At 40.7% G+C, this 114322-nt stretch carries 131 protein-coding genes and 1 pseudogene (2 of these 132 cut by a window edge); 23 read left to right on the top strand and 109 right to left on the bottom strand.

From position 1 onward, the window contains the following. The 18 genes from ccpN to rpsU all read right to left on the bottom strand — a co-directional run. Nucleotides 1-519, bottom strand: the 5' portion of a protein-coding gene (gene ccpN, locus FBF75_RS12520; RefSeq protein ID WP_024423017.1) for a transcriptional regulator CcpN. It extends 120 nt beyond the left edge of the window; only the first 519 of its 639 coding nucleotides appear in the window; its start codon is at nucleotides 517-519; its stop codon lies off the left edge, out of view. A 166-nt stretch (nucleotides 520-685) separates the two neighbouring features. Beyond that, nucleotides 686-2731, bottom strand: a complete 2046-nt coding sequence (glyS, locus tag FBF75_RS12515; RefSeq protein WP_136944805.1) for a glycine--tRNA ligase subunit beta — start codon at nucleotides 2729-2731, stop codon at nucleotides 686-688. Continuing rightward, nucleotides 2724-3611 (bottom strand): glycine--tRNA ligase subunit alpha, encoded by an 888-nt coding sequence (gene glyQ, locus FBF75_RS12510; protein WP_003217487.1) that lies wholly within the window; start codon nucleotides 3609-3611, stop codon nucleotides 2724-2726. The genes glyS and glyQ overlap by 8 nt, the downstream gene beginning before the upstream one ends. Nucleotides 3612-3940: 329 nt before the next feature. Then, nucleotides 3941-4711: a DNA repair protein RecO gene (recO, locus tag FBF75_RS12505; protein ID WP_008342406.1), complete on the bottom strand. Its 771-nt coding sequence runs from the start codon at nucleotides 4709-4711 to the stop codon at nucleotides 3941-3943. Between the two features lie 35 nt (nucleotides 4712-4746). Then, the gene (locus FBF75_RS12500) at nucleotides 4747-4890 is read right to left on the bottom strand and encodes a YqzL family protein (RefSeq protein ID WP_008342408.1); all 144 of its coding nucleotides are present in this window, start codon (nucleotides 4888-4890) and stop codon (nucleotides 4747-4749) included. Nucleotides 4891-5037: 147 nt separating this feature from the next. Continuing rightward, nucleotides 5038-5943, bottom strand: a complete 906-nt coding sequence (gene era, locus FBF75_RS12495) for a GTPase Era (RefSeq protein WP_007501305.1) — start codon at nucleotides 5941-5943, stop codon at nucleotides 5038-5040. Continuing rightward, a complete protein-coding gene (locus tag FBF75_RS12490; RefSeq protein WP_008342410.1) occupies nucleotides 5936-6334 on the bottom strand; it encodes a cytidine deaminase in 399 nt (132 codons plus the stop codon). Before FBF75_RS12490 ends, era begins: the two co-directional genes overlap by 8 nt. 112 nt (nucleotides 6335-6446) lie before the next feature. Next, a complete protein-coding gene (locus FBF75_RS12485; protein WP_008342413.1) occupies nucleotides 6447-6833 on the bottom strand; it encodes a diacylglycerol kinase family protein in 387 nt (128 codons plus the stop codon). Next, nucleotides 6811-7290: an rRNA maturation RNase YbeY gene (ybeY, locus tag FBF75_RS12480; protein ID WP_136944804.1), complete on the bottom strand. Its 480-nt coding sequence runs from the start codon at nucleotides 7288-7290 to the stop codon at nucleotides 6811-6813. The genes FBF75_RS12485 and ybeY overlap by 23 nt, the downstream gene beginning before the upstream one ends. Beyond that, on the bottom strand, nucleotides 7291-9405 hold the full coding sequence (locus tag FBF75_RS12475; RefSeq protein ID WP_370539207.1) for an HD family phosphohydrolase: 2115 nt from the start codon (nucleotides 9403-9405) through the stop codon (nucleotides 7291-7293). It abuts the gene before it with no gap. Nucleotides 9406-9519: 114 nt separating this feature from the next. After that, nucleotides 9520-10479 (bottom strand): PhoH family protein, encoded by a 960-nt coding sequence (locus FBF75_RS12470; protein ID WP_008342419.1) that lies wholly within the window; start codon nucleotides 10477-10479, stop codon nucleotides 9520-9522. Between the two features lie 3 nt (nucleotides 10480-10482). After that, nucleotides 10483-11673 (bottom strand): sporulation protein YqfD, encoded by a 1191-nt coding sequence (yqfD, locus tag FBF75_RS12465; protein WP_041090989.1) that lies wholly within the window; start codon nucleotides 11671-11673, stop codon nucleotides 10483-10485. An 18-nt stretch (nucleotides 11674-11691) separates the two neighbouring features. Next, nucleotides 11692-11973 (bottom strand): sporulation protein YqfC, encoded by a 282-nt coding sequence (gene yqfC, locus FBF75_RS12460; protein ID WP_012010618.1) that lies wholly within the window; start codon nucleotides 11971-11973, stop codon nucleotides 11692-11694. 206 nt (nucleotides 11974-12179) lie between these two features. Further along, nucleotides 12180-12659, bottom strand: coding sequence for a hypothetical protein (locus FBF75_RS12455; protein ID WP_017358016.1), 480 nt, complete (start codon nucleotides 12657-12659; stop codon nucleotides 12180-12182). 31 nt (nucleotides 12660-12690) lie between these two features. Then, the gene (gene floA / locus FBF75_RS12450) at nucleotides 12691-13683 is read right to left on the bottom strand and encodes a flotillin-like protein FloA (protein WP_007501317.1); all 993 of its coding nucleotides are present in this window, start codon (nucleotides 13681-13683) and stop codon (nucleotides 12691-12693) included. Nucleotides 13684-13710: 27 nt separating this feature from the next. Further along, complete coding sequence (locus FBF75_RS12445) at nucleotides 13711-15024, bottom strand: NfeD family protein (RefSeq protein ID WP_017367624.1); 1314 nt, start codon at nucleotides 15022-15024, stop codon at nucleotides 13711-13713. A gap of 141 nt (nucleotides 15025-15165) precedes the next feature. Continuing rightward, complete coding sequence (locus FBF75_RS12440) at nucleotides 15166-15615, bottom strand: GatB/YqeY domain-containing protein (RefSeq protein WP_007501319.1); 450 nt, start codon at nucleotides 15613-15615, stop codon at nucleotides 15166-15168. 14 nt (nucleotides 15616-15629) lie between these two features. Continuing rightward, nucleotides 15630-15803 carry a 30S ribosomal protein S21 gene (gene rpsU / locus FBF75_RS12435; protein ID WP_003152957.1) on the bottom strand — a complete coding sequence of 58 codons (174 nt, stop codon included), beginning with the start codon at nucleotides 15801-15803 and terminating at the stop codon, nucleotides 15630-15632. Nucleotides 15804-15985: 182 nt separating this feature from the next. On the opposite strand from rpsU, the gene FBF75_RS12430 reads away from it, so the two are divergent. Then, nucleotides 15986-16915, top strand: coding sequence for a Na/Pi symporter (locus FBF75_RS12430; protein ID WP_017367625.1), 930 nt, complete (start codon nucleotides 15986-15988; stop codon nucleotides 16913-16915). Between the two features lie 40 nt (nucleotides 16916-16955). Here FBF75_RS12430 and mtaB read toward each other — a convergent pair whose 3' ends face one another. The 12 genes from mtaB to gpr form a co-directional block, all read right to left on the bottom strand. Beyond that, a complete protein-coding gene (gene mtaB, locus FBF75_RS12425) occupies nucleotides 16956-18314 on the bottom strand; it encodes a tRNA (N(6)-L-threonylcarbamoyladenosine(37)-C(2))-methylthiotransferase MtaB (protein ID WP_017367626.1) in 1359 nt (452 codons plus the stop codon). After that, nucleotides 18314-19084 carry a 16S rRNA (uracil(1498)-N(3))-methyltransferase gene (locus FBF75_RS12420; RefSeq protein WP_046344016.1) on the bottom strand — a complete coding sequence of 257 codons (771 nt, stop codon included), beginning with the start codon at nucleotides 19082-19084 and terminating at the stop codon, nucleotides 18314-18316. The genes mtaB and FBF75_RS12420 overlap by 1 nt, the downstream gene beginning before the upstream one ends. Before the next feature lie 23 nt (nucleotides 19085-19107). Then, nucleotides 19108-20043 (bottom strand): 50S ribosomal protein L11 methyltransferase, encoded by a 936-nt coding sequence (gene prmA, locus FBF75_RS12415; RefSeq protein WP_017358022.1) that lies wholly within the window; start codon nucleotides 20041-20043, stop codon nucleotides 19108-19110. 22 nt (nucleotides 20044-20065) lie between these two features. Beyond that, nucleotides 20066-21199: a molecular chaperone DnaJ gene (dnaJ, locus tag FBF75_RS12410; RefSeq protein WP_008342467.1), complete on the bottom strand. Its 1134-nt coding sequence runs from the start codon at nucleotides 21197-21199 to the stop codon at nucleotides 20066-20068. Nucleotides 21200-21364: 165 nt separating this feature from the next. Beyond that, nucleotides 21365-23203 carry a molecular chaperone DnaK gene (dnaK, locus tag FBF75_RS12405; RefSeq protein WP_008342469.1) on the bottom strand — a complete coding sequence of 613 codons (1839 nt, stop codon included), beginning with the start codon at nucleotides 23201-23203 and terminating at the stop codon, nucleotides 21365-21367. 24 nt (nucleotides 23204-23227) lie between these two features. Further along, on the bottom strand, nucleotides 23228-23785 hold the full coding sequence (grpE, locus tag FBF75_RS12400; RefSeq protein ID WP_008342471.1) for a nucleotide exchange factor GrpE: 558 nt from the start codon (nucleotides 23783-23785) through the stop codon (nucleotides 23228-23230). 64 nt (nucleotides 23786-23849) lie between these two features. Then, on the bottom strand, nucleotides 23850-24881 hold the full coding sequence (hrcA, locus tag FBF75_RS12395; protein ID WP_008342473.1) for a heat-inducible transcriptional repressor HrcA: 1032 nt from the start codon (nucleotides 24879-24881) through the stop codon (nucleotides 23850-23852). An 81-nt stretch (nucleotides 24882-24962) separates the two neighbouring features. After that, nucleotides 24963-26102 (bottom strand): radical SAM family heme chaperone HemW, encoded by a 1140-nt coding sequence (gene hemW, locus FBF75_RS12390; RefSeq protein WP_048001525.1) that lies wholly within the window; start codon nucleotides 26100-26102, stop codon nucleotides 24963-24965. Between the two features lie 114 nt (nucleotides 26103-26216). Beyond that, the gene (lepA, locus tag FBF75_RS12385; RefSeq protein ID WP_008342476.1) at nucleotides 26217-28055 is read right to left on the bottom strand and encodes a translation elongation factor 4; all 1839 of its coding nucleotides are present in this window, start codon (nucleotides 28053-28055) and stop codon (nucleotides 26217-26219) included. 165 nt (nucleotides 28056-28220) lie between these two features. Further along, nucleotides 28221-28553 carry a YqxA family protein gene (locus tag FBF75_RS12380; RefSeq protein WP_017358024.1) on the bottom strand — a complete coding sequence of 111 codons (333 nt, stop codon included), beginning with the start codon at nucleotides 28551-28553 and terminating at the stop codon, nucleotides 28221-28223. 13 nt (nucleotides 28554-28566) lie between these two features. Next, nucleotides 28567-29775, bottom strand: a complete 1209-nt coding sequence (locus FBF75_RS12375; protein WP_136944803.1) for a stage II sporulation protein P — start codon at nucleotides 29773-29775, stop codon at nucleotides 28567-28569. A 66-nt stretch (nucleotides 29776-29841) separates the two neighbouring features. Beyond that, nucleotides 29842-30957 (bottom strand): GPR endopeptidase, encoded by a 1116-nt coding sequence (gpr, locus tag FBF75_RS12370; protein WP_008342483.1) that lies wholly within the window; start codon nucleotides 30955-30957, stop codon nucleotides 29842-29844. 198 nt (nucleotides 30958-31155) lie between these two features. Here gpr and rpsT point away from each other — a divergent pair, with 198 nt between their 5' ends. Further along, nucleotides 31156-31422 (top strand): 30S ribosomal protein S20, encoded by a 267-nt coding sequence (gene rpsT / locus FBF75_RS12365; protein ID WP_008342485.1) that lies wholly within the window; start codon nucleotides 31156-31158, stop codon nucleotides 31420-31422. Between the two features lie 133 nt (nucleotides 31423-31555). Here the strand turns inward: rpsT and holA are convergent, their stop codons facing one another. Beyond that, on the bottom strand, nucleotides 31556-32575 hold the full coding sequence (holA, locus tag FBF75_RS12360) for a DNA polymerase III subunit delta (RefSeq protein WP_046344022.1): 1020 nt from the start codon (nucleotides 32573-32575) through the stop codon (nucleotides 31556-31558). A 238-nt stretch (nucleotides 32576-32813) separates the two neighbouring features. On the opposite strand from holA, the gene FBF75_RS12355 reads away from it, so the two are divergent. Beyond that, nucleotides 32814-32948: a YqzM family protein gene (locus FBF75_RS12355; protein ID WP_008342491.1), complete on the top strand. Its 135-nt coding sequence runs from the start codon at nucleotides 32814-32816 to the stop codon at nucleotides 32946-32948. 39 nt (nucleotides 32949-32987) lie between these two features. Here FBF75_RS12355 and FBF75_RS12350 read toward each other — a convergent pair whose 3' ends face one another. The 3 genes from FBF75_RS12350 to FBF75_RS12340 all read right to left on the bottom strand — a co-directional run bounded on the left by FBF75_RS12350 (nucleotide 32988) and on the right by FBF75_RS12340 (nucleotide 36572). Then, the gene (locus tag FBF75_RS12350) at nucleotides 32988-35315 is read right to left on the bottom strand and encodes a DNA internalization-related competence protein ComEC/Rec2 (protein ID WP_136944877.1); all 2328 of its coding nucleotides are present in this window, start codon (nucleotides 35313-35315) and stop codon (nucleotides 32988-32990) included. Beyond that, nucleotides 35308-35877, bottom strand: coding sequence for a ComE operon protein 2 (locus FBF75_RS12345; protein ID WP_008342495.1), 570 nt, complete (start codon nucleotides 35875-35877; stop codon nucleotides 35308-35310). Before FBF75_RS12345 ends, FBF75_RS12350 begins: the two co-directional genes overlap by 8 nt. Nucleotides 35878-35942: 65 nt before the next feature. Further along, a complete protein-coding gene (locus tag FBF75_RS12340) occupies nucleotides 35943-36572 on the bottom strand; it encodes a helix-hairpin-helix domain-containing protein (RefSeq protein WP_008342497.1) in 630 nt (209 codons plus the stop codon). Nucleotides 36573-36662: 90 nt separating this feature from the next. Here FBF75_RS12340 and comER point away from each other — a divergent pair, with 90 nt between their 5' ends. Then, on the top strand, nucleotides 36663-37511 hold the full coding sequence (gene comER / locus FBF75_RS12335; protein WP_045034391.1) for a late competence protein ComER: 849 nt from the start codon (nucleotides 36663-36665) through the stop codon (nucleotides 37509-37511). A 48-nt stretch (nucleotides 37512-37559) separates the two neighbouring features. Here comER and FBF75_RS12330 read toward each other — a convergent pair whose 3' ends face one another. Genes FBF75_RS12330 through FBF75_RS12295 form a run of 8 tightly spaced genes read right to left on the bottom strand, consistent with a single transcriptional unit; the run spans nucleotide 37560 to nucleotide 42577 of the window. Continuing rightward, on the bottom strand, nucleotides 37560-38303 hold the full coding sequence (locus FBF75_RS12330) for a class I SAM-dependent DNA methyltransferase (protein WP_136944802.1): 744 nt from the start codon (nucleotides 38301-38303) through the stop codon (nucleotides 37560-37562). Beyond that, the gene (rsfS, locus tag FBF75_RS12325; RefSeq protein ID WP_008342502.1) at nucleotides 38300-38656 is read right to left on the bottom strand and encodes a ribosome silencing factor; all 357 of its coding nucleotides are present in this window, start codon (nucleotides 38654-38656) and stop codon (nucleotides 38300-38302) included. The genes FBF75_RS12330 and rsfS overlap by 4 nt, the downstream gene beginning before the upstream one ends. Before the next feature lie 12 nt (nucleotides 38657-38668). Continuing rightward, nucleotides 38669-39232 (bottom strand): bis(5'-nucleosyl)-tetraphosphatase (symmetrical) YqeK, encoded by a 564-nt coding sequence (yqeK, locus tag FBF75_RS12320; protein WP_035702721.1) that lies wholly within the window; start codon nucleotides 39230-39232, stop codon nucleotides 38669-38671. Then, nucleotides 39222-39791 carry a nicotinate-nucleotide adenylyltransferase gene (locus FBF75_RS12315; RefSeq protein ID WP_025207651.1) on the bottom strand — a complete coding sequence of 190 codons (570 nt, stop codon included), beginning with the start codon at nucleotides 39789-39791 and terminating at the stop codon, nucleotides 39222-39224. The genes yqeK and FBF75_RS12315 overlap by 11 nt, the downstream gene beginning before the upstream one ends. A 13-nt stretch (nucleotides 39792-39804) precedes the next feature. Further along, a complete protein-coding gene (yhbY, locus tag FBF75_RS12310) occupies nucleotides 39805-40095 on the bottom strand; it encodes a ribosome assembly RNA-binding protein YhbY (RefSeq protein ID WP_008342507.1) in 291 nt (96 codons plus the stop codon). Further along, entirely contained in the window at nucleotides 40089-40931 is an 843-nt protein-coding gene (gene aroE / locus FBF75_RS12305; RefSeq protein WP_025207652.1) for a shikimate dehydrogenase, read from the bottom strand. The genes yhbY and aroE overlap by 7 nt, the downstream gene beginning before the upstream one ends. A gap of 21 nt (nucleotides 40932-40952) precedes the next feature. Continuing rightward, nucleotides 40953-42053, bottom strand: a complete 1101-nt coding sequence (gene yqeH, locus FBF75_RS12300; RefSeq protein WP_007501357.1) for a ribosome biogenesis GTPase YqeH — start codon at nucleotides 42051-42053, stop codon at nucleotides 40953-40955. A 2-nt stretch (nucleotides 42054-42055) separates the two neighbouring features. Next, entirely contained in the window at nucleotides 42056-42577 is a 522-nt protein-coding gene (locus FBF75_RS12295; protein ID WP_008356191.1) for a YqeG family HAD IIIA-type phosphatase, read from the bottom strand. 362 nt (nucleotides 42578-42939) lie between these two features. Here FBF75_RS12295 and FBF75_RS12290 point away from each other — a divergent pair, with 362 nt between their 5' ends. Beyond that, nucleotides 42940-43080 carry a sporulation histidine kinase inhibitor Sda gene (locus FBF75_RS12290; RefSeq protein ID WP_003217327.1) on the top strand — a complete coding sequence of 47 codons (141 nt, stop codon included), beginning with the start codon at nucleotides 42940-42942 and terminating at the stop codon, nucleotides 43078-43080. A gap of 135 nt (nucleotides 43081-43215) precedes the next feature. Here FBF75_RS12290 and FBF75_RS19685 read toward each other — a convergent pair whose 3' ends face one another. From FBF75_RS19685 to FBF75_RS12275, 4 genes are all read right to left on the bottom strand, one after another. After that, the gene (locus FBF75_RS19685; protein WP_003217499.1) at nucleotides 43216-43365 is read right to left on the bottom strand and encodes a hypothetical protein; all 150 of its coding nucleotides are present in this window, start codon (nucleotides 43363-43365) and stop codon (nucleotides 43216-43218) included. A 78-nt stretch (nucleotides 43366-43443) separates the two neighbouring features. Then, nucleotides 43444-44172 carry an SGNH/GDSL hydrolase family protein gene (locus FBF75_RS12285; protein WP_169476094.1) on the bottom strand — a complete coding sequence of 243 codons (729 nt, stop codon included), beginning with the start codon at nucleotides 44170-44172 and terminating at the stop codon, nucleotides 43444-43446. A gap of 71 nt (nucleotides 44173-44243) precedes the next feature. Continuing rightward, entirely contained in the window at nucleotides 44244-44984 is a 741-nt protein-coding gene (locus FBF75_RS12280) for a polysaccharide deacetylase family protein (RefSeq protein ID WP_079919502.1), read from the bottom strand. 166 nt (nucleotides 44985-45150) lie between these two features. Continuing rightward, nucleotides 45151-46272: a response regulator aspartate phosphatase gene (locus tag FBF75_RS12275; protein WP_007501361.1), complete on the bottom strand. Its 1122-nt coding sequence runs from the start codon at nucleotides 46270-46272 to the stop codon at nucleotides 45151-45153. A gap of 231 nt (nucleotides 46273-46503) precedes the next feature. On the opposite strand from FBF75_RS12275, the gene sigK reads away from it, so the two are divergent. Continuing rightward, nucleotides 46504-47232, top strand: a complete 729-nt coding sequence (gene sigK, locus FBF75_RS12270; protein WP_034738387.1) for an RNA polymerase sporulation sigma factor SigK — start codon at nucleotides 46504-46506, stop codon at nucleotides 47230-47232. A gap of 126 nt (nucleotides 47233-47358) precedes the next feature. Here sigK and FBF75_RS12265 read toward each other — a convergent pair whose 3' ends face one another. The 3 genes from FBF75_RS12265 to FBF75_RS12255 all read right to left on the bottom strand — a co-directional run bounded on the left by FBF75_RS12265 (nucleotide 47359) and on the right by FBF75_RS12255 (nucleotide 49089). Next, entirely contained in the window at nucleotides 47359-47877 is a 519-nt protein-coding gene (locus FBF75_RS12265; protein ID WP_136944801.1) for an Imm6 family immunity protein, read from the bottom strand. Nucleotides 47878-48214: 337 nt separating this feature from the next. Next, nucleotides 48215-48631 (bottom strand): hypothetical protein, encoded by a 417-nt coding sequence (locus tag FBF75_RS12260; RefSeq protein ID WP_017367645.1) that lies wholly within the window; start codon nucleotides 48629-48631, stop codon nucleotides 48215-48217. 32 nt (nucleotides 48632-48663) lie between these two features. Next, nucleotides 48664-49089, bottom strand: a complete 426-nt coding sequence (locus FBF75_RS12255) for an NUDIX hydrolase (RefSeq protein WP_017367646.1) — start codon at nucleotides 49087-49089, stop codon at nucleotides 48664-48666. A 135-nt stretch (nucleotides 49090-49224) separates the two neighbouring features. Between FBF75_RS12255 and FBF75_RS19935 the strand changes: the two genes are divergently transcribed. Then, on the top strand, nucleotides 49225-49356 hold the full coding sequence (locus tag FBF75_RS19935; protein WP_017367647.1) for a hypothetical protein: 132 nt from the start codon (nucleotides 49225-49227) through the stop codon (nucleotides 49354-49356). Nucleotides 49357-49403: 47 nt separating this feature from the next. Here FBF75_RS19935 and FBF75_RS12250 read toward each other — a convergent pair whose 3' ends face one another. From FBF75_RS12250 to FBF75_RS12235, 4 genes and pseudogenes are all read right to left on the bottom strand, one after another. Then, a complete protein-coding gene (locus tag FBF75_RS12250; protein WP_017367648.1) occupies nucleotides 49404-49595 on the bottom strand; it encodes a hypothetical protein in 192 nt (63 codons plus the stop codon). Nucleotides 49596-49692: 97 nt separating this feature from the next. After that, the gene (locus FBF75_RS12245; RefSeq protein WP_136944800.1) at nucleotides 49693-51105 is read right to left on the bottom strand and encodes a polysaccharide deacetylase family protein; all 1413 of its coding nucleotides are present in this window, start codon (nucleotides 51103-51105) and stop codon (nucleotides 49693-49695) included. Between the two features lie 154 nt (nucleotides 51106-51259). Then, nucleotides 51260-51814: a hypothetical protein gene (locus tag FBF75_RS12240; RefSeq protein ID WP_017358048.1), complete on the bottom strand. Its 555-nt coding sequence runs from the start codon at nucleotides 51812-51814 to the stop codon at nucleotides 51260-51262. After that, nucleotides 51768-52285: pseudogene (locus FBF75_RS12235) on the bottom strand (N-acetyltransferase family protein). Before FBF75_RS12235 ends, FBF75_RS12240 begins: the two are co-directional and overlap by 47 nt. Nucleotides 52286-52657: 372 nt before the next feature. Here FBF75_RS12235 and FBF75_RS12230 point away from each other — a divergent pair. From FBF75_RS12230 to FBF75_RS12210, 5 genes are all read left to right on the top strand, one after another. Beyond that, nucleotides 52658-52984: an uberolysin/carnocyclin family circular bacteriocin gene (locus tag FBF75_RS12230; protein ID WP_017358050.1), complete on the top strand. Its 327-nt coding sequence runs from the start codon at nucleotides 52658-52660 to the stop codon at nucleotides 52982-52984. Nucleotides 52985-53283: 299 nt separating this feature from the next. Continuing rightward, nucleotides 53284-54822: a hypothetical protein gene (locus FBF75_RS12225; RefSeq protein ID WP_240692358.1), complete on the top strand. Its 1539-nt coding sequence runs from the start codon at nucleotides 53284-53286 to the stop codon at nucleotides 54820-54822. Between the two features lies 1 nt (nucleotide 54823). Next, the gene (locus FBF75_RS12220; RefSeq protein WP_136944798.1) at nucleotides 54824-55324 is read left to right on the top strand and encodes a stage II sporulation protein M; all 501 of its coding nucleotides are present in this window, start codon (nucleotides 54824-54826) and stop codon (nucleotides 55322-55324) included. Nucleotides 55325-55345: 21 nt separating this feature from the next. Beyond that, a complete protein-coding gene (locus FBF75_RS12215; protein ID WP_136944797.1) occupies nucleotides 55346-55891 on the top strand; it encodes a hypothetical protein in 546 nt (181 codons plus the stop codon). After that, nucleotides 55884-56552 carry an ABC transporter ATP-binding protein gene (locus FBF75_RS12210; protein WP_136944796.1) on the top strand — a complete coding sequence of 223 codons (669 nt, stop codon included), beginning with the start codon at nucleotides 55884-55886 and terminating at the stop codon, nucleotides 56550-56552. Before FBF75_RS12215 ends, FBF75_RS12210 begins: the two co-directional genes overlap by 8 nt. A 52-nt stretch (nucleotides 56553-56604) precedes the next feature. On the opposite strand, the gene FBF75_RS12205 is transcribed toward FBF75_RS12210, so the two are convergent. After that, nucleotides 56605-56898, bottom strand: a complete 294-nt coding sequence (locus FBF75_RS12205; RefSeq protein WP_017358055.1) for a CotD family spore coat protein — start codon at nucleotides 56896-56898, stop codon at nucleotides 56605-56607. Nucleotides 56899-57081: 183 nt separating this feature from the next. Between FBF75_RS12205 and FBF75_RS12200 the strand changes: the two genes are divergently transcribed. Both FBF75_RS12200 and FBF75_RS12195 read left to right on the top strand, forming a co-directional pair. Then, complete coding sequence (locus FBF75_RS12200) at nucleotides 57082-57399, top strand: hypothetical protein (protein WP_039964179.1); 318 nt, start codon at nucleotides 57082-57084, stop codon at nucleotides 57397-57399. Nucleotides 57400-57435: 36 nt separating this feature from the next. Beyond that, nucleotides 57436-57648 carry a hypothetical protein gene (locus tag FBF75_RS12195; RefSeq protein WP_008342562.1) on the top strand — a complete coding sequence of 71 codons (213 nt, stop codon included), beginning with the start codon at nucleotides 57436-57438 and terminating at the stop codon, nucleotides 57646-57648. A 36-nt stretch (nucleotides 57649-57684) separates the two neighbouring features. Here FBF75_RS12195 and FBF75_RS12190 read toward each other — a convergent pair whose 3' ends face one another. The 4 genes from FBF75_RS12190 to FBF75_RS12175 form a co-directional block, all read right to left on the bottom strand. Further along, nucleotides 57685-59025: a sugar porter family MFS transporter gene (locus FBF75_RS12190; RefSeq protein WP_136944795.1), complete on the bottom strand. Its 1341-nt coding sequence runs from the start codon at nucleotides 59023-59025 to the stop codon at nucleotides 57685-57687. Nucleotides 59026-59109: 84 nt separating this feature from the next. Then, nucleotides 59110-60531, bottom strand: a complete 1422-nt coding sequence (gene araA, locus FBF75_RS12185) for an L-arabinose isomerase (protein ID WP_136944794.1) — start codon at nucleotides 60529-60531, stop codon at nucleotides 59110-59112. A gap of 17 nt (nucleotides 60532-60548) precedes the next feature. After that, the gene (locus tag FBF75_RS12180) at nucleotides 60549-61253 is read right to left on the bottom strand and encodes an L-ribulose-5-phosphate 4-epimerase (RefSeq protein ID WP_046527161.1); all 705 of its coding nucleotides are present in this window, start codon (nucleotides 61251-61253) and stop codon (nucleotides 60549-60551) included. Beyond that, nucleotides 61247-62872 (bottom strand): xylulokinase, encoded by a 1626-nt coding sequence (locus tag FBF75_RS12175; protein WP_136944793.1) that lies wholly within the window; start codon nucleotides 62870-62872, stop codon nucleotides 61247-61249. Before FBF75_RS12175 ends, FBF75_RS12180 begins: the two co-directional genes overlap by 7 nt. Nucleotides 62873-63144: 272 nt before the next feature. Between FBF75_RS12175 and FBF75_RS12170 the strand changes: the two genes are divergently transcribed. Then, nucleotides 63145-64257, top strand: a complete 1113-nt coding sequence (locus tag FBF75_RS12170) for a GntR family transcriptional regulator (protein ID WP_136944792.1) — start codon at nucleotides 63145-63147, stop codon at nucleotides 64255-64257. Nucleotides 64258-64262: 5 nt separating this feature from the next. Here FBF75_RS12170 and FBF75_RS12165 read toward each other — a convergent pair whose 3' ends face one another. The 19 genes from FBF75_RS12165 to FBF75_RS12075 all read right to left on the bottom strand — a co-directional run bounded on the left by FBF75_RS12165 (nucleotide 64263) and on the right by FBF75_RS12075 (nucleotide 76253). Next, entirely contained in the window at nucleotides 64263-65279 is a 1017-nt protein-coding gene (locus tag FBF75_RS12165; protein ID WP_169476102.1) for a serine hydrolase domain-containing protein, read from the bottom strand. Nucleotides 65280-65289: 10 nt separating this feature from the next. Then, nucleotides 65290-65745, bottom strand: a complete 456-nt coding sequence (locus FBF75_RS12160; protein WP_240692356.1) for a MarR family winged helix-turn-helix transcriptional regulator — start codon at nucleotides 65743-65745, stop codon at nucleotides 65290-65292. A gap of 94 nt (nucleotides 65746-65839) precedes the next feature. Further along, a complete protein-coding gene (locus FBF75_RS12155; RefSeq protein ID WP_136944790.1) occupies nucleotides 65840-66565 on the bottom strand; it encodes a DsbA family oxidoreductase in 726 nt (241 codons plus the stop codon). Between the two features lie 148 nt (nucleotides 66566-66713). After that, entirely contained in the window at nucleotides 66714-67271 is a 558-nt protein-coding gene (gene hxlB, locus FBF75_RS12150) for a 6-phospho-3-hexuloisomerase (protein WP_136944789.1), read from the bottom strand. Further along, on the bottom strand, nucleotides 67268-67900 hold the full coding sequence (gene hxlA, locus FBF75_RS12145; RefSeq protein ID WP_024718772.1) for a 3-hexulose-6-phosphate synthase: 633 nt from the start codon (nucleotides 67898-67900) through the stop codon (nucleotides 67268-67270). The genes hxlB and hxlA overlap by 4 nt, the downstream gene beginning before the upstream one ends. Nucleotides 67901-68238: 338 nt before the next feature. Beyond that, complete coding sequence (gene hxlR / locus FBF75_RS12140; RefSeq protein WP_012010675.1) at nucleotides 68239-68595, bottom strand: transcriptional activator HxlR; 357 nt, start codon at nucleotides 68593-68595, stop codon at nucleotides 68239-68241. A 71-nt stretch (nucleotides 68596-68666) separates the two neighbouring features. Continuing rightward, nucleotides 68667-69536 carry an alpha/beta hydrolase gene (locus FBF75_RS12135; RefSeq protein WP_136944788.1) on the bottom strand — a complete coding sequence of 290 codons (870 nt, stop codon included), beginning with the start codon at nucleotides 69534-69536 and terminating at the stop codon, nucleotides 68667-68669. 53 nt (nucleotides 69537-69589) lie between these two features. Then, complete coding sequence (locus tag FBF75_RS12130) at nucleotides 69590-69967, bottom strand: hypothetical protein (protein WP_008342582.1); 378 nt, start codon at nucleotides 69965-69967, stop codon at nucleotides 69590-69592. A gap of 18 nt (nucleotides 69968-69985) precedes the next feature. Then, nucleotides 69986-70333, bottom strand: a complete 348-nt coding sequence (locus tag FBF75_RS12125) for a YxiJ family protein (protein WP_136944787.1) — start codon at nucleotides 70331-70333, stop codon at nucleotides 69986-69988. Nucleotides 70334-70391: 58 nt separating this feature from the next. After that, nucleotides 70392-70790 (bottom strand): YxiG family protein, encoded by a 399-nt coding sequence (locus FBF75_RS12120; RefSeq protein WP_060781220.1) that lies wholly within the window; start codon nucleotides 70788-70790, stop codon nucleotides 70392-70394. Nucleotides 70791-70837: 47 nt separating this feature from the next. After that, on the bottom strand, nucleotides 70838-71314 hold the full coding sequence (locus tag FBF75_RS12115; protein WP_108611453.1) for a hypothetical protein: 477 nt from the start codon (nucleotides 71312-71314) through the stop codon (nucleotides 70838-70840). Nucleotides 71315-71353: 39 nt separating this feature from the next. After that, complete coding sequence (locus tag FBF75_RS12110; protein ID WP_136944786.1) at nucleotides 71354-72037, bottom strand: DUF7003 family protein; 684 nt, start codon at nucleotides 72035-72037, stop codon at nucleotides 71354-71356. A gap of 23 nt (nucleotides 72038-72060) precedes the next feature. Continuing rightward, nucleotides 72061-72669: a hypothetical protein gene (locus FBF75_RS12105; protein ID WP_136944785.1), complete on the bottom strand. Its 609-nt coding sequence runs from the start codon at nucleotides 72667-72669 to the stop codon at nucleotides 72061-72063. Nucleotides 72670-72725: 56 nt separating this feature from the next. After that, entirely contained in the window at nucleotides 72726-73355 is a 630-nt protein-coding gene (locus FBF75_RS12100; RefSeq protein ID WP_056705355.1) for a hypothetical protein, read from the bottom strand. 93 nt (nucleotides 73356-73448) lie between these two features. Beyond that, the gene (locus FBF75_RS12095) at nucleotides 73449-73757 is read right to left on the bottom strand and encodes a DUF2750 domain-containing protein (RefSeq protein WP_240692355.1); all 309 of its coding nucleotides are present in this window, start codon (nucleotides 73755-73757) and stop codon (nucleotides 73449-73451) included. A gap of 71 nt (nucleotides 73758-73828) precedes the next feature. Continuing rightward, nucleotides 73829-74071, bottom strand: coding sequence for a DNA-binding protein (locus FBF75_RS12090; RefSeq protein ID WP_046526837.1), 243 nt, complete (start codon nucleotides 74069-74071; stop codon nucleotides 73829-73831). 47 nt (nucleotides 74072-74118) lie between these two features. Beyond that, a complete protein-coding gene (locus tag FBF75_RS12085; protein WP_136944784.1) occupies nucleotides 74119-74877 on the bottom strand; it encodes an Imm26 family immunity protein in 759 nt (252 codons plus the stop codon). A 54-nt stretch (nucleotides 74878-74931) separates the two neighbouring features. Continuing rightward, nucleotides 74932-75588: a hypothetical protein gene (locus tag FBF75_RS12080; protein WP_136944783.1), complete on the bottom strand. Its 657-nt coding sequence runs from the start codon at nucleotides 75586-75588 to the stop codon at nucleotides 74932-74934. Between the two features lie 56 nt (nucleotides 75589-75644). Beyond that, nucleotides 75645-76253 carry a TetR/AcrR family transcriptional regulator gene (locus FBF75_RS12075; RefSeq protein WP_056705362.1) on the bottom strand — a complete coding sequence of 203 codons (609 nt, stop codon included), beginning with the start codon at nucleotides 76251-76253 and terminating at the stop codon, nucleotides 75645-75647. Nucleotides 76254-76382: 129 nt separating this feature from the next. On the opposite strand from FBF75_RS12075, the gene cyoE reads away from it, so the two are divergent. Beyond that, nucleotides 76383-77288, top strand: a complete 906-nt coding sequence (gene cyoE, locus FBF75_RS12070) for a heme o synthase (protein ID WP_136944782.1) — start codon at nucleotides 76383-76385, stop codon at nucleotides 77286-77288. A 43-nt stretch (nucleotides 77289-77331) separates the two neighbouring features. Here cyoE and blaBPU read toward each other — a convergent pair whose 3' ends face one another. Both blaBPU and FBF75_RS12060 read right to left on the bottom strand, forming a co-directional pair. Beyond that, nucleotides 77332-78120 (bottom strand): BPU family class D beta-lactamase, encoded by a 789-nt coding sequence (gene blaBPU / locus FBF75_RS12065; RefSeq protein ID WP_136944781.1) that lies wholly within the window; start codon nucleotides 78118-78120, stop codon nucleotides 77332-77334. A 115-nt stretch (nucleotides 78121-78235) separates the two neighbouring features. Further along, the gene (locus FBF75_RS12060; protein ID WP_136944780.1) at nucleotides 78236-79405 is read right to left on the bottom strand and encodes an acyl-CoA dehydrogenase family protein; all 1170 of its coding nucleotides are present in this window, start codon (nucleotides 79403-79405) and stop codon (nucleotides 78236-78238) included. Nucleotides 79406-79549: 144 nt separating this feature from the next. Between FBF75_RS12060 and FBF75_RS12055 the strand changes: the two genes are divergently transcribed. The 4 genes from FBF75_RS12055 to FBF75_RS12040 are packed head-to-tail and all read left to right on the top strand — an operon-like array spanning nucleotide 79550 to nucleotide 82592. Then, the gene (locus tag FBF75_RS12055) at nucleotides 79550-80314 is read left to right on the top strand and encodes an amino acid ABC transporter ATP-binding protein (protein WP_024718348.1); all 765 of its coding nucleotides are present in this window, start codon (nucleotides 79550-79552) and stop codon (nucleotides 80312-80314) included. Further along, entirely contained in the window at nucleotides 80311-81171 is an 861-nt protein-coding gene (locus FBF75_RS12050; protein WP_125589849.1) for an amino acid ABC transporter substrate-binding protein, read from the top strand. Before FBF75_RS12055 ends, FBF75_RS12050 begins: the two co-directional genes overlap by 4 nt. Then, complete coding sequence (locus FBF75_RS12045) at nucleotides 81168-81866, top strand: amino acid ABC transporter permease (protein ID WP_008342617.1); 699 nt, start codon at nucleotides 81168-81170, stop codon at nucleotides 81864-81866. The genes FBF75_RS12050 and FBF75_RS12045 overlap by 4 nt, the downstream gene beginning before the upstream one ends. 12 nt (nucleotides 81867-81878) lie before the next feature. Next, nucleotides 81879-82592 carry an amino acid ABC transporter permease gene (locus FBF75_RS12040; RefSeq protein WP_056705375.1) on the top strand — a complete coding sequence of 238 codons (714 nt, stop codon included), beginning with the start codon at nucleotides 81879-81881 and terminating at the stop codon, nucleotides 82590-82592. Nucleotides 82593-82627: 35 nt separating this feature from the next. Here the strand turns inward: FBF75_RS12040 and FBF75_RS12035 are convergent, their stop codons facing one another. The 6 genes from FBF75_RS12035 to FBF75_RS12010 all read right to left on the bottom strand — a co-directional run bounded on the left by FBF75_RS12035 (nucleotide 82628) and on the right by FBF75_RS12010 (nucleotide 89872). Next, a complete protein-coding gene (locus tag FBF75_RS12035; RefSeq protein WP_007501404.1) occupies nucleotides 82628-83458 on the bottom strand; it encodes a manganese catalase in 831 nt (276 codons plus the stop codon). Nucleotides 83459-83587: 129 nt separating this feature from the next. After that, nucleotides 83588-84628 carry a 2,3-butanediol dehydrogenase gene (locus FBF75_RS12030; protein ID WP_125589851.1) on the bottom strand — a complete coding sequence of 347 codons (1041 nt, stop codon included), beginning with the start codon at nucleotides 84626-84628 and terminating at the stop codon, nucleotides 83588-83590. 70 nt (nucleotides 84629-84698) lie between these two features. After that, the gene (locus tag FBF75_RS12025; protein WP_056705379.1) at nucleotides 84699-85919 is read right to left on the bottom strand and encodes an MFS transporter; all 1221 of its coding nucleotides are present in this window, start codon (nucleotides 85917-85919) and stop codon (nucleotides 84699-84701) included. A gap of 371 nt (nucleotides 85920-86290) precedes the next feature. Next, entirely contained in the window at nucleotides 86291-87040 is a 750-nt protein-coding gene (locus FBF75_RS12020; protein WP_007501410.1) for a glucose 1-dehydrogenase, read from the bottom strand. Nucleotides 87041-87275: 235 nt separating this feature from the next. After that, nucleotides 87276-88433 (bottom strand): iron-containing alcohol dehydrogenase, encoded by a 1158-nt coding sequence (locus FBF75_RS12015; RefSeq protein WP_136944779.1) that lies wholly within the window; start codon nucleotides 88431-88433, stop codon nucleotides 87276-87278. After that, the gene (locus tag FBF75_RS12010; protein WP_167403831.1) at nucleotides 88430-89872 is read right to left on the bottom strand and encodes an alanine/glycine:cation symporter family protein; all 1443 of its coding nucleotides are present in this window, start codon (nucleotides 89870-89872) and stop codon (nucleotides 88430-88432) included. The genes FBF75_RS12015 and FBF75_RS12010 overlap by 4 nt, the downstream gene beginning before the upstream one ends. A gap of 130 nt (nucleotides 89873-90002) precedes the next feature. Here FBF75_RS12010 and FBF75_RS12005 point away from each other — a divergent pair, with 130 nt between their 5' ends. Then, nucleotides 90003-90896 carry a LysR family transcriptional regulator gene (locus FBF75_RS12005; protein ID WP_136944777.1) on the top strand — a complete coding sequence of 298 codons (894 nt, stop codon included), beginning with the start codon at nucleotides 90003-90005 and terminating at the stop codon, nucleotides 90894-90896. A gap of 97 nt (nucleotides 90897-90993) precedes the next feature. Here FBF75_RS12005 and fdhA read toward each other — a convergent pair whose 3' ends face one another. After that, complete coding sequence (gene fdhA, locus FBF75_RS12000; RefSeq protein ID WP_017367682.1) at nucleotides 90994-92208, bottom strand: formaldehyde dehydrogenase, glutathione-independent; 1215 nt, start codon at nucleotides 92206-92208, stop codon at nucleotides 90994-90996. A gap of 425 nt (nucleotides 92209-92633) precedes the next feature. After that, entirely contained in the window at nucleotides 92634-93236 is a 603-nt protein-coding gene (locus tag FBF75_RS11995; protein WP_081114971.1) for a class I SAM-dependent methyltransferase, read from the bottom strand. A 267-nt stretch (nucleotides 93237-93503) separates the two neighbouring features. On the opposite strand from FBF75_RS11995, the gene FBF75_RS20050 reads away from it, so the two are divergent. After that, nucleotides 93504-93629 carry a YjcZ family sporulation protein gene (locus tag FBF75_RS20050; RefSeq protein WP_008342643.1) on the top strand — a complete coding sequence of 42 codons (126 nt, stop codon included), beginning with the start codon at nucleotides 93504-93506 and terminating at the stop codon, nucleotides 93627-93629. 43 nt (nucleotides 93630-93672) lie between these two features. Here the strand turns inward: FBF75_RS20050 and FBF75_RS19680 are convergent, their stop codons facing one another. From FBF75_RS19680 to FBF75_RS11960, 7 genes are all read right to left on the bottom strand, one after another. Then, a complete protein-coding gene (locus FBF75_RS19680) occupies nucleotides 93673-93834 on the bottom strand; it encodes a hypothetical protein (protein WP_154666048.1) in 162 nt (53 codons plus the stop codon). Between the two features lie 159 nt (nucleotides 93835-93993). Continuing rightward, nucleotides 93994-94128, bottom strand: a complete 135-nt coding sequence (locus FBF75_RS11985; RefSeq protein ID WP_008342648.1) for a YrzI family small protein — start codon at nucleotides 94126-94128, stop codon at nucleotides 93994-93996. A gap of 444 nt (nucleotides 94129-94572) precedes the next feature. Next, entirely contained in the window at nucleotides 94573-94803 is a 231-nt protein-coding gene (locus tag FBF75_RS11980; RefSeq protein ID WP_017358091.1) for a YrhC family protein, read from the bottom strand. Between the two features lie 72 nt (nucleotides 94804-94875). After that, complete coding sequence (locus FBF75_RS11975; protein WP_008342652.1) at nucleotides 94876-96024, bottom strand: bifunctional cystathionine gamma-lyase/homocysteine desulfhydrase; 1149 nt, start codon at nucleotides 96022-96024, stop codon at nucleotides 94876-94878. Nucleotide 96025: 1 nt separating this feature from the next. Continuing rightward, a complete protein-coding gene (locus tag FBF75_RS11970) occupies nucleotides 96026-96949 on the bottom strand; it encodes a PLP-dependent cysteine synthase family protein (protein WP_019743015.1) in 924 nt (307 codons plus the stop codon). 46 nt (nucleotides 96950-96995) lie between these two features. After that, complete coding sequence (gene mtnN, locus FBF75_RS11965) at nucleotides 96996-97691, bottom strand: 5'-methylthioadenosine/S-adenosylhomocysteine nucleosidase (RefSeq protein ID WP_019743016.1); 696 nt, start codon at nucleotides 97689-97691, stop codon at nucleotides 96996-96998. A 15-nt stretch (nucleotides 97692-97706) separates the two neighbouring features. After that, the gene (locus tag FBF75_RS11960) at nucleotides 97707-98348 is read right to left on the bottom strand and encodes a class I SAM-dependent DNA methyltransferase (RefSeq protein WP_136944776.1); all 642 of its coding nucleotides are present in this window, start codon (nucleotides 98346-98348) and stop codon (nucleotides 97707-97709) included. A 187-nt stretch (nucleotides 98349-98535) separates the two neighbouring features. Here FBF75_RS11960 and FBF75_RS11955 point away from each other — a divergent pair, with 187 nt between their 5' ends. Beyond that, nucleotides 98536-98742, top strand: coding sequence for a YrzA family protein (locus tag FBF75_RS11955; protein WP_024718362.1), 207 nt, complete (start codon nucleotides 98536-98538; stop codon nucleotides 98740-98742). A gap of 142 nt (nucleotides 98743-98884) precedes the next feature. Here FBF75_RS11955 and FBF75_RS11950 read toward each other — a convergent pair whose 3' ends face one another. From FBF75_RS11950 to alaS, 15 genes are all read right to left on the bottom strand, one after another. Next, nucleotides 98885-99547 (bottom strand): YrrS family protein, encoded by a 663-nt coding sequence (locus tag FBF75_RS11950; RefSeq protein ID WP_007501430.1) that lies wholly within the window; start codon nucleotides 99545-99547, stop codon nucleotides 98885-98887. Between the two features lie 67 nt (nucleotides 99548-99614). Further along, nucleotides 99615-101357 carry a peptidoglycan D,D-transpeptidase FtsI family protein gene (locus FBF75_RS11945; RefSeq protein ID WP_136944775.1) on the bottom strand — a complete coding sequence of 581 codons (1743 nt, stop codon included), beginning with the start codon at nucleotides 101355-101357 and terminating at the stop codon, nucleotides 99615-99617. A gap of 50 nt (nucleotides 101358-101407) precedes the next feature. Continuing rightward, nucleotides 101408-101881, bottom strand: coding sequence for a transcription elongation factor GreA (greA, locus tag FBF75_RS11940; protein WP_007501433.1), 474 nt, complete (start codon nucleotides 101879-101881; stop codon nucleotides 101408-101410). A 648-nt stretch (nucleotides 101882-102529) separates the two neighbouring features. After that, nucleotides 102530-103162, bottom strand: coding sequence for a uridine kinase (gene udk, locus FBF75_RS11935; RefSeq protein ID WP_007501435.1), 633 nt, complete (start codon nucleotides 103160-103162; stop codon nucleotides 102530-102532). A gap of 7 nt (nucleotides 103163-103169) precedes the next feature. Beyond that, on the bottom strand, nucleotides 103170-104438 hold the full coding sequence (locus tag FBF75_RS11930; RefSeq protein ID WP_046344095.1) for a peptidase U32 family protein: 1269 nt from the start codon (nucleotides 104436-104438) through the stop codon (nucleotides 103170-103172). Nucleotides 104439-104458: 20 nt separating this feature from the next. Beyond that, the gene (locus tag FBF75_RS11925) at nucleotides 104459-105388 is read right to left on the bottom strand and encodes a peptidase U32 family protein (protein WP_008342670.1); all 930 of its coding nucleotides are present in this window, start codon (nucleotides 105386-105388) and stop codon (nucleotides 104459-104461) included. Next, entirely contained in the window at nucleotides 105385-106050 is a 666-nt protein-coding gene (locus FBF75_RS11920; RefSeq protein ID WP_008342672.1) for an O-methyltransferase, read from the bottom strand. The genes FBF75_RS11925 and FBF75_RS11920 overlap by 4 nt, the downstream gene beginning before the upstream one ends. A 212-nt stretch (nucleotides 106051-106262) precedes the next feature. Then, nucleotides 106263-107345 (bottom strand): endolytic transglycosylase MltG, encoded by a 1083-nt coding sequence (gene mltG, locus FBF75_RS11915; RefSeq protein WP_050827498.1) that lies wholly within the window; start codon nucleotides 107343-107345, stop codon nucleotides 106263-106265. Between the two features lie 73 nt (nucleotides 107346-107418). Beyond that, nucleotides 107419-108507, bottom strand: a complete 1089-nt coding sequence (locus tag FBF75_RS11910) for an acetyl-CoA C-acyltransferase (protein ID WP_099496639.1) — start codon at nucleotides 108505-108507, stop codon at nucleotides 107419-107421. After that, on the bottom strand, nucleotides 108495-109952 hold the full coding sequence (locus FBF75_RS11905; protein WP_046344994.1) for an acyl-CoA synthetase: 1458 nt from the start codon (nucleotides 109950-109952) through the stop codon (nucleotides 108495-108497). The genes FBF75_RS11910 and FBF75_RS11905 overlap by 13 nt, the downstream gene beginning before the upstream one ends. Continuing rightward, nucleotides 109952-110518, bottom strand: a complete 567-nt coding sequence (locus FBF75_RS11900; protein ID WP_007501449.1) for a biotin transporter BioY — start codon at nucleotides 110516-110518, stop codon at nucleotides 109952-109954. Before FBF75_RS11900 ends, FBF75_RS11905 begins: the two co-directional genes overlap by 1 nt. A 156-nt stretch (nucleotides 110519-110674) precedes the next feature. Beyond that, the gene (locus FBF75_RS11895; RefSeq protein WP_017358102.1) at nucleotides 110675-110959 is read right to left on the bottom strand and encodes a DUF1292 domain-containing protein; all 285 of its coding nucleotides are present in this window, start codon (nucleotides 110957-110959) and stop codon (nucleotides 110675-110677) included. Nucleotides 110960-110974: 15 nt separating this feature from the next. Next, nucleotides 110975-111391, bottom strand: a complete 417-nt coding sequence (ruvX, locus tag FBF75_RS11890) for a Holliday junction resolvase RuvX (protein WP_003216519.1) — start codon at nucleotides 111389-111391, stop codon at nucleotides 110975-110977. A 3-nt stretch (nucleotides 111392-111394) separates the two neighbouring features. Continuing rightward, nucleotides 111395-111661, bottom strand: a complete 267-nt coding sequence (locus tag FBF75_RS11885; RefSeq protein WP_024718370.1) for an IreB family regulatory phosphoprotein — start codon at nucleotides 111659-111661, stop codon at nucleotides 111395-111397. 89 nt (nucleotides 111662-111750) lie between these two features. Beyond that, nucleotides 111751-114322, bottom strand: the 3' portion of a protein-coding gene (alaS, locus tag FBF75_RS11880; protein WP_079920073.1) for an alanine--tRNA ligase. Its footprint extends 65 nt past the window's final position; only the last 2572 of its 2637 coding nucleotides appear in the window; the start codon falls outside the window, past its right edge; the stop codon is at nucleotides 111751-111753.

The raw sequence follows: 114322 nt of genomic DNA, 5'->3' as shown, positions 1-114322 counted from the left end.
CTTTTCAATCAAGTGCTTGGCCACATCCATAATAAAATCTTCTTTGCGGCAAACGGTAATGTTCGGCATTCTTGTCATAATAATATGGACAGGTATAGATGGAAGCTCTTGTTTCCCAATACTTGCTCGAAGGAGGTCTTTTCTTGATAACACGCCTGTTAAAATAGAGTGATCGTCCACAACGAATAATGTGCCCACATCCTCTAAAAACATCGTACAAATCGCATCATAAACCGAAACATTCTCGTGTATCACGACCGGAATGGACTGAAAATCTTTCACTTGAAGTTTTTTCAGCTTATCTGCCAGAAGCTGCGTGCCTGTTTTGCCTGTAAAAAAGTAGCCGACCCTTGGTCTTGCTTCTAAAAAGCCAGACATCGTTAAAATGGCTAAATCCGGTCTGAGGGTAGCCCTTGTTAAGTTCAGCCGATCGGCGATATGCTCTCCAGTGATCGGACCATTCTCTTTGACAATCTGTAAAATCTGCTCTTGCCGTTTATTTAACTCGATTGTACTCACCACCTTTAAATAGAGAGAGCGAATCCTTACTTTATGTATATCAATTTCATAACTCATCATATTATAGCGCATCTTCGTCCGAATGAAACAAAAATCCACTCAAAAACCGTGAATTAAATGAGTAAAAAACGATTGCCCTTCGAAAAAGGCAACCGTTCTTAGGTATTTATTTTACAATTAAATTGTTCATATTCGCAAATGATTGAATGACTTTTGCAAGTTTGACCATTTGTGCCAAACGATTTTGTTTCAGTTTTTCATCATCCGCATGAACCATGGTATGGTCGAAATAATGAACAATTGGTGCTTTTAATGTATCTAGCGCTTCAAGTGCTGATTGGTACTGACCTTTTGCCATATACTCGTTGACGGCTTTTTCCGCTTGCTGATACGCTTCAAATAGCTTTTGTTCGTGTTCATTTTCAAACAGTTCAGGCTGAATCTGTGCGTCTTCCCCTTTTTTACTGATTGAAATGACGCGGCCTAGTGCCTCAGCCGTTTCTTTGAAACTCTCCTGTTTCACGCTCTCTTCAAGAACAGCCGCTTTTTTCACAACCGCATATGGTTCAATATTTTCAACATCAAGGACTGCTTCCACCACGTCATGACGGATATGTTCTGCTTGAAGGACATACTTCAAACGGTGTGTTAAAAATTCAATGAGAGCCGCTTCATGTTTTGTCTCTACTTGAGCTAGTGCTAAAAGCTCTTTAAATGAAAGATTCCATTGGCGGTCGAGCAGGATTTGAACGATACCGCTCGCTTGTCTTCTTAATCCATAAGGATCTTGAGAGCCCGTTGGAATCACATCAATTGAGAAGAATGAACAAATAGAATCTAGCTTATCCGCCACTGCAACAATCGCCCCAATAAGTGTTGACGGCGCATCGTCACCGGCAAAACGCGGCATATAGTGCTCGTTGATACTCTTTGCCACTTCTTCATGCTCGCCAAGTGCTCTAGCATATTTTTCACCCATGATTCCTTGCAGTTCTGGGAATTCATAGACCATCTGAGTCACAAGGTCAAATTTAGAAATACTGGCTGCTCTTGCAGCGCGTTTAGACGTTTCTTCATCAGCACCCACATGACTAGCAAGGCGGACGGCAATGTCTGTTACTCTTTTCAGCTTGTCGCCAATCGTGCCAAGTTTCTCATGGAATACGACTTTATCAAGCTTTTGAATGTTGTCTTCAATGACGAGTTTTTCGTCTTCTTTATAGAAAAATGCCGCATCTGATAAACGTGCACGAAGGACCTTTTCGTTCCCTCTTGCCACATTTTCAAGTGCCTCACAGTTCCCGTTTCTGACCGTAATAAAGTGCGGCAGTAATTCCCCTTTTTCATTTTTCACTGGGAAATAACGCTGATGCTCTTTCATTGTCGTGACAAGCACTTCTTCTGGCAGCGCAAGAAATTCTTCTTCAAAAGAACCAAATAGAACGGTTGGATATTCAACAAGATCGTTCACTTCTTCTAGAAGCTCAGGATCAACTGGAATGACCCAGCCTTTTTCGGAAGAAAGGGCATGTAATTGCTCAGTAATTAATTGTTTTCTTTTATCTGAATCTACAATGACAAATTGATCTCTTAATGTTTGCTCATAAGAAGCTGGTGTGTCAATGCTGGCTGTCGTCCCTAGGAAACGATGTCCTCTAGTCTCCCGTCCACTTTTCACTCCTGCAATTTCGACAGGAATGATCTCTTGACCAAATAAACAAACAATCCATTTAATTGGACGGATATAGCGTAAATCCTCGCTTCCCCATCTCATGTTCTTTGGAAAACTCAATGAAGCGGCAATGTCCCCCAATGCTGGAAGAAGGTCTTTGACTTGCTTACCTTCTTGAAACTTTTGGACATGGACATAATCTACACCTTTGATGTCTTTGAAATACAGATCATCAGTTGATGCGCCTTGTCCGCGGGCAAAACCTTCGGCAGCTTTTGTCCAATTGCCTTCAGCATCTTGAGCAATCTTTTTAGCCGGTCCTTTTGCTTCTTCTTTGATGTCTTCTTGTTTTTCTGCAACACCTTTGACGAGTACAGCTAGACGTCTTGGTGAATTAAATAAAGCAACGTCTTCGAATGAAATATTTTGCGCTACGAACCAAGCTTTTACTTTGTCACCTAGCTGCTTTGTGCTTTCTGGCATGAAACGAGCCGGCATCTCTTCTAAGCCGATTTCAAGTAATACATCTTGTTTATTCATGAGAAGCCGCCTCCTCTTTTAGCATAGGGAATCCTAGTTTTTCTCGTTCTTCGTAATATGTTTTGGCTACTTTTCTCGCTAACTGACGTACTCTTCCGATATAGCCTGTTCGCTCAGTCACAGAAATCGCGCCTTTGGCATCAAGCAGGTTAAATGTGTGAGAACATTTGAGTACATAATCATATGCCGGGTGAACAAGCCCTTTGTCCATTTGGCTATGTGCTTCTTTTTCATATGTTGTAAATAAATCGAACAGCATATCCGTATTAGATGTTTCAAACGTATACACAGAATGCTCGTATTCAGCCATTAAGAATAAATCTCTTACAGTAAAGCCATCTGTCCATTCAAGATCAAATACATTTTCTTTGTCCTGAATGTAAGAAGCAAGACGCTCAATTCCGTATGTGATTTCAACAGAAACTGGCTTACATTCTAAACCGCCGACTTGCTGGAAATACGTAAATTGCGTAATTTCCATTCCATCAAGCCAAACTTCCCAGCCAAGTCCTGCGCAGCCAAGAGATGGGTTTTCCCAGTTGTCTTCAACAAAACGAATATCATGTTTCAGCGGGTCAATGCCAAGCGCCTTCAATGATTCTAGATACAGTTCTTGAATATTGTCAGGTGATGGCTTAATGATCACTTGAAATTGATGATGTTGATACAATCTGTTTGGGTTTTCTCCATATCTGCCGTCAGCCGGGCGTCTTGACGGTTCTACATAGGCTACCTTCCATGGCTCTGGTCCAATGCTTCTGAGGAACGTGTATGGACTCATCGTTCCAGCACCTTTTTCTGTGTCATATGCCTGCATTAATACGCAGCCTTCATTTGACCAATGCTTTTGCAGTGTCAAAATCATGTCTTGAATATTCAATGATCGCACCTCCATCTTTTTTACACCATCCGCTATGTATGGCGGTGGGGCCTAGAACCTTTTTGCAAAACACAAAAACTCCCGTCTCTATGCTCACAAGGTTCCTTGCAAACATAGGGACGAGAGTTTTTCCCGCGGTTCCACCCTATTTGCTGGTGTCGTAGCACCCAGCCGCTTTGTTTTACGTTGCTCAAGAATGCCTTTCGTTACGTGTCCATCCTTAGCTCACACCGCCCTAAGGTCGCTTTTATGGCTGATACGTAAGTACTTCTTTCTGTCAATGCAACATATTTGATCTTAGATGATCTTACAAAAAGTCACGAGAGATGTCAACTTTTGTTTTCACCGTCCATTAGCTTTTTCATGGATTCCATTTGATTCATGAATTTTTTTGATTTTAAATAAAGACCTGAATACTCTTCATAATAATGATCGAGCACTTGACGAATTTCTTGTTTCGTTTGTGGTTTCACGTCAACCTGACCAAGCCTTGATAAATCAAAATAATGAAACAAACGGAGCAGTCTTGCTGCTGCTGGGGATAAGGGCAGTTTATATGGATCTTTAGAAAAGCATTGCTTACAGATGAATCCGTTATCTCTAATTGAGAAATGGAACTGCCCTTCTTTTTGACCGCAGTGTACACATTGGTCCAGTTCAGGCTTCAACCCCATCACTGACAGCATTTTAACCTCTACGATAAATAAAATAATATCAGCATCTGTGCCTTCATTGAGATGGCGTAAAGATTGAAGAAGAAGTTCAAACAAGTAAGGGTTTGGCTTCTTTTCTTCTGTTCCTTTATCAAGTAATTCTGTCATATATGCGGCATATGCGGTCAGAAATAAATCTTCCCGAATGGTTCGCATGCTTTCCATCATTTCACCTTGCTGGAGCGTTCCAAGTCCTGTTGATGATTGGATCAGGAAGGTTCCGTATAAAAACGGCTGGCTTATGGCTGACAGGCGGCTGTTCGATTTCTTAGCGCCTCTTGCCATCACACCAATTTTCCCATGTTCTCTAGTGAGCAGCGTGACAATTTTGTTTGTTTCGCCATAATCTGTTGTTCTAAGGACGATTCCTTCACTTTTAATGAGCATTTGTCTACACTCCGAGCATTGGAGGGGGTCAAGAATTATAAGATTGGAAAATCAAGTCGTGCTATTTCTTCTTCAAGTACATCGGGTCTTTCCAGGTTCTCCTTTTCTAACTCTTTGAAAAGCAGATACGTGTCAACGCTTCCTGTTTGTGAAAATACGTTCCATGTAAAATTCAACATAAAAACCCCACCTTTCTTTATTAGAAGCAGCAACGCTACATCCAACATATTAATTTTATCTTGACCAGGCTACCTCCATTTCATGATAAACAATTTTTACTAATCGAACCGCACCATTGTCAGATCTACTAACAACTGTATCGGTTTTTAATATTCGTCTTCTCTAAATCCGAAATCACGAAGATGTGTGGATTTATTACGCCAGTCCTTCTGCACTTTTACCCAAAGCTCTAAATACACCTTTGAGCCTAAAAGTGCTTCAATGTCTCTGCGCGCTTTTTGTCCCACTTCTTTTAATAAGCTGCCGCGCTTACCAATCACAATCCCTTTTTGTGAATCACGTTCTACGACGATGGTCGCTGCAACATGAATCTTGCCGTTTTCATCTGGCTTGATCGATTCAATTGCAACCGCAATACTGTGAGGGATCTCTTCTCTCGTTAAATGCAGCACTTTTTCACGAATTAATTCAGAAATAATAAATCGCTCTGGGTGATCTGTTACTTGATCTGCCGGATAAAATTGAGGGCCTTCTGGAAGATAACCTTCAATTTGCTGAAGAAGCGTATCAATGTTGTTGCCTTCAAGTGCTGAAATTGGCACAATTTCCTTAAATGGGTAACGTGTACGGTATTCATCAATTAAAAGGAACAGTTCATCCGGATGAATTTGGTCAATTTTATTGACGACAAGGAACACCGGTGTCGATGTTTGCTTTAGTCGTTCAATGATGAATTCATCACCTTTTCCATAGCCTTCCTGTGCGTTGATCATAAACAAGATCAGGTCGACTTCCTTGAGTGTATTTTGAGCCACCCTCATCATAAAATCGCCAAGTTTGTGCTTCGGTTTATGAATTCCTGGTGTATCGATAAAAATCGTTTGTGACGTGTTCGTTGTCAGAACACCTTGCACTTTGTTTCGAGTCGTTTGAGGCTTATCACTCATAATCGCAATCTTTTGTCCAATTACACGATTAAGAAAGGTCGATTTCCCTACATTTGGTCTTCCAATAATTGATACAAATCCTGATTTGAAGCTTTCGTTAGTCATTTAAATCCTCCGGTGAAAATGCGCCTGGCAATAGTTCGTTTACTGTCGTTTCGTATATATGACCTTTTAAGTTCGTTAGAATCACTGGCATATCAGGTGCACATAGCTCTGAAATGACCTGTCTGCATGCGCCGCATGGTGAAACAGGCCGATCTGTATCAGCCACTACTGCAAGCATTTGAAAAGATGTGATGCCCTCTGAGTACGCTTTAAAGAGTGCTGTTCTTTCCGCACAATTACACATACCATATGCTGCATTTTCAATATTGCAGCCGCCATACACTTTTCCGTCATGCGATAATAATGCTGCACCGACTTTGAATTTAGAATAGGGTACATATGCAAAATCTCTTGCTTTGACTGCTTCTGAAATCAACTCTTGTTTGTTCATTCTAGTTCCCACTTTCAGAAGAAATGGTACCACTGTCACATTTATATTTTACATAATTCACGTGACATTTTCACGCCCATTTCTAAAAATGTTAATAAATAGTAATATTGTTCTATTGCATGATCTTCGGTAAGAAGATGATCAACCCAATCATAACCGAAATGGCGGCGTAAACGCAAACAGCGCCTGCTGCCGCGTCCTTCGCTCTCTCAGCAAGAGGATGCTTCTCTTCTGTGAAAAGATCTACTGTATGTTCAATCGCTGTATTCACAAGTTCTAACGCAAACATCCCGCCACATAAAAGCAGAATGATCATCCATTCAACCGGATGAATGTGAAACCAAAAGCCGCAAATCACCACGATGATGGCTGCGACTGTGTGAAACCGAAAATTCCGTTCATTCAAGAAAGTTCGCCATATTCCTCTAAATGCATAATAAAAACTCCGAAAAAAACGGACAAGCGGCGTTCGCTTCTTACGATGATCTCGAAAGGCCATAATCATCCAAGATTTTTGTCTGTTTGGCGAACATTTCTTTTTCATCTTCTTCTGTCATATGATCATAGCCAAGCAAATGAAGAAAACCATGAATCGTTAAAAATCCTAGCTCTCTCATGAAGGAATGTCCATATTCCTCTGCTTGCTCTTTCGTACGATCAACACTAATGATAATGTCACCAAGTACAGGCGGAATGTCATCAGCTCCAATGATTTCAATTTCCCCTTCGCCTTCTTCCTCAAGGGCAAATGAAATTACATCTGTTGGTGCATCTTTTCCTCGGTATTCTTTATTAATTTGATGAATTTCTTCATTTGAAACGATCGATACTGATACTTCCGCTTGATCTTTTACCTCAAGGGCATCCGCAGCAAATTGAAGAAGCTTTTCAACTTCTTCAAGCTGCTTTTTCGATACTTGTCCTGTTTCATCTATTAAATCGATTAACAATGTCATTTACTTCACCTTCTGCTTCGGGGCATCTGGATATTCAATCCGAGAATGGAAAATCCCCTTTAATGTTGTACAAATTGTTTGGCTAATAATATTTAATTCTTTAAATGTCAGATCACATTCACTAAATTGCCCATCCTGCATCTTATCTGAAATAATACCTTTGACAAGCTTTTCAATCCGCTCAGGGTTTGGATTATGCATCGAACGAACCGCCGCTTCCACGCTGTCAGCTACAGAAATAATGGCCGCTTCTTTCGATTGCGGTTTTGGACCAGGATAACGAAATTCTTCTTCTGTCACCTGATCATCCCGTTCTTTTGCCTTATAGTAAAAGAACTTCAGCAGGGACTTTCCGTGATGCTGTTCTGCAATGTCCACAAGTTCCTCTGGAAACTTCTTTTCTCTCAGCATTTCAGCACCATCTGTCGTATGGGCAATAATAATATTCTTGCTCAGCTGAGGAGAAAGCTTGTCGTGCGGATTATCAATGTTCATTTGGTTTTCAATAAAGTATTGTGGTCTTTTCGTTTTTCCAATGTCATGATAATAAGCTCCAACCCTTGCTAACAATCCATTTGCACCGACTGCTTCACATGCAGCATCCGCTAAATTCGCCACCATGACACTATGATGATATGTACCTGGCGTCTCTGTTAAGATCTTTTTCAGCAGCGGATGATTCGGGTTCGATAATTCAATAAGCTTCATGGTCGAAAGAATACCAAACATGCTCTCAAAGACTGGCATTAACCCAATAACCAAAATAGCCGATGCAAACCCTGACACAATCGCCATGATGAGGTTCACACCTATTTCAAGCCCTGATGGAGAAGAATTTTGAATCAGCGTAATTGACAGCACAACAAGTACATTCACCAAAGCTACCCAAAGCCCCGCCTGCAAAATTTTTGATCTCGCATTATGTTTTCTCAAAAATAAAATCCCTGCCATCCCGCTTATTAGATAATAAGCACAGATGACATAGTTAAAGACGCCTGTTACTCCTTGATTAAACATCATACTGCCGCAAAGGGCAAATACAAGGCCGGAGAAGATCGCCAGCCGCTCATTGATCAGCAGCTTAATCAGCATCGTGCCAAGTGCCACAGGCACGACGTAGCCGATAGTTGTATATTTGGTTTCCTGGAAGAGACTGAATACTTCCATGATGATTAAAATAATGGTGAAAATAAGCGAGTACAGCAGTAACGATTTATTCTTATGGACGAGCGACTTTTTCCTCGATTCCAGTGAGTGGACAATCGCCGCTAAGAAGAGACCAATTAAGATGATAAGACCGCTTACAGGCTTAAACAAATTGGAGCTGTTTAAAAGGCCGGTCAGTTCTAATTTGCGATACACTTCGCGGTCAATGAGCTCTCCTTCTTCCACTAAAATTTGCCCTTGCTTAATTTGAACCGGCTGGATATTATCAGCTGCTTCTTGTCTTTTCTTCTCTGTTGCGACCGGGTCAAATACATAGTTTGGAATAATCGCAAATTCACCAATTTCTTTCGCTGCATTTAAATATTTTGACGGAATCGAATTGTTTTCAAGCTCTGCTTTCACTTGTTTCTTTTCATCTTGCAGCTTAGAAGCTGTGATTTCTTTACTCATGAGAGAATTGACCACTGTGATGATGGAATCTTTTGTAAAAGAAAGATTTTCGTCACTTGCTTGGAGCAGCGCTTTAATCGATTGATCCGAAACAGCTTCCTGCATATCGGTTGTGAGTTTCTCTTTTACACGCTTCACCATCTCTTGATCTGTTGGCGGGTTCTCTTTGTCATCAGCTGCTGCTTTCTTCTCTTCTTTAATGGCTTCAAAGAGGGATGAAATGAGGTCAACACGATTATCAGAATACGCTTTTTTGAGTGTATATTGGTCTTCCACTTGATCCGTTGCTTCTTGTTTCTTTTCTTCTGTTGCTTCTTGGTCATCAACGGTAGACGGAGAATAGATGGTCTGTTCGCTCACTGAAAACAAATCTAGGTCGAGCGATTCAGGCTTTACATGGAAGAAGAGCACCACAAACAGGATGGCCGCTAAACCAGCGTATAGCAGTACGTTTAAATAGCGTGAGCGCTCCATTTTCTGAGGTTCTTTTTTAGACAGCAGCCTTTTGCGCTTACTGCCTTTCTGATTCTTTCTCAAGGAAAGTACCTCCTTTTTTACTTTAAACCACGATCGAAACAAAATGACCCGATTAAGGCGATCGGGTCACTCAGTTCATTTTTGCTTTTCGTATGCTCCAATGATCTTCGCCACAAGCGGGTGTCTGACCACATCTGTCTGATCTAATTCAATGAATGAGATACCCTTGATCTCAGCAAGCATGTCCTTTGCAGCTGCAAGGCCTGACTGCATACCTTTAGGCAAATCAATTTGTGTAATATCTCCTGTAATGACCATTTTAGAACCAAAGCCTAGTCTCGTCAAAAACATTTTCATTTGAGCTGGCGTTGTATTCTGCGCTTCATCTAAAATCACAAATGCATCATCAAGCGTCCGCCCTCTCATATAGGCAAGAGGGGCAATTTCAATCACTCCGCGCTCAATTAAACGTTCCGTATGATCACTACCAAGCACATCGTGCAGAGCATCATATAGCGGTCTTAAATAAGGATCGACTTTTTCTTTTAAATCTCCTGGCAAAAAGCCAAGACTTTCTCCTGCTTCAACAGCTGGCCTTGTCAGGATAATCCGTTTGACATGTCCATTTTTCAGGGCATGTACGGCGTTGACCACTGCTAAATACGTTTTACCTGTACCAGCAGGTCCAATCCCAAAGACCAGATCATCTTTTTTCATTGCCGCAGCATATTCACGCTGGCCGATCGTTTTGACTCTGATCGACTTGCCTTTGGCATTTTTCGTAATTTCATCTTCATACATATTTTCAAAATAATTGAGCTTGTCTTTTTGCGCCATTTTAATGGCATAGACGACATCCCGCTCAGAAATCTCAATTCCTTTACGAATGAGATGTAAGAGAGATGTAATCAAACGGCTCACAGTATCTCTTGATGCTTCCTGACCAGAAACATACACTTTCTCTCCACGTGTGATAATGGAGACATTCAGCTCGTTTTCCATCAGTTTCAGATAAGCATCTTGATTGCCAAATAAAGCAATGGCTTCATTTGGGCTATCCAATTTTTGTTGAATCTCAAGTAAATGTTCTGTCATTCTCTAGTCTCCCTGAACAATAGGTGTTGGTTGAACAATATCTTCTATTACTTGGTAAAGGATGATTAACTTAACTTTACCATTCCCTGTTGTCTCGTGCAAAACTTTTTCACTTTTCACCTCACCTGTTTGACCTAGCTTTTCTTCTAATTCTTTTTTACCCATTTTAATCCCTGCTTGAACCGCTTCTTTATTTGTGTATTCTCGATTTATTTTTTCACTTTCTCGTGTGATTTCCTTTTCATAGGAGAACGGCAATTGCATATTCAAAAAATGAAGCGGGTGAACTTCTGTTTCTGTTTTCGGCTGCTGAAAATCATCTTTTTTAAAGGAAAATCCCCAAAATGGGATGGAGCCTCCAAATAAGGAGAGCTTGTGCTTTGTCTTCATTTTACCCGTAAAGACATCAAAAGATGTTCGGAGAGGGACAGAAACTTCAGATCGGTACCATGTTTCACCATAGATTTTCGCTTTAGCTCCGACCGTTTTTTTCTGATCTTCACTCCCAATTAAACCTGAGACGAGCATCTGCCCTTTTTTCACATGCTCATCGACCTGGGCAAGCGGTTCTCCCTTTTCTACATACATTCTCGTGATAACCGCCTTTTTCTTGGCAACGATGTGCTGAGGACTTGTATATTTCTCCTTTTCAGGTTCATTTTTTTCGACCACTTTCATTTGAAACGTCGTTCCGTTCAGTTCAACTCCGACCCATGTAATGCTCTGAATATTGGTCGTCAATGACTTTTGTATTTTTTCAGGTGTCCCCATGAGAAACTGAAAACGCCCTTTTTGTACCCCTATTTCGTCCAGATGCTTTCTCATTTGGTGTTCTGTTTCTGGATTCGCACCTTTAATCTCAATTTTCCACACCATATTTGAAAGAGCCAATATCGTCACTAGGAAAAAAGCCATCCCGAGGGTGAAGCCAATATTTCTTCTCGACCATAGAAGAAGAAACGGGAACCCTTTCTTTTGATGAAACGAACATTTCACCTCATGATGTCTGCGCACTTTTCTAAAGGCATGTACATCTGAGAGGCGAATAAATAAGCGCACGCTGTCTTGACGGCGGCTCACTTGAAAAATTGTGATCCCCTGTCTCGTGCACTCATTGATTAGCCGCTCAATACCGCTTCCTCTTATCTCCACTTCCACTCTGCCAATAAAATAGGCAAACCATTTGTTTTTCACGTTTCTCCCCTCCGTCAGTTAAGAATCAATATAACGGACCTCATCGATTTTCCCCTCTAATAAGATCTCTTCTGGCAAAATCGTTTTAATCACAAAGTCTTTCCCTGAAATAATGCACTGTCCTTGCTTAAGCATCAGCCTTACCTCTTGATCACTGAAAAGTAAAAGCCCTTTATGGTTCTCTATGTAAATGTGGAGTCTGCCAACCATCGTAATACGGGGAAGATCCATCATCACGTCCGGAGGGATTTCAAGTGTTCTTGTCAGCCATGCTTTAAGTCGATTTTTCCTTTTTCCCATTCAATAAGAACCCCTTCCCACCTCATGTGTATGAGATCAAACTGAAAGATGGTGAGACTGATGAGAAAGCCTCTATATCATCCTATTCCTCAGCGGTTCATATCATGCTAATGAATCCCGTAAAACAGCCGTTTCATCATTTTGACTAAGAAAAATCTCCATTACGCAACAAAAAAGCCCCCTTAAGAATAAGGGGACTTTCTTCTTTATCTTTTATATGGTCGTTTCATCGTTCGATGCGGCTTTTTCGCACGAGGCTCTCCAAATACTTCACCAAGGATCATCCCTTGAACGACCGTATCTTGGTTGAGCTTCTCAATGATTTTCGGCTTCATTTCAGCAGATGCTGCCTTTGGCCTAGTAAGCTGTCTTTCAAGCGATTGAAACTCTTTATTCAGCTCGCTTTTTCTTTCTTCCATTTCGGCAAGTGTAGCGGTATAACGATCCTGTAAGGACTGTGAACCTTGTTTCTTCATCCCGCCATGATCATGTACATCGCCAAAATCGTCCAACTGGTCTGTTTTGACCGGGGCTGGTCGTGTTTGTTCTGCCTTCTTTTGAGGAGCTGGCTTTTGCTGCCGGTTATTTTGTTCCTTCTCCTCTTGTTTGCCGATTTTCCCAAAGACCGCAGAGATAATACCGATGATAATCGCTATTAGTAACGGATTTTCAAATAGAATGTCCAATGGGCTCCCTCCTTAAAGCGTGAGAGGATGCTTATTTGTTTTCATTATCAGATGGACCTTTTGTCATTTTGCCAAATGAATCTCTCATATCCGTATCAGCATCGATATTCTTAATGTTCATGTAGTCCATAACTCCAATATTACCTTCACGTAGTGCTTCGGCCATTGCAAGTGGTACTTCAGCCTCTGCTTCTACTACTTTCGCGCGCATTTCTTCAACTCTCGCACGCATTTCTTGTTCTTGTGCAACAGCCATAGCGCGGCGTTCTTCTGCTTTCGCCTGTGCAATGTTTTTGTCGGCTTCTGCTTGGTCTGTCTGCAGGATCGCCCCGATATTCTTACCGATATCAACATCTGCGATATCAATCGAGAGAATTTCAAATGCTGTACCTGAATCTAATCCTTTACCAAGAACCGTTTGAGAAATCATATCAGGATTTTCAAGAACCTTTTTATGATTATCTGATGAACCGATTGTAGAAACAATCCCTTCACCTACACGAGCAATGATCGTTTCTTCCCCTGCACCACCGACAAGCCTGTCAATGTTTGCACGAACTGTAATACGTGCTTTTGCTTTTACTTCAATCCCGTCCATCGCAACACCTGAGATAAATGGTGTTTCAATGACTTTAGGGTTTACACTCATTTGGACAGCTTCAAGTACGTCACGGCCTGCTAGGTCGATTGCCGCACAGCGAGCAAAGTTCAATTCGATATTCGCACGCTGAGCTGCGATCAGTGCGTTGACAACTCGGTCTACGTTACCACCTGCAAGATAGTGGCTTTCTAATTGGTTAATCGTCGCATCAAGACCTGCTTTATGCGCTTTGATGAGCGGGTTGACCACTCGGTTTGGAATCACTCGGCGAAGCCTCATTCCTACAAGTGTAAAAATGCTCACTCTTACGCCAGCCGCTAGGGCAGAAATCCACAGCATCACCGGTACAAAGGTGAAGAAGATCGATAGAACGATCAAACCTGCTGCGATAATCACAAATAATAGTAAAGTAGATGGATCCATTTTATTCCTCCTATAAAATCAGTATATCTATACTTTCCTCACGACAATGCGTGAGCCTTCCGCTTTCACAATTTTTACTTGTTCATCCTTATCGATAAAAGCACCTTCTGACACAACATCAATGCGCTCGTCTCCGAATACAATCGTACCAGATGGACGAAGTGCTGTTGCTGTCACTGCGATTTGTCCTACAAGATCATCTCTTGTTTCATTTGAGACATAACCACTTTCTTTATTGGTTGAATCGGTTAAAATGAACTTTTTAAAAAATTTCATACGTTTCCCCAACACCTTTGTCAATAAAATAACTGCTATGATTGAAACAGCAGTGGCAATCAAGATGGAAATCGCCATTTCTGTAAAGCTTCCAGCTGCTAAAAATAAGCTGACAACAACACAGATTAGTCCAATGACACCCACGATTCCCCCTGGCAAAAATAATTCCAGAATGATCAACACAATCCCTGCCAAAAACAGGAACAATGTCTCATATCCTGCAAAACCTGCCACGAGATGACCATAAAAGAATAGAAGAAGCGCTGTGACTCCCATGGTGCCTGGGACCCCAAACCCGGGAGAATATAATTCAACAATTAACCCTAAGCTCGCGATGGATAAAAGGATAGGAATGACGATCGGATGCGTGAGAAAACGCGCAACCTTTTCAGCAAAGCTCACTTCATCGTATTGAACAGAAGCGTCTGCTAAGTTCAGCTTCTGAAGCAAGTCATCCATATTTTTCGCTTCTCCTTCTGCATAACCGAACTGAAGTGCCCGATCTGTATTAAAGGTCAGCAATTCTCCTTTTGGTGCACCAGCTTCTTTTGCGTCTATATCTACATCTGCCATCGCAAGAGCATATTTTGGATTACGCCCCTGCTTTTCAGCAGCGTCACTCATTTCAGCAAGCCATAGAGATTCAGATTTTTGATCGGCAGCGTTGCCTTCACCATCAATGATCGCAGCAGCCCCCATCTTTCCGTTTGGGGTCATATAAATTTGATCGGCATTTAAGGCAATGAATGCCCCGGCTGAAAGCGCTCTATGATTCACAAACGCTGTCACTGGGATATCGGATGCACGAATGGTATCGGCGATTTCAAGCGCCGCATCGACTGCACCACCTGGTGTATTGATGTCGAGAATGATGTGCTTCGCCCGTTCCGACTTTGCCTGCTCAAATGATCGTTCAATGAATTTAGAAAGTCCTTTTTCTACTGTATCTTCAATTGGGATAACATGAACTTTCTGATCTGCTGATTTCGCGGTCAATTGAACCCCTAATAACAAGCATATTATAAAACAACTGAAGAGAGCAATAGAAATTTTCATTTTTTTCATCTATTTGGTGATCCCCCCTCTCTTTCTTTCATTTTACCGTTCCTTTACATACGTTACAAATGTATCATAGGTTTCATTTTTATATGACAGGTTTATGAAGACATAAAAAAAGTACCCTTCTAACATGAGAAGGATACTTTTTTATTGAGACAGTTGCTCGCTGACAAGTCTGTTAATCACAGCACCATCAGCTTTACCTTTTACTTTTGGCATAATAGCGCTCATCACTTTACCCATATCAGCTTTCGATGAAGCACCGGTTTCGGCGATTGTTTCTTTCACAACCGCCTGCAGTTCTTCTTCAGAAAGCTGTTCAGGTAAATAAACGTCTAAAATGTCAATCTCTTTTTGAACTTTATCTACTAAATCTAAGCGATTAGCTTTCGAAAATTCATGGAGGGAGTCTTTACGTTGCTTAATCTCGCGGGAAAGGACGGTTAGTTCCTCATCTCCGGTCAAACTGTCTTTCTTAAGCTTTATTGCTTCATTTTGCAGTGAAGCCTTTACCATACGAATGACAATAAGCTTGTCTTTCTCTCGGTTTTTCATAAAAAGCTTCATATCAGAATTTAATTGCTCAAGAAGACTCATAAAATCCACCCTCTTTAGAATTTACGTTTTCTAGCAGCTTCAGACTTTTTCTTACGCTTTACGCTAGGCTTTTCATAAAATTCACGCTTTCTTGCTTCTTGCAATGTTCCAGTTTTGGATACACTGCGTTTAAAGCGACGAAGAGCATCTTCAAGCGATTCGTTTTTTCTAACGACCGTTTTTGACATTCTCTTTCCCTCCCTCCGAATACACCAATCGACTGCATTAAAAAAAGATATACATGCAAAACATGTACCTAGACATTATAATATAAGCCTAGGTTGAGGTCAACTAAGTGATTTGGAAATATATTTTCGTCATGAGCAGGTAGACAAGTCCATATATTCATTGGTAAGAGGAGGACTTTTCTATGATGGCGATCATTTATTTTTGTGCACTTATTTTCATTTTTTTATGGGCAATGGGTTTGCTTAGGAAAGGATTAATGGCGCTCACGTCGTCTCGTATTGAGAAATCACTTCTTCTCTTTACAGATCATCCAGTCAAAGCATTCTTGGTCAGTATTGTGTTTACAGGGGTTCTTCAAAGCAGTTCGGCGTTTATGGTCATCGTTATCGGCTTTGTGAGTACAGGCATTCTCACGTTTAAAAAATCCATACCCATGATTCTTGGAACGAATATCGGCTCAACATTTACGACAGAATTTATTGCCATTAAGATGGACGTGTTTATGTGGGTTCTGATTGCAGCTGGTCTTTTATGTATCATTTTGGGCAGGAAGTCTTTTCGATATGCAGGAAAAAGTTTATTTGGGCTTGGCATGATCTTTTTTTGTATTCAAAGTTTTTCAAAAATTGCAGGGATGATGACCAGTCAGCCAGAGACACTGCGTTTCCTTGAAATGATGCAGCACTCCGATTGGACAGCTCTTCTCTCTGGTACAGTGCTCACGGCGATTGTTCATTCAAGTTCTGTATGTATCGGTATTTTGATGGGATTTATGAATGAAGGGACTGTCGCTCTAAAAGAAGGCATCAGCTTTGTTTTAGGATCCAATATCGGAACATGTATTACTGCCGTGATGGCTGCTATCTCTGGCGGTTATGCAGCCCGCCAAACCGCGTATGCGCACGTCGTGTTTAATGTTCTAGGTGTTCTTTTATGTCTTCCTTTTCTCGCCTTTATCACAGAGTTTGTTGCGTTTTTAGCAAGCTCTCCTGCCCAGCAGATTGCGCACTTTAGTCTGCTGTTTAATGTTGCAAGTTCTCTCCTCTTTTTCCCGTTCATCCGCCCTTTTCACGCCTTGATTTTGTTCCTTCTTCCGAATCGGTCAACATAAAAGAAACCGGCTTGCCTAATGGCTGCCGGTTTTTCATTCATTATGAGGTCATTCTCACTTGATCCGTCTGCACGTCATCACTTATACGGACGAATTGTCCTTCGTTATAAGGATAACCTGCTTTCGTAATCTTCACTTTCACCAAACGGCCGATCATGTCTTCTGTTCCTTCAAATACGACCTTCATGTAGTTATCAGTATATCCTACATACAGATTGTGCGTTCCGTCTTGTTCTTTGAAGGATTCTTCTGGAATAATCTCTAAGACATCGCCTTCATATGCCGATGCATATTCTTTCGCAAGCTGATCAGAAAGAGCAATGAGGCGGTGAACGCGTTCGTTTTTCACATTCTCATCTACTTGATCTTCCATCCTTGCAGCAGGCGTACCTGTCCGTTTGCTGTAAGGGAACACATGGAGCTCAGAGAATTGATGGTCTTTGACAAAATTGTATGTTTCCATAAATTCTTCTTCTGTTTCTCCTGGGAATCCAACGATCACATCTGAAGTGACAGCAAGACCTGGCAATGCTTTTTTGAGCTTCGTTAAACGCTCTGCAAAGAATTCCATTGTGTATTTACGGCGCATTCTTTTCAGTACAGTATTAGAACCAGATTGAAGCGGAATGTGCAAGTGTCTCACAATTTTATCTGACTGATCGAGCACTTCAATCACTTCGTCTGTAATTTGACTTGCTTCAATGGATGAAATGCGGATTCGTTTTAATCCCGCCACACGTTCATCTAATTCTTTCAGAAGCTTAGCAAAGTTATAATCCTTTAAATCTTCACCGTATCCACCTGTATGAATACCTGTTAATACAATTTCTTTGTAGCCAGCATCGACAAGCTGCTGCGCTTGATTGATGACTTCTTCTGGATCGCGAGAACGCAGTAATCCGCGAGCCCAAGGGATAATGCAGAATGTACAGAAATTGTTACAGCCTTCTTGGATTTTTAACGAAGCACGTGTTCTGTCAGTAAACGCAGGAACATCTAGTTCTTCAAAGACCCGTGCTTTCATGATATTGCCAACTCCATTGATCGGCTGTCTTTCTCTTCTGTATTCTTCAATATAACCAAGCAGTTTATGTCTGTCTTGTGTGCCAACCACAATATCAACACCAGGAATCGCCATGATTTCTGCCGGAGACGTTTGTGCGTAACAGCCTGTTACACAAATGACACCATCCGGATTATGACGAATGGCTCTTCTAATGACTTGGCGGCTTTTTTTATCGCCTGTATTGGTGACGGTACATGTATTAATGACATATACGTCTGCTTTTGATTCATAATCTTTTCTTTCATAGCCAGCTTCTTTAAACAGTTGCCAGATGGCTTCTGTTTCGTAGTGATTGACCTTACAGCCAAGTGTATGGAACGCTACTGTTCCCATCATGATTCACCTCTTAATAACTCTGTTTGATAAGATATAGCAGAAAGCGCGTAAAGAGGAGCTGTTTCTGTTCTTAAAATGCGTGGTCCAAGCCCGCAAATGACTGCACCATGCGCTTCAAGTTCTTCAATCTCCTTTTCTGCTAAACCGCCTTCTGGACCAAAAACCACTAATAAGGTTTGTCCGCCCTTCATCTGTTGGAGCACCGTTTGAAACCGGCTTTGCTCGCCTTCTTTCGATGATTCTTCGTATGCAACGACACATTTATCGAATTCACCGGCCAGTTGAATCAGCTCTTTAAATGTTGATACTGGATGAACGCGCGGAATGATATTCCGGTAAGACTGCTCGGCAGCTTCTTTCGCAATTTTTTCCCAGCGATCTCGTTTTTTTAATGACTTTTTTTGGTCAAGTTTTGTAATCGAACGAGTCGCTTGAAACGGAATAAAAGCACTTGCGCCAAGCTCGGTGCCTTTTTGGATAATCCATTCAAGCTTATCCCCTTTTGGCAGACCGCTTGCAATCGTCACCTTGATCGGAAGTTCTCGATTCTGATTCGTCCAGCCTTCCAAGTGACAAATCACTTCTTCCTTTGTTATTGTATCAATTTTACTGAGCGCTTCAAAGCCGTCTGTTGTTAAGCAAAGGATGTCTTCTCCTGCTTTCATCCGCATGACGTTTGCAAGGTGATGAACATCTTCACCCTTTATGACGATGTGTCCCTTTTCCGTCACTTCTTCTTTTGTGAGGTCGATAAAATATCGTTGCATACGTGTCCTGACACCTACTCGCTTTATTTTTTCGCTATAATGCTGACCCAATCTTCCATTGACAGCACTTCAACAATCTCAAAACCGGCTTCTTCTAAAGCCGTTTTGACTTGTAATTTCTTTTGTCCGATAATGCCTGATGTAATAAAGTAACCGTCTTTCTTCAATAGATCATACGCTTGATCTGTAAAGCGCATGATGACCTCTGCAAGGATGTTGGCCACAATCACATCGCGTTCACCTGAAATCCCATCAAGTAAATTATTTTGTTTTACCGTTACTTGCTCGCTCACACCATTTAATTCGATGTTCTGCTTTGCACTTTCCACTGCAACGGTGTCGAGATCAAATGCATGAATGTCTTTTGCACCGAGCATTGCAGCGGCAACACTTAAAATGCCAGATCCTGTTCCAACGTCAATCACCGTGTCGTTTTCCTTCACATAGCGCTCAAGCGCCTGAATGCAAAGAACCGTTGTTGGATGTGTGCCGGTTCCAAATGCCATTCCAGGGTCCATTTCGATGATCAATTCATCAGAATGAACGGGTGTGTACTCTTCCCATGTTGGGACGATGGTAAATTTCTCAGAGATTTTCACAGGATGATAGTATTTCTTCCATGCAGTCGCCCATTCTTCTTCGTTTACTTCACAAATTGACAGTGTATTTCGTCCAAGGTCAATATCGTATAGAAGAAGATTGTTGATGGCTTCTTTGATCTCATCTACCGTTTCCATCAAAAAGCTATTCATCGGAAGGTAGGCTTTGACGATAACCCCTTCCTCAGGATAATCATTCGGATCGAGCTGGTAGATCTCACCGTATACATTTTCACGTTCCTTGACTAAATCAAGCGGGTCCTCAATCACGACACCACTTGCACCTGCTTCATGCAAAATATTGGTGATCGGTTCCACCGCTTCATTTGTTGTATGGACGCTAATTTCTGACCACTTCAATACTACCAACTCCTTATCCGTCTTACTCGCCTTTAAATGCGCGTTTCACCTTATCGAAAAAGCTCATTTCTTGTTCGTCCGGTTTATTTCCGCTCACTTCAGCAAATTTTCTAATGATATCTTTTTGATTTTCAGTTAAATTCGTCGGTGTTACGACGCGTACAACGATATGCTGATCGCCTTGACCATAACCGCGTACATTTTTTACACCTTTTCCTTTGAGTCTAAACTTCGTACCCGTTTGTGTGCCCGCGGGAACTTTTAATTTGACTTTCCCATGTAATGTCGGCACTTCAATTTCATCACCTAGTGCAGCCTGCGCAAAGGTAAGCGGCATTTCGCAGTAGATGTCATCTCCATCTCGTTCGAAGAATTCATGCGCCCTCACATGGAAAACAACAAATAGATCGCCTGGAGGTCCTCCATTTACACCTGGTTCACCTTGACCAGATACTCTAAGCTGCTGACCATCGTCCACACCTGCTGGGATCGTCACATTGATTTTCTTACGCTTACGCACTTTACCAGATCCACCACATGTTGAACACTTATGTTCAATTTGTTTACCAGTTCCGCTACAGTAGTTACATACTCTGCGGTTGACTACTTTACCAAATGGCGTGGATTGCTCGACATTTAGTTGACCTGATCCGCCGCAATGTGAGCATGTCTTCGCCTGTGTTCCAGGTTTTGCACCTGATCCATGACACGTTTCACATGATTCCTCGCGGGGAATCTCGATCGTTGCTTCTTTCCCAAATGCCGCTTCTTCAAATGAAAGGGTCATTGTATATTGAAGGTCCGCTCCTTGACGCGGTGCATTTGGATCTCTTCTTCTGGCTCCGCCGCCAAAAATACTAGAGAAGATGTCATCAAAGCCGCCGAAGCCGCCAAAGTCTCCTCCACCGCCAAATCCGCCGCCACCAAATCCTTGGTTTGGATCGGTGTGACCGAACTGGTCATAATGTGAACGTTTTTGATCGTCAGAAAGGGTTTCATAGGCTTCTTTTACTTCTTTGAATTTATCATCTGAGCCAGCTTCTTTATTAATATCAGGGTGATACTTTTTTGAAAGCTTGCGGTATGCCTTTTTGATTTCGTCCTTTGAGGCGCTCTTACTCACGCCAAGCACTTCATAGTAATCACGCTTACTCATCTCTTCACACTCCCGATTTTCTCACATAAATACGATTGTATCATTTTAAATTGATCTTTTTCAATTCCTTTTCATCGTTGAAAAGAAAAAAGTCAAAGCCAAGAGATCCTGACTTTGACTTTCTGACGAGTACGTTTCAGCAGTCTTTTTCAAAAGTAAAGGTGATTATTTTTTCTCTTGATCGTCGTTTACTTCTTCGTATTCTGCATCCACTACATTGTCATCTGCTTTTTGAGCACCTTCAGCGCCTTCTTGCTGAGCTTGTGCTTGTTTTGCAGCTTCTTCATAGAGCTTTGTCGTTAATTCTTGAACGATTGTTTGTAGCTCATCTTTTTTCGCTTTAATGTCTTCAAGCTCGCCTTTTTCGATCGCAGCTTTTAGCGCATCTTTTGCATCATTCGCTTTTTTCACTTGCTCTTCATCGATTTTGCCTTCAAGATCTTTTAATGTTTTTTCTGTTGTAAACACTAATTGATCTGCTTCATTGCGCACTTCGATTTCTTCTTTTTTCTTTGCATCTGCTTCAGCATTTTCTTCTGCTTCTTTGACCATTTTTTCGATCTCATCATCAGAAAGACCTGAAGAAGATTTGATTGTGATGTTTTGTTCTTTTCCAGTACCCATATCTTTCGCACGTACGTTTACGATACCGTTTTTATCGATATCAAAAGATACTTCGATTTGTGGTACGCCGCGTGGTGCTGGCGGGATATCAGTCAATTGGAAACGACCTAATGTTTTGTTGTCTGCTGCCATTGGACGCTCACCTTGTAAGACGTGAATGTCTACAGCAGTTTGGTTGTCAGCAGCCGTTGAGAATACTTGAGATTTACTTGTTGGAATGGTTGTATTACGTTCAATCAGCTTTGTGAATACGCCGCCCATTGTTTCAATTCCTAAAGAAAGTGGTGTGACGTCAAGAAGAACAACGTCTTTGACATCTCCTGTGATAACTCCACCTTGAATTGCCGCACCAAGTGCAACCACTTCATCAGGGTTTACGCCTTTATGAGGCTCTTTACCTGTTTCTTTTTTGATTGCTTCTTGTACTGCAGGAATACGAGTTGATCCACCAACAAGGATGACTTTATCAATCTCACTAGCAGATAGACCTGCATCTTTCAGTGATTGACGTACAGGTGTCATTGTACGCTCTACAAGGTCTGCAGAAAGCTCTTCGAATTTAGCTCGCGTTAGCGTTAATTCTAGGTGAAGAGGACCTGCATCTCCAGCTGTGATAAATGGCAGTGAGATTTGTGTAGATGATACACCAGAAAGATCTTTTTTCGCTTTTTCAGCAGCATCTTTTAAACGCTGAAGCGCCATTTTATCTTTAGAAAGATCAATGCCGTTTTCTTTTTTGAACTCAGCCACTAGATGATCGATGATGACTTGGTCAAAATCGTCTCCACCTAGACGGTTGTCCCCAGCAGTTGAGCGTACTTCAAAGACGCCGTCTCCAAGCTCAAGGACTGATACGTCAAATGTACCGCCACCAAGGTCATATACAAGGATCGTTTGATCTTCATCTGTTTTATCTAAACCATAAGCAAGTGCAGCTGCTGTTGGTTCGTTGATGATACGTTCTACTTCAAGACCAGCAATTTTACCAGCATCTTTTGTTGCTTGGCGCTCTGCATCGTTGAAGTAAGCAGGAACTGTAATAACCGCTTTTGTTACTTCTTCGCCAAGATAAGCTTCAGCGTAAGATTTAAGATGTTGAAGGATGATTGCAGAGATTTCCTGCGGCGTGTAGTTCTTGCCCTCAACTTCTACTTTATAATCTGTACCCATATGTCTTTTAACAGACATGATGGTGTTTGGGTTTGTAATTGATTGACGTTTCGCTACTTCACCTACTTGGCGCTCTCCATTTTTAAAAGCGACAACAGATGGTGTTGTACGTGCTCCTTCAGCGTTTGCAATAACTTTTGGCTCGCCGCCTTCGAGTACTGCAACGCATGAGTTTGTTGTTCCTAAGTCAATACCAATGATTTTACTCATATTCGATGACCTCCCATTATGTAGTTATTGATTTACTTTTACCATTGATGGACGAATAACTCGGTCTTTGAGTTTATAGCCCTTTTGCAATTCTTCTACAACGATGTTTGAATCGTAGTTTTCATCTTCAACTTGCATGACGGCTTGATGAAGGTTTGGATCGAACTCTTTGCCGACAGCTTCAATTGGTTCAACGCCTTCATTTTTCAACGCTTCTACCAGCTGGCGGTAAACCATTTGCATACCTTCTAACAAACTTTTCGTCTGCTCATTGTCTGGATCGATTCCAAGCGCTCTTTCAAAGTTGTCGAGAGCTGGGAGAAGGTCGCTGACAACATGTTGAGAACGATATTTTTGCACGGTCTCCACTTCAGTTCGAGCACGGCGTTTATAGTTTTCAAAATCTGCTTGAACACGCAGAATTTTGTTTTCTTTTTCATCTAGAAGCTGCTGCAATTCATCAATCTTCTCTTGGAAGGCAGACTGTTCATCGTGCTTTACTTCCTCAGTTTCTGCTTGAACTGCTTCTTCTTGTGCTTCAACCTCTGCTGCTTGCTCAGGTGTCTGTTTTTCTTCTGACATTGTGTTCACCTCCCTCAAAAAGATTCAATTATACGAAGGGGCTGTGCCCCCACCTTTTATCACCCTACTCATCATACAAATTGGAAAGTGCGTTTGACAAGTCTTTTGATACATGATGCAAAAGACTAACGACTCGCCCGTAATCCATACGGGTTGGACCAATGACAGCGATGGAGCCGAGTGATTTTTGATCAATCGCATAAGTTGCTGTGATTAAACTGCAGTTCTCCATTGCTTCCAAATTGTTTTCTGAACCGATTTTAATGGTGATTCCTTGCTGATTTGGATGAAACAGCTGCATGACATCATTCTTTTGTTCAATCAGCATCATGAGTGAACGAATGCGGTCAATGTCATGAAACTCTGGCTGGTTCAACATATTAATCTTCCCGCCAAAGAAAAGTTTTGATTCATTTTGTGTTGAAGTGAATGTGTTACCAAGTGCATCTAAAATATGATCATAGTCTTTTAAATGCGTGCGAAGGAGCATCACTACTTCTTTATACATCCTGTCCTTCAGCTGATCCATCGGGACTCCGGCTAAGCGGCTGTTTAAAATATTCATTAGCTTCTCAATATCGGAGACATCAAGATGCTCAGAGAAGGTAATGGTTTTGTTTTCAACATGCCCGCTGTCTGTAATCATAATCGCTACTGCTTTATTAGGCTGGACAGGGACAAGCTGAATTTGCTTCAATCGATTTTCACTTAGCTTTGGACCAAGGACAATCGATGTGTAGTTTGTGAGATCTGATAAAATTTCCGCCGATTTTTGAACTGTTTTTTCCAGCTCAAAAATTTTCTCCTGAAATACTGACTGGATGAGCACAAGCTCTTTAGATGACAGTTTTCGCGGAGAGAGCAAATGATCTACATAATAACGATATCCTTTTTCGGAAGGAATTCTTCCTGATGAAGAATGGGTCTTTTCAATAAAACCGAGTTCCTCCAAATCAGCCATTTCGTTTCTAATCGTCGCAGAGCTGAATGTAATGTCTTCTTTTTTGGAAAGAGTCCTTGATCCAACTGGCTGCGCCGAACGAATAAAGTCATTAATAATGACTTGTAGAATCAAAAGCTGACGATTTGTTAACATCATCATCACCCCTGTTAGCACTCTCTTTCAACGAGTGCTAATTGTATAAACAAAATTACCAAACTCAAATTAAAATGTCAATTATAACTCACCGAGAAACGCTTGAAATACTTCATTCCCTAACAATTTTCCTTTTCTTGTCAAGCGAATGCCAATCTCATCCTGTTCAATGAGACCTTTTTCTGCTAATTCTTCAAGAATGGCGGGAAAGAGTGCTTCTGGTGATGCTCCAAATTTCGCTTGAAAATGAGCACTTTTCACGCCTTCAATTTTCCGCAAACCTAAGAACATTTCTTCTTCAATCTGTTCTGCTTTTGTCACCTGATGCGTTTCCTTATATGGAAACCCTGTTTGTTCAATGAGCTCTAAGTAATGCTTCACTGGTCCAGCGTTCACATTACGGACGCCATCTACATACCCGTGCGCTCCTGCGCCAAAACCAAAGTAATCTTCGTTGCTCCAATAGGTGAGGTTATGCTGGCTTTCAAAACCTGGTTTGGCGTAATTGCTAATCTCATATTGTTTGAGTCCATGCCGCTCCATTTCATCCATGACGAGCTCATACATTTCAGCCTCACGTTCTTGCGGTGGTAAATGCAGTTTCCCTTTTTGCATCAAATTGTAAAAGACCGTCTTTGGCTCGACAATCAGCGAATAAACCGAATAATGTTCTGCACCTAATGAAAAAGCGGTCTGTAGTGAATGCATGACATGATGCTTCTCTTGATGAGGCAAACCAAACATAAGATCAAGACTAATGTTGTCAAACCCAACTGCTCTTGCTCGCTCGAAAGATGTGAGAACATCTTTCTTTTGATGAACCCGTCCGATTTTTTTGAGCAGGTCATCTTCAAATGTTTGAACACCAAAGCTCAGCCGATTAACGCCTGCTGATTTTAAGACATTCAATTTCTCAAGCGATAGTTCGTCTGGGTTTGCTTCTACTGCAAACTCGATTAAGTTTTTGGTTGGTTTTAATACGCGGTGAATACTGTCCATAAGCTGATCTAACTGGCTGGTTGTGAGTGATGTCGGGGTTCCCCCGCCAATAAAGATCGTCTTTAGTTCTTGCTCCCCTTTTTGATCGATCGTGTGCTGCATTTCTTTTTCAAGAGCGGCTAAGTATTCATCGACCGGCTGGGTTTTAATGAAAAATTTATTAAAATCACAATAGTGACAAATGTGCTCACAAAATGGAATGTGAATGTATGCTGCTTTCATTTGTTGACACCTTCTTTACAGGTAAAGAGCCGCAGTTTATCGCTGCGGCCTCTTCGTTTGTTTTCGACTATAAACGTCAAGGCGAGCATTGTAAAGCAGGTTGCCTTGAGGATGTTATTTTTTCGGTGTGCTGTCGTCCATTTTCAGCACGGCCATAAATGCTTCTTGTGGGACTTCTACAGAACCCACTTGCTTCATGCGCTTTTTCCCTTCTTTTTGCTTCTCAAGAAGCTTTCTTTTCCGGGAAATATCTCCACCATAACACTTCGCTAGTACGTTCTTGCGCATTGCTTTAATGGTAGACCGAGCAACAATTTTTTGACCGATCGCTGCCTGAACTGGTACTTCAAAGTGCTGGCGCGGAATCAGTTCTTTCAGCTTTTCTACAATGATCTTTCCCCGTTCATATGCATAATCGCGGTGAACAATAAAGGAAAGTGCATCGATTTTTTCGCCATTAAGCATGATATCCATTTTCACTAGAGTGGATGGGCGATAGCCGATCAGCTCGTAATCAAAGGATGCATACCCTTTTGTATTGGACTTTAATTGATCAAAGAATTCGTATACGATCTCTGCCAGAGGAATTTCGTACACAATGCTCACGCGGTTTGCATCAAGATATTGCATATCAATGAAATTGCCGCGCTTTCCTTGGCAAAGCTCCATCACAGAACCAACATAATCATTTGGCACCATCATTGTTGCCTTCACGTATGGCTCTTCAATTCGCTCAATCTTTTGCGGATCAGGCAAATTGGATGGGTTATCTACAACGATTTTTTCTCCGTCTGTCATATACACATCGTAAATAACACTTGGCGCTGTCGTAATGAGGTCGATTTTAAATTCACGTTCAATCCGTTCTTGGATGATTTCCATATGAAGCATGCCAAGGAAGCCGCAGCGGAAACCGAAGCCAAGTGCTTGGGATGTCTCTGCCTCATATTGAAGTGAAGAATCATTTAATTCAAGCTTTTCTAACGCTTCACGCAAGTCGTTATATTTCGCTGTGTCAATTGGATAAAGGCCGCAGTACACCATTGGGTTCAGCTTTCTATATCCAGGTAGAGCTTCTTTCGCAGGGTTTACCGCACTTGTGATCGTATCCCCTACACGTGTATCGCCGACATTTTTAATAGCAGCTGTTAAATAACCAACATCTCCAACAGTGAGTTCGTCTGTCGGCATGGCTTTTGGTGTGAATACGCCGACTTCAAGTACTTCAAATTCTTTGCCTGTCGCCATCATCTTGATTTTTTGACCCGGTTTGACGGTTCCTTCGACAATTCGTATGTAAGCAATGACGCCACGATACGCATCGTAGAGAGAATCAAAAATGAGGGCTTGAAGTGGTGCTTCTGGATCTCCAGCTGGTGCCGGCACCTTTTCGACGATTTGTTCTAAAATATCCTCGATCCCGATGCCCGCCTTAGCAGAGGTGAGAACAGCTTCAGATGCATCCAACCCGATGACATCTTCAATTTCTTGTCTTACACGTTCAGGTTCTGCACTCGGCAGATCAATTTTGTTAATGATCGGCAGGATTTCTAAGTTGTTATCAAGAGCTAAATAAACGTTCGCTAGTGTCTGTGCTTCAATGCCTTGTGCTGCATCCACCACAAGAATTGCACCTTCACAGGCAGCTAGGCTTCGAGATACCTCATAGGTGAAGTCGACATGCCCTGGTGTATCAATCAGGTGCATAATATATTCTTCTCCATCCTTCGCCTGATATTTCAGCTGGACAGAGTTTAATTTGATCGTAATGCCGCGTTCACGCTCTAAGTCCATGGAATCAAGTAATTGTTCTTTCATTTCTCGTTGCGTAATCGCCGCTGTTTTTTCTAAAATTCGGTCAGCCAATGTGGATTTCCCATGGTCAATATGGGCGATAATGGAGAAATTTCGAATTCTTGATTGCCGTTCTAATCGTTTTTCTTTATCTGTCACAATCTATCACTCCTACTATAAAACGCGGGTTGCGCTAGGTTAGATTATATCAATAGGGCTGTAAAGATTCAATCGAAATCAAGAAAAGCCGCTCATCGGTTAGCGGCTTTTGCGAAAAGGTGTGATATCTTATGAAATAACATCCAACATGATGCTTACAACAGTTTATTTACCATTCACCCAATCGTAAAGTGTACGGGCTGCATGCGTCATACCATCTGATAATGCTTTTCCGGCCTTAGAGAAGGCATTAAAGCTCTCCATTTCTTCTAGCTGCTTTTGTTTTTCTGCTAAGTCTTTTTGTGTGACAGCTGTTCCGAGGATAGAAGCTTCTTTTTCTTGATCATCATTCGTTTGGACAGTGAAGGCCCCTTTTAATTGCGGATCATGATACCCTTTCATTTGCAGCATGCCATTATTGGCTTGCTGCATTCCTAAAAAGACACCGAATAGCAATACGAGCGATAAAATAATGGTTTTTCCGATAAATGAGCCCATGTCCTCCACCACCTTAAGACCGTTTTTTCTCATCCTTTGCTTTGCCGTCTACCTTTTCTGCGTCCCAGAAAATTTCACTGAACACATCAGCTGCTGCATTGGATGCGTTTTTCAGTTCTTCCATATTATTATCCACACCACCAAATTCTAATAGGAGGGCTTTGTCAGATAAATCTTGATTATAGATTCCATTATCACCAATTTCTCCTTTGGCAAACACACCGACACTAAGTCCTTTATATTTTTTCTCCATCAAATGGTGGAACTCTGTCGCCAGCTTTAAGTTTTTCTCATAGCTTTGATTCTTCTTCCCTACAACAAACGCGATTCTCGCATATTTCTTGCCTTTGATTTCTACTGTCGTATCTTTCTTTCTTCTTGAATCCCGGTGAATATCGATTAAGTAATCTAGGTCATCATTTTTAGCGAGAGCTTCTTTTACAACCAATCTGGATTCATTATATGATTGAGGATACTTCAACCCTTTTTTCAGCAGTCTTTTTTCAATTTCTGTTTTATCCACTGTGTTGCCGATTCCTTGCTGATCGAGCGCTTTACCAAACATCTCCCCGACAAGGGTGACGTTCACTTTTGAGTGGCGCGCATTGTTTGGGTTTGTTTCTCCTTTTAAAAATGGTAAATATGATTCCGTATTATGTGTGTGATAAATGTATACAGCTTTTCGTTTTCCTGTCGACTGGTTCGGCTCTTTTGCAGGCGTTTTCGGTTCATCTTCATCAAGCTTGTCCAGCTCAGCTAGATTTGCTTCTTTTTCATCTTTGATGACTTCACTTGGAGGCGGCGATTCCATTGGCATATTCGTATAGTCTGTACCTTCACCTGCTAGGATGATTTTTGTATCAAAATGTTCAAAGCCTGGCAGCTCTCTTCCTAGAAAACTGCGGGGGTCTTCTAAATTGATACTTGTGGCAAGTTTGAGTGACAGCCCGGAGAAATGAAATCCTTTTTGATTTTCAGGGACTGCTGAGGCAAAATATTGATTTTCCATCCCCATTAGAGTTGCAAAGAATGCCCCTGACAGCTCATCTGCCACACCATATAATGACGCTTGAGGCCTAAGCTCAGGTTTTAAAGACGTCAAAGCCCCTGACATGACAAACACAACCACCAGAGAGACAATAAACAAAAAAATACTCTTCACTACTTTTGTTCCATTAATCGCAACGACCAATTGTCGAGGACGGCGAGGTCTTTTTTTCATGATTTACTCCCTCCAGCACGCTTTCTAGTAATTACACTATGAGCGAGCTAGAGAAAGTAGAACTGATTAATGATTATAAGAACCCATGTTGTCTTGAGAGATTTTTTGATGAAGTGCTGTATTTAACCCATTGGCGAGTACGTTCGCCATGTCATCAATGAATGTATCCACTTCCTTCGGTGTGACCATTAGATTTTGTCCAAGTGGTGCAAGTACCTCATGGATCAACTGTCTTTTTTCTTCTTCAGGAAGCGTTCCGACGATTCCTAAAAAGGATTGACGCGTTTCATCATCTGGCAAATCTTCTTCATTCAGCACTTTTTTCTTCCCAAATGTCAGACCCGCTGGTACTAAAGATCGGGAAGGTCTATCATCTTTCAGTTCTCTACCAAAATGCTTTAACACGTAATCAATCGTGTCACTTGCGATCGTGACCGCATCGACCACTGTCGGTACACCAATGGCAATGACTGGAATCCCCAAGGTCTCTTTGCTTAATTCTTTTCGTTTATTTCCGACACCCGATCCTGGATGTATACCTGTATCAGAAATTTGAATCGTTGTATTCACCCGTTCTACTGCACGTGCAGCCAGTGCATCGATGGCGATCACAAAATCTGGTTTAGATCGTTCAATGACACCTTGTATAATGTCACTTGTTTCTATACCAGTCAGCCCCATGACACCAGGCGATAATGAAGACACTGGGCGATAGCCTTCCTGCACATTCTCAGGCTGTAATTCAAATAAGTGGCGTGTCACCAGCAAATTTTCAACTGTGAGCGGCCCTAAAGCATCCGGCGTGACATTCCAGTTTCCGAGTCCTACGACAAGACAGCTCGCATCAGCCTGAATGCCGTGATCTTTTAAAAATTGAGCAAAATGATGGGCAAAAACTTCAACCACTTTTTCTTGCATCTCAGAGTCTTTCTCCCGAATTCCTTGCGCCTCAAGCGTCAAGTATGTCCCTGCCTTTTTTCCGGTCAGCTCTTCTCCTTCTGTCGTAATCTCCACAGTGCGGATGCGGATGCCGTGCTCTTCCTTCTCCTTCTCAACAATTCCTTGAATACCGTCCTTTTTGACCACATTCGGATCGTTCTCTTGTTCTAGTATCTCTTTTGTTTCAACGGCCAAATCGGTCCGGATTTGATAAGCGCTTAAATCGAGTTTCTGTTTCTTCATGAAAAGGCTCCTTCCATCAAGTAATTAACAGTAGTCTTTCCATCTCTTTCAAGAAACATTCGAGCGCTTCATCAATGAAAAATACTTTACATTTATATTGCATTCTAAAGGTGTGTTTGATAGAATACAATTTGTTCTATTGTGAAGATTTAACCTTAAGACAATTGTGTTTAGGTTGTATCTTAGGAGGTGAAACACATGCCAAATATTAAATCAGCGATCAAACGTACAAAAACGAATAACGAACGCCGTGCACACAACGCAACAATCAAGTCTGCGATGCGTACTGCGATTAAACAAGTTGAAGTTTCTGTAGCTAACAACGATGCTGAGCAAGCAAAAGCTGCTCTTTCTTCTGCTGCAAAACGCATTGACAAAGCCGTTAAAACTGGTCTTGTACACAAAAACGCAGCTGCGCGTTACAAATCAAGACTTGCGAAACAAGTAAACGGACTTTCTGCATAATGATTGCAACGCCTCAGTGATGAGGCACCTGTTTAACTGTACGTCCGTCCTGAACGGCCGAGCCTAAGGACAGACTGGCAATTATACATCTAAACAAAAACGACCCTCTTTTGAGAAGGTCGTTTTTTTATGTTCAAGCCCCTAATAACCGAAGCAGGAACAATTCTAATAATAGCTGCTTGTCCTTTTTACCCGTTTTCATTTCATAATCAATCGTGGAGAGCTCTTTGACGATGTACTTTAGCTCTTCTTCTGAAAACAGTCTTGCTTGATCCATCGCGAGTTTGACCCGGAATGGGTGAACTTTCAGGTTTGACGCAATTTGTTTTTGCCCGTATCCCTGTTGAGCAAAGTACTTTGTCTGCAATATCAACCGAAATTGATTTGAAATGAGTGCCAATATTTTAATGGGTTCCTCATTTTGCTTTAGGAGATCATAAAACATTTGCATCGCTTCAGACCGGCGCCTGTTCACGATTTGGTTAATCAGTTCGAAAATATTCTGCTCCAAACTTCGTGCAACGAGCTGATTGACATCCGCCAGCTCAATTTCCTCTCGCTGCCCAATATATGTACTTAGCTTTCGAACCTCTTGAAAAAGTGAGGACAGGCTCCCGCCACATAACATGACAAGCTGTTCTGCCGCTTCAACCGAGATTGTTTTTCCTTCTGTTTTCACCAGCGTGATGGTGAAATCTGTTGTTTCTTTCGGATTTAACTCTTTCGCCTCAACTACAGCCGCTTTCTTTTTTAACAATTTGGTGATTTTCTTACGTTCGTCCAGTTTTTCATATGGGGCCAATAACACGAGAATCGTGTAGGGTGCTGGCTTTTCTAAATAAGCTTCTAACACAGAAAGCTGATGCTCGATCTTTTCTTTTTTCTTTTCTGCAGTGAGGAAATAAGGGTTCTTGATCACAACGAGACGCCGCTCTCCCATAAACGGAAATGTTTCTGCGTCCGTCACAGCCTGCTCAAGCGGCACCTCTTCCATATCGAAGACAGAGTAATTAAAATCCTTTGTTTCTTCGTCGACGACAGCTTGTCTCAATTTTGCAGCTGTCTCTTGAAGTAAATACGTTTCTTTTCCATATAAGCAATAAACGGGGTGAATATCCCCTTTTTTTAAATTGTTCCATACTTCAAAGACCATTCGCTTAAATCCCTCTCTTTCACTTCCTCCTCTATCCTAAAGTGTGTAGAGACATTAGTAAAGAGGAAGCTGAAAGTGCCGCCTCCTCATTTATAGTAAACGTCTCACGTAAGCTCCCGGGTCAGCTTACAGTCAGACGATATTCACAAAATGATCATGAAAATGGAAAACGGTTACTTTACCTTCTAGCAATTCCAAATGAGTTCAAGTATACTAAAAATAGCCAGGAGGGATGAAAATGAATGAATTTGAAAAGAATGTTCAAAGCAAGCGGAATGATGTGACCGACTCAGCTGTTGGTTTTATCGTCACATTCGGATTTTTCGCCTCAATGTTTATTTTGGCAACTGTGATACACCTCGTTGGATCTTAACTACATGAATGCAAGATGACTGCCGTTTTGGCAGTTTTTTTATTGATTTTGTAAGATATCATATGGAGGATGAGCGTAAAATGTTCCATCCTCTTCAAGAAATTCATAGGTCACACTTCCATCGATATCTGTACGATACACCCTTGTTTGATGATCATTTAATTTTTTCAAAACTTCTTGATGAGGATGCAGATACCGATTTCGTTCACCTGCTGAAATCAGTGCATATGACGGATTCAAATGCTGAAGCCATTCTTCACTTGTTGATCCTTTACTCCCGTGATGCCCAACCTTCAAGACATCCGCTCGTAGCTTGGGGTAAGCTTGAATGATGTCTCGTTCCCCTTCTTGTTCAAGATCCCCAGTCAGCATAAAACGCTTGCCGCCAAGCGTAAAGGTGAGGACCAGTGAATCATTATTTTTACTCGTCACCTGGTCACGAGCTGGATGCAGAACGTCAAATTTTTGTCCTCCAATTCTCAGCTGATCCCCTCTTTCCAACTCATCTACAGGAATCCGTTGATCAGCCGCTTCCTTTAAAAGCTGCGCATCCTCTGGATTTCGAGCAAAGCCTTTTGGGATTGCAAGGCGTTTGACTTTATTTCGCTTTATTAACCGCATCGCTTCTCCCATATGATCTTGATCTGCATGGGTAAGGATGAGGACATCAAGTTTTGCTATGCCTTTAGAATGCAGAAATGGAATAAGCGTTTGATCCCCAATTGTAGATACTTTACGTCTTTTTTTCCATGGCTCTTCTTCAAAAGAAAGTCTGCCTCCTGTATCGACTAATATATGCCCAGTTCGATAAGGTAGCTGAATAAACAAACTATCCCCTTGTCCTACATCTAACATTGTGACCTCTCCTTTTTGAAGAAAATTCGGCGTGAAATAGTGTACAGCCAGCACACAAACGAGAATCAAAATAGGCACAAGATAAGATTTGATAGAAGTTTTACATTCCATCACAATGAATAGAAAAACAATGGAGGAAACCTCTAGGAGCACATGCCACCATGTCGATTTCATAAAAATGAGAGTAAGACTATCGTAAGCAGCCATGTGTGCAGACAATTGATGACTAAACTGGATCATCCAATCAAGCAGCTGAAACAGTGTTTGTCCAAGCGGAAGATAAATGATAGATAAAAGAAAAAAGAATAAGGACAGAGGCATGACAACCATTGTATAAAAAGGAACAAACATCATATTTAAAGGAACACTCAGCAAGGAAAATTGTTGAAAATAATATAAAAGAACAGGAAGCGAAGCAAGCTGTGCAATCAAGGAAATAAGGAATAACTGCATCACCGAACTTTTTGCTTTTGATAAAATACTAGTGGATAGCAAAATAAATAAGGTCACCACAAATGACAGTTGAAAACCGACATCAAATATATAAAGTGGTTGAATGGCTAATAAAAGCAAGAACGCTGCACTTAACACGACCGCAGAAGGCTGTTTCATTTCTTTTGGCAGGCTTGTGATGACTAAATAAATTCCAGCCATGAGACAGGCTCTTAACACAGATGGTGCAGCACCTGTTAAACAAGCATAAACCGGCAAAAAGGATAATAAAAGAATACGCGCTGTCTCTCTTGTCACGCCAGCGCGGAGTAGACACCAAAATAGACAAGCGAGCAATGTTTGAACATGAAGTCCTGAAATGGCTAATAAATGAATGATGCCAAGCATTTGATAATCTCTTAATGTATCAGGGTCTATTAAATCACGATCGCCAAAAATAAGTGCCTGCACAATCCCAACAGAACTCTTCGGAACGTGATCTTCTAGAAATTTCAACCCCTTCTGCCTAATAGATGAAAGGTAATGTGAAGGGCTGTCATGTTTCGTGCAGCTTTTCATAGACTGCGTTAGGAAAATAGCATCAATGCCTTTTGTTTTTAGAAATTGATCATATTGAAAGCCATTCGGTATGGTTGCATGTTTGGGCAACCGCATCTCACCTGTCATATGACAGCTCATACCTGGCCCAACATCTTTTAGCGCTTCTTTTTCACGCTCCGTTTGAATCGTATAAAATGCCGCTAGTCGACGATTCTCTGATGAAACAGTCGCTGAAAAGCGATTGCCATCTATTTTCGGAATCGTTTCAATCACAACCGAATGAGAAAATGATTTTTCTTGTACGGGATGATCCGTTTCAAAAGACTGATGCACCATAAAAATGAGCATATAGATCGTTCCACACAAACTGACCATTAAAAAGAGCTGGGGTGTTTTTTTCAGCAGACTGAAAAGAAGACAGACAAGAAGAAAAAGGAGAAAATACAAATGAAGATGATATGCGGCCAGAGCAATTCCAACAGCTGCTGAAATCGCCCCGAACGGCAAATACTTAAACATAGGAAGTAAATAATTGATTCGCCTTTTCATGCATTTGACGAATTTCTGTTTCGCTACGTCCTGATTCACTTAGTTTGCCTATTAAATCCGCAACAAAGGCTAATTTTTCTTGGTTTTTTAAGTCAATAATCATCTCATCTAGTTCGACCTGTTCTGTTTGAACTCCGGCCTGTTCAAATAAATCAACAGCATATGGATGATTTTTATAATCCTTCGCATAATACACTGTTCGAATACCTGCTTGAATAATCGCTTTACAGCACTGCAAGCAAGGAAAATGCGTCACATATATTTCAGCATCAGCTGTTGGTGCACCAAATTTGGCACATTGTAAAATAGCGTTCATCTCCGCATGGATTGTACGAACGCAGTGATGATCTATCACATAGCATCCTACATCTGCACAATGCACGTCACCGGCAATGGATCCATTATATCCACCTGCGATGATGCGCTTGTCTCTTACGATCGTTGCCCCAACAGCTAGCCGCTCACAGGTGCTTCGCAAAGCAAGCAAATGGCTTTGAGCCATAAAATATTGATTCCATGAAATTCTCTCCACGAGCTGATCCCTCCAGAATGATGGTTGGTATTAAGTGTACATGCCTTTCTTCTATACCGTCAATTCTACTTAACCGTCAGTTGATTTTTCAGCCGTTCAATGGTCTTCTCTCCAAAACCCGAAATATTCCGCAAATCTTCAATTTGCTGAAATTCTCCATGTTCTTCTCTATACGCAATGATGGCTTCCGCTTTGGCTGGGCCTATTCCGTTAATGGTCTGCAATTCCGCTGCATCAGCTTGATTGACATTCACCCCTTGGCTCTGTTCATTTCCCGGCGGCGCATTAGCCGCTGCTGTTTGTCCCTGCTTGTCACCTTCCCCCTTCTTTCGTACATAAATCATCATACTGTCCTCTAATTTTGCTGCTTGATTGATGTCAACTGTATCTGCCTTGCTCGTAAAACCACCTGCTCTTTTAATGGCTTCTTCAACTCTGTCCTCAGCCATAAATGCATAAACGCCAGGCTTCCGTACAGCTCCTTTGACCTCTACTACGATGGATGTTGGCTCTTTTTCTGCACTCTCTTGTTTTTCTTCTAATGTGACCCGCGTTTCATGTTGTTCTTTCAATACACTTGGCTCAGCGCTGCCTTTCTCTTTTCCTACTAAAAAGCAGAAACAGATGATGAGGAGGATGATGATGCCCGCTATCAGATAAAATCTGTATTTTTTCAACGAAATGAGCTGCTTCACTTGTTCACGCTTCTTTCAATCATATTTTCACGCTGCTTCACATACTGTTTAGAAGATAACAGATCCTATGCGTCTAAGGAGGGAGAACGTTTGAATATAGGGTTAATCGGTACAGGAAACATGGGTACCATACTTACTGAGGCATTTATTGAATCAAAAGCAGTCAATCCCTCATCCATCACCATTACAAATCGGACCATCGAAAAAGCGTTCAATATAAAAAAGAATCACCCAGAGGTCGAAGTGACGAAACAGCTTTCAGGAGCTGTAACAGATAAAGATTTCATCTTTGTTTGTGTCAAACCACTTGATATTTATCCGCTTTTAAAAGAGCTGAGCCCACTTTTAAAAGAACAGCAAACCATTGTCATCATTACAAGTCCGGTTCATCCTGAACAGCTTCAAGACATTGTTCCTTGTCAAACAGCCAGACTGATCCCAAGCATCACCAACCGCGCATTATCAGGCGCATCACTTTTAACATTTGGTTCATCATGCAATGTCACGACAAAAGCAGCGCTCAGACAACTCGCTTCCCGCATTTCAACACCAATCGAAATTCATCATTCAATCACACGAGCAGCCTCAGATATTGTCAGCTGCGGTCCTGCCTTTATTAGCTTTCTTGTTCAGAAAATGATTGAAGCCGCTGTTGAAGAAACGGATATTTCAAAAGAAGAAGCCACCACCTTATCAGAAGATATGCTTGTAGGACTTGGCCGTTTGATTGAAAAAAGGGTGTATACCCTGCCGACACTGCAACAGAAGGTGTGTGTAAAAGGCGGCGTCACCGGCGAGGGCATTAAAGCACTTGAAGCAGGTGTTCAAGATATGTTCCATCAGCTTTTCCAGAACACTCATGACAAGTTCGATGAGGATGTAGAAGCGGTTGCGCATCAATACCCACCGAGTGTGTTTACTGATGATCTCAGAAATTAAACATGTTCGCAACAAGCGAAAAAAGGGTTTTAAAAAAACCATCGTCCATTAAACGATGGTTTTTGGTTTCTTCGCTGAAATAAAATACCTTTCGGCCAATTCCTGAGGTGCTTCATTTGTAAAATCAGCGGTCACTTCAATCTGTTCAAAGCCAGCGGACTCAAGGAACGCTGCATAAGTTTCAAAAGGAAATGTACGTTGTTCGTGCGTTTCATCATAACGCTCATACACGTCTCCGTCTTTTACAAAAAAGCTTAAATCATGAATAACCGAATATGGGTCATCCCCTTTATCACTCTGCCAAATGTAGCTGATTTCTTCATCTTGATCGACATAAGTAGAGCCAGGAAATACCTCTTCCATTTTATAAGGGGTATGAACATCAAACAATAAAACCCCACCTGTCTCTAAAAGCTGAAACATGTTTTTAAAGGTTTTTTTGACGTCATTTTCGTTTTTTAGATAATTCAAAGAATCACAGCAAATAACCGCTGCTTGAAAAGTTTGTTCAAACCCCTCAAGCTCTCTCATATCTTGATGTAAAAATTGAATAGACTGCTTATGAGCCTGTGCTTTTTGCTGCGCAAATGCCAGCATCTCTTCACTTAGGTCAATTCCTGTGACCATGTGGCCTTTTGCAGCTAACCGAAGAGAGATCTCTCCAGTTCCACAACCTACATCGATAATCGCACTATTTGGCTTGATATACCGCTGTATCCACTGAACCCATTCATCATAAGGGGCATGTGTCATGAGCTCATCATACACACCTGCAAACCCTTGATAAATCATGAGTTAATGCCAAGCGAAAGCGTTTCTCTCGGCGCATCTCCCCAAAGCTTCTCTAAGTTATAGTATCCTCTTTCCTCTTTGTGGAACACATGAGCAATGACATCTCCTAGATCAATCAAGACCCATCTTGCTTCGTCAAAGCCCTCCATCTTTTTAACTTCGATGCCGCCTTCTTCTGCAAGGTGTTTCACTTCTCTTGCAATGGCCTGTACTTGTTTGTCAGAATTCCCGTGACAAATGAGAAAATAATCTGCAACAAGTGAGATCCCTTGCATATTCAGGGCAATAATATCCTCTGCCCGTTTATCATCGCACGCTCCAGCTGCGATGTTTAAAATTGATGATGCATCCATCAAAATTCCTCCTTAGTTGTTCTTTTGCACAAGTGAGTTATAAGTAGCAAGTGTATCTGGGAAAACTGGCTGATTCTTTTTCATTAAAAAGCTGACGGTGTTTTTTAAAGATTGAATCAAGGCAAGATCCAAATCCTGCTCTGCTAACTCTCTTACTTCCTCTACACCAGGAAAATGGCGTCCTGGCTCTATATAGTCGGCGACATAAATAACTTTTTCAAGCAATGTCATGTTCGGTCTGCCGGATGTATGGAATTCAATGGCTGTTAAAATATCTCGGTCGTCAATTCCAACTTCTTTTTTGACCAAATAGGCACCAACTGGGGCATGCCAAAGCTCAGGTGAATATTTAAGCAATAGAGGGTTCATCTGTTCTTGCTGGATGATGCCCTTCATTTCTTCTTTCGGTCTAAATTTGGCATAATCGTGGAAAATAGCCGCAACCTCTGCTTTTTTCACATCTGCACCAAAACGTTCAGCTAATGAAATGGCCGTCTCCATGACCCCAATTGTATGTGTATATCTATGCTCTGTTAACTGCTGTTTGACACAGTTTAACGCTTCTTCACGATTCATATAAATGATGCTCCTTTATATAACACTCAACAGCTTTCGGAATCAAATAATCAACAGGTTTCCCCTGCTTCATTCGCTGCCTAATCAATGTCGATGATACATCAAAAGCCGGAACATCTGCAAACAAAAGAGGATACGCCGTACTTCCTTCATAACCTGGTCTTTTCATCCCAATAAAGGTGATCATCTGAAGCAAATCATCGATTCTGTGCCATTTCGGCAAATACTCGACCATGTCCGCTCCAATCATAAAAAAGAACTCATCTTCAGGATGGCGCTTCTTCAACAGCTCAACTGTATCTACTGTATAAGATGGGCCCTCCCGCTCCATTTCAATAAGCTCAACTCGAAAATGAGGATTTGACTGAATCGCTTTTTCCACCATTTTTACGCGGTGATGACTCTCTGCTCGTTTTCGGCCCGTTTTATGAGGGGGCTTGTGATTTGGGATAAACCAAATTTCATCAAGCCCTACTTGTAAACGCACCTCACTTGCCATCAGCAAATGCCCATTATGCGGGGGATCAAACGTACCGCCGAACAACCCTATTTTTTTCATATCATATCCACCTTTACGGCAGCTTAATTTGTTTATTTTCCTTTGATTCCTTATAAAGGACAATCACATTTCCGATCGTTTGAACGAGTTCAGCTTTTGCACCTTTTACAAGTGCTTTTGCAACCTCTGTTTTGTCCTCGTCGCAGTTTTGCAATACGCTGACTTTCAAAAGTTCTCTTGCTTCAAGCGCCTCGGAAATTTGCTTGACCATATTGTCATTTACCCCGCCTTTTCCAACTTGAAAAATAGGTGATAAATGATGTGCTTGCGCACGTAAAAAACGTTTTTGCTTACCTTTTAACATGGTGTTCCTCCTAATTTCTCTATGACAATTGACTTCATTTTTCGGGCGTCAGGTGTAATGCCCGTCCACAGTTCAAAGGCTCTTACCGCCTGACCAACAAACATGCCGACGCCATCGACCGTTTTCAAACCTAACCCGGCTGCTTCGCTTAGCAGCTTTGTTTCTATTGGATTATACACAATATCACAAACGACCGCTGTTTTTTTTGCGTTCGCTAAAGAAATTGGGGTTTCTTCAACATTCGGATACATACCAATTGAGGTCGTATGGATGATGACATCATATTCCCCAAGCCGCTCTTCTGCTGTATTTAATGCAATGGCACGAGATGTGATTTTCCCATCGGCACTTTCAATTAAAGCTTCAGCTTTTTCAATGGTGCGGTTGGCGATATCAAAGTGTTTCGGTGCATACTCAGCAATTGTCGTGTAAATCGCTCTTGCTGCTCCACCAGCACCAAGCAGGAGAAATGACAGCTCTGATAACGGCTGATCCAACGCTTCAAGCAATGAATGAAGAAAGCCTTCTCCATCTGTATTGTACCCAACGAGCTGATCTCCTTCGAGCCGCACCGTATTGACGGCACCAAGGCGTTCAGCTGTCACATCAATTTTGTCGAGGTACTTCATGATTTCTACCTTGTGCGGAACAGTGACGTTAATGCCGCTGATTCCTAACGCTTTCATGCCGCTAATCGCATCTTTCAGGTCATCATTTTCTACTTGAAAGCCATGATAATGTCCATCAATTCCAGCATCCTTTAATGCTGCATTATGAATATCCGGAGACATTGAGTGGCCAACAGGGTTACCGATTACTCCGTATAAAGGTTTCAAGGTCTCTCCCCCTCTGAACATTTAAATTAACGAACGTCTCATAAACACGTGCACGCCTTTTGGCGCATACACTTTGATTTGTTTTCCAGCATCATTCGCAGTCACCCAGCCCAATCCTGAAAAGACAATGTCCATTTTTGGCTGATCTATGGTGAAAGTGTGCGGAACGAGCGGCGGGAAATCTTCCATCCCCTCTTTTGATGGCGGTGAAAGCAGCTCACCTGCATGCTTTTCATATAAGTCATCTGCATTCTCCATCTTCGTTCTGTGAATGTTGAGTTCATTTGGCATGTAGCAGACAAAGGATGTTCTGCCGCCTTTTACATAATCAAATCGTGCCAGTCCGCCAAAGTAAAGCGTTTGAGCTTCATTTAACTGGAACGTTCTCGGTTTCAATTCTTTTTTCGGCGTTAAAATCTTTAAGTCATTTTTGCCGACATAGTGCGCCATTTGATGGCGGTTGATGATACCCGGTGTATCGAATAAAGCAGACCCGTCATCAAGCGGGATTTCAATCGCATCAAGTGTTGTCCCTGGGTATTGGGATGTGGTGATCACATTCTCTTCTCCAGACACCTCTTTGATAATGCGATTAATAAATGTTGATTTCCCAACATTTGTACAGCCGACAACATAGACATTTCTGCCCTCACGGTAATGATCAATGGCCTCCATGACCTCAGGCACACCTTGTCCTCTGCTCGCACTGATTAAAAACACATCGATCGGATTGAGCCCATTTTCTTTTGCTTCCCGCTTCATCCATTGAACAAGACGGTCTTTTTTCACGGATTTCGGTAAAATATCTACCTTGTTGCCGACAAGTAAAATGGGATTACCACCAACAATACGGCTCAGTCCATTAATCCAGCTTCCGTTAAAGTCAAAAATATCAACGACCTTGACGATCAGAGAATCAGTCTCGCCAATGCTGTGTAAAATATTTAAAAAGTCGTCTTCTGTTAAAGACACATCCTGAATTTCATTGTAGTTCTTTAACCTAAAACAGCGCTGACAGATCACATCTTCTTTCAATAGAGATGCTGCCGGCGCATATCCTAATTGATCTTTATCTTCCGTCTGAATGGCTACACCGCAGCCAATACAAACAACCTTTTCCATTATTACTCTTCCTCCCACTGAATGTGGCCCTTACGCTTTAAGGCTCCTAAAATTCTGCGTTCAATCTGCCTGTTAAACTTCGTGAAAAATCCGTCCGATGCCGCAACAGGTACAACCAAAATGGTATGGAAGCCATGCCTGTTTCCGCCAAGCACATCTGTCATAAGCTGATCGCCAATGACAACCACATCTTCTTTCTTCAATTGCATATCAGCGACGGCCTTATTAAAGGCTCTTCCCATCGGTTTTCTCGCTTTATAAATAAACGGGATATGAACCGGCTCAGAAAAAAGCTTGACCCTTTTTTCATTATTGTTCGATACAATCGTCACCTGTATCCCGTGATCTTTCATCTCTTGAAACCATTCAATTAAACGCGGGGTCGCACTTGGACGATCCCATTCTACTAGTGTGTTATCTAAATCCGTAATAATTCCTTTTACATTTCGTTCTTTTAGTTTTTGCGGCGAAATGTGGAAAATACTTTTCACAAATTCATCCGGTAAGAAATACTTCTTTAGCACAATTTGCACCCTTTCTTCCATTGGTTTTTCAGCGATTGTGTCGAATCAAATCACAATTTGTCTGTCTATCGAATACAATGAAAAAGTTTTCGACATATGATGAGGACCTTCAACAGGTGTGGATAATTTTACACACATTATCCACCTATATTTCATCACGCTTTCATTCAATTATAAACACTCTACCCACAAGTTATCCACTTAACCATGTGGATAACAGAACGATTGTTCTTGTTTCCCATTCATGGTAGATTAAAGGTACTTCAAAGACATTCGATCAACCTATGATGATATGTCTTTTCCTCAAGTTTTATGCCAACTTTTTCAGGGGAGGTGTTTTTCCCATCATATGGGTTTCTAGTATGAAAAAGCTGTCAGATGATTTACTTATAGAATCGTATTATAAAGCAAATGAAATGAACTTAAATCGCGACTTCATTGAATTAATTGAGACAGAAATGAAAAGACGTTCGCTCGGGCATATGCTCTCTGTTTCCTCTTAATTCCATATATCCAGGAACCATGCCTCCCGAGCACTCTCCTTTTTAAACTCAGGTGACTGATATTATATCACTTGCGCTATAGGCTTACTACTATTTTCCGTAAAAAACACCCCTTCTGATCAAAGAAGAGGTGTCTTATTTGCAAGGCTGTTCATTCCAAAACCATAACCCTCCACCTACGACCAAAATGACGACAAGGAACACAACAAGAAAAGCGTAACCGATTCCTGCTCCTTGAGCTGGATAAGGCGAACACGCAGGGTAAGGATAAGGACATCCCCACATATCAGTTACCTCCTTCTAGGAAGATATACTGTTAGAATATGCAAGATGGATCGTCTTGTTTAGGCAGATGGCCTGCATTTAAAAATGTTTAATGACATCACGCTCTTTGATTTCGTTATAAATGATTCTTGCCCCTTTTGGTGTCATATGATTGCCAGAAGGGTCAATGAGGCCAGACTGAATCAAGGCGTTGTCACTATCTTCACCCGCTTCTCGGATGAACGCTTTCCAATTGTCGACAAGCGGCACTTGCTGTTTTTCAGCTACTTGTCTTGTGATGTCATTGTATGAGTTTTGCCAAGCTCTCGCTCCGCCTCTCTCAGCAAAATAAGATGACTTATATCTAGAATAATAATACAAGCCCTTTTTGCCTCCTTCCACCACAGGCACGCACGTCATGAGGATCGGGGTAATTCCCTCTTTCCTACTTTCAGAAATGAAGTAGGATAAGTTTTCTTTAAATCGTTTTTTGGTCACACGGGGATGTTTCCCGTCTAGAATCGCCGCATCATTTGTACCGAACATGATGAGGACGTAAGTTGGTTTTTGTTTTAAAATATCCTGCTCAAAGCGCAGCTTCGCATCTTCTGTTGTCTGCCCGCCAATCCCGGCATTCTGTACCTTGATTTGGCCACGCTCGACGTTTTTCATGAGATTCACCCATTTTTCAGATGTGGGATAATCTCGAAAATCCCAGTTCGATCCTCTTGTGTTACTGTCACCAAATGCAATCACGCTTTCCTGCACTGGTTTTGAGCACCCAGCAGCAACACATAACAGGATGAAAAGGAAAACAAATTTCTTCACAACATTCACCTCCAAAAGCCCTCTTCATATAGTAAACGACAAGACTTTTGGTTTCAATGAATGACTGTTTCTTATTGTAATTGAACCGGCAGATAATCTCTGTTATGGTGCAGTAGTTCGCTTACTTTCACAAACTCATAGCCCCTTTTCTTTAGTTCAGGTACGACTTGCTTCAGCGCTTCTACTGTCTGCTTACGATTTCCTCCGCCATCATGTAAAAGAATGATATCACCGCCCTGAATATTCTCAATAATACGGCTGGCAATTTTGTGTGCACCTGGCCTAGACCAGTCCTTCGGATCTTGCGTAAAGGACCACATCACGACATCGTATCCTTGCTTTGAAAGAATGCGGAATGACTTCATCGTCAAGCGCCCGCCCGGGGGACGAAATAATAAGGGGCCGCCAGGCTGGAGAGAAGCGATATGAGCCGCTGATTCTTTTAATTCTTGCTTGATTTCTTTCGATGACAAAAGGTCAAAATACGTATGGTTCATCGTGTGATTGCCAAGCTCATTTCCTTCGCTCACAATCCGCTCTGCGAGCAGGGGATATGCATGAATACGGCTTCCGATGACAAAAAAGCTGGCATTCACTTCATGCTCTCTCAGTACGTCTAGTATTTGATTTGTGTATACCGGATGAGGCCCATCATCAAAGGTTAACGCAATCTTTTTCCGTTCCTCTCTCATGTCCCAAAAGGCTCGTCCCGTTTTTTCTAGGTCGATTCTTTTTAATGTACGCGCCTCTATGTTACCAGGAACAAAAGCGCATATTACCAATATACATAACAAGATATGCAACCCTTTCATCAGACCGCCTCCACAGAACATCATTACACATTAAATTGCCCGCTTTCTGATGAATTCATTCAAGTTTCGTGATCGTCTACGCTTCTTTTTCACATAAAAAAAGCCGGCCCATCAGGCCCGCTTTTTGTCTCACGTTTGGTTTCTCTCTTCAACTGTCGAACGTTGCTTAGAATTCATACAGACACTCTCCTTCTTGGATTTGATTTTGAGCCCATAGCAATTTTTGATAATACTGGTTGGACTTCTGGTATTGTTGAGAGGTTTCTAAGGCTGTCGCAATTTCTAGTGAGATATCCTCTATATAAGAGTATAGGCTAAGTTTTTCCAAATAATCAATGGTTTTTTGCAGTTGTTCTTCATTGATTTCCTGAACATATAAAGCATCCAGATACTCAAACATATGACAGAACAGCTGGTCTTCATGCTTCTTTGCGGCCAATTTCCCATCCTCTAATATGCGCCTTGCTTCAGTCTGCTCATTTTGTCTAAAAAGCAGCTTGGCCAGTGTATAAAGTGTATGAGGCAGCGTGGGAAGCAGCTCTTTTTTGGCGAGGTCAGCCGATTCGGTTAAATATCGTTCTGCTTCTTCTCGATAACCTAACTCCCCATAACATTTCCCTAAATTATAGAGTGCTGAGCTATAAATGCGCGGGTGATCAATTTCGGATGCGAGTTGTTTCGCCTTTTTCAAGTGAGGCAGTGCTCGATCTTTACGTTTTAAATCTTGATAATTTCCCGAGATGACAAAGAGGCACTGAATAATGCGAATGGAATATGCATCATGCTGATCGTATATTTCAAGCGCTTTTAAAATATGGTGCATGGAGACATGCGTTTGTTTCATTATATAGTAGGCTTCTGCTACTTTAAAATGAAACTCAGCCTGCTCAATATCATCAAATACCATAGACAGCTGTTTTTCTGCCATACGATAATATTTGACGGCCTCCAAATATTCTTTTTGACTAAACTCATGCATGCCACGAAAAAATGCATGGTAATAATGCAGCATATCAGATAACTCATGATTGGAATTTTCGATTTTATCGACAAGGTTAGATACTGAGAAAGGTTGATATTTTGAAGGGTGTATATAGTCGAGCATAATTTGGTGCCGAAAACACATGAGCTGATAATAAATCAGTAAATGCTGGTCCTCTTCCATACGTTCAATTTCCGCTTCTACTTCCGCTTTCAAGATTTCCGCATCTGGAACACTGAACTGCCGTATCATTCGATACCATTCATTAATTTTCATACCGACATGTGAAGAAAGAACCTTCCCCATGTTCCGAAAAAACCCCTTCCTTTTCGGTCTAATATTACATATTTTAGCACGCTTCTAGACCGCCAAGCACCGCAAAGAAACCGCAAACATATGAGAGGGGCAGCAAAAACATACGCATAGAAGCACGTTTCTTTCAAATAAGATGATTTTTTCATCGTACAGACACAGACAATCCTTCCTTCACATACATTTGAGGATATAGGCAACGGCCTAAACATGGTGGAGGTGAAAATCGTGGCAGGAGTATTTACAGCGATGGGATTGATGGTCAAAGAATTGGTGTTTTTAGTGTCCTATGTCAAAAACAATGCCTTTCCACAACCCCTTTCGGGAGATGATGAGAAAAAATACTTAGCCCTCATGGCTCAGGGCGATGAACACGCAAGAAACATGCTGATTGAACATAACCTTCGGCTCGTCGCCCATATTGTCAAGAAATTTGAAAATACCGGGGAAGACGCTGAAGACCTCATCTCCATCGGGACGATCGGACTCATTAAAGCCATCGAAAGCTATTCCTCTGGAAAAGGAACAAAGCTGGCAACGTATGCAGCGCGGTGTATCGAGAACGAAATCCTCATGCATTTACGCGCACTCAAAAAAACAAAAAAAGACGTCTCTCTGCATGACCCCATCGGTCAGGATAAAGAAGGCAACGAAATTTCATTAATTGACGTCTTAAAATCAGAAAATGAAGACGTGATTGATACCATTCAGCTCAACATGGAGCTTGAAAAAGTAAAGGAATATATTGACATTCTCGACGGCCGGGAAAAAGAAGTGATCGTTGGCCGGTTCGGTTTGGACTTAAAGAAAGAGAAAACGCAGCGGGAAATAGCCAAAGAGCTCGGGATATCGCGGAGCTATGTATCCCGGATTGAGAAGCGGGCGCTGATGAAGATGTTTCATGAGTTTTACCGGGCGGAGAAGGAGAAACGGAAGCGGGAGAAGGGGAAGTGATTTGAAAGGTGTAAAGAACCCCTTCATTTTTGGGTGATAAAAAAACAGACCATATGAGGTCTGTTTTTTATTTTTTTCTAATCTAATATCTCTCTGTATTACTTATTAAAAATAGCTGTATTCTATTTAATCACCTAATGGGAGATCCTCTTTGTTGATTAAATATAACTTGTTATTATCTTGATATTTGCTAGGATAATGATCAATTAGATACTTCGTTAGGGTTTTCAGTTCAGCTATATCAATCATTTTTGATTCTATAGCATTTTCCCAAAGTGTATTCAATGTTTCATCATCTATTATCTCTAGCACTTGCGGAACAAATTTTTTATTTTCTCGTTTATACGCTTGATAAGCTGTATAAGAAACCGCATCTAATACTGAATACCAGCCATATTGTTTTTGTTCATCTTTTTCTTTATTTGCGAACTCGGCTACATCTATATAATCTTCACTATCTATGTAGTTACATAAATCATCTGCACTTAACTCTTTACCAGAAAGCCATTTCCAGCAATCTTCTAAAGCTTTTTCTCCTATGTGGTAACCATCATCTTCTTTATCTATAAATGCATACATTCTTTCGGCTATTGCTAAGCCTAGTGCAACTTTAGCTTCTTCACTAAGGTCATTGATAAAATCCATTCTATAGCCTCTTTTCTATTTTTTTATTTTAACGACATTTTCTGTAACACCATTTTTAACATCAAAAGATAAAGTATCTCTTGGGTACGGGACACTTGGATCTCGTTCTGATGTTACTTTTATTTTCAATTCAGGATAGTGATCTGTCAGTTGCTTGAATATTCCTCTTTACTCACTTGGAACTTGATCAAAAAAACCTTTTGTACATTTCCTATCTAAACTCTAAAAAAACACGCCTTCATAATCAAAACCATGTTCATCATACCCTACATGTAAATGCATAGTTTCATCTAAGTTATGTAACTTCTCATATGTACTCACTTTCATCTTGCTCACTCTAACTTTTCGTATCATACTGATAATCAATATCCCTCAACTCAACCCATTGAACAAAGTCAGGAACTGTTTTTGTCGTCAAAAAATGGTGAACGATTTGATAAGCTTGATTTCGATTGACATAGCTACACGACGGCACATACAATGGGGCACCTGCGACCAAATGCTCGATCGTTTCAATTTTTTCTCCCTTTTTAAAAGGGACCGAAAAATTTGGATATCTCATGATCAAGAACCCATACGGTTCCGTATAAAAGAAAACTAGACTTTCACTTTCCCAATCTTCTTCTATCTCAATGGAAGATTCACCGTTTCCTTGTTTCCAATACTCTTCACCCTCCTGAAAGAAAATTCTTTTCATGAATTCTTCTCCCGGATTTTCTACTGAAGCTCCTGTGGGGCCGTAGTATAAAAACATCCATATCTCTCCTTCATACCCATATCAACTTGTTAACCAACTGTTCTATTTCCTTCAAATTGATAAAAAGCTTGTGGGTCTTCGTTTAATTTTAATAAGTTATATAACTTTGGGTTTAACTTTTGAAAGTTTTGCTTGCTGACCCATTTTACTTCTTCAATATCATGATCCGGATCGAGAATACCCATTTGCCCTCCGGTGATTTTAGCAAAGAAGGTGATCATCAATGCATGATGTTTTTTGTCTTGAAAGACTGCTTCTCGAACCGAATGAATTTCATTTACTTTGCAAACATACCCTGTCTCTTCATTCACCTCGCGTATCACGGCTTGATGCAGGTGTTCGCCTTTTTCTACAGCCCCACCCGGCAGTTCCCAATATCCCTTTACATTTTTAACTGCTAAAATATTTTCTTCCGTATCGTAAATAATAGCTGATACTACATCTACTCGTTTCAAATATATCTACCTCCATCGCTCTTTGTTTACATCAATTGTCGAATAAATAGCACGAACTGTTCATTTCAATACATTCATTATACGGTATCCTTGATACATGCAAAAAGAAGCATTCAGCAGATTGGATGCCCCAGCATGTGGATCATCATCACTTTACTGATTGTCCTCATTTGGTTTACTTGGAGTATCGTTTCGTTATTAAGACACATGAAAGAATCAAATGAGAAAAATATACAACTGTTAGAACATCAAAAACCGCAAAAATAAAAACCTCACTCTTTTAGAGAGAGGTTTCTTAGCGTACGCAAGTATTCTTACCGTTTCTCATGAAACAACATATTTCTGATTCGATGAATATAATGCAGCGCAATATGAACGAGACATAAAATAAGCCCGATCATCGCAAGTATATAGATGGGCAGCATCAAACCAGGTACATAGTTAACGATAAAACCCAAACTAAATGCTGTCAGCATATATAGGCTAATCAACCTCATGAATACCATCCGAAGCCCTCCCTTTCTACACTCACTTTAACATGATTTCCCTTTATTTTCATAATATGCTTTAAAAAATGCGAATCTACTAAGATTCGCATCATCATTACGTATTCAATTCACTTCTCTTCTCACGCGCTTCCTTCCACTGCTCAAGCTCAGACACCGTCAATAATTGATATCCTTGTTTGGTGAGTTCTTTGATAATCGTGACGGCTGCGTTGGCTGAGGTGTCATAGATGTCGTGCATTAAGACCGTTTCACCGCTAGATGCATGGGCTAGAATGTAGTCCGCGACGTATTGGCTGTTTCGATATTTCCAGTCTTCAGGATCCACATCCCAAAGGGTCACTTTCATGTGAAGAGCTTCGTTGATTTGCCTGTTTGTCCCGCCATATGGCGGTCTAAAATGAGTCGGTGTGAACCCGCTCGCTTTTTCAATGATTTGTTGCGTGTCTTCTACTTGTTTGACCGCTTGTTTTAAAGGAAGTCTTGTGAGCAAAGGGTGGTTATAGGAGTGGTTTCCAATTTCATTTCCACCCTTTCTGATTTCACTTAACATATCGGGATAATACTGAACCCTGCTGCCTAATACAAAAAATGTAGCATGTCCTTTGTTCTCTTTTAATGCTGTTAAAATTTTTGAGGTCGTTGATGGATTGGGCCCATCATCAAATGTGAGTGCAATGGCTTTTTGATTTGGATGAAATGTGGATGGTTTTGGCAATTTCACAATCTTTCTTGTTGGAATCGGTTCTTTTTTCTCGTTTTTGTTCAATTCTTTCTTAATATATTCAGGTTTTAATATTCCTGTCAGTAGTGTTTTCTTAATCGCTAACACTTGAGGGCCTTGATGATTTGGAGCGATTTGTCCTCTTGGAAAGTAGAATTCGATATAGCGATCCTTGATGGCAAAATACTGATAATTCTTCGCCACAGGAGACGTTCCCTGTTTGAGCAGCGGCTGATTTTCAGCTAGCGTTCGATCTTTTTTTAATTCCTCAAAAGTCATATTGGATAATTTTTGAAGATTGTCCTTCTTTGATAGAAAGATATCGTTGATTGATAAAAATGTCTGTTTCTTGAAATCAAAGTTCATCACCTTCGTTTGATTGACGCCTTGCTTTCCGCCCTTCACCTCATATGTATTGAATTTGATTGCGACGGTTTGCTTGGCATAATGAATGATCTCATAATCGATATTTAATTCGTATCGTGTTTCTTCATTGACATCACTCGCTTGACTAAACGATGTTTTAAACCTTTCTAACGCTGTCTCTGCAAATCTTTTGATCTCCTGATCTAGTTTTTCTTGATGAAACAGCGGATAGTTGACAGCATATCTCATGAATTTCCCGTCATTCACAAGTGTGACAATTTCAACTTGTTTGTAGCTCGCATCTTGTTCTACTTTTTTTCTCTCTGTCCCGCTTGCCTGCTGGTTATGATAAAACGCAGCGATACCGATGACGATTGCAAGTCCACATAGGACGAGGCTGATCTTCCCTTTCGTTGACACAATGATTCTCCTCTCGTGATGCCGTCCTGTCTGGATGACGTGTGTTTGTAGGATAGACTTTTCGCAGCCCCTTTTTAGTTTGCAAAAAACACACTTGTCACATTTTCGACATATTTTACAAGAGACATATAAAAAGGGCTTGATCGCTTAGCCCTTATTTTTGCATATACAGTTGGAATAACTTTGTTTCTTCATCAATAGAGCGAGCCTGGTCAAAAGCTGCTCTGACTGTCTTTGAGTTGTTCACCAGCTCATACAGCATGGTGAGAACAAAAATAAATGACGCATTTCCATCAATGTAGTCATCGGGCGCTGTATAGGATATCGCCCCTGTTTCTAAAAAAGCTTCTGCCACCTTTTTTTCGCCTAGTGTACAGCCTGTACATATGATGTGGACTCCATTTAACGAAGCATACCGCTTTATGTCATCCGCACCAAAAGCAGCACCTCTCGGCTCACCCTCTTCGTATACATCTTCTCCTAACTCCGGCATGAGAAACGCTCCTTCTTCTCCGTGAAAGGATAAAAGAATGAAATCCGTCTCGCCTCTATTCCTCCCGGATAAAACATTAATCAGGTCATTCGGTCTGCCTATCCAATGCATATCGACTTTTGCGCCAAAGTTTTCAAGTGCTGCACGAAGCGCAAAGGATTCCAGCTCACTATTTGGTCCGGCTGCCAATGTGATGCGCATAACTGGCTGGCTCATTTATATCCCCTCCAAATGATGATAAACATAGCACCATTTTTTCCTCATCTACATAAGCACCATTTATTTTTAGTGCTTTTTCCTCTACCGCATACGACTTAAATCCAACTGACTTGTAAAGATGTTTGGCTGGGTCGTTCGTTGTGACCACTGTTAAATATAGTTGTTCGATGTCTTTTTTTCGCGTGCAAAAGAAAGAACTTTTGTCAGGAGCGCCTTCCCCATTCCTTTTCCGCGTCCATTAGCCGTTACATACATCGCTGCCACATTGGCACGGTGCTTTAATTTCTGCAATGTTTCTTGTATGAGTGTGACCGAGCCGACCAGCTGACCTTGATGAAAGGCACCGAATGTCCACATAGATTGTGTAGAAGCAAAACGATCCTTATATTTATTCTTCGTATCTAGCTTCTCTTCCTCGTAACTCATAGCAAAACTCTCTGGATTTAATCGGAGTGCTTCTAATCTCAAGTTCGCATATTCTTGAGCATCTTCTGGTGTTAACAATCGAATATTCAGAAAATCGCCTCCATCAGAATGAATTGATACTTCCAATTTTATCTTGAAAGAAGCTTTTGATCAAAGAATATTGGTTCATTTACATATAGCACATTTCTTATAGACTTTTAGGCTCTCTTTCGTTTTTGTGAAAACAAGGTCATTTTGATCATGTTCACTCGATATTCCCTATCCAAAACGATTCTTTTCTCACTTATCTTTTCACTTATTTTATATTAACCTATAACTAATTCATGAAAAAAAAGAAAAAAAAGGATTGATATGAACAAAAACATATCATAAGATAGAATAGTAATAAAAAGACAAAAAAGGGAGGAATTTGATATGACAGAAACAAGAAATGAAATCAAACTACATGTTCTTTTTGGTGCTTTAGCAGTAGGATTCCTTATGCTAGCTCTTTTTTCCTTCTCGCTACAAGTACTGCCAGTTGCTGATCTAGCAAAAGAATTTGGTATTCCAGGCAGTGTTGCCGCTGTAGTTCTTAATGTGGTTGAAGCGGGTGGAGCTGTCACTACAATTGTCTCCATTTTAACTGCTGTAGGTTCAGGCGGTCTTTCTCTTATTGCTGCGGCTGGTAAAGAGACAATTCGTCAATACCTTAAAAACGAAATTAAGAAAAAAGGCCGTAAAGCCGTTATCGCTTGGTAATTTATTTAACGACTCAATAGAAGGAGACTCTGTTCTCCTTCTATTTAAATTTTTGTGCAGGTGAGAAGATGTTATATCCATTATTATCACTACTTCTATCCATTAGACTGGAGCAACAGTATTCTAATATCGCTCAGTTCGTTATACGAAAAATTCCATTTCTCAAGTCGTTTTCTTCAAAACAGTACATATTTTTTTCTTGTATTCTTGATATCATATTCGGATGCATGATTGTATTCGTGATTTCTTCATTTCTTTACTCCCCCGTCTATCAAATAGAATGGGAAAGTGCTTTTGTGATGTTTTTATTTTTATTTTCTATCGTCAAAGGAATTGAATCTTATAGAAGAACTCATCTTCTTCCTTTTAAAGAATTGATACAGCTAGCACCTGTTTCCTCTAGACAACTTTTTCAAACGCTTCTGTTTTCAGAATTGATTTGGCTTGTGTTTACGAGTTTGAGCACTTATTTGATCTATTTTTTGTTTCAATATGATATTGTTCAAACACACGATCTGGCATTCTGGTTAAAACATGTCAATGTGATGCTGACAAGTATCTTCCTATTTATCATCAGCAATAAGATATTCGGTGCTTATATTTATAACATCGTCGTAAAAAAAATCGGGGCCATTCGTGTCCTCTTTTTTGCAAGCATCGCTTTGCTTTTTTTCTTATTCGGAAGGGTTCTCATATTAAACATCATTTTCCCTTTTTATCACACCTTCCAGCAACTATTTCAATCGATCTCATCGCTTGCAGAGGATTCGTTTTGGATCACTCTTTCAAACAAGCTGATCTCTTTATATCAACATGATCTTCAGCAAATGCATCATGCTTTATTTTCAGATGGCTCTGTTTTTCTACAATTTCAAGCCCTTTTTAATTCACCTATTACATTGATTGTTGTGATACTAGGTAGTGCGCTTGTCATGAGAAGTCCTGTTCGATGGATTCCAACGGAAAAAGATCAAGACCAAAGCTCAAAGCATTTTCGGGATTTATTTTATTGGTACTTTCAAGTACTGCATAAAATTCAGGGTTTGTTGTTTAGACAAAATGTGTTGATCCAAAAAGACATCAAGCTGCTGAAAGAAAAAAGGTGGCTCTTATCTAAAGAATTTTTTAATTATATGTTCATGTCATATGAAGCCTTCTTTTATATTGGTGTTTTTACCGGATTGATCTCGATCATCGATCAACAGGCCTTGCAAATTCAGCTGCTATTCACACTCAATATTATGATACTAGCGAATCAATCTTATGAGATGAGAATGCTGACACCTTCTATTTTTGCTTTAAGTGCTGAAAAAAAGAACATTTGGCTTTACGAGCTTTCTCAAATATCACTTTTGCAATTTTTCTTATCAAAAATCCAGTTATTTTATTGTTTATTTTCCATACCAGCGCTCTTTTTACTATTCATTAATCTATCTATCATGACTGTGTATCAACTGTTTCATGTTCAGATGCTCATTCAACTGGTAGTATTAGGGGTTGGCTTTTTCATTTTTCCTTTGATTCAGCTTTACTTGTTCCCATTCACAACGAAATTCAATTTTATTCATGAGCATGAAATAGGGACGACAAATGAGGAACTAGAGATCATCGATAAAGGTCAGGCATTTGCCAGAAACTTTCTTGTGCTGCCTTTTATGTACTATTTAATTTTGACCTCTTTTCTCCCTATATTGCAGCAATCCTCAGGGCTCGTAAACGTGCTGTTCGCTATATATTTTGTGATCGTTTCAGTGATTTGCTGGATATTATGCCGCAAGACCATTAATAAAGGAATTGAGTATGTTGAAAAAAATAAGATATTTTCTATCGGAGAATAGATTGATTCTACGTCTCGGCTATTTTTACGCCGGTGTATTTATTGTAGCTTTGCTCATTGGAAGTCTCCTTCCTTATGATCAGATTCCTTATTTAAAAAAGGATGAAAACATATTTTTTCTCTCTATTTTTTCAAACAATTTACAGGTTGGGCTTGCCATTCTAGGTATCGGGGCTTTTACTGGCGGCATTATGTCTGCTGGCATTCTTTTTTATAATGGCTATATCATCGGAAAACTCATTCAGTTTTTGATAGCCCATCATGAAGTGAAGCAGTTATTCACTGGCCTCATGCCGCATGCTTTTGTTGAGGTTCTTGGTTTGATCCTCTTTTCAATCGTCAGTGCTTTTCCATTTATTTATCTTTACCGGTTTATGAAAGGTAAGTCCATTGATGTAAGAAAGCTGACTCGGACTGTGATTCAGTTAATCTTTGCCGCTGTAGTGCTCTTGTTGATTGCCTCTGTTTTAGAGGAATATGTCAGCCATGTACATCTATCTTAGAAGAAAGGAGAATGTGGTTCTATGGAGCTACTTCTACGCCCTAAACAATTTTTCAATCAACATCAATCGATCAAAACCATTGTAGGTCTTGTCTTACTATCTTTATTTGTTTCGACTGTTTTTTTAACATTTTTTATCATTGATTTGTTAGTAGAGGAGCCTTTATCTGCTGGAAAACAATTAGCCAGCATTGTGTTTATCTTTTTACTGACAATCCCGCTTTATTTCATATTGAATTTTCTCGGTACTGTCGTGACTTCGATTTATATGTACTTTTTTCATAAAACGTTTATTTTGCGCAAAATGTATTTTGTCATCTTGCTTTATAATGCGTTTCTTCTATTAGTGAATAGCGCAGCAATCTATTGTGTGATGGTACTCGATTTAGATCATTATTTTATCTTCATCCAAACGGTTTCTTTTTTGATCAACTTGTACCTTTTACGCATCCTATATGATGGGATCATTTATTATGCTGAAGGATCAAAAAAAGCCGCCCTTGCGACCGTCATCTTGTATATGCTGGTGACCACTGTTTTTGTTATTGGAGGATTTATCAATGGCTAGTTTGCATGTGTCTCAGCTATCTTTTCGTTATGAAACAACTGAAGAAAGCTCTCCCCTCCTTGATCAAGTATCCTTTCATCTGAAAGAAGGTGATCGTGCTTGTATTATCGGGAAAAACGGCAGCGGTAAATCGACACTTTTAAAGATCATCGCAGGTCTGCTTCCTTCAGTATCCGAAACGATTTTACTCAACGAACAGCATCATCCTAGGTCAGCTCCTTTTAAAGGGTTGGTCGCGTACATTCCAGATAAGCCTTTGGTTTATGATGCGCTGACTGGTATTGAGCATATGACTCTTATACAGTCACTATGGAAAATGAATCAGTCAGAAAAAGAGGTATACAAAAAGACCTTTCTCTCGCTTTGTGATGCATTTGATTTAACTCATGCACTTAAGATGCCTGTCAAACAATATTCACTAGGTATGAGATATAAGCTTTTCTTTAATTGTATGGCAGCCAGATCACCAGAACTAATCATTCTTGATGAACCTTTTACATCTCTTGATGAGGCATCTCAAATGCAGTCTATTTCTTTATTAAAAGAAGAATTCTCTGATCAATGTGTTTTATTTACAAGCCATCAGCGCTACCTTTATTCAGAATTAGGAAATCGTTTTTTCGAGCTTGATCACGGACAACTAAATGAAATAGAGCGTTAAACATACAAAAGGCATCCCATCACAGGTTGCCTCACTTCTTTTTACCATTAAACTACCACTTACAGCGTTTGACCGGGCGGCAGCAAGGATTCTTGATATCACTGCCACAGTCATATTCTTCCACAATATACTCATTTCGAGTAGATTGCGTCACAGGGTAGTAGTTTTCAATTCTTTTGATGTTTTTATTGACGTTTGTGATATGAGTTGGATGAATTTTTCTGATCGTTTGTACATTTGTTGTCGTGTTGACAATTTGACGTGTAGGGGATACAACCGTTTCAACTTCTCCATGATTCCCCCTGCGAGGTCCAAAGAAAAAATTGTCTAATCGATTCCGGCTCATCTCAACACCCCTTCAAGTTGTCTTTCACTTACACTCTATCGTATGTCAGAGGCACGATTAGTGATTAGATGCTTGTCTATTTTTGATAAAATCCGCTGGTGATCTAGTCGTCTCTTTCTTTACAATAGGACAAATTTAACATATTATACAAATGATCTCTTGTGAAGGAAAGGACATTCATTGATGAAGACAAGACATAAACTTTTTTCATTTTTCATCCTGCTCGTCGTAGTTATCACCCTTCCCTTGCTGTCGCCTATGGCTTTTACAAATGCGACCGAGAGAGGAGCGATACGGCATGCCATTTATCAAGAAGGCTACCCTTACCAAAGCTATTTTGCTATTTTGCAAAAAAAGGACGATGTAGACCCTCAATATGGTCAGCTGTATGATGTGTATTGGCAGGCTTGGAAAAGTGAGACGGGAATGACGCCTTCCGTCTGTTATTCAAAAAAGGTAGAAGACCATGAATATAAGGTCAGCTGCGGAACTGCACCGTAACATTTTTCAATAACTTTAAAATAAGAGGTGAACGATTTGATCAACACAACACAAACCATCGAACGAAACAAACTGGACATTGCACTTGAACTGACGCAATTGCATTTGAATCGATATGAAGCAAATCATCCTGATCAGCTGAGTGAAATTTATGCAAAATATTATGCACTTCTTGAAGTGCTGGACGTATCCTCATCTGATCAATTAATGGATTTACTGCCAGATGAACTGAAACAAATACTTGATTAAAAAAGCCATCTATCCACACAGGATAGATGGTTTCTTTTAGACTCGTGCAGCCATATCGGTTTCGATTTGTTCTAAGCTTCTTCCTTTCGTTTCAACTAAGACAAAGCGCGTGAACAACAGGCCAATTAAGCAGATGACCCCAAATGAGGAGAAAATCACGCCAAAGCTGAATTGGTCAGCCAAGATTGGGAACACAAGGCCAACTGCTAATGATCCCGTCCAGTTAAAGGCAGAGGAAATGCCCGCCCCAATCCCCCTGACAGAAAGTGGGAAAATTTCACCGATGATAATCCATGTGATCGGTGCCCATGAGAAGGCATAGCACAAAATAAAGCAGCAAAGTGAAATCAATGTGACCCAGTTTAATATGCCTTCACTTACTCCGAGCGCACCTAATGCCGCTGGTGCAAAGAAAGAGAGGGCCATCCCCGTTCCCCCAACTGTGAGAATCGTTCGGCGGTCGAACCGGTCGACGAATTGTAAAAAGATCACGGTCGTCACAACAAATATGACACCAACAATGACGGTAAAACCTGCGGCAACTTGCGGAGCAAGACCTACATTTCTTGCGATACTCGTTGCATAATACACAATGGAGTTCGCCCCCTGTATTTGCTGGAGTGTCGCCATTCCGACCCCAATAAAGAGAGCCATACGGAATTTCTTTTGAAATAATTCACGAATGCCTGAGCGTTCTTCTTTTGCCACTTCTAAAATTTCTTGCATTTCTGCTTCAATCTCTTCACGTGATGAACGAAGTGATCCTAATACTTCATGTGCCTTATGAGCCATTCCGTGTTTAATTAAATATCTTGGAGATTCAGGAAGTTTCAGCATGCCAATATAAAGCACGATCGCAAATAAAGCAGCACTTCCCAGCATCCAGCGCCAGCTGTCTGGAATTGGTTCAAACACAAATGCGACGATATAGCTAAGCAATAATCCACTCACAATCATCAGCTGATTCAGGCCGGACAATTTCCCGCGAATTTTAGCTGGCGCGATTTCAGACATGTAAGCAGGCACGAGCGATGAGGCTGTCCCTACAGCTGTTCCTAAGAAAATCCGGGCAATGGTTAATGAGATTTCTTCTGGTGCAATGGCTGAGCCAAGCGCACCGACAAAAAAGATAATTGATGACACCAAAATGAGCTTTCTGCGGCCAAACTTATCCCCCATCAGACCGCTTAAAATGGAACCAATGATCGCCCCGCCCATTAATGAAGAAACGACGATACCAAGCCATAACGGGCTGAGCTGAAATTCTTCCTGAATGTGCCCTTCCGCCCCTGCGATAATGCCAATATCATATCCAAATAAGATGCCTGCAAAGGACCCGAAAAAGAAGATAAATTTACTTGATACTTTTTTCTCCAAGTGGATGACCCCCCTCACTTAATAAACCGCTTTCATTTCTCCCTGCCATTCTACCGTTCACAGTAGAATGCATTTCACCCTTCTTTATAAAACCACATATTCTGCATTCACAAGCTTTGCAAAATGAACAATTTGATCAACCGTTAAATTGAGAGATACGACTGTATGATGACCTCCGCCGTGCTTAATCCATGCTTTGACGCCATCTTGAAAGTTCGGTTTGATTTTCCAGAGGACTCGTGCCACCGGTAAATGTGGTGCTGCTTCCTGCGGCTCAAAGGCTTCCACTTCTTGAATCAGCCATTTGAAATGTGTTCCAAAATCAGCAATGGAGACAACAACGCCCTCGCCTGCTTTTCCATCAAACACAAGACGTGCTGGGTCTTCCCGGTCTCCAATGCCTAGCGGAGACACGACAATGACAGGTTTTGTATGTGCGAGCGCTGGATCTACTTCTAACATATGAGATTGCAGCACTGCTTCCTGACCAGAGGTCATTTCATATGTGTAATCTTCCATAAAACCTGTGGATTGATGATGGCTCATCATCTTTAATAAACGAGCCAGTGCGGCGGTTTTCCAATCCCCTTCACCCGCAAAGCCATATCCCTTTGCCATCAGCCGCTGAACGGCTAAACCCGGAAGCTGCTTCATGCCATGTAGATCTTCAAAGTTTGTCGTAAAGGCATTGTAGCCGCCTTCATCTAAGAAACGTTTAATGGCAATTTCATATCGTGCTTGCACTTTTACACTTTGTTCCCATTCTTCCGCCGAATAACTCCCATAATCCACGTCATATAACGTTAAGTACTCAGCAAACAGAGCATCAACTTCTGCTTCTTCCACAGCATTTACATAGTTCACAAGATCGCCAATTCCAAAGTAATCAACGGTCCAGCCCAGCTGGATCTGCGCTTCAATTTTATCTCCTTCTGTCACCGCAACGTGGCGCATATTGTCACCAAACCGTGCCACTTTGATGTGGAAGCTCTCATGATAGGCAGCCGCAACGTCCATCCAATCAGCGATTTGTTGCTTCACCTCCTGCTTCGACCAATGACCTGCAACGATTTGGTTTTGCTTATTTAAACGTGCATTGATATAGCCGTACTCTCTGTCTCCATGTGCCGATTGATGGAGATTCATATAGTCCATATCAATCGTGTCCCACGGAATGTTTTCATAGTATTGCGTGACGAGATGCAAAAGAGGCTTTTGCAAAAGAGACGTACCACGTATCCACATTTTTGCTGGAGAAAACGTATGCATCCAAGTCATCACACCGATGACCTCATCACGATAGTTGACCTCTTTCATCAGCTGTGTGATTTGATCCGCACTAACCGCCAGTTCCTGCAGAATAATTGGATAAGGCAGCAAACCGCTCTCATTTAAGGCATCTGTTATCTTTTGCGCATCTGCCTTCACTTGCTTCAGTGCTTCATCCCCATATAAGTGCTGTGAACCGACGACAAACCAACATTCTTTCTTCTGACTTGTTAACATAGAAATCCCTCTTTTCTTTATCTTGAAGGTTTTTGTCCGTAATACGCATGTGTTCCATGTTTTCTTAAATAATGTTTATCTAAAATCACCTGCGGAAGAGGCTCCGCATATTCGTTCAATTGCTTTGCAAACAGGTTCATTTTCGCTACTTCATCTAAAATGACACTGTTCATTACCGCACTTTTTGCATCTTTTCCCCACGTAAAGGGCCCATGACCTTGTAGCAAAATACCAGGAACCGCCATGACATCTATCTGTCTTTTCTCAAACGTTTCAATGATCAGGTGTCCTGTTTCCACCTCATACCCGCGATTCACCTCTTCTTCTGTGAGAAATCGAGCGCACGGAACAGGTCCGTAAAATGTATCGGCATGTGTTGTGCCCATTGCTGGTAAATCAAGTCCAGCTTGCGCCCATACCGTTGCCCACATTGAATGGCTATGTGAAATGCCGCCAATTTCCTCAAAGTGTTTGTAAAGAACAGCATGTGTGGCAGTATCGGAAGAAGGATTGAATTCCCCCTCGACCACTTGACCGTCAAAATCGACCACGACCATGTCTTTTGCTGATAATTTGTCATACGCTATGCCGCTTGGCTTAATGACAAACAGTCCACTGTCACGATCGCACGCACTGACATTGCCCCATGTAAATTTCACAAGTCCATACTTTGGCAGATCTAGATTCGCTTGAAACACTTCTTCTTTTAACCGCTCTAACATACAGGTGCCGCTCCTTTCTGTGGCGTCAAATGTTCTACTGCTACTTTTTCTATCGGGAGTCCTTCTTGATAGCGCTTTATAAATGCCTCAAAACCTTTAACATCCAGTGGATCAGGATCAATAAGCTCTTCTAATGTATGGGCAAATACTTGATGCTTGAGGAAATGGCTCAGTGTTTGCTGCTGGTGATTGATCATATATGAAGCAAGGACCGCCATCCCAAACGCGCCGCCTTCTCCCGCCGTTGATACGACGGATACAGGTGTCCCGAGTGCAGCAGCGACCATTTTTTGCCCAACTATGGGTGTTTTAAATAAACCGCCATGTCCTAGTAAGCGATCAATCTTGACTTGTTCATGTGCTTTTAAACGATCCATCCCAATTTTCATTGCGCCAAATGCAGAGAAGAGATGCGTCCGAATGAAATTAGCAAGGGTAAACCGGCTTTGAGGAGATCTAACAAAAAGGGGTCTTCCTTCTTTTAGTCTCGTAATATTTTCACCAGAATAATAGCCATAGCTTAAAAGCCCGCCCCCATCATGATCTGCTTCTAAAGCTTGATTTAATAGGGTTTCGTACATTCTTTCTGTTTCAACTGGCTGACCCATTGCTTCAAACGCTTCTCTGAATAGATTCATCCAAGCGTTAAGGTCACTTGTACAATTGTTGGCATGAACCATCGCGACTGGCAGGCCATCTGGTGTCGTGACAAGATCCACTTCTGGGTACACACCTTTTAGATGATGCTCTAACACAATCATGGCAAATACAGATGTCCCAACTGAAATATTCCCAGTTCTCTTTTCCACACTGTTTGTTGCGACCATTCCCGTTCCTGCATCACCCTCTGGTGGGCAAAAAGGGATACCTGGCTGCAACTGTTTGCCTTGGTCTAAAATCGCTGCTCCAGCTGCTGTTAACACACCAGCTTCTTCGCCTGCTAAATAGATGCGCGGCAAAAGATGACGAAGCTTCCACGGATAGCCTTTTTCTGCAATCAATGCTTCAAATTGATGAAGCATCACTTCGTTGTAATCCTTCGTTTTTTCATCAATGGGGAACATTCCCGACGCATCGCCAATTCCGATGGCCTGCTTCCCTGTTAACAGCCAGTGAATGTAGCCGGACAAAGTGGTCACATACTCTAACCGGGACAGATGTTTTTCCTCTCCTAATATCGCTTGATATAAGTGAGCAATGCTCCATCTTTCTGGAATATGAAATTGGAATACATCCGTTAGCTTTTGACTCGCCTCGGTCGTTGTTCCATTCCGCCACGTTCGAAACGGGACGAGGACTTCTCCTGTATGATGACAGGCGACATAGCCATGCATCATCGCAGATATCCCGATGGAGCCAATCGTTTGAATCGTCACCCCATACAATTGTGCAGCCTGTTCTTTCATCTGACGGTATGCCACTTGAAGACCTGTAATGATCTCAATTAAGTTGTACGTCCATATTCCTTCTTGAAGAGAACTTTCCCATTCAAATGCACCTTGCGCAATTGGCTGAAACTCTTCATCTATTAAAATCGCTTTAATTCGTGTGGAACCAAATTCAATGCCCAAAGATGTCCTGCCTTCTCTAATGACTTTGGCCGTCTTTTCACGATTCATTTTGTTCACCTCCAAGATGATAGCGGTTTCAAATATCTTTTTCGTTTGATTCACCTTTACCTGTGCACAAAAATAATATAATATTTGTCCGTACATATGTCAATAATAAATATAGTTGTGCATACATAATTAGACAAAAACTTTCATGTTCTCTAAGGATTAGACGGTAGACACTGCAAGCGCCTGTTTTTGATTAAGCAACCATGTTAAAATATGTCCATACAAGTTCTTCTCAACCCGAGTAGAGGATCAACTGTGAAAGAAGTGAAACGATGAAAAAGAAGTACCAGATCATTATAGATGATATAAAAAGCAAAATACTGACAGGGGATTACCGGATCGGGGAGCGTATTCCAACCGAATCAAGCTTACAAGAGATGTATCAAGTAAGCCGGCATACAGTGCGAAAAGCCATCTTGGAATTATCGAGTGAAGGTTTTTTACGAAGCGAAAAAGGCTCAGGCACATTTGTCACCAATCAATATCAAACAAAACCTGCTGGACATGCTCATATGAAAACGATTGGCGTCATCACCACATACATATCCGATTACATTTTCCCGTCGATCATTCGGGGCATCGAAAGCCGATTAAATGAAGAGAACTATTCTTTGTTACTGGCGAGTACAAATAACGATGTGGAGCAAGAGAAAAAAGCGCTTGAAATGATGCTGTCCTTTGGTGTGGACGGATTAATTGTCGAACCGACAAAAAGCAACTTATATAATCCAAACATTTCGTACTACCTATCCTTTAAAGAGCAGGATGTCCCGCTTATTATGATCAATGCCTACTATGAGCAGTTAGAAGTTCCCTTCCTTTGTTTGGATGATGTAAAGTCCAGCTATTTAGCGACAAAGGAGCTGATCACCTCTGGGCATCAGCACATTGGACTGATTTCAAAAACAGATGATTTACAAGGAAAATATCGAATGAAAGGCTATATTCAGGCACTCGGTGAAGCGAAGCTCAATTTCCTACCAGAACATGTTCTTTTTTTCGATACAGAATCGAAGCAGTATTTAGGGGATCATATCAAAACCTTTTTACAAGCGCACCAGCATGAGCTGACAGCCCTTGTTTGCTATAACGATGAGGTAGGATTAGAAGTAGCAAATGTATGTAGTGAAATAGGTTTATCTATTCCAGATGATCTTTCCATTATTGGACAGGATAACTCGTATATTGCCAAAAAAAATGCCCATGTGAAACTGACAACGCTGACACACCCTCAAGAGCAAATGGGACGAGATGCGGCAGACTGGATGATTAAAAAAGTACAAGGGAAAAAGAACCTGCCTGATCAAACATTTTATGAGCCTGAACTCGTTCCTGGTGAAACGATTAAAGAGCTGAACACAAGAAAAAATGAGCCCTCTTCATAGGAGGCTCATTTGGCTTTAGGCTCTTGTTCAAGCATATTCATCACGTCATAAGCAATTCGGTCGGGAGAGTCTTGCGTGATACGATTGCGATAGTTAGACAAGACGACCACTCCTGTTTTTGAATGTGGGCGGAAGCCCATGAAGCTGGAGAAACCAGAAGTGGCACCATTATGGCAAATCAATCCCGTATCATCTATGACCCACCCGAGTCCCATTGACATGTTTTTACCTATCTTCACCTTTGGCTCGTGGGTCATTTTCCATGGAGAAGCGGCGTCTGCACTCATGTGTGCAGAGAGAAATGAAAGCAAATCAGTGACCGTCGACCGAATCGCACCAGCCCCTTGATAGTCATGCATCTGAAGCGGAGGAACCTCTTTTCCATTCTCTTTATGACCGAGGATCATCTTCTCTTGGACCTCCTCCTTGATCGTAATAAAGGTGTTCGATAGTTTCAGCTCATCCACGATATATTCAGTCAGCAGCTCTTCATATGTTTTGTGAAGAGACCATCCCATGATCAACCCGAGGAGTCCCATCCCTACATTGGAGTAACGAGATGGGTATTCTTTTCGCTCATTCCATTTTTTTGAGTGTAACAATTTCATTAATTCATCGAGGGAGTATTGACAGTACATATCTCTTCTCACTTTTGGAAGGAACCTTAGTTGTAAATCTCTGAGAAAACGATATGAAGGAAGTCCAGACGTATGGATTGCCAGCTGTTCTATTTGAATGGGGTGATTCTTTCTTATTTCAGGACAATACAGTGAAATGGAATCGTCTAGCTTCATCTGCCCTTTTTGAATCATGCTTGCCAATATACTTGTCGTAAAGACTTTTGAAATAGAGCCGATTTCAAAAATGACCTCCTCAGGCTGGACGCGCTGCCGTATGGGGTGATCTCCGAAATGAAAAACATGTCTTTCTCCTTGATGAATCAGTCCGATCACAAGCAGTGCCTGTTTCTTTTTCTCCGTATAAGAAGAGGCAATTCGCTGTACTTCTTGTTTGAGCATCATCAATGGATCATCATCCTTCCCCTTCATTTTGATCTACAATCAATTGATCAAGCTTTGTATAAATGGATGTCAATGTGTTGATCTCTTCGAGGCTTAATTTTGAATAGTATTTTTCAATGATCGCAAGTTCTATCTTTCTCATATTCTCCAAGTACGTCTTTGCCTTTTCAGAAAGTTCAACGTGCAATTCCCGACGATTTTGCGGGTTGATGCTGCGGCGAACCCATTCTTTTTTTTCAAGCGTGTTTAACAACTGGCTCACAGCACTTTGGGTGATGCCTAGTTGCTGAGCAATTTGAATAGGTGAGCTTCCCCCTTTTCGCTCTACGAAATCAAGGACAATGTGCTGCTTATCAGTTAACTCATCTACAAATAACTCTTCAAACTCTAATCGGAGCTTTTGATGGATGCGCGCTTCGATTTCGTTTAATTCTTGGATCATCGTTGTTTTGGATGTCAATGTCATCACCTTCATAATTAAGATAACTTAAGTATAAAGGTGTATTAATTATTAATCAACAAAAATCCCTATCTTTTATCAAAGATAGGGAAAATGCCGATTATACTTCTTCTTTAGGTGAAGGTACTGCACATACGCCATCTGCACATGCGTCTTCAAATGAAGCATCAGCCGCTTTCTCCGTTTGCACTGCCTCTTCTGTCCAAGCCGTTTCAAGGGCACGAAGGAACGTATCTGCTGGCTGTGCACCAGCAACCGAATATTTGTCATTGATCAAGAAAAAAGGCACAGCAGAAATCCCTAGCTGTCTTGCTTCTTTTTCGTCTTCTCGCACATCGTCTGCAAATTCTTGCCCGTCTAGAACCTTCTGTACTTCGTTCTGATCAAGGCCTGCTTTTTCTGCGATATCTAAAAGGGTTTGACGATCGCCAACATGCTTTCCATCTGTAAAATACGCTTGAAACAGCTCTCCCATGACGAGATCGCCTTTTCCCATTTTTCCAGCATATTGAGCGAGCTGGTGGGCATCAAAGGTGTTTGTCAAAACGAGTGGATCGAATTGAAAATCGATTCCTTTCTCCTTGCCCGCCTGTTTCACCTGTTCATTCATCGCGATGGCCCGGCTGCGGCTCATGCCATATTTTTTGACAAGCATATCATGCACATCATAATTCACTGCAACAGGTGCATGCGGATCAAGCTCAAAGCTTTTAAACTCTACTTCTACCTGTTCTTTATGAGGGAATTGCTCAAGCGCTGTTTCCAACTGTTTTTTTCCTATATAACAAAAAGGACAGGCGATATCTGACCAAATTTGCACTTTCATCTTCATCTTCCTTCCGTTGCTTACGTTTTTTCTTTCAAGATGTAACTATTATAGTTACATCTTATCGTTTATGTCAAGTGATCCTTCTTTTTAAGTACCATGTATTAAAAAAACCTTTCCTTCAAAAAAGGAAAGGTTTTCATCACGGCTATTCTAAGTTCGCATGGTGACCGTACATTTTATGGGTGTCGAGCTCTTTCATTTCCATCAATCTCAAGATGATCGCATCGTACATAAGAAGCAAAGTTTGCTCAAATAATGAGCCCATCGGCTGAATCGTATGATGGTTTCCTTCATGTTGATCCTTTGGCGCACCTGACAGTAAGATGACTTCATCCGATAGATCAGCTATAGGTGAATCAGCTGAAAGTGTGAACGACGCGACGCTTCCGCCAATCGCCCTTGCCTTTTTCGCGAGCACAAGCAGCGTCTCTGTTCGGCCAGAACCGCTCCCTACAATCAATAAATCCTCAGATGTAAAAGCAGGCGTATTCGTTTCACCGATCACATAAGCTTCGACACCAATATGCGTGAGTCTCATCGCAAACGATTTCCCCATCAAACCAGACCTGCCAGCCCCTGCGACGAAGACCTTTCGAGCCGCTAAAATGCTTTTGACAAGCTGCTCTGCTTGTTCGTCTTGAATCGCGGGCGAGTGTTCAGAAAGCTCGCTTAGAATTACTCTCACATAGTCACTTATTTTCATGATTGTGCAATCAACTGCTTCATTTGCGCAGCCACTTCTGCTTTATTGTCTTGGCTCGCAATACCGCCGCCGACAATAATCAAATCTGGATTTAATTTGACGACTTCAGGCAATGTATCAAGCTTAATACCGCCTGCAATCGCTGTTTTTGCCTGTTTGACCACTTGTTTAATGGTCATGAGATCCGCAAATGAGTTTTGACCAACCGCTTGCAGGTCATAGCCTGTGTGCACACAAATATAATCTACTCCAAGCTCATCCAGCTCTTTCGCGCGGCCTGCGATATCTTTGATCCCAATCATATCAACTAAAATTTGTTTCCCTCTTGCTTTTGCTTCCTTCACCGCTCCTTGGATAGACATATCTTCCGCTGCCGCAAGAATCGTGACGATATCCGCTCCAGCTTCAGATGCCTGCTGCACTTCATAACCGGCAGCATCCATAATTTTAAGATCCGCCAGCACACGTAAATTCGGAAACGCCTGTTTGACTTCTTTTACAGCACGAAGCCCTTCGTTGATCACAACAGGTGTCCCAATTTCCACCACATCAATAGACGCTTCTACTTCTTTGATCAGCTCGATCGCTTCTGGTATATTCACTAAATCTAACGCTAATTGTAATTTCATGAACGTTCACTCCCGTTTTTTCATCTCATCTTCAAGAGCTCCGTGAATAGGGCTTCTTGAACGATGAAATGAGTATAACAACAGGATGGAAGCAATCCAAGTACGCACTTTTTTTTTACATACTATACTTTTTCGCATATGGTTACAAAAAAGACACTGTCTTTTCGACCAGTATCTAAACGTACTGACAAATCCTCGCATTCGGTGTCAAGTCTGTGTTGTGATGCCGCTCCAGTACTCGTCCTTCCTAAACTGCAAAGGTTTTCAAGTCACGCTGAAAAGAAAACAAAGAGCTAAAATAAAATGATTTTAGCTCTTTGTCTACATCTATCGTCTTTCTATTTATCATCCTTTAAAAAATTGCTGTCGAGATATTGTTTGCCCCAATCATACATCGCCTCTAAAATCGGCATTAAGCTTTCTCCGAGTTCTGTGAGAGAGTACTCAACCTTTGGCGGAACGACAGGATAAACCTCCCGATGCACAATATGATCTTCCTCTAATTCTCTTAGCTGATTGACAAGCATTCTTTGCGTAATCCCAGGCATTAACGACTTTAACTCACCAAACCGTTTTGTCCCTTCTCTGCCAAGGTGCCATAAGATCAGCATTTTCCACTTCCCGCCGATAATATTCAGCGTCAGCTCTTTTTCGCAATTGAACACTTTATTTTCCATACGTGATGACAACGACATACACTCCTTTGATCTCAAACCACTTTATCATATACTGCGGCAAAATGGATTGCCCTAGCATACAGTCTTTGTTATTGATTTTGTTTTTTGAAGAAAGCCATCACAGCCTTTGTCATCTCTTGCGCTTCTTTTGGCGCTCTGTCAGATCCAAACCATTTATTTAAATCACTGTGGCTCAGCGAATGAACCCGAAAGACAAACTTAGAACCTTTATCATGATTCAGTTTTTCTGCAAATCGGTACACCTCAGGATTTTCCCAGCCTGTAACCAAATAGACAGGAGGTACATTCTTTTGATTCATATAAGTGACAGGTGATGCCTTTGTCCAATTCTCCTCTTGTTTGCCAAAGACTTTTTTGTACGATGGGATAGCTTGTATAAATTGATTGAGGTTTAACGGTCCGTCTAGAACAACAATGGAATTGATCGTTTTTGGCGACAGCCCCACACGTTTCAAGTAGGTCGAATCTGTGGCAACCAGCGCCGTCAAATGACCGCCCGCTGAGTGACCCATGACATTGATTTTTGACGAATCGATTTGATATTCATCTGCATGATCCTTCACCCATTTAATAGCTTTTGCCGTATCATCTGCCATCTGCTCGTAGTTGGCATCAGGGTGAAGCCTATAATTCATCGAAACAAACACATACCCTTGATCGGTAAAATAATCCGCCTTTGAAGCGACTCTATTCTTATCGCCGCCTGTCCAGCCTCCGCCATGGAGATAGATCATGACTGGATGCTTCTTCTTTTTGTCTTCATCTTTTCCCTTTGGCATATATATATCCAATGTTTGCTGTTTGTTTTGTGTGTCTGCATAATGGATGTTTGTCGTCGGCTTAGGCTGGTTGAAACGGAACACAAAGAATGCGCATACCAATAAGCCAGCGATGACTGCCGCAAATAAGAGCCATTTCATGATTCGATTCAATGTCATTGCACCTTTCTATATTGGGATGGGGAAGCATCATTCGCACATATGTAGAGAGACTAGCCCGATTCATTTGAAACGACTTGTATGACTTGAATCGTTTCACAATAAAAAGAAAAATACTGTTCTTCATAATCTTCGACAAAGTAATTCAAATATTCCCAGCCTCTATCCAAAAGTTGAATGTTCAAAAAAAGAGAGGAATCGTTTGTTAACTCCAAATCTTTGATTTGAACAGAAGAGACGTTGGTAAATTTCAGATGAATGTCTGCTTTATGGGTTGCAGATTCGTATGGGATGTGTAGATGAATACAGTTGATCAAGTCGTAATGTTCATTATACTCTTTAAAGTAGTGAAATTCATTGATTTGCTTTAGATGGTTGATATTGAAATCAGGGATTTGTTTCTGGACTTTTTCATCTAAAAACCATGTCATCGTTTGTCCTCCAAGAGGTTATTGTATAAGTGCAATGATTTGTTTTCTTGTTTCTTCATGGTATTGAACATAGGAATGCAATAAAGGATACGATTCAAGAATCTGTTGATATGATTTGATTTGGGGATATTGCTCTTCAAATGACTGACGTAGCACGTTTAACTGTTTTTTCGGTATTCGTTTATGATCGATCACATAACTTAGGCTACCTGCAACAAGTGAAAAAAATAAATAAAAGTCATCTGAAAATATACCAGTTTCCTCTTCAAAAGAGACGATTTCATCTGGATAAGATGAATCTAATAAGTATTGATAACGTTGTTTTACATCATCGAATAAACCTTGTTTATCTCGGCTGATTTTCATGGATTTTCCCCAATCTCTCATTGTTTTTAATTCTTATTTAGACGCTAATGAGATCTTCCTATACACTGCAAATAAATTCTTGTGAATCAAAACATACGTTTTTCGATTCTATTGCGAGTAACATCCCATTGATGTTAAATAGAAAATTTGCATTTGAATCAAATTCTTCAAGAAGTACATTTTTAAGGTTCCCTATCCCATTAGGATGGTAACTACATTCAAAAATTTGCCAATTCATCTCTTCTTGTATCAATTCTTCAAATCTATCATTACCTTCACCCCCATTATAATAAAGACTCGCCACATTCATAAATCGCAATTCATGTTGAGTAACTTTATTTAATTCTGATACTTTTACGCTCAGTATTAATTCTTTATGAAACAAATCAAATGTGACTCCAAGTACATTACAACCACCATCTAGATAATCGATCCATTTTTGTACACTATTAAACATCTCATTCACTCTCCTATTTTTTCAGGATGAACTCTATTCTTATCGTGTCACGGAGTTTGTAAATATTCTTCAAATGAAATAAAGTCCGCTTTTTTTCGAAATTCGCTTAAGATTTTCTGATCTCCTGTAAAAATAACATCTGTCGAATCAAAAAATCCGATTTCAAACACGGCTTGAGGGATAACGGGTGTATAATTTACGTTCCAATATCGTTCATTATCTTCAATTTGAGGTATTGAAATAATATTCAAATGATCTATATGACGAGACAATGCGGTCAAAACAGCGAAAATAAAAGAATAAGAATAGTCATGTAAGAATTTTTTGAAATGTTCACCCTTCAGAAATAAAAAATCCGTATAATCCGGCATGACTTCTGAATGAGATTGATTATTCCGATCATGAAGCATTGGGAGTGTCACATCACTTATGACCCAATGATACTCTTCTACGTTTAAATTGATTTTCTTTATTAATTCATTTACTTCGAATAGATTTTCCTCTTTTGCTAATACGATTCTCATTACTTGCTCCACCTCACCGATTTAAAACATCAGACGAAACTAAAAATATTCCACAGTATCAAAATCTGACCATAATCTCCAGTCAGTGTTCGTGTTTATATTTACAATGCATGTTGGATCTTGATAGATCAAACTCTTCGCAACCGATTGAAAAAAAGGAGATTGACTAGGGAGTTGGCTATGCGTTTCTGGATGAAACCATGATTCAGTTGTGTAGAGCGGTTTATCATATACATGCTGAACGATGTCAAATTGTTCTTGATCTGTCATCCATAAACTATCCAGCAAATCTTGATGTTTGGCCATTTCTCTTAACAAAGTAATCCATTCATTTTCCTCTGTTACATCAGCTTGGCATGACTCTGGTATTTGAACATGAAAATAGTCTCCATTTAATCTAATCCGTAAAGGATGCTTTGTGAACCCATGTTCTATCTCATCATCATCTATTATTTCATGATGATGATCCACGAAATCAAAAAGCTCATCCAGTAGAAAATTGATTGATCCATTCTTCAAATCATGACCAATCGCAAAAAAATCAATAGACGGTCCTACCTTCGATAAACCGAATAATTGAATCGTGATCAGCCAATTTTCCTCTCTAGTAAATAGAGAAAGCTTCCCTTTGGCAAAATCAAAGTTCCCATTACCTAATAATGGAAACTCTTTATTTAGAAAAGACTCATCTAGTATAGATAACACATTGTCTATTTGATTCATGTCTTCCTCCTTATGAAGTTATTTCATTCTACGTTTGTATAATTTCGAATCAGTTCTTTTTTAAAATCATCAGGAAGTTTTTGATTCGGAAATACAACTGAAATCCAGCCTAATACAATCTCATCTAAAGTTCTCCACGTTTTTAACAATTGTTTATTCATTTGTTCTAATTGAAGAATCGCTAGTACTCCTATCTCATAACCTCTGTCGCCATAAATGATCCATTTCGCAGAAGGAGAAACCCATATCACACGTGAAGCAATATCCATTATGCTATCATTTACACTCTCTATCGGATAATCCGTTAAGAGATCGAGGTAATCACTTGGAGTAAGGTTTAACGGTACTTTCACCCAAGGATAATAACCAAAATCATGATAATAATCATCCATGCTCTTCTGCTCATCTAATACAGCCATGAGTATATAGTCATCATGATGATTCAAAGCTAAACCTTTTAACATTTCCCAACCATCATCTGATAACAACCAATGGAATTCTTCGAATAAATAATGAGGGGTTTTCGTTTTCAACACTTGATCAGGGAATGTCTTCGTACTGTGAATGAGCGAATGAACAAACGATAGAACATGTTCAAATTCTTTTGGATCGGATATAAACAAATGTTTCACTTTATGCTCCTTTCATATCTTCGGGTAAGTCTATCATCAGTCATTAATAATCCATTTCACCGCTTGTAACATGACGCATAATGAGAGAGCATTTGAGTGTAATAATCATTGAATGTTTTTTGATCCTTCAATAATCCTTCAAACCAATTTGCTAAAACAGGGTGATCCATTGGTTTCCACCCTTCTTTTAATAACCTATTTTTCACAGAATCTTTTGTTGATACCATTCCTATGATACAAATTTCCATATCTCTATCTGCCCAAATCGCCCACTGCAAAGAATGAGCTAACCAGACAACTATATTCGAATGCGTGATTATATTATCCGCTATGGAACCTTTTGGGTGCATCCATAGTGCATTTACATAATCCTCACCTGAAATGTTCACACTCGCTTTCAGCCAATGATAATAACCAAATTCCTTCAAATAATATGCGGTTGGATCTGGTTGAAGGACTGCAGTCAAAAATTCTCTATCTTGTGTAACAGTTGATAACTCTTTTATGGTTGGTAAAATATCATCACTCAATGCCCAATCAAACTCTTGAAACAAAAAACAATCAAATGTCTTACGAAAAACTTGTTGTGGCAGCTCTTTACTTGTTTCAAACACATGGTCTACTAAATTCTGATAGAATTTGAATTCTTTTTCTGAACGAATAAATAAATCTTCAAGCCGTTTCAAACAACTACCTCCACTCTTGTCGAACTAGTAGTTTTTTAATTCTTCCTCTATATCTTCTTTTAATGTTTGAATTTCAATTGACACCGAATTATTTCAATTATAGAAAATGGACGGATTGATTCCATCTGCTAACATTCCCGGCAGCCACTCTTCTATAAAATCGTCTAAATCAATCATTTCTGGCACTGTTTTTTCCCATTGGTCGATCGCACAATAAGCGGCATGTTCCTCTGTCGGCCAAAAATGAAGCTGCGGTACACGATGTTCATCCTCTGACATCACCCATCCCTTCTCGTTTCTTAATGACCAAACCTCTTCAAAATCAACGATCTTTTTGATGAAATAGTCATAACGCTTTTTCGCAGGTAATTGCATGGTGGTTTCTAATTCTTTCGGATGCATGGATATTGCGTCACTCCTTTTATTTATAAATGGGCTTAACCATAAGAATTTAGCAAGCTCATATATAGGAACTATTTGTATTCTTCTAACCAGTCATTCAAATCATCTACAGGATGTAAGTAAGAATTAGGTGAATCTTTCAAATCAATTCCACTTAAAAGAATCAGCATATCCCAAACTTGATCATCGTCTATTTCTGGATCGTCTGCAGAAACGTAAATTTCAGCCCAATCAGACACTTGTTCTCTTGTGATCGTCCCCTTTAAGACATTTCGTATTTTATTTAAACAGTCTAGCATTTTTGGTTCAGCCATTTATTACACCATTCCTTTCTCAAAACTCATTTTACGCTGTAAACTGCCTATATTTCATATTTAATAATATCCTCCATTGACATACCTTTAAAATATAAAGTAAGAATGTTTTTAATAGTGTATTCGCTACGTATACCCATCGGGTTAAATATAGTCTTAGCCGTTTTTGGATCAGCAACCTCTAAGTCCATAGCAGGTGCATCGGAACCTTCTTTACCCTCGCTTACGTAATAATTTCCATTTCGGTATTCCACGAATTTCAGATTTTGAAGATCCTCTTCTTTTATAAAATCTTGATTTATTTTTGTGATGACTTTCCATGAACCACTTAAAAAGCCTGTCAGGCCTGTATTTGCAACGAATAGTCCTTTCTCTTTTTTTATCAATTGTTTTAACTCATTTTTTTCTATTCTTTCATCAACAAACAAATCATAGTATTGGATTAAAATATCATCATATTGATTTTTCCCCTCACCCGAAATGATCAAAGCATAGCTCAATTTCCCAACTTCTTTTAATGGGAGTTCAAATATAGCTCCTGGTTCTACTTTACTTAAAGTTTTTACTTTTTTAGTTGTTATTTTAATATCCGTTACTTCTTTGTCGTTTAAATCATCAAAATAGTGACTACCTCCATTGTTTAAAGCCATCATAATTGTCAAAAGCATCTCATCAATCGTTGGCTTTCTCTTCAAATGTTCCTCAGTCATTTCATAGAATTGTTCAATCGCTTCTTCAAAAATATCTAATCCATCATCACCAATTATGATGTTCTTTTTCTTATGTACTTCTTCCCAAAAGCCCATTTAGAATACCCCCTTTATATATTGTGTTCTTTATGTTATTCTCATTTTGCTTTATCACGATAAACGTATACTTGTATAAACTGTTTTATGTGCACGTTTGAAAAGTGCCACTTCATGATCCGTTAACCACTTAAGCTCTCTCATATGATAGGAAATTTCTTCTAAATAAGTATCGGTTTTTGCAATTAATTTTTTATCTAAGATATTTCTTTTATTGTCTTCAACTACAAGATAAAGAGTAAACTGTTTTAAATTTAATTCGATAAGTGGGTAAGCTTTTCTTTTTTTATCGGGACTTAGTTTTGTTCTCCCTTTAATCTCCGCTTTATATTCCTTCTCTTTCATTTTCTTAAATGTCGCTTTGACTAGCTGACTGTCCCAATTTTTCAGTTCACACAGATAGAGTATCGCTTTTTCCAAAGTATCTGCTAAGATCTTTTTCTTATTTGTTGCATTTTCAAATTCACTGTAACGGAAGGGTACTTCCAGCTCGTATGTATTTTTTAAAAATAAGATATCTGGTTCATCTTTTAACGTACTAATTAATTTGTAGTCTTTAAAAGACCCACATATCAAAACAATAGCCTCACAATCTTTCGTTTGAAATTTCTTTTCTAATTCGTATAAAAACATTTCAGTCATACAAAGGGATTGGCTGGCTAAGTTCCCACGGTCGTCATCTGACATTAATTGTATATTTTTCAAATACACTTCTTATATCCTCCTTTCTAGAATTACTATCTCCGCTACATTCAAACTGAGGGACCTTAATTTTTATTTAAAGAAAATATTCTTTTTAGAGATTTTTCTAATAAATCAATTGGTACATGGTCTTGACTAATATAGTGAAATATTGCTATACCATTTTCCAATGAGAGAATTGTCCATGCCATTTCTTCAGGTGAAAGAGTGCATGTAAGGTTCTCTTTTTCTATTAAATTCTCAATGGATTGAGAGATTTGTTTTACTGATTGTAGGATCATATTTGACCACTGACACCTTACTTCCTCATTTCTCATTGAATACAAAAGAAATTCCATATTTAGCAGGCTCCACGTCCTATTTTCTTCAAGATTTTGAATAGACTGTTGATTCATTTTTTCTGGAAAGTGTAAAAGAGAAGGCTGTTCTGCTAAAAAAGAATTGATTTTTTCTACATGTAATTGCATTTGTTGTTCCAATAGAGCTAAAAAGATCTCTTCCTTTGAATGAAAATGCGCATAAAAGGCCCCTTTGCTAAAGCCTGCATATTCCGCCAATTTATCAATAGAGACCCCATGAAAACCATACTTGGCGAAATTCTCAACTGCAGAATTTATGAGTAATTTCCGTGTTTCCTCTTTCCTTTCATTTTGCGTTTTTCTTTGTCTAATCATTCCTTTACCTCCTTATCTTGACAATCATACCATATAGAATTAATATACCAATTAGTATATAAATTCTACATGGTATATATATTGGTGAACAGCATAAGCAATTAATAGCTATTGAAAAGGAGCAAAACAATGCGAAAAGTGGGGAAAAAAATTCACAAAACGAAAAGGGACATAATAGCTCAAACAGTTAAATCAGGAATTATTACATCAAATTTAATGCCAATGTGTGCTGGCTTAACCTTGGCATTATACACTTATCAAATTGACATCCTTCATAAATCTATTGAGATACTATTTGCATTTGCCGGTTCAATTTTATTAATTGGTGCTGCTGGAGCATTAAACAATTTGTATGACAGAGACATAGATTCCGTGATGAATAGAACAAAAAACAGACCTACTGTAACAGGAGAAGTCAATCTTAAAAAAGTTCTATGGCTTAGTATCTTAATGTCTATTTTAGGTTTGATTTTTTTAGCATTTACAACCTATCTAGCAGCTATTATAGGATTGATTGGTTTACTTTTTTATATTTTCCCTTATACAATGTGGAGTAAAAGAAAAACCGTTTACAACACGGAAATTGGAAGCATTTCTGGGGCAATGCCGCCTCTCATTGGTTGGACGGCTATTTCACCAGACATCTCACACCCAGCTATTCAGGGGTTGTTTTTCATTACAATTATTTGGCAGATGCCGCATTTTTATTCAATAGCTATTAGAAAGCAAAATGAATACAAGGCTGCGAACATTCCCATGTTACCTGTTGTAAAAGGAATGAAAAGAACATACTTGCAAACGAATCTTTATATCTTAGCAATTACCTTAAGCAGTTTTCTTTTCCGTTCTTTAAGCATAGGGCTTGTGCTTGTGTCTTTTTTTCTAGGTTTTATATGGATTTGTTTAAGTATTTTAGGTTACAAGCGAATGAATTCTGAGAAGTGGGCATCATTTATGTTTGTCTATTCACTAATTTATATGACAACTCTTTATTCGACGGTCATTATCTATACTCTTACTCGTCAAATTTTTTGATTTATTCAAACTTTAGTTTTGTAGATAACCATAAAAAAGCATCCTAAACGGATGCTTCTACCAAATGATATTTTTTCAAAATACGATAGGTGATTTCTTTTGCTTCTAGTCCGGTGCCTTCTATATTTGTGGTGAAGATGTAGGTTTTGTTTTCATGTTTGATGAAGCCTGCGTACCAGCCTATGCCTGATCCGGAGCCTGTTTTTCCGTATAGCGTGGTGTGTTTCTCTTCTTCTTGTATCATCATTCGTTTGACGGTTCTCATAACCGATAGGTCAAATGGGAGACTTTCTTCATATAGCTGTTTAAGGAAATGAACTTGTTCTACTGGAGAAATGCTCAACGTACTGCTTAGCCAAAATTGATCGATTCCGCCAGATATGTCTTGATTCCCATAATGAATGGCTTTTATCCAATGGGCCATGCGCTCTTCCCCGATGTCACGTGCCATAGCTTGATAATACCAGACGACTGAATCTCTCATGCCAGAGCCCAGTGTATGGTCCTTATTCCAATTATCAATCTCTCTTTTTACTCCGTCCCAATATTTAATGTCGTATTCATCTTTAACTGCACCTGTTTGAAGTCCGATTAAGGCATTTGCTATTTTAAACGTTGATTGAGGTGCAAAGCGCTTGTTCGCTCTTTTTTTGTTATACACCCATGGTGATTTTTCTTTTACTTCTTGAATCACAAATGTGCCTTCCCGATCTTTCATAAATTCATCGACGGACCATTTTGGAGATGTTCCTTCACTTGATGCAGGCTTGCTCATACAAAGTGCTACAAGCATCGCGCCAGCAATCAGCCATTTCATCTTCTTTTTTTGCAAACAATCACCCTCTTTGCTCATGATTGCAATCGATTGTAGCATGCTGGCTGATCAGAAATAAGAGCCGCTCGTCCTCTTTTTCAATAAAAAAAGCCGGTTTTATCCGGCTTTCTGTTTATTGTATGCTCAATTTTTTCTCTTCTATCGCTTGCTTTGCAATTTTCGAAATCGTCATATCGTCCATTGGTGGGTTATGAAGGCCAGCACGAATGTCTCGATAGTAACGTTGAAGCGGGCAGCTAAGGCTTAAGCTTTTTGCACCGACTAAACGCATGGCTTTATCGACCACTTGCAGACTATGATTGACGACTGTATGCTTCACAGCACCGAATTCATTGATTAACAGCTCTCTTTTCTCTGGCTGCTCATACAATGTTGTCGTTGAATAGATGACATGGCGTGCTTGCTTTAGTAGTAAATCAATTTCGCCAATCAGTGTTTGGACATTTGGCAGTTCGCTAATCGTTCCGCTAATACTGTTCGGTGAATGGGTGATGGCATATTGAACAGCATAGTCTCTTGCCGCTTGCGCAATCCCTAAATAACAGGAAGGGATATGTGCGATCCAAGGGTTTAACGTACCCCCCCGAGGTCCTTTCTGCACTTCAACCAACATGTCATCTGGGACTTCCACTTGATCTAGAATTAAATCATGGCTCTCCGTTCCTCTCATGCCAACAACATCCCACGTTTCTTCTATAGAAACACCTTTTGTATCACGGTGAATTAAGAAGAAGCCCATCGCTTCTTTTTCTTCGATCCATACACCGACAAGAAAATATGTGAGTGCTGGTGACATCGTTGTGAATGTTTTCCTGCCACTGATCACCCATTGATCTCCTGATCTCGTTGCAGTTGTTCCAGGTTTGCCTCCTCTTGTTGGACTCCCTGTCTGCGCCTCACTGACGGCCCGGTTCACAAGAGCCCCATTTTTGATTTCTTCAGCAAAAAATTGCAGCTGCTTCTCATTCCATAGTTTCTTTTCATAAATTTCACCAACAACTCCTTGGTGCCAGCCGATCGATAAGGCAGTTGCTCCATCCATACTTCCTAGCGTTTCTTGAAAAAGGACCATATCCTTTACAGATTGACCCCCGCCCCCGTACTCAACAGGCAGAGACAACGTTGTATAGCCCAGTTCTACTAATGATTCGATATTCTGTTTAGGAAAATAGGCACCCTCATCATGTTCTTTTGCAGATTGTTCGATCGTTTCACGAAGGGATTCTAGTTGATTTAGCCAATTTTTTTGAAAATCTGTATCGACAAATAATGCTTTAGACAAAACGTATCCAACTCCTCTGTTTCTCGCAATCTATCATATCCGATTTATCCAATAGGTATTATTAAAACACACTTTACTTATAGGATTTAATGTGTTAAATTTTATCAATATTAAGTACATATGTCAAAGGAACGTGATGCTTTTATGATTTCTGCTACTAATCTACATAAATCCTATGGGTCAACTCATGTGTTAAAAGGAATTGATTTCACCGTACAAGAAGGTGAAGTGGTCGCCATTATTGGACCGAGCGGATCAGGAAAAACAACCCTTCTCCGCAGTTTAAACAGCCTTGATATCCCAGACAAAGGAACGCTGACAGTTGGAGAAGCCACGATTCAATTTGAACAATATCGAAAAAAAGATCTTCTAAAACTCAGACAGCAATCGTCTATGGTGTTTCAGCATTATCACTTGTTTCAAAATAAACGAGCACTTGAAAACATCACAGAAGGATTGATTGTGTCTCAAAACATGTCTAAAAAAGAGGCGGAAAAAATCGGAGAGCAATTGTTAACGCGAATTGGGCTGCTTCATAAAAAAGATGCGTTTCCAAGTGAATTATCCGGCGGTCAACAGCAGCGGATTGGGATTGCTCGTGCTCTTGCCATGAATCCTGCGGTGCTTTTGTTTGATGAACCAACGTCCGCACTAGACCCAGAGATGGTCGGAGAAATCCTTGAAATGATGAAAGATATTGCGAGCCAAGGCATGACGATGGTCATTGTGACGCATGAAATCTCGTTTGCAAAAGATGTAGCGGATACAGTGATCTTTATGGCAGATGGGGAAATCGTTGAAAAAGGCTCACCAGAAGACGTCCTGATGAAGCCTCAGCATGAACGGACGAAACAATTTTTATCAAGAATTCATCGCGGGATGTGGCAAGGATTGGAGGAAGACAGATGAAGCGCAAGACTTTATTCACCGCCGCTAGTATCCTTCTGTTTCTCCTCTCTCTCATTGGCTGCAGCAGTGTGAAAACGACAACAGATGATGGCAGACAAATTGTCAAAGTCGCACTAAGCGCAGAAGTCAATCCGCCTTTTTTAGCCACAAATGACCGCAACGAACCGATTGGCTATAACATCGATTATTTAAATGAAGTCGAGAAACGTTTGCCACACATTCATTTTGATTATATCTTCGGCGAGGAAGAATCCAATTTAATTGGGATCGGCGCTGGGAAATTTGAAATGGCGGCTAATTGGTTTTTTAGTAATCCTGAACGTGAAAAACGCTTTCTTTATCCTAAGGTTCCATACGGCTATTCGATGACAGGTTTAATTGTGAATGAATCAGAGCAAGATATTCAATCTCTAGACGATATGACATCAAAAAAGCTCGCTCCCGTCAGTCCTAGCGGCGGCCTTCGTTCCATATTAAATCAATATAATGAAGAAAATGATCGGAAAATTCCGCTCACGACCATTGAAAGCCCTTCAAACGAACTCAATTTAAAACGAGTCGAAAGTGGACGGTCCGATGCGGCTTTTATGAATATTTCGACCTTTGATACGATTCAAAAACATCTTCACCTGAAAGTCAAAGTGGGCGGCATTGTCTCAAAGGAACCTATTTATCTTGTCTTACAGCCTAGTCAAAAGAAACTAGCATCACAATTGGACCGAGTGACACAAGAGATGATAGAAGACGGAACATTACCTGACCTTGCGAAGAAATGGTTTGGCGTTGATTTCTTTCAAGATATTGACTATATATCAGAGCAAGGCTATCAATATGAAGAAAGGAAGGAAGTGCCATGACGTTTACAGCTGGAGATTGGTTAAGAATCTTTTTACAGGTGGTTGATCGCCTGCCACTCACATTTCTGATGATTGTGGTGTCATTGTTTTTTGCCATCATCATCGGATTGCTGTTTGCTTGCATTCGAATCAAACAAATTCCAGTGCTGAAACAATTGGCGGTCATTTATTTGTCATTTACACGAAGTACACCGCTCATTGTTCAGTTATTCCTCATTTATTTTGGCCTGCCTCAGCTTTTACTCATGGCGGGAATTCAAATCAATCATTGGGATCGTGTGTTATTTGTGATGATCACATTCTCGTTACATACGGGCGCTTATTTATCTGAAGTCTTTCGCAGTGCATATTCCTCTGTTGGGAAAGATCAGCTTGAAGCAGCTTACATTGTTGGGATGACAGATACGCAGGCATTAATGAGGATCATTATTCCGCAAGCCTTTCTCATTGCACTTCCGAACCTCGGAAATTACACCATTGATCTCGTGAAAGATACCGCCATTGCATTTACAATCGGACTCATTGATATGATGGGACAGGTCAAAATCATACTAGGTAATAACTACGGGATAGGGATGTTTGAAGTGTACGTCATCATTGCAATTGTGTATTGGCTGATTTGCATCAGTATTGAACTGATCACGATGCTACTGGAAAGAAAATTTGTGAAAGGCCGCACCAGCCTGTCACGCTAAGGAGGCGATTTGATGCAAACCATTGATATATCATTTGCGATTGACCAAATACCACATATTCTAAAAGGCGTTCCCTTTACCTTATTGATTGCACTTGTTTCTATGGCTGTGAGCCTTTTGATTGGATCTATTTTTGCTTTCATTCGCCTCTTTCGTATCCCTGTGCTCCGCCAGCTGGTCACGCTCTATGTCTCATTTTTTAGAGGAACACCTCTCATTGTTCAGTTGTTTGCTTTCTTTTATGGCATTCCATTTGTTCTGACCAAAATGAATAGCACTTTTGGGTTGACCTTTCACCCGGATATGGTCTCCCCGCTTACCGTTGCCCTTATCACCTTCAGCCTGCATTCAGCCGCACATTTAACAGAAGTGGTCCGCAGCGCACTCCTTGCGGTAGACAGAGGGCAGCTTGAAGCGGCGAAAATCGTTGGCATGACCACCAGACAGGCGATGATGCGCATTATTTTACCGCAAGCGTTTGTGGTTGCCCTGCCAAACCTAGGGAATCAGCTCATTCAGCTGTTAAAAGCCACATCCCTTTCGTTTACAATTGGTGTACTGGAAATCATGGGGATCTCTCGCATCATTGCAAATGACGGCTACAAATTTTTAGAAACGTATCTTGTCTCTGCTTTGATCTATTGGATGCTTAGTATTTTCTTTGAACTCGCTTTTGCTTTGTTAGAGAAACGAGTCAGCGTGTACGGAAAATCTCTTGGACGTTAAAAAAGTCGATCAGGTACAAACCCTGATCGACTTTTTTATTCTCCTTTTTTCGGTGTGTTATATAGTTCTTTCGGTGCTGGTTTGAGTTTAGGCGCAGAGCCGAACACGACAGGAGCAGAAATATATCTGAATTCTCCCTTTCCATCCATACTTCGGCCATGTGCCCATCTGCCTTCTTTGCTTTCTTCTCCTCTTGAGAAGTTAAACAAATCATAGGATACTTGCTGTTTTTCCAGTGAGCGCGGGAAGGTGGTTGGAACAACGACATCCCCTTCTCGTTCTTCTAATTCCTTAATTGCAGCCAGCCACATATTTTGATGATATGTATCACGAGCAATGAGAAAGGAGAGCATATCCTTCACTCCGCGGTCATCGGTCATTTCATAAAGCCGTGTAACCTGAAGTCTGCCTTGTGACTCCGCATTCAAATTTGCCCTGAAGTCAGCCATTAAATTTCCGCTTGCAATGATATATTTTGCATTCCACGGATACCCTTGACTATCTGCTGCCATTGCCCCTAAGCCTGCAACAATTGCATGTTGAGGATTCATTCCGCCCATGACGGCTGCAAGTGCTGGATCACTTTGATACGCTTCTTCTTGTTCTTTAACTGGGGCATTATCAAGTAATCGAGCAATCATCGTTGCCAGCATTTCGACATGACCGATTTCCTCCGTTCCAATGTCATGGAGCAAATCTTTATATTTTTGATCCGCTCGGCAGTTAAACCCTTGAAATAAATATTGCATCATCACGCTGATTTCTCCATATTGACCGCCTAACACCTCTTGTAATTTTTTCGCATAAAGAGGGTCCGGCTTAGAGGGCTTTGCTTCATATTGCAGTTCTTTAATGTGATAAAACATGATGTCATCTCCTTTATTTACAAAAACCTTTGCACTTATCACTATTCAGCCGATGCCCTCTTTATGAAAAATCGCATGCTCTTATAAAAAAAAAGAGAACGGCATCTGCCATTCTCTTTATCGTCCTACTTATTCAGCACTGACTAAAATTTTCACTTGATCTTTTTCATTGATTAATGCATGGAAGCCATCTTCGATCACATCGTCCAGCTTGATTTTTTTCGTGACGAGTGTATCTGCAGAGAAATAGCCTTTTCTCATTAAGTTTAATACAGATGGGAAAACATCTCTGTAGCCGATGATTCCTTTGACTGTACGTTCTTTAATGACAATGTCATTCGGCATAATTTCTGCGCCTTTTTCCCAAATGCTCACAATGACTGTTTCACCTGAAATTCTAGTTGATTGGATTGCTTGCTTCAATACAACAGGTACACCTGTCACTTCAAAAGAAACATCGACTCCACCATTTGTACGGTGTGCGATTTCTTGAACAACATCTTCATACTGAGAAGGATCTACAATGATCGCTCCAAGTTCTTTTGCTTTTTCTTGGCGCTCTTTTGATAATTCCACTGCATAAATGTCAGTAGCACCAGCTGCTTTTAATGCTTCAATGACAAGTAAACCGATTGGCCCACAGCCAAACACAGCTGCTGTATCCCCAGCTTGCACTTTACTAGAACGAACCGCATATAAAGCAACTGCAGAAGGTTCAACAAGTGCACCTTGCTCATATGAAATTTCGTCTGGTAACAAATGAAGTAATTCTTCATCGACAGATACATATTCAGAGAATCCTCCACCGCCACCAGCAAGTCCTAAGAAGCCCATGTTTTCATCTAAGTTGTAAGCACCTTGGTGCCCGTGAGTTGCAAAAATAGGTTCAACAACCACTCGATCGCCTACTTTGTAATTACTCACGCCTTCTCCAACTTCTACAACTTCACCAGAGAACTCGTGTCCCAGTGTAATGGGTGCTTTTTCTTTTGTAAGTGGATGAGGTTCATTCACAGGAATAAAGATCGGTCCGCCTAAATATTCATGTAAATCACTACCGCAAATGCCGCACCATTTTACTTTCAGTTTCACTTTTCCTGGAGCAACTGTTGGTTCATCAATTTCCTCTAGTCGAATGTCCTTTTGATCGTGCCAGCGTAGTGCTTTCATTTGTAAGACTCCTTTTCTCATCAATTTAATTAACTTACTTAAATAATGATATCATAATTTTTTTAATTTTCTAAGTAAGATGCACTATTTTTTTAACAGTCAATGGACGAAAAATGACAAAACATAGCAACAGACAAATAAGAAGCATACATATGCAGCCAATTATGACAGAAGTACGTATCGATAAAACATGCGCCAATGCGCCGCATATTCCTGTCATCATCATCGTCAGAACAGCTTCACATAACGCATAAAAACTTGCCACTCTCCCCATAACCTCTACCGGGATATTCGTTTGATAAAAAGTCATAAAACCGGTGTTTGCAAATGCTAAAAAGAAAGCTAGAACAAAAAAGCCAGCTGCTGCGACAGTCAATGTGCTTGAAAAAGCATAGATCAAGTATCCAAAAGCCACAAACAAACTACCCGCACCAAGCATCACTGAAATAGGCAGCCTTTCGACAATGACCGTATTGAGACATGCCCCTGCGATAATCCCTGCCCCAGCTACACTGACAAGAAACCCATATTCGGTATTGGTCAACATCAGCACTTCCTTTGCAAAAGCTGCTTCAAGTGAGTCAATTGCAGTCGGCAGCACCGTGATGGCGGCACTAAATAATAAATACACGGCCATCACTTGACGGGATGTGAGACTGAAATGAAATACAAGTTTTGCATCTTCCTTTAATACTGAGAGAGAAAAGCCTTTTTGTGCCCCGGCTGCTTTTGACAAAATCGGTAAACACATCGTCAAAACAGCAGATATCAAAAGGCAGATTGCATTTACATAAATTGAAAGGACTGGTGTACCAATGAGAAACAGCACCCCTGCTACGGCGGGTCCGAGTAAAAATCCACCAGACTGAAGCAAAGATCGAATGGCATTAAACCGTTTTCGTTTATCCGCCGGGATTAGTGCTGTCATATAGACCATCGAAGCTGGATGAAACATGGCTTGTGCCATATGAATGAGAAATAGCATCACATATACGATCAATAAGTGGCCTGAAAATAAGGCAAAGGGTAAACAAGCAATCAGAATGGCCCGGCATAGATCTAGACTGATCATGACATTCCGCTGATTCAGTCTATCTATTAAGCTACCAGACCAGCTATTTGTTAAAAGAGCCGAGACAGGTCTTAACATATAGACGGCTGTTACAGCAAGAACGGAGCCCGTTTCCTGAAAAATCAGCAGATGGAGAGCAATCATATAAATCCATTCTCCTATGTTCGCAATACCAATCGCTCCAAGTAACATGCTCATATCCCGCCAATGTTTTTTCATCGTGGTGCCCTCCTTTTTGTCATAAAAAAATCCCGCCCCCAAGACATTTCTGTCTTGAGGACGGGATTGACTCCGCGTTGCCACCTCAGTTCATTCACCTGTTACCAGATGAACCTTAGCAGGTTATCGCTAACCCTTCTCTATAACGGGAGAATGCCGCTGCATCACCATCACAATGAATCCGGTGCAGAGCTAAGAGGCTTGGTTCTGTAACGCTTCCCAGCTCCTTCTCAGCTTCACGGAGTTCTCTGTGTGAGGCAGCCATTACATACTCTTCTCTATTTGCGCTTTATCTTTTTTTCATCACGATCTTCAGCTGAATTGTTCTATATTGTACTGCGCCTCCGTCAAGGCGTCAATGTTTTTTCATGTTAATCCGCATAAATCATTTTTCTAGTCATGCCGCCATCAACAACCAAATCGGTTCCTGTCACAAATTGATTGTCTTCATCTGTTAAATAAAAACAAGCTTTGACAATATCCTTTGGCGTTCCTACTCGATTGGAAAGGTGCTGCTGATGGTCAATTTCTCGCAAATTTTTCTCATCCTTCGTTTCAATCCACCCAGGGGAAATGCTGTTTACTGTTATGTGATCCTGACTAAAAGAAGCAGCCAGCGCATGAGTAAGTGCTGATATCCCGCCTTTTGATGCAGCATACGCTTCTGTATGAGGCTCTGACATGGTCGCACGGGTAGATGAAATATTCACAATGGAACCGCCGTTTGGATTCTCTTTGATATAACGTGCCGCTTCCCTTGCACATAAAAAAGCACCTCGTAGGTTTGTATGCAGCACATGATCAAACTCATCAACCGTTAGCTCATAAGGCGATTTTGTACACATAACCCCTGCATTATTGATGAGAATATCGATCGTTTGATAACGAGCCACAGCAGCTGACATGATGTCTTGAATATCCTTCTCTTGTTTCACATCCGTTTTTTTAAAAAAAGCCTCAAAGGACTCCTTTTTCAGCTGATCTTCCAAGCGCTTGCCCTTCTCTTCGTCAATATCCGCAAGCACAACACGCGCCCCTTCTTTCGCATAGCCATACGCGATCGACTCACCAATTCCATTTGCTGCGCCAGTGATAACGACTGTTTTATTGTGAAAATTCATCGTTTATCCTATCCTTTCTCTCATGAGATGTTGTCGTCTATCATACCACTCATGTATACACGATACCTAGTCAAATGGGACATAGAAAAACCACCACCTAAATCATACATTAGGAGGGTGGTATATTTGTAATTCTCCATATTGACGACATAGTCGTTTGCTTCTTGTGTAAAGTCTGGGAAAGTTTGTGTTTATCATTCAGTCATTCTATTCGGCTCTTTTTCTGTGACTATAATTAAAAAGCAGCCTTTAGTATATCTAAGTAGTCCGCTTTCGTAACGGCACGAACATTGCTTTTTGTAGAGTTGTTTTGTTCTGCTAGTTCAGCCATTTTTTCAAAATCTTCTACTTTTACATAAGATAATTCTTTTAGTGATGGAATACCTAAATTCTTTGTGAATGTATACATACCATCCATTAATTTTTGAATCGCCACATCATCTGCATCCGTTTTATCTGCAAAGCCCATGATGTTTGCAAGCTCTATGTGCAATGATTTGTTTTCAGCTGCATTAAATTGTATGACATAAGGTAAAAACACAGCATTTGCGATACCATGAGGCGTATCATAAAGACTGCCGAGCGCTTCGGCTAAACAATGTACGGCTGCTACATCAGCAGAACCGAAGCATAAGCCAGCGAGTAAACTGCCTTCCTGCATTTTGTATCTTGCTTCTAAATCAGACCCGTCTTCATACGCCTTCGGTAAATAGGTCACAATGGTTTTCATTGCGCTTGCCCCCATCGCCTTAGAAATAGGGTTTGTTTCTTTACATGTATAGCCTTCAATCGCATGGACCAGTGCATCAACACCTGTTGCCGCTGTTATACTTTTTGGCACCGTTGAAGTAAGAGCAGGATCCAAAATCGCAATAGTTGGTCGAAGCAAGGCATGTTTTAAGGTGATTTTTTTATGTGAAGCAGCTAACGTAATCACAGATGAACGGGTCACCTCAGAGCCAGTTCCAGCCGTGGTTGGAATACAAATTAAGGGTGATACATTTGTGTACGCTTTCTTGCCTGCTATATACTCTTCAGGATTACCGCCATTTGGACCTAATAAAGCAATGGCTTTTGCCGTATCCATTGGGCTTCCTCCGCCAATCGCAATAACCGCTGATGCTTGTACTTTTCTAAAGAGCTCTGCACCCGTTAGACATTCATGATCTCTAGGGTTTGGAGATACTTGATCAAAGACGACAACGGAATAACCAGCTTCTTGCAAATATGCTTCAATAGGCGTCACCAATCTTGCGCTTTTTACACCAGGGTCAGTCACAATCATAATTGTAGCACTAGGCAAAACCATGTCCTCTACAATAGAGGCAATATCTTTAGATTTTCCCGCCCCCATGATCATTTTCGTATGACAATCATATTCAAAATTTATCATTGATTTTCTACCCCTTCATTTGTTGATTTAATCGCTTGTTTTTCTGCTCCCCACCATTCTATTCCTTTTAAACCTGGAATGGTAGAAGCGTAAAAAACAGGGTTCTTTCCTACCTTTCTTTGTCCCATGTAATCATTTAGAGCCGCAAAAGCAAATTTGCCTAAAATCGCAATAGCAACCAAGTTAACAATAGCCATAATCGCCATCGACAAGTCCGCTAACGTCCAAACGATTTGTAAGTTGGCGAGAGCACCAAACATGATCATCATTAAAACAGTGATTCGATACACGAATAGCGCGGTTACACTGTGATGAATAAAACCGATATTGGCTTCACCGTAATAGTAGCCACCTACAATGGAGCTAAATGCAAAAGTAAAGATCGCAAATGCTAAGAAAATACTAGCCCAAGAACCGAAATGCTGCGCCATTGCAGCTTGAGTAATTTCAATACCTGACAAATCACCTACTGTTTCTACTGTTGATAGCATAATAATAAATGCTGTACAACTACAAACAACTAATGTATCAAAAAATACGCCTAATAATTGAACAAACCCTTGTTTTACTGGGTGTGAAACATGGGCAGCAGCAGCTGCATTTGGCGCACTTCCCATCCCTGCTTCATTGGAAAACAACCCGCGTTTGACACCGTTCATTATTGCAGCGCCGATTCCGCCTCCAACCATTTGCTCTAATCCAAACGCACTTTTCATAATACTTGCTAATGCTGCGGGTACATCAGCGATATTTGTCACAATCACATAAAGTGCTAAGATAATATAAAACGAGGACATGATTGGCACAATGATTTGGGTAAAGCGGGCAATTCTCTTTACACCACCAAAAATGATGAGAGCCGTAAGAATGGTTACGAATACCCCCATGCCAATTGGACTGATACCAAATGAATATCGAAAGGCATTTGTGATGGTGTTCGTTTGTACTGCATTAAAAATTAAGCCAAAACTAAGAATAACAGAAAAGGCAAAGATCCTACTTGGCCATTTCAGTCCAAATTGCTTTTGTATATAATAGCCTGGCCCCCCTTTAAAACCATCACTTGTTCTCACTTTATATATTTGAGCGAGTGTACTTTCGACAAATGCAGAAGCTCCCCCTAAAACTGCTGCAAACCACATCCAGAAAATAGCTCCAGGACCACCAACTGTGATGGCAATAGCAACACCTGCCATATTTCCAGTTCCAATCCTCGTCGCTGCTCCGATAAAGAAAGCTTGCATTGAAGAAATGTCTTGACTCCCTTTTATTTTTGGAGCTTTTTCAAAAATAGAACGGAAGATCTCTTTTAGTAAGACAATTTGCATAAACTTCATTCTCACCGTAAAGTAGATTCCTATTCCTATTAACATAATGACTAAAATATATGTCCATAAAAAGTCATTTATTGAATTGACAATCGTTTCAAACAAAGCCATCCCCCCTATAAAATCTGAACATTCTAAATAATGAAAGCGCCTACTTTTATCATAGTAAAAATGATATGATCTATCTATAGAAGTTTTCTGATTGCATCAATCGGCTCATCCGATTTAGGAGGGATTGACGTTGGAAATAAAGCAACTGATGATGTTCCAAACAGCATCAAAAGTATTAAACTTTACAAAAACAGCACAAATACTTGGCTATGCTCAATCTAGTATCACGGCAAATATCGCTGCATTAGAAGAAGAGTTAGGAACCCCTCTATTTGAAAGGCCTGGAAAAAGGGTCATTTTAACTGAAGCTGGCATGAAGTTTCAAGATTATACGGATAAGATTTTAGGTTTAACAGGAGAAGCATTAGAGGCTGTTGGCGGGATGAGTGAGCCAAGCGGCATTTTGAGAATATGTGCATCTGAAACACAATGTACCTATCGACTTCCTCATATTTTAACGGACTTTCAAACAACGTATCCTAAAGTAGAACTGATTTTCCGTCCCGGAATAGCTGAAAAGGATGTTTTAAATCTATTACTGGAAGGACAAATTGATGTCGCCCTATTATCGATGAATCCTGTCGTATCCTCACATTTAATTGTAAAAGAATTAAAAGATGAACCGATGGCCATTGTATGCTGTCCAACAAATCCATTGAGCAAAAAACAAAAAGTATATCCTATCGATTTAGACGAGCAAAGATTGTTGTTAACCGAAGACTGCGATTATCGTTATGCCTTCGAACACTCTTTGACACAGGCAGGAGCAAAACCGAGAAGTAAACTAGAACTAGCAGATGTAGAAGCCATAAAAAAATGTGTAATGGCTGGTTTAGGAATTGCTGTACTTCCCGAAATTTCTATAAAAAGGGAAATAACAGAAGGCCATATGATTAAAATCAATTGGATGGGACCCTGTCTCACAACGAAAATCCAACTATTCTGGCATAAAAATAAATGGATGTCTCCTGCTTTGAAGGCGTTTGTTGATTTAACAGAGGAATATATACTCAGGCACGGCTAACAATTGACATGGAATGTAGCAGAAAAGCTTCATCTTTTTATATGTAACAAACAAAAAACTTACAGGAAAAATCCTGTAAGTTTTTTTCGATGGATCATTATTTAGAAATCATGCCATGCGGGTCAATCACAAATTTCTTCGCCACACCCGAATCAAAATCGCTATATCCTTTAGGGGCTTGATCAAGGGAAATGACGGTTGCATTAACGGCTTTGGCGATTTGTGCCCTTCCGCTTAAAATAGATTTCATCAAGCTGCGGTGATATTGCATGACAGGGGTTTGGCCTGTCACAAAAGTATGGGCTTTGGCCCAGCCAAGTCCAATTCGCACTTTCAGAGATCCAACTTTTGCATCTTCATCCACAGCACCTGGATCTTCTGTGACGTAAAGTCCTGGAATTCCAAGTTTACCGCCAACTTTGGTAATATCCATAATTGTATTTAAAACGGTGGCTGGTGCTTCTCCTTGATCTCCATGACCTGAAGCTTCAAAACCGACACAATCGACCGCACAGTCGACTTCTGGCTCTCCAAGGATGTTTGTCATTTGTTCACCGATTCGATCATGTTTTCGTAAATTAATCGTTTCGCAGCCAAAGCTTCTCGCCTGCTCGAGCCTTTGTTCATTGAGATCGCCGACGATGACAGCAGAAGCGCCAAGGAGCTGAGCGGAATGCGCTGCTGCAAGACCTACTGGCCCTGCACCAGCAATATAGACAGTAGAGCCTGGTTTTACGCCAGCCGAATACGCACCATGAAAACCTGTCGGGAAAATATCGGAAAGCATTGTCAAATCAAGTATTTTCTCCATCGCCTGATCTTTGTCCGGAAATTTAAGCAGCTGGAAATCAGCATATGGCACCATGACGTACTCTGATTGGCCGCCAACCCATCCGCCCATATCTACATAACCATAAGCTGAGCCAGGTCGATCGGGGTTCACATTTAAACACACATGGGTTTTTTGTTCTTTACACATGACGCAGCGACCACAGGCAATATTAAATGGAACTGATACGAGATCACCCTTTTGGATAAACTCTACATCTCGTCCAACTTCAACGACTTCACCAGTAATTTCATGACCAAGGACAAGTCCTTCAGGCGCAGTTGTACGCCCTCTTACCATGTGCTGGTCGCTCCCGCAAATGTTTGTTGTCACCACTTTTAAAATGACGCCATGCTCACACTTACGTCCAACATTGGCTTTAGGTACACCAGGGCCATCCCTTAAAACCAAATCAGGGTATCCAATATCCTCAACTGCTACATTTCCTGCTCCTTTGTAAACGACACCTTTGTTTCCCGACATGTTTTCATTCCTCCCTTTTTGTTTAAAAATGAAGTCTCTCCAAAATTCTCTCTTTCTCGGGCTTTTTCCTTCTTTTAACCGCACATTGACTCAAAAAATAAGTGACAAATGTCTATCTAGGAGAGAAAAATGTATTTTCCAGTCAAATAAAAAAGAAAATATTGAAAAAAAAGCTAAACATTTGCAGAACATTGTCGATATAAGGAATAAGCCAGACAGGTATCCTTAATCGACAAACAAATTCCTTATATATACTATCATTCCTTACACACCTGGCTGGCCCCTACATATGAAATGAATGCAAAAGACTCTTCTTGTGAAGAGTCTTTTTTATTGATGAATGATCAATTCCCACATGCAAAAAAGGCCCTTCTGGCGAAGAGCCTTTTTTTGAGTGCTTGTTCATTACCTGGGAAATATTTTCATCATTTTAAGGCTTTGATACAGATGTATGTATCATAATGGTAAACAGAGACGTCTCTAAAGTGATACGCTGAAAAAAGACAGCTGATGTCTTCTTCACTGTACGTTGAAAGAGACTGTGAGCGTTTTTGTTCCTTCATTAGTTCCTGCTTTTGAAAAGATAAGAATACTTCTCCATCCACTTGAAGAACACGATATACCTCTTTCATGACTTGTTCGATATCTGGCAAGTAATAGATGGTCTGCACTGTGAACAATTTATTGAATGATCTGTCTTCAAAAGGTAATTTCTCAGCTTTTCCAAGTGTGATAACGGCTTTTTCCTGCTCGACAAGCCTCTTATGTTTTCTTTTCGCGTATTTTACCATATGACGCGAAGCATCGATTCCATATACTTTTCCTCGATCAAGTTTTTCCGCTACTTTAGATAATGTCATACCTCTTCCAGTACCAATTTCTAAAATCCGGTCGTTTTCTTGTATATTTAAGAGTTGAATCGTCCATTGATTGATATTATGATGATTTTTTTCCATATAGCGGGCAACCCATTTTGAGAACAAGCCCTTTGGTTCCCTCATTTGTTTTCCAATCCAGCTTTGAATCAATGTCAACACCTGCTTTGCACCAGTAAATAAAACTATTTACGAATTTTCTTACTTTTCATATCGGCTCTCGCCTAACAAAAGTTAAGACCTAGTCCTAATTTCTTTGTCTTTTATTAGACGGCACCTTTTCTGAAAATGTTTCGCACGTCATGAAAAATATTTAAACAAATAGGCATTTTCATTAATTGTGCTCAGATTGATTTCGTTTTCTGCATGAGCTGCATATTTTATGAATGTATCTTGATTAGATAAAGGTGGTGCTAGATTATGGGCTTTGGCGGTTATTCTGGAGGCTACTGCGGTGGCTACGGTGGCGGTTTTGCAGGCGGATTCGCATTGCTTGTTGTACTGTTCATTTTGTTAATCATCATCGGTGCAAGCTGGATTTGCTAATGTAAAAGGAGCAGGAAACGATAACGTTTCCTGCTCCTTTTCTTTAATACCAATAGGTTGGATAATTGTACATATAGCGTCTGAGCATTTCTTCTTGCTCTCTTTGCATTCTGTATGGATTGCCGTATCCGTGCTTTAAAGAATGCGGAATAGACGCATACCCGTGCCCCACTGACGGAAACCTCATATATGGTGACATCGACATTCATTGATCACCTCACAATCTCCTTTTACGGTTATCATATGTGCAGGTGATCAATGTGGAGCGTGTCTAAACCTGGTCCTTCTCCCTTGTATAACAATCAAGCATTGCAAGCATCATAAACATGTCAATCTCCTCCTTTTCATGTTTTTATTGTCCTTTTTAGTTCATGTACTTTAGTTGTTTCTGCTTCATTTCTTCATAAAACGTTTCGACTTGTTGTTCATAAAGAACGGTTTCAATGTCCTTGTATTTACGTTGGATCGTCAAAGTAATAAAAAATAAATGGATTGTCATATACGCTCACCTCCCTTCAGTTCGCAGCACGCGAAATAGCCCGCAGATCTTCTTTATCAGTTGACCTGCGGGCACACAAAAATGCAGATCAAAAGACAGTGTCTTCTAACCTGCGATGGATGATACGTGAAATCCTCGTTTACTTAAACAGTTTTGTAGCGTGAACCGTAAAAGGTAAAGGAAGGACACGAGCTCTTCCACAGGCTGATGACATGATGAAATTGGTTGTTGAATTGATCACAAGTAGATACGAATAACATATTCTTCAGCCTCCTTTACGTTTTTAATTACTTTGTAAGTATATCCAGCAAGCACCATTTTGTAAACCTGTTTTTAGTAAATTAGATGATTTTTGTGTGTTTGACTAAATTTCTACAGTGATTCTTGTCCGATTATCCAGTGCAATTTAAAAAAGTCTCCTCATCATATGAGGAGACTTTTTACTTAATCTTCATCTAGTTCTTGTAGCTTTTTTTGAAAAAAGATCGCACGTTTCACGCAAAGGAAAGCAGCCAATAGGAAAACACAATCAACTGCCAGCATCAGCATTTTTGGTGATGCTTCTATGTGCTGATTCGGTAAAATCGTACCAATATATAAAAAGGTGCTGACAGCAAGCAAAATAAAAGCGTATTGCTTGTAATCTGTCACTAAACCATCCCACTTTTTCTTCACTTGTTTCACCTTCCCGTTATCAATGTCTATTGATAGCTTACCATAGTGAGAGAAAGCGAGGGGCATGTAAATCTATCCATTCGTTACTGCGTCGAGTCCTTGTTCAATATCATGTAATAAGTCATCAATATCCTCAATACCGACAGAAATACGGATTAAACCATCTGTGATGCCAAGCTCTTCTCTGCGCTCTTTTGGAATGGATGCATGGGTCATGCGAGCAGGAACAGAGATTAAACTTTCAACCGCCCCTAGGCTTTCTGCGATTGTAAACAATTTCAATTGGCTTAAAAACACGTCGACATTTTCTTCTTTTCCAATATCAAAAGAAATCATACCGCCAAAGCCTGTTGCTTGAGTTTTTGCAAGCTCATGACCTGGGTGAGCGCTTAAACCTGGGTAATAGACACGTGTAATCGCAGGATGCTGTTCTAAAAACTCAGCGATTTTCTGCGCGTTTTGTTGATGTGCTTCCATTCTTAGTCCGAGCGTTTTCATCCCTCGCATTAGAAGCCACGCATCTTGCGGTCCAAGAATACCGCCTGTAGAGTTTTGAACAAAGTGCAGTTCTTCACCAAGCTCTTCAGTAGCTGTCACGACAAGTCCGCCCACCACATCACTATGGCCGCCTAAATATTTTGTGGCACTGTGCAAGACAATGTCAGCCCCATATGAAATCGGCTTTTGAAAATATGGGGTAAAAAACGTATTATCGACAATCATCAAAATGCCAGCTTCTTTTGTGATCCGGCTTATGGCTTGTAGATCGGTCATTTTCAGCAATGGATTGGTTGGTGATTCAATATAGACGGCTTTTGTTTCTGGTAAAATTGCTTTTTTCACCGCTTCAGGATCACTTGTGTCTACAAATGTGGCTTTAATGCCAATCCGGTTGAGCACCTTTGTCATCACACGATAGGTTCCGCCGTATACGTCGTCAGTCAATACGATATGATCTCCGCTGTTAAACAGCATCATCACAGCTGTAATTGCAGCCATCCCTGAACCGAATGCATAGCCGTTTGCCCCGCCTTCAAGATCACGAATGACTGTTTCCAGTGCTGTTCTTGTTGGATTCGCAGTTCTGGAATATTCATATCCAGTGTGCTCGCCTGCTTTAGGCTGCTTATAGGTGCTGACTTGATAAATAGGAACAGACACGGCTCCTGTTTTTTCATCACCAGTGATTCCACTATGAATCATCATTGTTTTTGGCTTCATTTTATTTTCCTCCCTCATAAATACCTTTACTTAGATAACGCTCACTGCTATCAGGAAAAATGGTCACGATCACCGTCCCAGGTGATGCCTTTTTCGCTTCCTCTAAAGCGGCAAATAGAGCGGCTCCAGACGAGCTTCCGATCAGAACACCTTCCTTTTCAGCTGCTTCTTTCACCATTCGGAAAGCATCATCGTCACTGACGGTATAAATTTCGTCAAATAAAGTCGATTCCATATAATCTGGAATAAATTCAAGGCCAATTCCTTCCGTTCTATGCGGTCCCGGCTTTCCGCCATTTAAAATAGATCCTTCTGGTTCCACGATCACTGTTTTTATCGCTTCTTTTTGCTCTTTTAAATAGGCAGCACAGCCTTGAAACGTTCCGCCAGAGCCCGCTCCTGCTACAAACACGTCTATGTTCCCCTGGAGGTCAGACCATATTTCTGGCCCAAGTGTTTTATAGTAAGTCAATGGATTTACTTGGTTTTTAAATTGTAAGACACAATAAGCATTGTCAAGGCTTGCCTCTAGTTCAAGGGCTCGATCAATCGCACCCTTCATCCCATCTTTTCTTGGTGTATGAATAATTTCTGCACCAAGCGCCTTCATGAGCTGTTGTTTCTCTTGACTAAAATGTTCTGGTACACAGAAGATCGGATGCAATTGATGTTTTCTTGCACTTAGCGCAAGCCCGATGCCTGTGTTTCCTGCAGTTGCTTCAATAATGGTTCCGCCTGGGCGCAGTTTGCCCGATGCCAGCGCTTCTTTAATCAGCATATCACCTAAGCGATCCTTAATACTTCCGCCTGGGTTCATCATTTCAAGTTTTGCATAAACATCAACACCTGCCGGCACACCCATCCCTGACAGTTTTAAAAGCGGTGTGTGGCCAATTAATTCCGTAATATCATGTATGACAGCCATATAAATCCCTTCCTTTGTATGGAAAAGAAGGGGGAAACCCCTTCTTTTATTGTGTTTGCTTTATCATACGCAGGACAAGGTCTGTTGAGTGAATCGCTGCTTGCTCTAGAAATTGATCAAAAGAGATATTGGATTCTTTCCCAGCAATATCTGACAACGCTCGAACGACCACAAATGGCGTTTCAAATAGATGGCAAACTTGCGCAACTGCTGCTGCCTCCATTTCCACTGCATACAGCTCTGGAAATTTCTCTCTCACAAACGCGACACGACCAGGATCATCCATAAATGAATCTCCTGTTGCAATCGTTCCTTTTGCCACTTGAATATGATCGATTTCTGAAGCAGATTCCTCTGCCAGCTTCACAAGCTGATCATCTGCGATGAAAGCAGCTGGTAATCCTGGCACTTGTCCATATTCGTAATTAAAGATCGTCACGTCCACATCATGATGTCTAACATCAGTAGAGATGACAATATCACCTACATTTAATGAGTGATGGAAACCGCCAGCTGATCCTGTATTGATCACATAATCTGGCTGAAAGCGGTCAAGCAGAAGTGTTGTGCTGACCGCTGCATTCACTTTTCCAATCCCTGATTTTAATAAAATCACTTCTTTATCTTCATAAACACCTGTTGTAAATTCACACCCAGCGATGTTTTCTTGTGTGGCATTCTTTAGTTGGTCTCTTAAAATCGTCACTTCTTCTTCCATTGCACCTATCACTGCGATTTTCAAATAAAAAACATCCTTTCATTCCCTTTTCTTCGCTTCTACGATCCACACAAAATCATTCATTTGATGAAAAGATGTGCTAAAACCTTCTTCTTCAAAGATTTGCTTTAACACACCTATGGATGGATAGTATTCCGTTTCTAAATCCTCTGCAAGCTGATCGAATCCAGCGGCTTTCGCTTTGTTCGTTTCAGCTTGATGTGCTGCTTGATTTTGAAACATTGTATCAGCAAAGACTATTTTACCACCTGAGGGAAGGATGTTGCCATAGGTGTGGATGGCTTGTTTTTTTTCTTCGTCCGTTAAATGATGGAAAGCATATGAACTGACGATCGTATCAGGCTCAAAAGGTGGAGCTGGAAACGATAAAAAATCTCCGTCATGAAATACATTTGGTATTCCTTTTTGAAGAGCCGCTTTCTTCATGGCTTCTGAAGGTTCAACGCCAAACACTTTCTTATCTGCTTGAAGCAGTGCCGCCGTTAGGTTTCCTGTGCCGCTTCCAAACTCAATGACATGTTGACCTGCACGGCGAGTAATCTCTTTTAGAATGGCCGGATACCGGCGAAATACTTCTTCATACTGCTCGTCATGACCACTTACAGTGTCATCATAAGATTCAGCCCAATGATCAAATAAAGAAAGAAACTCACGTCCCATTTTTCTTTCCCTCCACTTTATCTATTTATTCCTATCCGTATAGTATGTTTTATTCCGTCGAACAGTTCCTATCCTACCACATCTTCTGATTCTTTCCTACTAAAAAATACTGGGCGGGGTAGAAAAATATTTGCCCTTTTGAATGGGAGAGATTATGATGAATCTAGAGCATGGAGGGATGAATGAAATGGATTTTCAACTGGATTTTTTAAAGGACAAAATTGAATTTTTTGAAGCAACGTCTTTAAAAGAACTTGAACAAAAGATCCAAAAACAAATTGAACATAATCAGGCGATCTTGCTGACTGTTCATTCTGTGAGTCATCAAACGACTGTCATTGATGATAAGATTTTGTATACAGCAGTTGTTCATTTTAAAGCGAATGTCTCATAAAAAAAAGATCAGCGTATAGGCAGTCAGGTCTGTGCGCCGGTGCTAGTCCTTCCTAGACTGCAAAGGTTTTCTATCACGCTGAAAAGAAGAAAAAGGCTAAAATGAAGTTCATTTTAGCCTTTTTGCATGCATCTTTTTTATTTTATTTTAATTTTTCAACCTTCACAGGTTTCCAGCCTTTTTCGTCCACCCACGTAATTTCTACACGGTAGCGTTCACCTGTTGATTTATCACGGATGGTTCCTTTTGCATCTTGAGGTCCTCCGTTATTTCCTAACCAAATAACAGTCATTTGATCTTCTGAGATTCCTGTCGCATAGGACATGGCTTTGATCATTTCTTTCCAGTCTTTTGAGTTAGCATCATAGGTTGCTGTATGTGATCCCGATTGCTCTGTTCCTACAGGCTCCCAGTTATCGTTTTCATATGTTTTGTCTACGTCACTTGTTTTACCGCCATCTGTTTCTGTGGCATCTTTTAACGCATCTTTGTTTGGCTCTTCTTCATCATCTGTTTTCTTTGTATCATCTTTTTTGTCAGATGAATCGTCTTTTTTCGCATCCGCATCATCGGATGTATCTTTCTTTTGATCTTTCACATCTTCTTCTGAGTTTTGTTTATTTTCACTCGATGCAGGTGCTGTTTTGGATGGTTCGTTGGCTACATCTTTCGGTGGTCTATTAAAAATTAACAAACTCGATGCGACAACCAAAATAAGCACCACAACGATACCAATTAATATGTTAAGCACCATATTCGCCTTTCTGCGCTTATCACGATGTTCAAATCGAGAATTTCTACTCAAAATCTCTGCACTCCTTTGCCTCTGTTCCCTAAGTCGTTACTATTCTAACATGACATGAAGGGATGTTCTATGTCTGTTTCTTTTCAATTTCATTGACCTTTTTTACAATATCATAAAACGCTTCATTTGTCTTAGCCCGGCCACTTGCCTCATCAAGGTGAACAACGACGAGAGCGTATTTTGGTTTCTCTGCCGGAAAGTATCCGGCAAACCACTTGTGATAAAGTGGATTCCCCTGTTTATCTTTGCTGCCGGTTTGGGCAGTGCCTGATTTCCCTGCTATATGGAACGGCAGGTCTTGAAATCTTCTTCCTGTTCCTTTGTCAGACGTCACCACCTGCCTTAAGTACTTTTGCAAGGTTTGAGCTGTATAGCGGTCAATACTGTCACCATCAGGTCGTTTGTTTTGAAAGGATAGCATCGTTGTTCCGTTTTGATACATCACTTTATCTGCAATCCTCACTTCTTTTCGTTCTCCGCCCCTTGCAATCGTTGCCATCATATTGGCAATTTGTAAGGGGGTTGTTTTGACATTTTTTTGACCAATCGCCGTTTGCGCAATGGCTTTTTTGACATGCTTGTCTCTTTTATCTCCCCACACACTGCCTGTTTCTTCACGATCAAACTGTTTGAATTGTTGCTTATGGTATACATCCCCTTCCCAGCCGGCTCGATCCACAAGCCCAAGCTTTGAAGCTGTCTTTTCAAGGATTTGATCATCTGTTTGGATGAGCTGCTCAGCGAGTGTCGCAAATGTATAATTACAGCTTTGCGCAAAGCTTTCAGACAGATTCAGTACTTCCTGCTTTCCTTCTGGCTCTCCATATAAATTCTTTCGACAATCATACATCGTTTGTGGCTGGTTCAAGTTTTTTTCAATCGCTGCGGCAAGTACGACCGTTTTAAATACAGAACCGGGAGCCATTGCGGTCAGCATGTAATTTCTTGCCTCATGCCGGTTTTTGCTGGTCACATTTGGAACACTCGCCATCGCCAGCACACTGCTATTTTGAATGTCGAGCAGAACCGCTCCGCCTTTTTCAACACCTTGTGCTTTGAGAACATTCTCCATTTCCCTCTGCATGTCTTCGTCCATGGTTGTCTGCACTTGCAGCGGATAAAACGAATGAGCTTCTGCTGTATATTTGACGTCCATCCCAAACAAAGGGTTTCCCCTTCCGTCCACATGATATAACAATTTTGTGTCTTGCTCTGGTAATAGAAATTCGTCAAATGTACTTTCCAAACCGAATGTACCGATCTCAGTGCGGATTGAAAGCTCTTTTTTGTCCGGATAACGTTTTCTCAAGAGTTCTGGATTCTCGCTTGTGAAACCTAATGTGTGGAGGGCAAGTCTTTTTTTGTCCTTCTCTTTCATATATACGCCGTAAACACCTGAATATTTCATATCATTGATGTCTTTCAGCTTTTTTTTCGTGATATCATCTTTTAAAATGAGTGGTTTCTTCGTTTCTGTCAGCTGGCTCTTCAATTCATCTTCTTTCATCTCAAGTATAGAAGCGGTTTGTTTTAAGTGAGGGAGGTCATATTGCAGGAAAGGAAATATGATGACCGCAGGCTCTTCTTTTGTGAGAAGTGCCTCGCCGTTTCGATCTAAAAATTCGCCGCGTCCGTCTGAAATGACTACTTCTTCTGTCCGCTGCCTGACACTTTCTTGGATCAAATTAATATCAAGCTTTGAAAAAGATTCTGTGAAAAACAACTGAATTTCCGCTAGTCTAAATAGGAGACCGAGCAATAAGATAAAAATAATGACACCTGTCCATTGGATTCTTCTTGTTTTCAGCATAAAAACACCTCGTCCCTATTGTGGACGAGGTGTTTATCGTATAAACGTAATTATGAAATTTTTACAATTTGGACGAACATTTCTCCGCCAGGTGTTTGAACTGTGACTTTGTCGTCTACTTGTTTGCCTAAAAGGCTTTTTGCAATTGGTGAATCGTTTGAAATTTTGCCTTCAAACGGATCAGCTTCTGCACTTCCTACAATCGTATAAGACTCTTCTTCACCGTCCGGTAATTCAACGAATGTCACCGTTTTACCGAGTGAAACAATATTTGAGTTACCTTCATCTTCAATAATTTTGGCATTACGAATCATATTATCAAGCGTTGTAATACGACCTTCTACAAACGCTTGCTCTTCTTTAGCAGAATCATATTCCGAGTTTTCAGAGAGGTCTCCAAAACTTCTAGCGATTTTAATACGCTCTACAACCTCTTTACGTTTAACCGTTTTCAAATATTCAAGCTCTTCTTCTAATTTGCGCTTTCCTTCTTCTGTCATTGGAAATACTTTCTCTTGTGCCATGAATCATTCACTCCTTCTATTAATCCTCATCATACAAGCTTTCTGCATGTGAGTGACGACTGAAATATACAAGAATGAGGACATATTCCGGCCCTCATTCTTTCTGTCCCATATTCGTAAAAGTCCATCTTACATGGCGTCCCTTTTAGATGCAACTATTATGCCTTTTTATTAGGCAGGAACAGCAGCGGTCTCATGATGATGTATTATCTTCATCGCACAAACTGTGGAAAGGCACAGGAAGCTCCTGTACCTCGTTCGGCCATTTCGATCATATGTAGAAGAATAGCTTATCCATTCTCCATCTTCCAATACATAATATGGTCAGTGTACGATATGTCTATGCTATATTATTACAAAATTGCATTTTGATCAAGAATTGTTTGAAAATTTGTGATGATTTGTTTGTCGTTTTTTTAATATACTTTTACAAAGCAGGAATAACTGAAACTTTCAGCATCCCATCGTGATTTTCCTGTCTTCATTTCGCAGCATTGTTTTCCTATCATATCAAATCTTTTATTCAGAGGGCTGCTTCTTACAATGCTCACCGATGATTTCGGACTAGCCATTACTAAAGTATTGACTACAAGAGCATGATGTTGAAAAGACCTTTACGTCGTAAAGGTCTTTGTTCTTCTCCACCATTTACTCTCCGCGGTTTTGAAGAATCGTTTGAATTTTTGTGACCATGAGGTCTATTGCGACATGGTTTTGTCCGCCTTCTGGGATGATGATATCGGCATATCGTTTTGACGGTTCAATGAATTGATTGTGCATCGGTCTGACGACAGATACATATTGTTCAATCACGGAATCAATCGATCTGCCTCTTTCTTTCGTATCACGTAAAATACGGCGAATGATCCGAAGATCTGCATCAGTATCCACATACAGTTTAATATCCATTAAGTTTCTTAGACGTTCATTTTCAAGAGCAAAGATTCCTTCAACGATGATGACATCTTTAGGTTCAACATGTACCGTCTCTTCTGAACGTGTGTTTAGTTTAAAATCATAAATTGGTTTTTCAATGGACTCGTACTTTAGCAGCGCTTCTACATGCTCAATCATCAGGTCATTGTCAAATGCAAGCGGATGATCATAATTGGTCAGCAGGCGCTCTTCAAATGGCATATGACTTTGATTTTTATAATATAAATCTTGCTGAAGCATGAGGATTGAATGTCCTTTAAATTTTTCGTAAATGGAATTGGTGACGCTCGTTTTACCTGAACCCGAGCCGCCAGCGATTCCAATCACCACTGGTTTTTTCCCCATGTGCCGGTTATTTCCCCTTTCTCATCATGTTGCTAGGGTATACTTTTTGATCAAGCTTAAATTTCACAATTTGCAGTGGATGACGAGCAGCATCGAGTTCGTTCCCTTTTTCGTCCCAAATCGTCTCAATCTTGCATGTGAAATTTTGGATTTCTGGACCGAAAAATTCAACTTCGTCGCCAGCTTTAAAGAAATTACGCTGCTGTAATGTGACAATTTGTTCTTGTTCATCATAATGAAGCACAAGTCCGACGAAATCAAAGGTCGTTTTCTTTCCGTGAATGCCAAACATTTGTTCATCCGTTCCTGGTACACCTTCAAAAAAGGCAGGAGCCGTGTCACGGTTGGCACATTTGTCTAATTCATCGAGCCATTCTTGTTGAATGACGAAATTGTCTGGATCAGCACAGTAAGCATCAATGACTTTACGATAGACACTGACAACTGTTGCTACATAATGAATGGACTTCATTCGTCCTTCGATCTTTAAGCTATCAATTCCCATTTCGATCATTTGCGGTATAGATTCGATGAGTTTTAAATCTTTTGGACTCATCGCAAATGGTGCGTCTTCTTCACCGAATAAAGGCGCTTCCTCAGAGCCTTCTAGTTTATAAAGATCATAATCCCAGCGGCAAGATTGGCAGCAGCCTCCGCGGTTTGAATCTCTCGCTGTCATATGGTTACTGAGCACGCAGCGGCCAGAATAAGCAATACACATCGCCCCGTGAATGAACGTTTCGATTTCAATATCCACTTTTTCTTTCATTTCTTTAATCTCTAGAGCGCTTGTTTCACGTGCAAGGACCACACGCTCAAGCCCTTCTTCCTTCCAAAACTGCACAGCTTTCCAATTTGAAAGAGATTGCTGTGTGCTCAAGTGAACTTCAAGTTTTGGAGCTACTCGTTTGCATGTTTCGATGATGAGTGGATCAGCCACAATAATTCCCGCTACACCCGCTCCTTCAATCCCTTGAAGATATTCTTCCAGCCCGTCCATGTTTTCGTTGTGGGCGAAAATATTCGTTGTCACATAAATGCGAGCACCGTATTTGTTCGCAAATGCGACACCTTCTGCCATTTCTTCGATTGAAAAGTTATCTGCATTTGAACGAAGTCCAAATTCTTTCCCACCAATAAAAACAGCGTCTGCTCCATAATGCACAGCAATTTTTAGTTTTTCTAAGTTTCCTGCTGGCGCTAGCAGTTCTGGTTTTTTTGTAATGACACGTTTTCCATCGATCACTTCAGAAATTCCATCTTTTAAAAGTGCCATTTCCTCTGCCTCCTTTTATCTTAATAAACCGTTTCTTTAAAGAAAAATCCTGTATCGATTGAGCGGTTGACAGGCTGGATCTCTTCAATACGCTCCACCCATTCATCTTTTTGATCTTCATAGGCTTCCTTATCAGTCACTAGTAAATCAATGGCTTTTCGATAGAGGGATGTCACCTCTGTCATATAAGAAAGTGACTTTAAAATTCCGTCAATTTTAAATGAGTCAATGCCTGCGTCGACAAATTCTTCTAATTCATCAATCATACATACATCATTTGGACTCATAATGTGTGTGCCATTTTCATCCTCAAAAATAGGATATTTGTTTTGACGCTCCTGGTCGTGAAGGAATAGACCTTCTTCCATATTTCTTCCTTCCACGTCCATTTGTTTGCCTTGATATTCAAAATAGTTGCCAACAAGTGTCCGTTTCGATTGAAACATACAAGTCATGCCGTGGACTTGAATTTCAATCTCCACTTCGGCGTTTTCTTTGATATCAATCACACTGTCCATATTGAGTTCTTTGGCAAGAACAGCACGTGTTGCGCCTTTTCTGCCCCAGTAGTTACAAGTGTAATAGTTTGTCCCAGTTGTTTCTGTACTCCAGTGCAGATTCAAGTTGACACCTGTTTCTTTTGCGGCCATGATCACTGCCGGATCTCCAAAAACGACACCATCCACGTTTAACCCATCGAGAAAGGTTAAATAATCTCCAAGCAGTGCCACACGGTCATTATGAAAAATCGCATTCATGGCGACATATACTTTTTTGTGATGTGCATGTGCGAGTTGAACCGTTTGTTTCACATCTTCTCTTGAAAATTCACCTGCAAGACGGATTCCATATGTTTGTTCACCTATTAAAAATGCGTCAGCACCCGCTTCAATGAGCGGCAGTACATCCGACACCTTACTTGGCGTCACAAGCAATTCTGGTTTTTTCATGATTGGTCACCTCTTTTTGTACTAATAGCGATCCCATCTCCAACCGGAATGATACACGTTTGGTAGTCAGGATTTGACATCAGCCATTGATTGTATCGATCAATTTTGCCTATTAATTGTTTTTTTCGTTTATCTTCAATTTCTTCTTCATAATTTGTCGCAACTAAGCCTTTAAATAATACGTTGTCTGTAATAATCATTCCATCATCGGACAGCATCGGTTCAAACAGCTCAAAAAAGCGTTGATACTGGCCTTTTGCCGCATCAATGAAGATCACATCATAGGGCGCCATCGTCTGAACCGTTTTAGCTGATTCGATCGCATCGCCAAAAAACACGTGAATTCTATCTTTGAAATGTAATTCTTCAATATTTCGTGTCGCTTCCTCATAACGTTTCGCATTTCGCTCAATCGTATAGATTTCAGCATCTGGCAGAGCTTCTGCCATTCGAATCGCTGAATAACCAATCGCTGTCCCAACCTCAAGAATCTTCTTCGGTTTTTTCAAAGAAAGCAGCTGCAATAACAGTTCAATGCTCACCTTTTCCATGATTGGCACATGATGCTCTTTCGCATACTCCTCTAATTGAGCGATGGCATCAGGACTCGGCTCAATTAAATCTTCAATATAATCATTTATTTGATCATCTTCGATTGTCATTATATGTCTAGCTCCTTCATGACCTGAAAAAGAAGAGTCCTGCCTGCTGCAGCTCTCTTTCTCGTCAATCTTTCGTTCATCTAAGTAAAAACAACCCGATATATTTTACCACAAAGATGTGGTAATTGCGAACCTATAAAATGGATATAACAACGAAAAAAACTGCAGGCAATTTCACCATTGTCTACAGTCTTTTTCCTCTCACATGGGCGTTAGTTGCTGCCTGTGATGTATTTCGCTTTCGCTTTGTTGTGCTCATTTAACGTTTTCGTAAAGACGACTTCGCCATTTTTCTTTGCTAGGAAGTAAACAAAATCTGTTTTCTCTGGATGGAGTGCTGCTTTCCAAGAAGATTCTCCAGCATTGGCAATAGGTCCAGGCGGCAGCCCTTTGTTTGTATACGTATTATATGGTGATTTTACTTTTAAATCTTTGTAATAAACACGGGACTTATGCTCGCCAAGCGCATAAAGAACGGTTGGATCTGTTTGAAGCGGCATGTCCTTTTTCAACCGGTTATAAAACACACTTGAGATTTTTGCCCGGTCTGTTTTTTCGGTTGCTTCCATTTCTATTAGGGATGCCATCGTTAGGACATCATGGATGGACATCTTTCTCTTTTTCATGTCCTTTTCGTACGTTTTCACATATTGATCTGTTTGTTTAATCATCGTGTCAATGATTGTTTCAAGTGATTCATCCTCACGATAAAACGGATACGTCGCCGGGAATAAATATCCCTCTAACGGATGCTTGACTTGTTTCCCGTTCACTTGTGATGTCACCGTTTCCGGGTATTTTTTCATCAATTTTTTAATAAAGGCTGGATCATCCAGCTTCGCTTCAACTTCTTTCGCTGAAAAATTCGTCTGGTTTGCAATAATGGCTGCAATATCAGACAACTGTTTCCCTTCAGGTATCACAAGCTGAAATGCGTAGTCTGTCCCGCCAGATGTCAGCTTTTGAATCAGCTGATCCGCATCCATTGTTTGTTTGAGATGAAAATAGCCCGCTTTAAAGCCTGACGCTTTTTTGTACTTTGCATAGTAAGTGAAAATCGTGTCATTTGAAATCAGTTCATTTTCTTTTAAAATGCTCGCAATTCCACTGACAGATGTCCCATTTGGAATATGAATATTAATGGTTTGTTTGCTTTTTTGATCGACCGGCCCGAGTGCTGATTTTACATATAAAAAACCTGATAATGCTGCAATGATGATCACAGCAAGTACAGATAACAGGACGATCCCCATTTTTCGTTTAAAAAATGGTCGTTTCTTTTGTTCTGAAAACATGCATGGCCCTCCTCACATCTAGCTTTTATAGTACATGATTCGACGGAGTTCGGCAATTACTTGCTCATGCATGTCATGACAGAACTTGCCATAGTGTGGCTAAACCGACACCGCCTCCACTGCCAATTGCAGCCATGACATAGCTTCCATTCGGTAAGGCGCGGGCTTCGTAAAACAGTCTCACCATCATAGCAGCTCCCGAGGCGCTATATGGATGCCCAAGACAAAGCGCACCGCCTCTTTTATTGATACAGTCATAAGGAATACCTAGTGTCCGGGCAATGAGTACTACTTTGAGCGCAAACGCTTCATTGATTTCAAAAAGTGCAACATCTTCTATCTTCACCTGTTCCTTATGTAAAAGTTTCTTGATTGCATCAATTGGTGAAGCAGCAGGATAATGCGGGTCCATAGCGGTCACGGCACTCCCGATATACCGCAGCATAGGGCTGAAGCCTTTTGCCTCCGCTTCCGCTCTTTCCATCACAACGACGGCAGCTGCACCATCTGCTTCTTTACAGCTATTGGTCACAGTCACAGTACCTTTTCCTGGTAAAAAGACAGGTTTTGCCCGCTTTATCAAGCTTGCAATCGGTCTTATTTTAGCTGCCGCTTCATCTATGCTCAGCCCGCCAATCGGAACAATTTCTTCTGAATACGTTCCTTGCTTGAATGCGGTTATACTTCGTTCCCAGCTTAAAAGTGCATAGTCATCTTGCTCTTGTCTCGCAACTGAAAATCTCGACGCCGTCAGCTCTGCCGCTTCCCCCATATGAGGGTCCCCTATCCACTCTGGAGAAAAGCGGGCCCTTTCTTTCATTGATGACCGAGAAATGCTTTCCGTTCCACCAGCGATATACATTGATCCCTCCCCCGACTGAATCATGATGCACGCCGTTCTAATGGCTTCAAGACCGGAAGCACACTGCCTATCAATGGTCATACCCGGAATATGTAATGAAAGCCCTGCTTCTAACGAGGACAGACGGGCAATGTTGCCACCGCCCCCGACGACGTTGCCTAAAATGACGTCATCTGGCTTGGTCACGCTTGAAAAGTGCTGGATCAGGGGCGCAGCTAGATGCTCTGGCCGGTAATCCTTCAACATTCCATTTTTCTCACCGAAGGGCGTCCGCTTCGCTTGTACGATCACGGCTTGCATGATAATTGTTCCTCCGCCCACTTTTTCATACTGGCACGAGCGATTTTCCCTCCTGATGTTTCGATCATTTTGTCCGTGACGAGCCATTTTTTTGGTACTTTGTATGCCGCTAATGTTTCTTTTACAGCTTGCCGAATGGTTTTTGTTTGCTGTACATTCTCAATAATGGCAACAGGGATTTCGCCCCAATATGGATCAGGAAGTCCAATCACGATTGACCGATTCACCTCTGGCTGTTCATTCAGCACACGCTCAATTTCCTCTGGAAAAATATTCAGTCCCCCATAGACAATCATGCCATTCTCGCGGCCGCTCATATACAAGTAACCATCTTCGTCGAGCCACCCCATGTCATATACGGTCAGCCACTCTTCGGGCGGCTTTTCATCTTGTAAATAGCCTGAAAAAGACATTGGGCTTTTCACATAAATTCTCCCTATTTCATTTGACTTGCAAACGGTTTGATCTGCCCTCCTGACTTCAACCTGAATAGAAGGAAAAGGTTTTCCGACAGAAGTAGGTTTTTGCAGAAAGTCATCAGAAGATAAATAGGAAACAAAACTCAATTCTGATGTTCCATAAAAATCAAAAAATGTGATGTGAGGATAGCGGTTGACGAGCTGTTTTTTTGAAGAGTTTCCCCAATCTGCACCAGAAGACAGGACAAGAAGCGGATTCTTTCCGAAAGCATCCATTTGCAGTAACGATTCTGTCATGGTCGGAACCGTATAAATAGCCGTGATGTCTCCTCTTTCTAAGATGTTTTTTGCTTTCTCTGGCACAAATTTTTCTAACAATGTCACGGTGCCCCCGAAATAAAGTGTGCTGATCGCGCCGTATAAAAAATGAGAGGATAAAAGTGTGCCCAAAATCAGTACATGATCTTGATGTGTGATCCCAAAGACGGATGTTGTCATTTGAAAGCTCTCGATCCATGACTGCTGGCGTCTTATAAAGGCTTTTGGCGATCCCGTTGATCCTGAAGTAAATCCCATATAAAAAGCAGGATCTTCCTCCGGTTCACCTTTGTTCGATTGAACGTTTATGCTGAGGCTGATTCTTTCTTTCCATTCAGATAAAGAGAGCACTGGCATGTCCAGCTTGTACTTTTCAATCCTTTTGATATATCGATCTTCCACAATGACAAGGTCCGCGTCGCTTAATAAGAGCTTTTCCGCGCATTCCTTGTCACTCCACCGCGGATCAAGAGGCACCGCTGTCCATCCTGCAGAAGCTGCGCCAGCAAATAGTTGAAGAAACGGAACACCATTTGATACTAAAAAAGCGACTCTTTTTTGCTGATGAGGCGTTTCTTTTAACCATTGTGCAGTTGACTGCACACGCTCATGCCATTCTTCATAAGTGATCTGCTCTTTTTCATCTATGATCGCCATCTGATCTGGCTTCACTTTTGCATGAGCCGCATAGCTTTCCGTTATTCTCATCAAACTGCTCGCCTCCCTCTATGTAAGTCCCTTTTTCGATATGACATCGCTTGAATGATTTTCACCGTGAAGACAGCACATATCCCTGCTTTGATCAGATCACCCGGTAAATAAATGACGCTGAACAGAGCTGCTTGCGTGATCTTTATATGCATCATCATGGCTTGAAAGGGAATTCCGCCTATATATAATATCCCGATACTGCATACCGCATAGATCAAAAATAGTCGTAAGGCCGTCACTTTCTTCAGCCGGTTAAGCCACAGGCTGATCATAAAGGCAGCCACTGGATAAGCAAGTAAAAAACCACCGCTTGGCCCAAAAAAGACCCCTATTCCGCCTCTTCCTCCAGATAAAAGAGGTGCGCCTGCTGCCACTATTAGAAGAAACAGAAGTAAACTAATCAGCGCTTGCTTTGGTTTTAACAGCCCTCCAGCAAGCAAAAGACCTGCGGTTTGTAAGGTGATTGGTACAGGTGTAAACGCAAGAAAAATAGGCGGAATTAATCCTAACATCCCAATAACTGCTGTCATTAATGCCATTTGCATCATATCGTGAATTTTCAATTTTCATACCCCTCACTCGATGTTTTTGATAAAAATAGCGTAAAAGGTCGAGTGATATATGTCAACTAAATTTAAATAATAGTTTACATATAGAATGTAAAAAAAGACCTGTGAAGAAAGATCACAGAGATCATGTTCACAGGCCTTTTATTCGTTCTATTCTTCTTCGTCTTCTTGATCTAAGAACGTATTTAACGTTTCTTCAATCATGTCCCACTCTTCATCCGTTTCAATTGGCTCTAATTCGCCATCTTCACCGTCTTCGTTTGGTGTGAAGCTTGATGCATGAATTTCAATTTCTTCGTTATCTTGTTCAGAAATTGGGTAGTAAAGAACATATGATTTGTTAAAATGGTCGCTTTCAAAAGTAAATAGTACTTCGCAAAGCTGCTCATTTCCATTATCATCAACGATTGTAATTTGCTTTTCTCCGTGTTCCATTTGATTCACCTCATTTTAATTTAAGCTGTCTAAGTACCCTTGAAGGATCATAACAGCCGCCATTTTATCAATGACTTTTTTACGCTTTTGTCTGCTCACATCTGCAGAGATGAGCATTTTTTCTGCTGCCATCGTTGACAGACGCTCGTCCCAAAGCACAACAGGAACATTGTACGTGTTTTCTAACACTTTCGCAAATGATTGGCTGGCCTCGCCTCTTGGACCGACCGTACCGTTCATATTTTTTGGAAAACCAAGGACAATTTTATCCGTTCCATATTGCGAGACGATCTCAGACAGGCGGCTGAGACCAAAGTCTCCGCCTGCTTCATCAATTTTAATGGTTTCAATCCCTTGAGCTGTCCATCCCATTTCATCACTGATTGCCACACCAAGGGTTTTCGTGCCTAAATCTAAGCCTAAAATTCTCATGTTTTACGCCTCTTTATGTGTCTCTAAGTACGATTTAACCAATTCCTCAATTAATTCGTCTCGTTCTAGTTTACGAATTAGGTTGCGTGCATCCTGATGTCTTGGAATATAAGCAGGGTCGCCTGACAGCAAGTATCCGACAATTTGATTGATCGGGTTGTATCCTTTTTCTTGGAGTGCGTCATAAACTGTTATGAGCACTTCATTCACATTGGTTTCAGCTGAATCATCAGAGAAGTTAAACTTCATTGTCTTATCAAATGAACTCACTGCTTCTTGCACCTCTCTTCCAACATTCTACTAGCAAGCTTTTTTCTAACCGCTCATCTAATACCATTATTCTACACTACATTGACTGATTATAAAACGGATTTGACAGATTCTTCGACAGTTGCCAGTGCTTCTTCAAGCTTTTCTGGCTGTTTCCCGCCTGCTTGTGCCATATCTGGGCGTCCGCCTCCGCCTCCGCCGCAAATTTCAGCTGCCTGCTTCACAAGTTTTCCTGCATGAAGACCTTTTTCAATGACATCTTTTGTCACACCGGCTGAAATGTTGACTTTTCCATTTTGAACAGCACCAAGTACGATGACAGCTGAACCTAATTTCGCTTTTAAGTCATCAACCATCGTTCTTAAATGGTTCATGTCTTTGGCGTTTACTTTTTCAGTTAACACGTTCACTCCGCCAACTTCGATGACTTTTTCTAAAATAGAGCCAGCTTCTGCTTGACTTAATTTCGCAAGAAGTGATTCGTTTTCTCTTTGAACTTCTTTTAAATCAGCCTGCAAGGAAGCGATGCGTTTTGGTACATCTTTTGTATTTGATTTCAGTTCATTAGCTGCCTTTTCTAAAATCGCAAGCTGATCATTTAATTCCTCATAAGCACCTTTACCCGTTACAGCCTCAATACGGCGTGTTCCAGCACCAATACCCGATTCAGATGCAATTTTAAACAATCCGATCTCTGCAGTGTTTTGAACGTGACAGCCTCCGCATAACTCGATGCTGTAATCACCCACTTGTACCACACGGACAATATCGCCATACTTCTCGCCAAACAGCGCCATTGCGCCCATTTCTTTTGCTTCAGCAATTGGTTTCAGGTCAATGGCAACCGAAATGCCTTCCCAAATCTTTTCGTTGACGATTTTTTCAATTTGTGACAATTCTTCTTTTGTTACTTGTCCAAAGTGAGAAAAGTCAAAGCGAAGTCTGTTTTCATTCACAAGTGAACCCGCTTGGTTAACGTGGCTGCCCAATACATCTTTTAGCGCTTGGTGCAAAAGATGTGTCGCTGTGTGATTTTTCACAATGCCTTTTCGAAGCGCTGATTCGACTTCTGCAGTGACTTCAATGCCTTTTTGAACCGTACCACTTACGACGACTCCTTCGTGGACATGCTGGCCGTTTGGCGCCTTTTTCACATCTTTGATATCAATGATCGCTTCGGCACTTTTTAACGTTCCTTTATCCGCCACTTGTCCGCCGCTTTCCGCATAGAAAGGTGTTTCATCTAATAAAATTTGCACCGTTTCCCCTTCGTGAGCTTCTGTGACAATTTCACCGTTTTGAAGCAATTCGATAATACGAGCATCTGCAGTTAAATTTTCGTAGCCAATAAACGTACTTTCTGCTTTAATATCGCCTAAAGCCCCGCCTTGAACCTGCATACTACCTACATCTTGTCTGGCATTTCTTGCACGTTCACGCTGCTTCTCCATTTCTAGCTGGAAGCCTTCTCGATCGACTGTCATGTTCTCATCTTCTGCATATTCTTCTGTAAGTTCGACCGGGAATCCATATGTGTCATAAAGCTTAAACACATCTTTACCGGAAATTTGTGAGCTGCCATTGTCTCGTTCTTTTTTGATCACTTCTGATAAAATGGCTAACCCTTCATTCAGTGTCTCATGGAAACGCTCTTCTTCATTTTTGATCACTTTTGCAATAAATTCTTCTTTTGCTTGAACATCTGGATAGAAATCCTTCATGATCTCCGCAACAACTGGAACTAGGTCATACATAAATGGACGGTGGATATGGATCGTTTTTGCATAACGCACAGCACGGCGCAGCAAACGTCTTAACACATAACCTCGGCCTTCATTAGAAGGAAGTGCTCCGTCACTGACGGCAAAGGCAACAGTACGAATATGGTCAGCAATGACTTTAAATGCTGTGTCTTTTTCTTTTGACTCCCCATAGCTTTCTCCAGAAATCGTTTCTACTGCACGAATAATCGGCATGAACAGGTCTGTATCAAAGTTCGTCGGTACGTTTTGAATCACAGAGACCATACGCTCAAGACCCATTCCTGTATCAATGTTTTTCTTCGGAAGCGGTGTGTATGTACCATCTGGGTTATGGTTAAATTCAGAAAAAACAAGATTCCATACTTCTAGATAACGTTCATTTTCTCCACCTGGATATAATTCCGGGTCGTTCATGTCGTTGCCATATGCTTCTCCGCGGTCATAGAAAATTTCGGTATTCGGACCACTTGGCCCCTCGCCAATATCCCAGAAGTTGCCCTCTAGACGAATAATTCGTTCCTCAGGGACACCCATTTTATCTCTCCAAAGAACATACGCTTCTTCATCCTCTGGATGCACCGTTACAGATAACAGATTCGGATCAAAGCCAATCCACTCATCACTTGTGAGGAATTCCCAAGCCCATTCGATTGCCTCTTCTTTGAAATAGTCTCCAATAGAGAAGTTGCCCAGCATTTCAAAAAACGTATGATGGCGTGCTGTTTTCCCTACATTTTCAATGTCATTTGTACGAATTGATTTTTGTGCGTTGCAAATACGCGGATTCTCAGGCACAACGCGGCCATCGAAGTATTTCTTTAACGTTGCCACCCCGCTGTTAATCCATAAAAGTGTTGGATCGTCATGCGGTACGAGGGACGCACTCGGTTCGACAGCA

This window comes from Bacillus sp. S2(2019), assembly GCF_005144805.1.
Taxonomy (GTDB): domain Bacteria; phylum Bacillota; class Bacilli; order Bacillales; family Bacillaceae; genus Bacillus; species Bacillus altitudinis.
This window is presented reverse-complemented; position numbering and strand designations above follow the sequence as displayed.

Bases quoted from the DNA above. Each gene is read 5' to 3' on its own strand.
- FBF75_RS12165 (WP_169476102.1), bottom strand. From the start codon at position 65,279: ATGATGCTCAAACAAGAAGTACAGCGAATTGCCTCTTCTTATACGGAG.
- FBF75_RS12275 (WP_007501361.1), bottom strand. From the start codon at position 46,272: ATGGGGAAGGTTCTTTCTTCACATGTCGGTATGAAAATTAATGAATGG.
- FBF75_RS12175 (WP_136944793.1), bottom strand. From the start codon at position 62,872: ATGAATCGTGAAAAGACGGCCAAAGTCATTAGAGAAGGCAGGACATCT.
- FBF75_RS19680 (WP_154666048.1), bottom strand. From the start codon at position 93,834: ATGTCGATGTCACCATATATGAGGTTTCCGTCAGTGGGGCACGGGTAT.
- FBF75_RS12210 (WP_136944796.1), top strand. From the start codon at position 55,884: ATGGCTAGTTTGCATGTGTCTCAGCTATCTTTTCGTTATGAAACAACT.
- FBF75_RS11985 (WP_008342648.1), bottom strand. From the start codon at position 94,128: ATGACAATCCATTTATTTTTTATTACTTTGACGATCCAACGTAAATAC.
- recO (WP_008342406.1), bottom strand. From the start codon at position 4,711: ATGCTCATTAAAAGTGAAGGAATCGTCCTTAGAACAACAGATTATGGC.
- FBF75_RS12440 (WP_007501319.1), bottom strand. From the start codon at position 15,615: ATGAGTCTTCTTGAGCAATTAAATTCTGATATGAAGCTTTTTATGAAA.
- FBF75_RS12095 (WP_240692355.1), bottom strand. From the start codon at position 73,757: ATGCATCCGAAAGAATTAGAAACCACCATGCAATTACCTGCGAAAAAG.
- FBF75_RS12250 (WP_017367648.1), bottom strand. From the start codon at position 49,595: ATGGTATTCATGAGGTTGATTAGCCTATATATGCTGACAGCATTTAGT.
- yqeK (WP_035702721.1), bottom strand. From the start codon at position 39,232: ATGAATCGTGAAGAAGCGTTAAACTGTGTCAAACAGCAGTTAACAGAG.
- mltG (WP_050827498.1), bottom strand. From the start codon at position 107,345: ATGTTTTCAGAACAAAAGAAACGACCATTTTTTAAACGAAAAATGGGG.
- FBF75_RS11910 (WP_099496639.1), bottom strand. From the start codon at position 108,507: ATGCAAGCCGTGATCGTACAAGCGAAGCGGACGCCCTTCGGTGAGAAA.
- era (WP_007501305.1), bottom strand. From the start codon at position 5,943: ATGACTAACGAAAGCTTCAAATCAGGATTTGTATCAATTATTGGAAGA.
- FBF75_RS12470 (WP_008342419.1), bottom strand. From the start codon at position 10,479: ATGACAGAACATTTACTTGAGATTCAACAAAAATTGGATAGCCCAAAT.
- FBF75_RS12290 (WP_003217327.1), top strand. From the start codon at position 42,940: ATGAAAAAGCTGTCAGATGATTTACTTATAGAATCGTATTATAAAGCA.
- FBF75_RS12430 (WP_017367625.1), top strand. From the start codon at position 15,986: ATGATGGCGATCATTTATTTTTGTGCACTTATTTTCATTTTTTTATGG.
- FBF75_RS12315 (WP_025207651.1), bottom strand. From the start codon at position 39,791: ATGAAAAAAATAGGGTTGTTCGGCGGTACGTTTGATCCCCCGCATAAT.
- FBF75_RS12355 (WP_008342491.1), top strand. From the start codon at position 32,814: ATGAATGAATTTGAAAAGAATGTTCAAAGCAAGCGGAATGATGTGACC.
- dnaK (WP_008342469.1), bottom strand. From the start codon at position 23,203: ATGAGTAAAATCATTGGTATTGACTTAGGAACAACAAACTCATGCGTT.
- FBF75_RS12045 (WP_008342617.1), top strand. From the start codon at position 81,168: ATGACGTTTACAGCTGGAGATTGGTTAAGAATCTTTTTACAGGTGGTT.
- FBF75_RS12215 (WP_136944797.1), top strand. From the start codon at position 55,346: ATGGAGCTACTTCTACGCCCTAAACAATTTTTCAATCAACATCAATCG.
- dnaJ (WP_008342467.1), bottom strand. From the start codon at position 21,199: ATGAGTAAGCGTGATTACTATGAAGTGCTTGGCGTGAGTAAGAGCGCC.
- FBF75_RS12420 (WP_046344016.1), bottom strand. From the start codon at position 19,084: ATGCAACGATATTTTATCGACCTCACAAAAGAAGAAGTGACGGAAAAG.
- FBF75_RS12135 (WP_136944788.1), bottom strand. From the start codon at position 69,536: ATGACATTGAATCGAATCATGAAATGGCTCTTATTTGCGGCAGTCATC.
- FBF75_RS12055 (WP_024718348.1), top strand. From the start codon at position 79,550: ATGATTTCTGCTACTAATCTACATAAATCCTATGGGTCAACTCATGTG.
- FBF75_RS12380 (WP_017358024.1), bottom strand. From the start codon at position 28,553: ATGGGCTCATTTATCGGAAAAACCATTATTTTATCGCTCGTATTGCTA.
- FBF75_RS12265 (WP_136944801.1), bottom strand. From the start codon at position 47,877: ATGGATTTTATCAATGACCTTAGTGAAGAAGCTAAAGTTGCACTAGGC.
- FBF75_RS12485 (WP_008342413.1), bottom strand. From the start codon at position 6,833: ATGGCCTTTCGAGATCATCGTAAGAAGCGAACGCCGCTTGTCCGTTTT.
- FBF75_RS12240 (WP_017358048.1), bottom strand. From the start codon at position 51,814: ATGAGCCAGCCAGTTATGCGCATCACATTGGCAGCCGGACCAAATAGT.
- FBF75_RS11925 (WP_008342670.1), bottom strand. From the start codon at position 105,388: ATGAAAAAACCAGAATTGCTTGTGACGCCAAGTAAGGTGTCGGATGTA.
- floA (WP_007501317.1), bottom strand. From the start codon at position 13,683: ATGGATCCATCTACTTTACTATTATTTGTGATTATCGCAGCAGGTTTG.
- FBF75_RS12200 (WP_039964179.1), top strand. From the start codon at position 57,082: ATGAAGACAAGACATAAACTTTTTTCATTTTTCATCCTGCTCGTCGTA.
- FBF75_RS12280 (WP_079919502.1), bottom strand. From the start codon at position 44,984: ATGAAAGGGTTGCATATCTTGTTATGTATATTGGTAATATGCGCTTTT.
- yhbY (WP_008342507.1), bottom strand. From the start codon at position 40,095: ATGTTAAAAGGTAAGCAAAAACGTTTTTTACGTGCGCAAGCACATCAT.
- FBF75_RS12225 (WP_240692358.1), top strand. From the start codon at position 53,284: ATGTTTTTATTTTTATTTTCTATCGTCAAAGGAATTGAATCTTATAGA.
- cyoE (WP_136944782.1), top strand. From the start codon at position 76,383: ATGCGAAAAGTGGGGAAAAAAATTCACAAAACGAAAAGGGACATAATA.
- araA (WP_136944794.1), bottom strand. From the start codon at position 60,531: ATGTTAACAAGTCAGAAGAAAGAATGTTGGTTTGTCGTCGGTTCACAG.
- FBF75_RS11960 (WP_136944776.1), bottom strand. From the start codon at position 98,348: ATGGGACGTGAGTTTCTTTCTTTATTTGATCATTGGGCTGAATCTTAT.
- FBF75_RS12350 (WP_136944877.1), bottom strand. From the start codon at position 35,315: ATGTTTAAGTATTTGCCGTTCGGGGCGATTTCAGCAGCTGTTGGAATT.
- mtaB (WP_017367626.1), bottom strand. From the start codon at position 18,314: ATGGGAACAGTAGCGTTCCATACACTTGGCTGTAAGGTCAATCACTAC.
- FBF75_RS12090 (WP_046526837.1), bottom strand. From the start codon at position 74,071: ATGGCTGAACCAAAAATGCTAGACTGTTTAAATAAAATACGAAATGTC.
- FBF75_RS12330 (WP_136944802.1), bottom strand. From the start codon at position 38,303: ATGATTTATCAAGGGTTTGCAGGTGTGTATGATGAGCTCATGACACAT.
- rpsU (WP_003152957.1), bottom strand. From the start codon at position 15,803: ATGTCAAAAACGGTCGTTAGAAAAAACGAATCGCTTGAAGATGCTCTT.
- fdhA (WP_017367682.1), bottom strand. From the start codon at position 92,208: ATGTCGGGAAACAAAGGTGTCGTTTACAAAGGAGCAGGAAATGTAGCA.
- FBF75_RS20050 (WP_008342643.1), top strand. From the start codon at position 93,504: ATGGGCTTTGGCGGTTATTCTGGAGGCTACTGCGGTGGCTACGGTGGC.
- ruvX (WP_003216519.1), bottom strand. From the start codon at position 111,391: ATGAGAATTTTAGGCTTAGATTTAGGCACGAAAACCCTTGGTGTGGCA.
- FBF75_RS12160 (WP_240692356.1), bottom strand. From the start codon at position 65,745: ATGACATTGACATCCAAAACAACGATGATCCAAGAATTAAACGAAATC.
- udk (WP_007501435.1), bottom strand. From the start codon at position 103,162: ATGGGGAAAAAACCAGTGGTGATTGGAATCGCTGGCGGCTCGGGTTCA.
- FBF75_RS12025 (WP_056705379.1), bottom strand. From the start codon at position 85,919: ATGAAAAAACATTGGCGGGATATGAGCATGTTACTTGGAGCGATTGGT.
- FBF75_RS19935 (WP_017367647.1), top strand. From the start codon at position 49,225: ATGTGGATCATCATCACTTTACTGATTGTCCTCATTTGGTTTACTTGG.
- rsfS (WP_008342502.1), bottom strand. From the start codon at position 38,656: ATGGATGCATCATCAATTTTAAACATCGCAGCTGGAGCGTGCGATGAT.
- FBF75_RS12490 (WP_008342410.1), bottom strand. From the start codon at position 6,334: ATGAACAAACAAGAGTTGATTTCAGAAGCAGTCAAAGCAAGAGATTTT.
- FBF75_RS12125 (WP_136944787.1), bottom strand. From the start codon at position 70,333: ATGAAAATCAGCCGAGATAAACAAGGTTTATTCGATGATGTAAAACAA.
- hxlR (WP_012010675.1), bottom strand. From the start codon at position 68,595: ATGTCGTTGTCATCACGTATGGAAAATAAAGTGTTCAATTGCGAAAAA.
- FBF75_RS12110 (WP_136944786.1), bottom strand. From the start codon at position 72,037: ATGAATCAAATAGACAATGTGTTATCTATACTAGATGAGTCTTTTCTA.
- FBF75_RS12010 (WP_167403831.1), bottom strand. From the start codon at position 89,872: ATGGCTTTGTTTGAAACGATTGTCAATTCAATAAATGACTTTTTATGG.
- FBF75_RS12085 (WP_136944784.1), bottom strand. From the start codon at position 74,877: ATGGGCTTTTGGGAAGAAGTACATAAGAAAAAGAACATCATAATTGGT.
- FBF75_RS19685 (WP_003217499.1), bottom strand. From the start codon at position 43,365: ATGTGGGGATGTCCTTATCCTTACCCTGCGTGTTCGCCTTATCCAGCT.
- grpE (WP_008342471.1), bottom strand. From the start codon at position 23,785: ATGTCAGAAGAAAAACAGACACCTGAGCAAGCAGCAGAGGTTGAAGCA.
- FBF75_RS11920 (WP_008342672.1), bottom strand. From the start codon at position 106,050: ATGACAATCGAAGATGATCAAATAAATGATTATATTGAAGATTTAATT.
- FBF75_RS12375 (WP_136944803.1), bottom strand. From the start codon at position 29,775: ATGAAAAAAAGACCTCGCCGTCCTCGACAATTGGTCGTTGCGATTAAT.
- FBF75_RS11945 (WP_136944775.1), bottom strand. From the start codon at position 101,357: ATGCTGAAAACAAGAAGAATCCAATGGACAGGTGTCATTATTTTTATC.
- holA (WP_046344022.1), bottom strand. From the start codon at position 32,575: ATGGTCTTTGAAGTATGGAACAATTTAAAAAAAGGGGATATTCACCCC.
- FBF75_RS12205 (WP_017358055.1), bottom strand. From the start codon at position 56,898: ATGAGCCGGAATCGATTAGACAATTTTTTCTTTGGACCTCGCAGGGGG.
- hxlB (WP_136944789.1), bottom strand. From the start codon at position 67,271: ATGAAAATAAGTGACTATGTGAGAGTAATTCTAAGCGAGCTTTCTGAA.
- hxlA (WP_024718772.1), bottom strand. From the start codon at position 67,900: ATGAAATTACAATTAGCGTTAGATTTAGTGAATATACCAGAAGCGATC.
- FBF75_RS12180 (WP_046527161.1), bottom strand. From the start codon at position 61,253: ATGTTAGAGCGGTTAAAAGAAGAAGTGTTTCAAGCGAATCTAGATCTG.
- FBF75_RS11905 (WP_046344994.1), bottom strand. From the start codon at position 109,952: ATGAGAATAACGGAAAGCTATGCGGCTCATGCAAAAGTGAAGCCAGAT.
- FBF75_RS12035 (WP_007501404.1), bottom strand. From the start codon at position 83,458: ATGTTTTATCACATTAAAGAACTGCAATATGAAGCAAAGCCCTCTAAG.
- yqeH (WP_007501357.1), bottom strand. From the start codon at position 42,053: ATGGAAAAGGTTGTTTGTATTGGCTGCGGTGTAGCCATTCAGACGGAA.
- FBF75_RS12015 (WP_136944779.1), bottom strand. From the start codon at position 88,433: ATGATAAATTTTGAATATGATTGTCATACGAAAATGATCATGGGGGCG.
- FBF75_RS11955 (WP_024718362.1), top strand. From the start codon at position 98,536: ATGGATTTTCAACTGGATTTTTTAAAGGACAAAATTGAATTTTTTGAA.
- FBF75_RS12050 (WP_125589849.1), top strand. From the start codon at position 80,311: ATGAAGCGCAAGACTTTATTCACCGCCGCTAGTATCCTTCTGTTTCTC.
- hrcA (WP_008342473.1), bottom strand. From the start codon at position 24,881: ATGTTAACAAATCGTCAGCTTTTGATTCTACAAGTCATTATTAATGAC.
- FBF75_RS11895 (WP_017358102.1), bottom strand. From the start codon at position 110,959: ATGGAACACGGAGAAAAGCAAATTACAATCGTTGATGATAATGGAAAT.
- FBF75_RS12260 (WP_017367645.1), bottom strand. From the start codon at position 48,631: ATGTTTTTATACTACGGCCCCACAGGAGCTTCAGTAGAAAATCCGGGA.
- FBF75_RS11970 (WP_019743015.1), bottom strand. From the start codon at position 96,949: ATGGCTGTCATACATGATATTACGGAATTAATTGGCCACACACCGCTT.
- rpsT (WP_008342485.1), top strand. From the start codon at position 31,156: ATGCCAAATATTAAATCAGCGATCAAACGTACAAAAACGAATAACGAA.
- FBF75_RS12230 (WP_017358050.1), top strand. From the start codon at position 52,658: ATGACAGAAACAAGAAATGAAATCAAACTACATGTTCTTTTTGGTGCT.
- FBF75_RS12020 (WP_007501410.1), bottom strand. From the start codon at position 87,040: ATGAATTTTCACAATAAAACAGTCGTTATCACTGGCGCAGCAAATGGA.
- FBF75_RS12030 (WP_125589851.1), bottom strand. From the start codon at position 84,628: ATGAAAGCACTACGCTGGCACGATCAAAAGGACATTCGACTAGAGGAA.
- FBF75_RS11930 (WP_046344095.1), bottom strand. From the start codon at position 104,438: ATGGCACTTTTAAAAGATGGAATTTCTGAAGTGATCGATGGAAAACGT.
- yqfC (WP_012010618.1), bottom strand. From the start codon at position 11,973: ATGGGAAAAAGGAAAAATCGACTTAAAGCATGGCTGACAAGAACACTT.
- FBF75_RS12500 (WP_008342408.1), bottom strand. From the start codon at position 4,890: ATGTTGAATTTTACATGGAACGTATTTTCACAAACAGGAAGCGTTGAC.
- FBF75_RS12075 (WP_056705362.1), bottom strand. From the start codon at position 76,253: ATGATTAGACAAAGAAAAACGCAAAATGAAAGGAAAGAGGAAACACGG.
- greA (WP_007501433.1), bottom strand. From the start codon at position 101,881: ATGGCACAAGAGAAAGTATTTCCAATGACAGAAGAAGGAAAGCGCAAA.
- FBF75_RS12115 (WP_108611453.1), bottom strand. From the start codon at position 71,314: ATGAGAATCGTATTAGCAAAAGAGGAAAATCTATTCGAAGTAAATGAA.
- FBF75_RS12155 (WP_136944790.1), bottom strand. From the start codon at position 66,565: ATGAAAGTGCAAATTTGGTCAGATATCGCCTGTCCTTTTTGTTATATA.
- gpr (WP_008342483.1), bottom strand. From the start codon at position 30,957: ATGAAGAAACAGAAACTCGATTTAAGCGCTTATCAAATCCGGACCGAT.
- FBF75_RS11975 (WP_008342652.1), bottom strand. From the start codon at position 96,024: ATGAAGCCAAAAACAATGATGATTCATAGTGGAATCACTGGTGATGAA.
- glyS (WP_136944805.1), bottom strand. From the start codon at position 2,731: ATGAATAAACAAGATGTATTACTTGAAATCGGCTTAGAAGAGATGCCG.
- FBF75_RS12130 (WP_008342582.1), bottom strand. From the start codon at position 69,967: ATGACATGGTTTTTAGATGAAAAAGTCCAGAAACAAATCCCTGATTTC.
- ybeY (WP_136944804.1), bottom strand. From the start codon at position 7,290: ATGACATTGTTAATCGATTTAATAGATGAAACAGGACAAGTATCGAAA.
- FBF75_RS12040 (WP_056705375.1), top strand. From the start codon at position 81,879: ATGCAAACCATTGATATATCATTTGCGATTGACCAAATACCACATATT.
- FBF75_RS12170 (WP_136944792.1), top strand. From the start codon at position 63,145: ATGAAAAAGAAGTACCAGATCATTATAGATGATATAAAAAGCAAAATA.
- FBF75_RS12445 (WP_017367624.1), bottom strand. From the start codon at position 15,024: ATGAAAAAAATGAAAATTTCTATTGCTCTCTTCAGTTGTTTTATAATA.
- FBF75_RS12120 (WP_060781220.1), bottom strand. From the start codon at position 70,790: ATGTTTAATAGTGTACAAAAATGGATCGATTATCTAGATGGTGGTTGT.
- hemW (WP_048001525.1), bottom strand. From the start codon at position 26,102: ATGAAAGCAGCATACATTCACATTCCATTTTGTGAGCACATTTGTCAC.